Genomic DNA, 113,977 nt, shown 5'->3' on the forward strand with positions numbered 1-113,977 from the left:
CATCTCAGCGCAGCGTTTACAACCATTCCTTCCCCAAAACAAAAATGCCGTTCAGTCGCTTAACTGAACGGCATTACGGCTCGCGCCGGGCTTTTTGGTTGGCAAGCAGCCGCCGTCAGGCGCTCACTCGAGCGCGCCCGAACCGAAGATCTCGGTATTGACGCGCTCCGGCGCGACGCCGAGCGCGACCAGCGCGTCGCGCTGCGCCTTCATGAACGCGATCGGGCCGCAGACGTAGTAGTCGGCATCCGGCACCAGCGCGTATTGCTTCACGCGTTCCGGCGTCAAGCGCCCCTCGAGGTCGTGATCGACGCGGACCCGGTCGTTCGGGCCGACCAGCTCGTACAGCACCGTGCGCTTCACGTTCGCATGTTCGCGCACCGTATCGTTCAGCCAGTCGCGGAACGCATGCACCGCGCCCGACCGGCACGCGTGAACGAACCGCACCTCGCGCGTGCTGCCTTCGCCGACCAGCGTCGATGCCATCGACACCATCGGCGTCAGGCCGACGCCGCCGGAGATCAGCACGACCGGCGTATCGACGCCGCGCTTCAGCGAAAATTCACCCATCGGCGCGGTCACTTCGACGATCGCGCCCTCCTCAACGCCGTCATGCATCAGCGTCGATACCTTGCCGGGCGGGATCGCTTCCGGCTGGCCGGCCTCGCGCTTCACCGAGATGCGCAGCCACTTGCCGTGCGGTGCGTCGGACAGGCTGTACTGGCGCGGCTGGTCGACGCCGAGGTCGCCGACGAAACGCTTCACCGTGACGTACTGGCCCGGCGCGAAGGTCGGCGCCTCACCGCCGTCGGCAGGCGTCAGGTAGAACGACGTGATCTCGTCGCTTTCACGCACCTTGCGGGCGACCTTGAACGGACGGAAGCCGCTCCACGCGGCGCCCGCGTACAGGTCGGCCTCGGCGCCGATCAGGATCTGCGCGAGCTGGCCGTACGCGACACGCCATGCCTCGAGCGTCTCCGCGTCGACCGCGTCGCCGAGCACTTCAACGATCGACGCGAGCAGATTCTCGCCGACGATCGGGTAATGCTCGGGACGGATGTTCAGGCTCGCGTGCTTGTGCGCTATGTGCGACACCGCCCCGCCGAGCGCGCCGAGGTTGTCGATGTTCGCCGCATACGCATAGACCGCCTTCGCGAGCGTTTCCGGCTGGCTGCCGGTCTTCTGGTGCGTCTGGTTGAACAGGTTCTTCAGTTCCGGATGGCGCGCGAACATGCGCTGGTAGAAGTGCTTCGTGATCGTCGCACCGTGCACGGCGAGGACAGGGGCAGTGGCCTTCACACGAGCCATCTGGTCAGCGGTGATGTGGGTCATGTTCGATTTCTCCGTTAAACATGCACATACGATACATCTTTAAAAATCGACGCCCCTCGGGCAAATTGTCGCAGCGCGCAAAAACGCTACCGGGCGTCAGCGGACGCGCCCGCGCTCCCACAGCACGTCCGAGCCGCCACCCGCGCGGTTCAGCACGCGCGCCAGCACGAACAGCAGGTCCGACAGCCGGTTCACGTAACGCCGCGGCGCATCATTGAGCGTGTCGTTCCGCCCGAGCGCGACGATCGAGCGCTCCGCGCGGCGGCACACCGTCCGGCATACGTGCGCGAGCGACGCCGCGCGCGAGCCGGCCGGCAGGATGAATTCCTTCAGCGGCGGCAGCGTCGCGTTGTAGTCGGCGAGCCACCGGTCGAGGCGCGCGAGGTGCGTGTCGTCGAGTACCGCGTGGCCGGGAATGCACAGCTCGCCGCCGAGATCGAACAGGTCGTGCTGGATCGTGACGAGCGCGGTGCGCACGTCGTCCGGCAGCGGCTCGGCAAGCAGCACGCCGAGGTTCGAGTTCAGTTCGTCGACGTCGCCGATCGCGGCGATCCGCGCGTCGTCCTTGCCGATGCGCCGTCCGTCGCCGAGACCCGTGGTGCCGTCGTCGCCCGTGCGCGTCGCGATCTTGCTCAAGCGGTTGCCCATGCGAATCTCCTCTCGTGCGCGGCCGCGATGCGGCCCGGTTGCCTAGGAACGCGATTATCGCAGCCCGCGGCGGCGGGCGCAGCGGGCGTTACAGCGTAGAATGGGCCGAAAGTTTGACAAGCAGTCGTCAGGAGACATTCGTGAATCACCCTGCCCCGCCGGCCACCGCGCGCCGCCCGCTGCCCTCCGCCATGCTCGATGCGCTGCGCGCCGCCTTCGGCGAGCGCGTCTCGACCGCCGACGCCGTCCGCGCCCATCACGGCCGCGACGAATCGCCGTTCGATCCGCAACTGCCCGATGCCGTCGTATTCGCCCACAACGCCGATGAAGTTCGCGAAGTCGTCTCACTGTGCGCGCTCTACGGCGTACCGCTGATCCCGTACGGCGCCGGCTCGTCGCTCGAAGGTCACCTCCTCGCCGTGCGCGGCGGCGTCTCGCTCGACCTGTCGGAAATGAACCGGGTGCTGTCGATCAACGCGGAAGACCTGACCGTCACGGTCGAGCCGGGCATCACGCGCAAGGCGCTCAACGAAGCGCTGCGCGACACCGGCCTGTTCTTCCCGATCGATCCGGGCGCCGACGCCAGCATCGGCGGCATGACCGCGACCCGCGCATCGGGCACCAACGCCGTGCGCTATGGAACCATGCGCGAGAACGTGCTCGGCCTGACCGCCGTGCTCGCCGACGGCCGTGTCGTGAAGACGGGCTCGCGCGCGCGCAAGTCGTCGGCCGGCTACGACCTCACGCGCCTGTTCGTCGGCTCCGAAGGCACGCTCGGCGTGATCACGGAGATCACGCTACGCCTGCATCCGCTGCCCGAGGCCGTGTCGGCCGCGATCTGCACGTTCCCGTCGATGGGCGACGCGGTGCGCACCGTGATCGAGACGATCCAGATCGGCGTGCCGATCGCACGCGTCGAGTTCGTCGATGCGCTCGCGGTACGCTCGATCAACCGCCACTCGAACCTGACGCTCGCCGAAGCGCCGACGCTGTTCTTCGAATTCCACGGCACCGAAGCCGGCGTGAAGGAGCAGGCCGAGCTCGTGCAGACGCTTGCGGGCCAGAACAATGGCCAGGGCTTCGAATGGGCGACCCGCCCCGAGGATCGCACGCGGCTCTGGGCCGCGCGCCACAACGCGTATTTTGCGATGCTGCAGCTCAAACCCGGCTGCCGCGCGGTGACGACCGACGTGTGCGTGCCGATCTCGCAACTCGCCGCGTGCGTCGAGGAAACCGAAGTCGACCTGCGCGCATCGTCGCTGCCCTGCCCGATCGTCGGCCACGTCGGCGACGGCAATTTCCACGTCGCGATCCTGATCGATCCCGACAAGCCCGAGGAAATCGACGAAGCCGAACGCATCAACGACCGGATCGTCGAACGCGCGCTGCGCCTCGGCGGCACCTGCACCGGCGAGCACGGCGTCGGCCTGCACAAGATGCGCTTCCTGCCGAAGGAGCACGGCGACAACGCGATCGACGCGATGCGCGCGATCAAGCTCGCGCTCGATCCGCGCAACCTGATGAATCCCGGCAAGATCTTCACGTGCTGACACGGCGGCGCGCTGCCGCGCCGCCCGCTGGAGACCCCATGAACGCTTCCGTCGAACTGTCGAGCGCAACCCGCGCGCAACGCCAGCGCGAAGTCGTGCAGGCGCTGATGGCCGTGCTGCCGACGCATTGCCTGCTGTTCCGCGACGAAGATACGGCGCCATACGAATGCGACGGCCTGTCCGCGTACCGCCGGCTGCCGCTCGCGGTCGCGCTACCCGAAACCGAATCGCAGGTGCAGCGGATCGTGCAGATCTGCCGCCGCATGGAAGTGCCGATCGTGCCGCGCGGCGCGGGCACGAGCCTGTCCGGCGGCGCGCTGCCGATCGTCAACGGCGTCGTGCTGTCGCTCGCGCGCTTCACGCGCATCGTCGAGGTCGACCCGTACGCGCGCACCGCCACCGTGCAGCCCGGCGTGCGCAACCTCGCGATTTCGGAAGCGGCCGCGCCGTACGGGCTGTACTACGCACCCGATCCTTCGTCGCAGATCGCCTGCACGATCGGCGGCAACGTGGCGGAGAATTCCGGCGGCGTCCACTGCCTGAAATACGGGCTGACGGTGCACAACGTGATGCGCGTGCGCGCGGTCACGATCGACGGCGAGATCGTCGAATTCGGCTCACTCGGCCTCGACACGCCGGGCCTCGACCTGCTCGCGGTGATGATCGGCAGCGAAGGGATGTTCGCGATCGTCACCGAGGTCACGGTGAAGCTGATCCCGAAACCGCAGACCGCGCAGCTCGTGATGGCGAGCTTCGACGATGTCGTGAAGGGCGGCGAGGCGGTCGCCGCGATCATCGCGTCGGGCATCATCCCGGCCGGGCTGGAGATGATGGACAAGCCGGCCACGCAGGCCGTCGAGGCGTTCACGCACGCGGGTTACGACCTCGACGCGAAGGCGATCCTGCTGTGCGAATCGGACGGCACGCCCGAGGAAGTCGCGGAGGAAATCGTCCGCATGACGGCCGTGCTGCGCGAGCATGGCGCGACGCGAATCCAGGTGTCGCGCAACGAAAGCGAGCGGCTGCGTTTCTGGTCCGGCCGCAAGAACGCGTTTCCTGCCGCGGGACGCATTTCCGCCGACTATTACTGCATGGACGGCACCGTGCCGCGCCGTGCGATCGGCCCCTTGCTCGCGCGCATCGAGCAACTCGAAACACGCTACGGGCTGCGCTGCATCAACGTGTTCCATGCCGGCGACGGCAACATGCATCCGCTGATCCTCTACAACGCGAACGATCCGGACGAGCTGCACCGCGCCGAGCAGTTCGGCGCGGAAATCCTCGAATGCTGCGTGGAATTCGGCGGCAGCGTGACGGGCGAGCACGGCGTCGGCATCGAAAAGCTCAATTCGATGTGCGTACAGTTCTCGCCGCAGGAGCGCGATGCGTTCTTCGCGGTCAAGCGCGCATTCGATCCGGCCGGGCTGCTCAACCCCGACAAGGGCATCCCGACCCGCGCGCGTTGCGCCGAGTACGGCCGCCAGCACGTCCGTGGGGGGCTGCTGCCGCACCCCGACCTGCCGCGCTTCTGAGCGCCGCGCAGTCACGCAGTCGCGCGGCCCGTGCCGGCCGTGCGCGTGGCGGCTGCATGCCTTCGTCATACGGGGCTTAGGGATAGTCGCGATGTGGATTCGCGCCACCCCGGTACAATCGACCGGACAACAACGAGGCAGCAACAGAACATGGAAGAGGACGACATCGTCGCCGGATGGGCCGAGCGCATCCGTGCCGCCAGTGCCGACGGCCGGTCGCTGCGGATTCGCGGCGGCGGCACCAAGGACTGGTACGGCCAGGCGCTGGACGGCGAAATACTCGACACGCGCTCGTTTCAGGGCATCGTGTCGTACGATCCGGCCGAGCTCGTCGTCACGGTCCGCGCGGGCACGCCGCTCGCGCAGCTTGAAACCGTCCTCGCCGAGTGCGGCCAGATGCTGCCGTTCGAGCCGCCGCATTTCGGCCGCGCGGCCACCGTCGGCGGCTGCATCGCGGCGGGCCTCGCGGGCCCGCGCCGCGCGACCTGCGGCGCGCCACGCGATTTCGTGCTCGGCGTCACGCTGATGAACGGGCGCGGCGAAGTGCTGCGCTTCGGCGGGCAGGTCGTGAAGAACGTCGCCGGCTACGACGTGTCGCGGCTGATGGCCGGCTCGCTCGGCACGCTCGGGCTGATGCTCGACCTGTCGATCAAGGTGCTGCCGGTGCCGGTCGCCGAAGTCACGCTGAAGTTCGAGGTGACCGCGACCGACGCGGTGCGCAAGCTCAACGAATGGGGCGGCCATCCGCTGCCGGTCAGCGCGAGCGCTTGGCGCAACGGCACGCTGGTCCTGCGGCTGTCGGGCGCCGAGGCCGCCGTGAAATCGGCGAAGACGCTGCTCGGCGGCGAAGTCGTCGACGCGGTCGAGGCCGAGCGATTCTGGGCCGGCCTGCGCGAGCACACCGATCCGTTCTTCAACGGCATTCCGCCCGGCTATGCGCTGTGGCGCCTCGCGCTGCCGTCGATCACCGAACCGATGCACCTGCCCGGCACCCAGTTGATGGAATGGGGCGGTGCGCAGCGCTGGTGGATCACCGATGCCGACGCGCAGACGGTGCGCATGAGCGCGAAGCAGGCCGGCGGCCATGCGACGCTGTTCCGCGCGGGCGATTCCTACGACCGCAGCGCGGGCGTGTTCACGCCGCTGCCCGCGCCGCTGATGAAGATTCACCGCGGGCTGAAGACGGCGTTCGATCCCGCGCGCATCTTCAACCGCGGCCGGCTCTACCCCGACCTCTGAGGGCTCGATGCAAACGAACCTCGCCGATTTCATCCGCAATACGCCCGACGGCGACGAGGCCGACGCGATCCTGCGCAAGTGCGTGCATTGCGGCTTCTGCACCGCGACGTGCCCGACCTATCAGCTGCTCGGCGACGAACTCGATGGCCCGCGCGGCCGCATCTACCTGATCAAGCAGATGGTCGAAGGCGCGCCCGTCACGCGCAGCACGCAGCAGCACCTCGACCGCTGCCTCACCTGCCGCAGCTGCGAGACGACCTGCCCGTCGGGTGTCCAGTACGGCCGGCTCGTCGAGATCGGCCGCAAGCACGTCGAAGCGCAAGTGCAGCGCCCCGTGCAGCAGCGGCTCGTGCGTCGCTTGCTCGCGAGTCTCGTGCCGAACGCGACGCTGTTCTCGCCGATCATGCGGCTCGGCCAGCACGTGCGGCCGCTCTTGCCGAAACGGCTGCGCGACAAGGTGCCGCCGCGCACGCGACTGCTCGAATGGCCGCAGCGCACGCATCCGCGCAAGATGCTGATGCTCGCCGGCTGCGTGCAGCCGTCGATGCTGCCGAACATCAACATCGCGACCGCGCGCGTGCTCGACGCGCTCGGTGTCGAGACGATCGTCGCGCCCGACGCGGGCTGCTGCGGCGCGATCCGCCTGCACCTGAACTATCACGACGAAGCGCTCGACGACGCGCGCCGCAACATCGACGCGTGGTGGCCGTACGTCGCGCAAGGCGCCGAGGCGATCGTGATGAATGCATCGGGCTGCGGCGCGACGGTGCTCGAATACGCGCACCTGCTGCGCGACGATCCGGCCTATGCGGAGAAGGCGCAGCACATCGTCGCGCTGACGCGCGACATCTCCGACGTGCTGCTCGCGTTCGAGGCCGAGATCTCGACGCTCGCGCGACGCCGCGCGATCCATACCGTCGCGTATCACCCGCCGTGCACGTTGCAGCACGGCCAGCAGTCGCGCGGCAAGGTCGAGCGCCTGCTCGAGACGCTCGGCATCGACGTACGGCTGCCGGCCGACAGCCATCTGTGCTGCGGGTCGGCCGGCACCTATTCGCTGACGCAGCCGTCGCTGTCGTACCGGCTGCGCAAGCAGAAGCTGCAGAAGCTGCAGGCGCTCGAGCCGCAGATGATCGTGTCCGGCAACGTCGGCTGCATCGCGCACCTGCAAAGCGGCACGCAGATTCCCGTCGCGCACTGGATCCAGCTCGTCGAGCATCTGCTGTACGGCTAGCACGGCGCCTGCGGCGGCGTCCGTATAATGGGTGATTCGAAGCGGCGCGTGCCGTGCCGCATTCGTCACCGTACTCGCTGCCGTACTCGTTCCCCGTGCCTGCTTCCGTGCCCGTCATGTCCGACTTCGCCGCCCGTCTCGACTCCGTTCACCGCCGCATCGCCGACGCCGCCCGCGCGGCCGGCCGCGATCCCGCCACCGTCTCGCTGCTCGCCGTGTCGAAGACTTTTCCCGCCGACGACGTCCGCACCGCGCATGCGGCCGGACAACGCGCGTTCGGCGAGAACTACGTGCAGGAATCGATCGACAAGATCGACGCGCTCGCCGACCTGCGCGCGGACCTCGAATGGCATTTCATCGGGCCGCTGCAATCGAACAAGACGCGCCCGGTCGCCGAACGGTTCGACTGGGTCCATTCGGTCGACCGGCTGAAGATCGCGCAGCGCCTCGCCGAACAACGCCCCGCGCACCTGCCGCCGCTCAACGTGTGCGTGCAGGTGAACATCAGCGGCGAGGCGTCCAAGAGCGGCGTCGCGCCGGCCGACGTGGCCGAGCTCGCGCGCGCGATCGCCGCGCTGCCGGCGCTGCGGCTGCGCGGCCTGATGGCGATTCCCGAACCGGCTGGCGATATCGACGCGCAACGCGTGCCGCATCGCGCGCTGCGCGCGCTGTTCGACGCATTGCGCGCCGAGGGCCTGCCGCTCGACACGTTGTCGATGGGCATGTCCGCCGATCTCGAAGCCGCGGTGCTCGAAGGCGCGACGATCGTGCGCGTCGGCACCGCGATCTTCGGCGCGCGCGACTATTCGCACTGAGCGCTGCGCTTTTCCGCCTTTCCGTTCAATCACCTGCTCAATCTGACATCATGAAAATCGCATTCATCGGCGGCGGCAACATGGCCGCGGCCCTCATCGGCGGCCTGATCAAGCGCGGCGTCGCCGCCGACGGCCTGTATGCCATCGACGTCAACGAGGACGCCCGCGCGCGCGCGGCGCAGCAGTTCGGCATCCGCACCGGCGCGGCCATCGACGCGACGCTCGCGGACTACGACGCGATCGTGCTCGCGGTGAAACCGCAGGCGCTGAAGGACGTCGCGCAAGCGCTCGCGCCGCATTTGAAATCGCAGCTCGTGATCAGCATTGCGGCAGGCATCCGCGGCACCGACCTCGCCCGTTGGCTCGGCGACTACGCGCGCGTCGTGCGCACGATGCCGAACACGCCCGCGCTGGTCGGCATGGGCGTGACGGGTCTCGCCGCGCTGCCGGGCGTCGACGCGGCCGGTCGCGAGCTCGCGTCGAACGTGCTCGGCGCGGTCGGCGAGATCGTGTGGTTCGACGACGAAGCGCAGCTCGATGCGGTCACGGCAATCTCGGGCAGCGGCCCGGCCTACGTGTTCTACTTCATCGAGGCGCTGCAGGAAGCCGCGCGCCGCCTCGGCATGAACGACGAACAGGGCCGCGCGCTTGCGGTCGCGACGTTCGCGGGCGCCGCGCAACTCGCCGCGCAATCGGGCGAGCCGGCAAGCGTGCTGCGCGAGCGCGTGACGTCGAAGGGCGGCACGACGGCCGCCGCGCTCGCGTCGTTCGACGCGCAGGGCGTGAAGGATGCGATCGTGCGCGGCGCGCTCGCAGCCGAGGCACGCGCGAAGGAAATGGGCGACGAGCTCGGCCGCGCGTAAGCGCGGCGACCGCCGCCGGGCTTACGGCGCCGGCAACAAAAAAAGCGGCCTCGGCCGCTTTTTTTTGCTGGCATCGCGCATCGGCGCGCGGCCCCTTCAGTTGCCGGCCGCACCCGCCAGCAGGTAATGCGCGGCGATTCCCGCGAACAGCACGCCGCCGAGCCAGTTGTTGTGCCGGAACGCCGCGAAGCACGGCATCCGCTCGCGCCCCTTGATCAGCGTGTAGTGATACAGCGCGCAGCCGACCGCAGCCGCCCAGCCGGCCCAGTATGCGAGGCCGAAGCCGAGCGTCACGCCGATCCATACGTAGATGCCGAGCGTCACCGCATAGCATGCCATCACGGCCGCGACGTCGAAGCGGCCGAACGTCAGCGCGGACGTGCGAATCCCGATCTTGATGTCGTCGTCGCGATCGACCATCGCGTATTCGGTGTCGTACGCGACCGACCAGAAGATGTTCGCGATCAGCATCACCCACGCGAGCATCGGCACCGTGTCCTGCACGGCCGCGAAGGCCATCGGGATGCCAAAGCCGAACGCGATGCCGAGATACGCCTGCGGAATCGCGAAGAATCGCTTCATGAACGGATACGAACCGGCGACGAACAATGCGACGACCGACAACTCCTTCGTCAGCGTGTTGAGCGGCAGGATCAGGAGAAACGCGATGAACGACAGCACCACCGCGATCGCGATGGCTTCCCATGCGCGGATCTTGCCCGACGTCAGCGGCCGATCGGCCGTGCGCTTCACATGACGGTCGAAATCGCGGTCGGCATAGTCGTTCATCGCGCAGCCGGCCGAGCGCATCAGTAGCGTGCCGAGTGCGAAGATCACGAGCAGCGGCCAGCGCGGATGGCCGTCCGATGCGATCCACAGTGCGTTGAGCGTCGGCCAGAGCAGCAGCAGGCTGCCGATCGGCTTGTCCATCCGGACGAGCCGCAGATACAGGGGAAAGCGGGCAAGCATGGCGAAGCACCGGGAAGATAATCCCGGCATTTTAGAGCGGAGGCACGGTTCGCGTCATGTCGGGATGGCCCGCGGCCGGGTGGCGCGGCCCGCGCGTCGGCCGCTCCGGCCCGCTGCAAGCGGCCGGGGCAGTCCCGCCGCCAATCCAGGGACAGATGTGCGGCGGACATGCACCGGCGGGCAGGCGGAATTCAATCCGATGCAGGCAACCTGGCCCGGTTTGAGGTCGGACTGCCCGCCGATACCGGCCGCATCGAACTTACGCGAGCAGCGACCGCAGCATCCACGCGGTCTTTTCATGCGTCTGCAGGCGCTGCGTCAGCAGGTCGGCGGTCGGCTCGTCGCTCGCCGCATCGGCGATCGGGAAGATTTCGCGCGCGGTGCGCACGACCGTCTCGTGCCCTTCTACGAGCTGACGGATCATCTCTTCCGCCCCCGGCACCCCGTTCGCTTCCGGCACCGACGACAGCTTCGCGAAATCCGCGAACGTGCCCGGCGCGACGACGCCGAGCGTGCGAATGCGCTCGGCGATCGAGTCGACCGCGAGCCACAGTTCGTTGTACTGCGCTTCGAACATCAGGTGCAGCGTGTTGAACATCGGACCCGTGACGTTCCAGTGGAAATTGTGGGTCTTCAGGTACAGCGAAAACGTATCGGCAAGCAGGCGCGACAGGCCATCCGCGATTTTCCTGCGGTCCTTGTCGCTGATGCCGATGTTGATCTGCGTGGCGTTGCCTTTCCTGGCCATCTTCGGAACTCCTCATTCGAAATGTTGAACCGGAGAAAATGCGTCGAGCAATCCGCATGCCGCGTTGCACGGCACCCGTTCGGGACTCGCCGCGCTCAGCCGCCAGCGCTCGACACGAGCGGCGCGAGCGCGTGCAGCGCCTGCGCGGCCAGCTCGGCCGCACCGCCGACGACGATCGCGAAACCGACGATACGCCGCGCCCACTCGGCCGGCGTGAACGCGGTGCGCATGTTCAGCATCATTTGCGTCATGGTCGTCACTCCTTCGACAAGATCCTGGAAGAAAAAACGGCCGGTCGTGCGACCGGCCGTTTCACGTTACAGCGTGACTGCGTTACCGCATCGCGACATTCACGCGAGGTCGAAACGGTCGAGGTTCATCACCTTGTTCCAGGCCGCGACGAAATCGCGCACGAACTTCTCGTTCGCGTCCGCGCTGCCGTACACCTCGGCCAGCGCACGCAACTGCGAGTGCGAACCGAAGATCAGGTCGACGCGCGTACCCGTCCACTTGACCTGGCCCGTCGCCCGATCGCGCCCTTCGAACACGTCGTTAGCGGCCGACACCGGCTTCCACTCCGTGCCCATGTCGAGCAGGTTCACGAAGAAGTCGTTGGTCAGCGAGCCCGGACGATCGGTGAACACGCCGTGCCTTGCGTCACCGACGTTCGCGCCGAGCACACGCAGGCCGCCGACGAGCACCGTCAGCTCCGGCCCGCTCAGCGTCAGCAGCTGGGCCTTGTCGACCAGCAGCGCCTCCGCCGGCGTCTTGTACGCGCTCTTCAGGTAGTTGCGGAAACCGTCCGCAACCGGCTCGAGCACGGCCATCGCTTCGATATCGGTCTGCTCCTGCGACGCGTCCATCCGGCCCGGCGCGAACGGCACCGTCACGGCCACGCCCGCATTCTTCGCGGCCTGTTCGACGCCGGCCGCACCGGCCAGCACGATCAGGTCGGCGAGCGACACCTTCTTGCCGCCCGTCTGCGCATCGTTGAACGCCTTCTGCACGCCTTCGAGCGTTTCGAGCACCTTCGCAAGCTGCGCGGGCTGGTTGACTTCCCAGTCCTTCTGCGGCGCGAGGCGGATGCGCGCACCGTTCGCGCCGCCGCGCTTGTCCGAACCGCGGAACGTCGATGCGGACGCCCATGCGGTCGACACGAGCTGCGACACGCTCAGCCCCGTCGCGAGGATCTTCGCCTTCAGCGCGGCAACATCGGCAGCGTCGATCAACGCGTGGTCGACGGCCGGAATCGGGTCCTGCCACAGCAGTTGCTCGGCCGGCACTTCCGGGCCGAGATAGCGCGCACGCGGGCCCATGTCGCGGTGCGTGAGCTTGAACCAGGCGCGCGCGAACGCGTCGGCGAACTCGGCCGGGTTCTCGTAGAAGCGGCGCGAGATCTTCTCGTAGGCGGGGTCGAAACGCAGCGACAGGTCGGTCGTCAGCATCGTCGGGCGATGCTTTTTCGCCGGATCGAACGCATCCGGAATCACCTCGTCGGCGCCCTTCGCGACCCACTGATGCGCGCCGGCCGGGCTCTTCGTCAATTCCCATTCGTAGCTGAACAGGTGCTTGAAGAAATCGTTGCTCCACTTCGTCGGTGTCGACGTCCACGTCACTTCGAGGCCGCTCGTGATCGCGTCACGGCCCTTGCCCGATGCGTACGTGCTCTTCCAGCCGAGACCCTGCTGCTCGATGCCCGCCGCTTCCGGTTCCGGACCGACGTTCGATGCGGGGCCCGCGCCGTGCGTCTTGCCGAACGTATGGCCGCCGGCGATCAGCGCGACCGTTTCTTCGTCGTTCATCGCCATCCGCGCGAACGTCTCGCGGATATCGCGTGCCGCCGCGACCGGGTCGGGGTTGCCGTCCGGGCCTTCCGGGTTCACGTAGATGAGGCCCATCTGCACAGCCGCGAGCGGATTCTCGAGGTCACGGTCGCCCGAGTAACGGCTGTTCGGGCCGCCGCTCAGTTCCAGCCAGATCTTTTCCGAACCCCAGTAGACGTCGTCCGGCTCCCACGTGTCGACGCGGCCGCCGGCGAAGCCGAAGGTCTTGAAGCCCATCGATTCGAGCGCGACGTTACCGGTCAGGATCATCAGGTCGGCCCACGAGATGTTGCGGCCGTATTTCTGCTTGATCGGCCACAGCAGCCGGCGCGCCTTGTCGAGGTTGCCGTTGTCCGGCCAGCTGTTCAGCGGGGCGAAGCGCTGTTGCCCGCCGCCCGCGCCGCCGCGGCCGTCGGCGGTCCGGTACGTGCCGGCGCTATGCCAGGCCATCCGGATGAACAGGCCGCCGTAGTGACCGAAGTCGGCCGGCCACCAGTCCTGCGAAGTCGTCATCAGCGCCTGCAGGTCGCGCTTCACCGCCGCGAGGTCGAGCTTCTTGAACGCTTCCGCGTAGTCGAAATCCTTGTCCATCGGATCGGACAGCGCCGAGTGCCGATGCAGGATGTTGAGATTGAGCTGGTTCGGCCACCAGTCCTTGTTCGACGTGCCGCCGGCCGCCGTATGGTTGAACGGACATTTCGATTCGGTCGACATGCTTTTTTCTCCTTTACTTGCTCGTAAGCCCCCACTTGCCGGGCGCGGTTCGTGGAGCATTGCAGGGGGATGAAACGGAACAGGTTGGTCCTGTCGTGCTACGGGGTGTCAGGCGGAGTTGCCTTCGATGCGGGCTGCGGGACTTCGGACATGCAATGCTCCCTCATGGCTGAATGGCGGTGAGTCGGGGGAACACGGAACCGGGACGCCGCGGCACTCATCCGCCATACACACGGTCCGCCAGATACGCGAACGCTATCGGGCGCAGGCTTCGGGCCGCTGCCCTCGCGCGATTTACGACCACGTCGCGCGACGGGATGTTCCGCTGCGCGTGCTGCAATACCGACCGCATCATGACATCCTCCTTTGACATCTGCATTCAGTGTGCAAATCGGACCGCAGATCCAGTGCAATCCATGGAAGTGATTCTATGAATTTCTATCATGAATTTGAATTTGATAAATTTCATCTATTCGATAGGCAAAAATAAACGGGGTCGCTAGACCCCGTCCCTGGCCTGCCTCAGATGCACCGCACCCTGCTCAATTCATCGTCGCCGGCATGTCGAGCTTCGCGACGCCTGGCAGGTCGCACGCCGCGATCGCGTCGCTGATCGCGTCGATCGCCGGCATCCGCGTGAAGCTCTTGCGCCACACCAGCACGACGCGACGATCCGGCACCGGTTCGTTGAACGGCACGTACGACAGCAACTCGGCGTCGGGGCCGTTCGCGCGCGGGCCGACTTCGGCGACCGACATCCGCGGCAGCACCGTGATGCCGACACCGCTCGCGACCATATGGCGGATCGTCTCGAGCGACGACCCCTCGAAGGTCTTCTGGATACCGTCGGCCGTCTGCGAAAAGCGCATCAGCTCCGGGCACACGCCGAGCACGTGGTCGCGGAAGCAGTGACCGTTGCCGAGCAGCAGCATGGTTTCCTGCTTCAGGTCCTCGGCGTCGATCTCGTGGCGCTTCTCCCACGGATGGCCGGCCGGCAGCGCGACGACGAACGGTTCGTCGTACAGCGGCCGCACCATCAGGCCGGTTTCGGGGAACGGCAGCGCCATGATCGCGGCGTCGATCTCGCCCTGCTTCAGCAGTTCGAGCAGCTTCAGCGTGTAATTCTCTTGCAGCATCAGCGGCATCTGCGGCACGCGCTGGATCATCTGCTTGACGAGCGTCGGCAGCAGGTACGGCCCGATCGTGTAGATCACGCCCAGACGGAACGGGCCGACGAGCGGGTCCTTGCCCTGCTTCGCGATCTCCTTGATCGCGAAGGTCTGCTCGAGCACGCGCTGCGCCTGCGTGACGATCTGGTCGCCAATCGGGGTCACGCTCACTTCGCTCGCGCCGCGCTCGAAAATCTGCACGTTGAGCTCGTCTTCCAGCTTCTTGATCGCCACCGATAGCGTCGGCTGGCTCACGAAGCATGCTTCGGCCGCGCGACCGAAATGCCGTTCGCGCGCGACCGCGACGATGTACTTCAATTCAGTCAGGGTCATTGTGGGTCAATCAGGGTTATACAGGCGATAGGTTTAATTTATACACCCGTTGGCACCGGTTCGCCAAGTTTCTCTGCATCGCGATGCGCCGAATCACCGCCGAACGGCGGCTTCGTATCAGTCCCTGATTGCGCGAATCAGGCCTTCAGATACTGCTCCCGCCCGCCGAGCCAGCGTGCGAGGTGCTGCGTGACCACGTCGGGATACGCGGCGATCAGCCGCGCTGCCGCGTCGCGGGCCGGGTCGATCAGCCAGCCGTCGGTCTCGAGGTTCGCGAAGCGCAGCATCGCGGCGCCGGACTGGCGCGCGCCGAGAAATTCGCCGGGGCCGCGAATTTCGAGGTCGCGCCGCGCGATCTCGAAGCCGTCGGTCGTCTCGCGCATCGTCTTCAGCCGCTCACGGCCGGTCAGCGACAGCGGGCCCGTGTACAGCAGCACGCAGACCGACGCCGCGGTGCCGCGCCCGACGCGGCCGCGCAGCTGATGCAACTGCGCGAGGCCGAAGCGCTCCGCGTGCTCGATCACCATCAGGGACGCGTTCGGCACGTCGACGCCAACCTCGATCACGGTCGTCGCAACGAGCAACTGCACGTCGTTGCGCGTGAAGGCTTCCATCACGGCCGCCTTGTCGGCCGGCGACAGCCGCCCGTGCACGAGCCCGACCTTCAGTTCGGGCAGTGCCGCGGCCAGCGTCTCGTAGGTCTCCACGGCCGTCTGCAGCTGCAGCGTCTCGCTCTCCTCGATCAGCGGACACACCCAATAGACCTGGCGGCCGGTCAGCGCGGCCTCGCGCACGCGGGCAATCACCTCCTCGCGCCGCGCATCGCCGACGAGGCGCGTCAGCACCGGCGTGCGACCCGGCGGCAATTCGTCGATCGTCGACACCTCCAGATCCGCGTAATACGTCATCGCGAGCGTGCGCGGAATCGGCGTGGCCGACATCATCAGCTGGTGCGGCTGGAAATCGCGCGCGCCGTTGGCCGCGTTCGCGGCCTTCGCGCGCAGCGCGAGACGCTGCTCGACGCCGAAGCGGTGCTGCTCGTCGACGATCACGAGGCCGAGCCGCGCGAATTCGACGGTGTCCTGGATGATCGCGTGCGTGCCGATCACGAGCTGCGCGGTGCCGAGCGCCGCGGCCTCGATCGCCGCGCGCTTCTCCTTCGCCTTCAGGCTGCCCGCGAGCCAGGCGACCGATACGCCGAGCGGTTCGAGCCACGCGCGCAGCTTGCGCGCATGCTGCTCCGCGAGGATTTCGGTCGGCGCCATCAGCGCGGCCTGGTAGCCGGCGTCGATCGCCTGCGTGGCCGCCAGCGCCGCGACGACCGTCTTGCCGCTGCCGACGTCGCCCTGCAGCAGCCGCTGCATCGGATGCGCGAGCGTGAGGTCGTGCGCGATCTCGTCGACGACGCGCGACTGCGCGCCCGTCAGCGTGAACGGCAGCGCCGCGTAGAGACGCGTCGTCAGCGCGTCGGCATCGGTCGCGGTGCGGCGCGGCATCGCGGGCGCCGCGCGCGTGCGGCGCTCCTCGTGCGCGCGCTTGAGCGACAGCTGCTGCGCGAGCAGTTCCTCGAACTTGATGCGGGTCCACGCCGGATGCGAGCCGTCCATCAGCGCGGCTTCATCGGAATCGACGCCCGGGTGGTGCAGGATGCGCACGGCCTGCGCGAGCGTCGGCACGCCGAGCGGCTTCAGGTAGTCGCGTTCGATCTCGGGCGGCAGCAGCTCGGGCAGCGGCGTGCGCTCGACCGCGTTCTCGATCGCCTTGCGCAGATAGGCTTGCGACACGCCGGCCGTGCTCGGATAGACGGGCGTGAGCACCTGCGGCAGCGGCGCATCGGCTTCGACGACGCGCACGGCCGGATGCACCATCTCCATCCCGAAGAAGCCGCCGCGCACGTCGCCGCGCACGCGCAGCCGCTGGCCGACCGCCATCTGCTTGACCTGCGAGCCGTAGAAATTGAGAAAGCGCAGCACGAGCTGCTCGCCGTCGTCGTCCTGGATCTTCACGACGAGTTGGCGCCGCGGCCGGTATGCGACTTCGTTGTCGAACACAACGCCCTCGGTCTGCGCGATGCCGCCCGGCAGCAGTTCGCCGATCGGCGTGAGCGTGGTTTCGTCCTCGTAGCGCATCGGCAGATGCAGCACGAGATCGATCGAGCGTGTGAGGCCGAGCTTCGCAAGCTTGTCGGCGGTCTTCACGGGTTTGTCGGCAGCCGGTTTCTTCTTGCGCTTCGCGCCGGGCGTACCGGCTGCCCCCGCGTCGTCGCTGCCCGCGCCCGGTTCGACGTCGGGCGCGGCGGCGGCCGGCTGCGCGAGCCGCCCGTCGGCGCCGCGCTTCGGGCCCGCGCGGCGCGGCGCGGCACCGCGCGGCTCGACACTTTGCGCGTGCAACGCGGCATCGTCCGCGTCGAACGGATCGGCGGAATCGGCAACAGCGGCGGAGGAACGGCGTGGTGACACAGGCATCGGATCGTCTGGGTGCTTCGCAAGGCAAGTACAATAGCGGCTTTCACGTCGTCCGAACGAACGACGCCGGCCAGGCCGCGCATCCCGCCATCATAGCGGCTTGCGCGCCCCATTCATGCGTTTCCGCCCTGTCGGCGGCGCCCGCCGGCCGTTTCGAACCAGCCCGCATGTTCACGCTTTCCGATTTCGATTTCAATCTGCCCCCCGAGCTGATTGCGCAAACCGCACTGCCCGACCGCACCGCGAGCCGCCTGCTCGAGGTCGATGGCACCGTCGAGCCCGCGCGCCTCGTCGACCGCCGCTTCGCCGAGCTGCCGTCGTGCATCGCGCCGGGCGACCTGCTCGTGTTCAACGATACCAAGGTGCTGAAGGCGCGCTTCTTCGGCCAGAAGGCCAGTGGCGGCAAGATCGAGGTGCTGATCGAGCGCGTGACCGGCACGCACACCGCGCTCGCGCAGATCCGCGCGAGCAAGTCGCCGGGCGCCGGCACGACGCTGCGCCTCGCCGACGCGTTCGACGTGACGGTCGGCGAGCGCGTCGAGCCGTTCTTCACGCTGCATTTCCCGGAGCCGTGCCTCACGCTGATCGAGCAGCATGGCCGCCTGCCGCTGCCGCCGTACATCGAGCACGACGCCGACGCGAACGACGAGACGCGCTACCAGACCGTCTATGCGAGCAACCCGGGCGCGGTCGCGGCGCCCACGGCCGGGCTCCATTTCGACCAGCCGCTGCTCGACAAGCTCGACGCGATGGGCGTCGAGCGCGCGACGCTGACGCTGCACGTGGGCGCCGGAACGTTCCAGCCGGTGCGCGTCGAGAACATCGCCGAGCACCGGATGCACAGCGAGTGGTACGACCTGCCGCAATCACTCGTCGACAAGATCGCCGCGACCCGCGCGCGCGGCGGCAACGTGATCGCGGTCGGCACGACGTCGATGCGCGCGCTCGAAGCCGCGGCGCGCAGCGCCGACGAAGCGGGCCGCCCGCTCGCGGCGACGCAGGCCGAGACCGACATCTTCATCACGCCGGGCTACGGTTTCCGCGTCGTCGATCGGCTCGTGACGAACTTCCACCTGCCGAAGTCGACCCTGCTGATGCTGGTGTCCGCGTTCGCGGGCGTCGAGACGATCCGCGCCGCGTACCGGCACGCGATCGACGAACGCTACCGCTTCTTCAGCTACGGCGATGCGATGCTGCTCACGCGGCGCGACACGCCGGAGGCGCCGCGCGCGTAAGCGCGGCAGGTGCGAAGACGCACCGGCCCGCGACCGCGCAGCCGCCGTGGCTCCCGTTGTCCCGCTGCGCGCGCTCCGATGGCGCGCGCCCGCTTTTCCCAGCCGCCGGCTTGCCGGCGGCGTTTCCAACATGCGCCGGACTGTTCTCCGGTGGCAAGGAGAATGACGCGATGACCGAAGGTTCATCCCACGATACGCACGCTCCCGTGCAGGACCGCCCGGCCAACGGGCTCGAATTCGAACTGCTGACGACCGACGGCCATGCGCGCCGCGGCCGCGTGAAGCTCAACCACGGCGTGGTCGAGACGCCGATCTTCATGCCGGTCGGCACGTACGGCACCGTGAAGGCGATCCAGCCGCGCGAGTTGCACGAGATCAAGGCGCAGATCATTCTCGGCAACACGTTCCACCTGTGGCTGCGCCCCGGCCTCGAGACGATCGACGCGCACGGCGGCCTGCACGGCTTCATGGGCTGGAACAAGCCGATCCTGACCGACTCGGGCGGCTTCCAGGTGTTCTCGCTCGGCGACCTGCGCAAGATCACCGAGGACGGCGTGACGTTCGCATCGCCGATCAACGGCGACAAGCTGTTCCTGTCGCCGGAAGTGTCGATGCAGATCCAGAAGGTGCTGAACTCCGACATCGTGATGCAGTTCGACGAATGCACGCCGTACGCGACCAACGGCGTGCCGACCACGCACAAGGAAGCGGCCGACTCGATGCGCATGTCGCTGCGCTGGGCGAAACGCTCGCTCGACGAGTTCGACCGGCTCGGCAACCCGAACGCACTGTTCGGGATCGTCCAGGGCGGGATGTTCGAGGACCTGCGCGACGAATCGCTCGCGGGCCTGTCGGAGCTCGGCTTCCACGGCCTCGCGATCGGCGGGCTGTCGGTCGGCGAGCCGAAGGAAGACATGATGCGCGTGCTGCGCCACGTCGGCCCGAAGCTGCCGGCCAACAAGCCGCACTACCTGATGGGCGTCGGCACGCCGGAGGATCTGGTCGAGGGCGTCGCGAACGGCGTCGACATGTTCGACTGCGTGATGCCGACCCGCAACGCACGCAACGGGTGGCTCTTCACGCGCTTCGGCGACGTGAAGATCCGCAACGCGACGCACAAGAATTCGCTGAAGCCGCTCGACGCGAGCTGCACGTGCTACACGTGCCAGAACTTCTCGCGCGGCTACCTGCACCACCTGCACCGCGTCGGCGAAATCCTCGGCGCGCAGCTCAACACGATCCACAACCTGCACTACTACCTGCAGCTGATGAGCGAGATCCGCGACGCGATCGAGACCCATACGTTCGACGCGTTCCGCCAGCGCTTCGCGGAGGATCGCGCAAGAGGGGTCGACTGACCGGCCGGCGGGCCGCGTGGCTTCGCACCGCTGCCCGCACCGCGCCACGTCACATAGGATGCGTACTAAATATCGCGTCCCGACCGCCAGTTGTGGCCGCCGAATATTACAATTGCCTTTCCAAACGCGTCGCAACGGTGCCGTTTCATGCTTTAACAGCTTGATCCGAAAGCGCATTTGCTGCGCCGTTTGCACATGGGGCCGGTGGTAGAATAACCGGCTTAATTTTCGATCTTCCCCTACGGAGAGACCAACGTGCCGTTCATTTCCAATGCCTTCGCGCAAGGCGCCGGTGGCGCCGAATCGAGCCTGATGAGCTTCCTGCCGCTCATCCTGATGTTCGCGGTGCTGTACTTCATCATGATCCGTCCGCAGATGAAGCGCCAGAAGGAACACCGCAACATGCTCGCGGCCATGGCGAAGGGCGACGAAGTCGTCACGAGCGGCGGCCTCGTCGGCAAGGTGACGAAGGTCACCGAAGGCTACATCGGCGTCGAAATCGCCGAAGGCACCGAAATCACCGTGCAGAAGGCTGCGGTCACGACCATTCTGCCGAAGGGCACGATCAAGTCGCTGTAAGGCTTTCACCGAGCGTCCGGCTCCCCGCGTCGTGCCCGCCTGAGAGAGCGGGCCGCCGCGGCGCCGGACGCGACGCTTTCACGCCAACCACCCGTTCGGCCCCCTCATGAATCGTTATCCACTCTGGAAATATGTCGTGATGGTCGTGGCGCTCGCCATCGGCCTTCTGTACACATTGCCCAACTTCTTCGGCGAAGCGCCGGCGGTGCAGGTGTCGAGCGGCAAGGCCACGGTCAAGCTCGACTCGACCACGCTGACCCAGGTCGAATCCGCGCTCGCTTCCGCGCAGATCACGCCGGACGACGTCACCTTCGAGAACACGGCGTCCAACGCGAACATCCGCGTGCGCCTGAAGGACACCGATACGCAACTGCGCGTCAAGGACCTGCTGCAGAAGTCGCTGAACGCCGATCCGAACGATCCGCAGTACGTCGTCGCACTGAACCTGCAAAGCGCGTCGCCGCGCTGGCTGACCGCGCTGCACGCACTGCCGATGTATCTCGGCCTCGACCTGCGCGGCGGTGTCCACTTCCTGCTCCAGGTCGACATGACGGGCGCGCTCACGAAGAAGCTCGACTCCGACGCATCCGATGCGCGCACGCTGCTGCGCGACAAGAACATCCGCGACGGCGGCGTGAGCCGCGTCGACCAGTCCGTCGTCGTCAATTTCAGCGACGCGCAGACGGCGGAAGACGCCCGCAAGGTGCTCGCCGCGTCGGTCACCGAACTGCAATGGGCGACCCAGCCCGGCGGCGGCGGCACGCAAGTCGTCGGCACGTTCACGCCGGCCGTGCAGAAGGCCGTCGAGGACGCCGCGCTCAAGCAGAACCTGACGACGCTCCACAACCGCGTGAACGAACTCGGCGTGTCCGAGCCGATCCTGCAACAGCAAGGCAGCGACCGCATCGTCGTCGAACTGCCGGGCGTGCAGGACACCGCTAAGGCGAAGGACATCATCGGCCGCACCGCGACGCTCGAGGCGCGCCTCGCCGATCCGATCAACACGCACCCGAACCCGAACGACCCCGTGCCGCCGGGCGAGGAGCTGTTCACGCAGGGCAACCAGGCGCCCGTTCTGCTGAAGAAGGAAGTGATCTTCACCGGCGACCGCATCATCGATGCGTCGGCCGGCTTCGACGAACACCAGCGTCCGTCGGTCAACATCCGCCTCGACTCGGCGGGCGGCCGCTCGGTGCGCGCGGTGTCGCGCGAGAACATCGGCAAGCCGATGGCGATGGTGCTGTTCGAGAAGGGCAAGGGCGAGGTGCTGACGGTCGCGACGATCCAGTCCGAACTCGGCGACCGCTTCCAGATCACGGGCCAGCCGACGCCGCAGGCGGCGGCAGACCTCGCGCTGCTGCTGCGCGCCGGTTCGCTCGCCGCACCGATGGACATCATCGAGGAACGCACGATCGGCCCGAGCCTCGGCGCGGACAACATCAAGATGGGCGTCCACTCGGTGATCTGGGGCTTCTGCGCGATCGCCGTGTTCATGATCGCGTACTACATGCTGTTCGGCGTGATCTCGGTGATCGGCCTGTCCGTGAACCTGCTGCTGCTCGTCGCGGTGCTGTCGCTGATGCAGGCGACGCTGACGCTGCCGGGTATCGCGGCAATCGCGCTCGCGCTCGGCATGGCGATCGACTCGAACGTGCTGATCAACGAGCGCGTGCGTGAAGAACTGCGCGCCGGCCAGCCGCCGCAGATCGCGATCCAGGCCGGCTACGCGCACGCGTGGGCGACGATTCTCGACTCGAACGTCACGACGCTGATCGCCGGCCTCGCGCTGCTCGCATTCGGCTCGGGCCCGGTTCGCGCGTTCGCGATCGTGCACTGCCTCGGCATCCTGACGTCGATGTTCTCCGCGGTGTTCTTCTCGCGCGGGATCGTCAACCTCTGGTACGGCGGCCGCAAGAAGCTGAAGTCGCTCGCGATCGGCCAGGTGTGGAAGCCGGAAGGCGCCACGGCTGGCGCCTCGTTCGCCGCGGCTGACGAATCGACCGATACCGCACGCGCCGCGAAGCTCGCCGCACCCGCGAAGGGCAACGCACCGCGCGCCGGCAAGCCGCAGCTGCGCAACCGCGCGCAGCAAGGCGTGTCGACGAAGAAACCGGGCTCGACCCAATAAGGCCCCGGAGACGAAGCCATGGAATTTTTCCGCATCCGTAAAGACATTCCGTTCATGCGGCACGCGCTGGTGTTCAACGTGATCTCGCTGGTCACGTTCCTCGCCGCCGTGTTCTTCCTGTTCCACCGCGGGCTGCACCTGTCCGTCGAATTCACCGGCGGCACGGTGATCGAGGTGCAGTACCAGCAGGCCGCGCAGCTCGAACCCGTGCGCGACACGCTCGGCAAGCTCGGCTACGCCGACGCGCAAGTGCAGAACTTCGGCACGTCGCGCAACGTGCTGATCCGCCTGCAGTTGAAGGAAGGCCTCACGTCCGCGCAGCAGAGCGACCAGGTGATGACCGCGCTGAAGGCGCAGAGCCCGGACGTTACGCTGCAGCGCGTCGAGTTCGTCGGCCCGCAGGTCGGCCGCGAACTCGCGACCGACGGTCTCCTCGCGCTCGCGTGCGTGGTGATCGGCATCGTGATCTACCTGTCGATCCGCTTCGAATGGAAGTACGCGGTCGCCGGCATCATTGCGAACCTGCACGACGTCGTGATCATTCTCGGCTTCTTCGCGTTCTTCCAGTGGGAGTTCTCGCTGGCGGTGCTCGCGGCGATTCTCGCGGTGCTCGGCTACTCGGTCAACGAGTCGGTCGTCATCTTCGACCGGATCCGCGAAACGTTCCGCCGCGAACGCAAGATGAGCGTGTCGGAGGTGATCAACCACGCGATCACGACCACGATGTCGCGCACGATCATCACGCACACGTCGACGGAAATGATGGTGTTGTCGATGTTCTTCTTCGGCGGCCCGACACTGCACTACTTCGCGCTCGCGCTGACGGTCGGCATCATGTTCGGCATCTACTCGTCGGTGTTCGTCGCGGGCTCGCTCGCGATGTGGCTCGGCATCAAGCGCGAAGACCTGATCAAGGAAAAGAAGACGGCGCACGATCCGGACGATCCGAACGCGGGCGCGCAGGTTTAAACACCGCGTCGTTTCGGCGGATACCAGAAGGCCGGTCCTGTTGGACCGGCCTTTTTTCATGCGCGAGCCGCGTCCGCTTCCTCCGGCGCGACCGCACGGACCGTCGGCTACAATCGCTTCACCATCCCGCCCCGCCACCCGTCGAAGCCGCGGTCCTCATGATGCCTGCCACGCGTGTCGTTCATCGCATCGTCGCCTGGAGTACCGGTGCCGCCGCCGCGGCCGCGTTCGTTGCATGCGCATCGGCCGCCCGCGCGCAATCCGCGTCCGCCCCGCCCGCCGCTGCTGCTGCCGCGGCGTCACAACCGTCACCCTGCCCGCCCGACTGGGAACCGCAGCTCTGCGAACTGAAGGCCGCGGTCGAAGTGCTGAAGAAGCAGCACCTGACCGACGTCGACATCGGCGCGTTGCTCGACGCCACCGTGCACGACGGAATCAAGACGCTGCCGTATGCGCGCTTCTTCAACGCAAAGGAGGAACAGCAACGGCGCGACGACGAGCGCCGCGCACGCGACGGCACGCCGGGCATCGGCATCGTGTTCGAGACGCGGCCCGACGGCCTGCACATCATCGACGTGATCCCCGACGCGCCCGCCGAACAGGCCGGCGTTCGGCCCGACGATCTCGTCGTCGCGATGAACGACCGGAGCGTCGTCGGGATCGACAGCAGCGAGGTCGTGAATCTCGCGAAGGGCGACGCGGGCGTGCCGCTGAAGCTCACGGTCCGGCGTGGTCCAAACCATTCGACGCTGACCTTCGCGCCGGTCCGCGCAATCGTCCGGCCACACCCGGCGATCGCCAAGCGGCTCGCGGGCGACATCCTGTACACGCGGCTGTCGAGCTTCCCGGAGCCCGCGGTCGGCAACTATATCGACGCGGTGCAGGCCGCGCGCCGCGCGGGGCCGCCAGTGAAAGGCGTGATCCTCGACCTGCGCATCAACGGCGGCGGCGCGCTGAATGCGGCGATCGGCATCACCGCGCTGTTCGCCGGGCGCGACCGCACCGCGATGGTGACGCTCGAGCGCGACGGCACGAAGCGTCGCCGCTTCACGACCAACTGGCCCGACTACGAACTGCCGGTCATGCACGGCCAGGATCCGCTCGCACCGCTGCAGGCAGACGACTGGTGGCGCAGCGTGCCGCTCGTCGTGCTCGTCGACGGACAGAGCGCGTCGGCCGCCGAAGCGACAGCGGCGGCACTGAAGGACCTCGGCCGCGCGCGGCTGCTCGGGATGCCGACCTACGGAAAGGGGCTCGCGCAGACCGGCGTCGACCTGATCGACGGCACACGCGTCAATTTCACGTTCGCGCGCAACCTGCGGCCGAACGGCTGCCCGATGGACGGTTACGGCGTCGTGCCGGACTGGCTCGTGCCGCCGCGCCACGACTCGGACGTCGACGGCGTGCTGCTGTGGTACCGCGAAGTCGATCTCGCCCGCGCGCCGTATGCGGACCGGCTGGCGCCCGATCCGTTCGCGCAGGTACGCAAGGCACGGCAGAAACTGCGCGAAGCGCGCGTGCGCGAGAAAATCGATACGTCGAAGAGCGCGGCGCTGCCGCAGCGGGAATTCGGCACGGATGCCGACTGGCAGCTCCGGCAGGCGCTTGACGCACTCGCCGGCCGGCCGGTGCAGACCATCGCGGCGCCCGCGCAACTGATGCCGGCGCAGCCGGTATGCGAGCGCGGCAGCGACTGACGCGCCGCCGCGCACCCCGCGTCACCGGAACCCGAACCGCCGGCGCAGCACGATCAGCGCCGCGAGGCTCAGCACGGCCGCGAACATCAGGTAGAAGCTCGGCGCGGTCTTCATCCCGGTCGCGCGGATCAGCCACGCGATGATGAACGGCCCGAAGCCACCGAAGATCGTCACCGCGACGTTATACGCAAGCGACATCCCGGTCGTGCGCGTCTGCACCGGAAACACTTCGGAAAGCAGCCCGGGCAGCGCCGCGAAATAGCCGGTCATCAGGAACGCGAGCAGCACCTGCAGCGCGATCAGCGTGCCGAAGCCCGGATGCGCGACCAGGTACGCGAACGCCGGATAGATCAGCACGAGGATGCCGACGGCCGGCGCGAGCATCACGCGCACGCGTCCGTAACGATCCGACCAGTGGCCGACGAGCGGTGCGAACGCCATCTGGATCACGCCGACGACGAGGATCGCGGCAAACGCGGCCGACGGCGCAAGGCCGAGCTGCTTCACGCCGTAGGTCGGCATGAACAGCACGAGATAGGTCGCGACGGTGCCGAGCACCACCACGCCCATCGCGGCGACGAGCCGTGCCTTGTGCGACGCGAACGTGTCGCGCAGCGGGCTCGCGGTGCTTTCGGCGGCGAGGAATTCGGGCGTCTCGTCGACCTTCGAGCGGATGTAGTACGCGACGGGCCCGAGCAGCAGCCCGAAGAAGAACGGGATGCGCCATCCCCACACGGCCATCTGGTCGGCCGTGAGCTGCGCGTTCAGCACGGTGCCGAAGCCGGCGGCAAGCAGCGTCGTGAGCCCCTGGCTCGCGACCTGCCAGCTCGCGAAGAAGCCGCGCCGGCCCGGCACGTGCTCGGCCAGAAACGCGGTCGCGCTGCCGAATTCGCCGCCGGCGGAGAAACCCTGCATCAGCCGCGCGGCGACGAGGATCAGCGGCGCGGCAACGCCGATCGTCTGGTAGGTCGGCAGCACCGCGATCACCAGCGTGCCGGCCATCATCAGCAGGATCGACAGCGTGAGCGCGGCCTTGCGGCCCGCGCGGTCGGCGTACGCGCCGAGCACGATCGCGCCGAGCGGGCGCATGAAGAACGACACGCCGAACGTGCCGAGCGTGAGCAACAGCGACACGGTATCGTTGCCGGCCGGAAAGAACAGCTTCGAGATCGTCACCGCGAAGAAGCCGTAGACGACGAGGTCGAACCACTCGAGCGCGTTACCGATCGACGCGGCGACCACCGCGCGCCACACGCGCGGCGACGAGGCAATGGAGCTGGACTGCGTGACGGCGTGCATCGGCGATCTCCTTGTCGTTGTACGTTGTGTCGGGCGCGCCGATTCTCGCGCCGCGCGCTGCGCCGACGATTATAGGCGCGCAAAAAAAACCGCCGCGCCCCCTGAAAACAGGAGCGCGGCGGCTGGCTCGCGACGGGCCGGCGGCGTGACGCGGCGGCCAGCCCGGCCGCGCGCGTTACTGCTGCTTGACGGCTTCGGCCGTGATCAGCAGCTTCGTCTTCATCTTGAAGCCGTACTGCTTGCCGTAGTCGAGGCCGAAATCGTCGCGGCTGAATTCGCCGACGGCGTCAACGCCGCACACTTCGCGCTTGAGCATCGGATGCGGCATGCACTTGAACGAATCGATCTTCAGCGTGACCGGCTTCGTGACGCCGTGCAGCGTCAGGTTACCGACCACCGACACCGGCTTGTCGCCGTCGAACTTGATGGCGCCCTTGTAGTTCGCCTGCGGGAACTTGGAGACGTCGAAGAACTCAGCCGTCTGCAGGTGCTCGTCGAGCTTCGCGCTGCCCGTGTGGATCGACGCGATGTCGGTCGTCACGTCGACCGTCCCGGTCTTCGCCGCGCGGTCGAGCGTCACGGTGCCGCTCGACTTGTCGAACTTGCCGCGCCAGACCGACAGGCCGCCGAAGTGGTCGGCCTCGAAGCTCGGGTACGTATGGCTCGGGTCGAACTGGTACGTCGCGCTGTCAGCGAATGCCGAGAACGACAGCGAAGCGGCCAGCGCGCCCGCGGCGATGATCAGATGCTTTTTCAAACGCTTTCTCCTTGGAACGGCGCCGCGCCCTCGCGCGGCATTCGGGGTGATGCGACAACCCGCCGCTTACTTCGTGGCGACGAGATGAAACTTGATCTGCACTTCGTCGGCGACGATCGACGTGTCCTTCCACTCGCCGGTGCCGACGTTGAACGCCGAACGCTTGATCGGCAGCACGCCGTCGAAGGTCTGCGTCGGGCCGCTCTGCGTGACCGTGACGGGCACCGTGACGGTCTCGGACTTGCCCTTGATCGTCAGCTTGCCGGTCACGTTGTACTTGTTGCCGCCCGCCGGCGCGATCGCCGACGACGCGAAGGTCGCCTGCGGATACGCCTTTGCGTCGAACCAGTCCTTGCCCGCGACCTGGTCGTTGTACATCTTGTCGCCGAGGTCGAAGCTCGCGATGTCGATCGTCATTTGCGCACTGCCCTGCGCGGCCTTGGCCGGGTCGAACTTCACCTGCGCGGAGAACTTCCTGAATGCGCCTTCGGTCGGCACGTTCATCTGCTTCGACACGGCGGACACCTTGCTCTTCGCGAGATCGACGTCGGCGTGCGCCGCGGCCGACGCGACAAGTGACACCGCGGCGAACGCGGTCAGCATGGAGCGGGAGAAAGACACTTTCATGGGATCCTTCATTTGGCGGAGGGAAGCATCCGCGACAGCAGGCCGTCGCGGTCCAACAACTGGTGCTTGAGCGCCGCGAGCACATGCATGGCGACGAGCGAAAGCAGAATGTAATTCAAAGACACGTGCAGCGTCTTGAAGGTTTCCTTCAGCGCAGGATCGGGATCGATCAGGCGCGGCAGCGGCACGATGCCGAGATAGACGACCGGGATGTTCGACGCGGAGCTGTACAGGTAGCCCGTAACCGGAATCACGATCATCAGCACGTACAGCAGCATGTGCACGCCGTGCGACACCGCACGCTGCCACGCCGGCGTGTCGCCCGGCAGCGGCGGCGGCAGGTGGGTCGCGCGCCACAGCACGCGCACGACGGCAAGCGCGAACACCGTCACGCCGATCCACTTGTGCCACGAGAAGTACTTGAGCTTCGTCGGCGTGAAGCCGGGGATGTCGGTCATCACCCAGCCGAGTGCGAAGCCGCAGACGATCAGCAGCGCGATCAGCCAGTGCAGCGCGATCGCGGTGTGCGCGTAGCGTGCCGGCGAGGCCGGCGGCGATTTCGATGCCATCATGGATTCCTCAGTTGAGCGAACGGCTGCGCCGGTAAATTCGTCCGACGCTTGTCACGGGCGCCATGCTACCGCAACCTTTTGTCTCGCGCGGACTCCGAGGACAGGCGCGTCAGCCTGCTGACAGGTTTGCGCCATGTTACCGGCCGGTCACCCGGCAACGGGGCGTTGACACGCCGAAAAAGCCGTTTTGGTAAGATTGGCGCGGGTTCCGGCCCCGTCGACGCGTTCCCCGCCCGTCGCACAACCGCCTTTTCCATGCAACGACACGACCTGATTGCCTGCCACGAATGCGACGCACTGTTGCATAAACCGCGCCTGAGCGGTCGCGAAATCGCGCGCTGCCCGCGCTGCGACGCACTGCTCTATCGCAACAGCACCACGCAGATCGAGCGCATCAGCGCGCTTGCGGTCGCGGCACTCGTCACGTTCGTCATCGCGCAGGCGTTCCCGATCCTCGAAATGGACCTGAACGGCACCCGCGTGCAGACGACACTGATCGGCGCGATCGACGCGCTGTGGCATCAGGACATGGAGATCGTCGGCGTGATGGTGTTCTGCTCGACCGTGCTGTTCCCGCTCGTCGAGATGGCCGCACTGCTTTACGTGCTGCTGCCGATCCGGCGTGGCGTCGTGCCGCCGGGCCTCAATTTCGTGCTGCGCACGATCCAGCTCGTGCGGCCGTGGGGGATGATCGAGGTGTTCATGCTCGGGATCGTCGTGACGATCGTGAAGATGGTGAGCCTCGCGCGCGTCGTGCCCGACGCGGCGCTGTTCGCGTTCGGCGCGCTCACGCTGATGACCGCCGTCGTGCTGATGTTCGATCCACGCACGCTGTGGGACATCGCCGACGACCTGCGCGCCGGGCGCACGCCCGCCACGCCCGACGGCACCGCTTCGCCGCCGCAAGCGCCCCGCCAATGACGATGCCGACCGCCGCCCGCGAGGGCTACGCCAGCTGCCACGCATGCGGGCTCGTGCAGACGATCGACCATCCGCACGCGCATTGCGCGCGCTGCGGCAGCACGCTTCACTTCCGCACGCCGAACAGCATCACGCGCACCTGGGCGCTGCTGATCGCGGCCGCGATCCTCTATATTCCGGCGAACCTGCTGCCGATCATGCGCACGTCGTCGATCGTCGGCTCGCAGGAGGACACGATCATGAGCGGCGTCATCTATTTCTGGACGTCCGGCGACTGGCCGCTCGCGGTCGTCGTATTCGTCGCCAGCATCCTCGTGCCGATGCTCAAGCTCGGCGTGCTGACGATCCTCGTCGGCACCGCGCAGCGGCGCACCGTGTGGCGGCCGCTGCAGCGCACGCGCCTGTACCGGATCGTCGAGCGGATCGGCCGCTGGTCGATGCTCGACATCTTCGTCGTGACGCTCACCGTCGCGCTCGTCCATTTCCGTTCGCTCGCCGTCATCACGGCCGGCCCCGGCGCGCTCGCGTTCGGCTCGGTCGTGATCCTGACGATGCTCGCGTCGATGCAGTTCGATCCCCGCCTGATCTGGGATCCAGTCGAAACCTCAGGGAAACACCATGAATAGTCCGCAAGGCCCGCAGCAAGACGCGTCCCGGCCGCCCGATCCGGCGATCTCGACGAAAAGCGGCTGGCTGCCGTCGCTCGTCTGGCTCGTGCCGCTGATCGCCGCGCTGATCGGTATCGGCCTCGTGATCAAGTCCGTGCGCGAGCGCGGCCCGGAAATCTCGATCAGCTTCCACAGCGCGGAAGGGCTCGAGCCGGGCAAGACGCAGGTCAAGTTCAAGGACGTCGAGATCGGCATGGTCAAGACGATCAAGCTGTCGAAGGACTTGTCGCGCGTGCTCGTCCAGGTGCAGCTGAAGAAGGAAGCCGAGGACTTCGCGGTCAAGGGCTCGCGCTTCTGGATCGTGCGTCCGCGCGTCGGCGCGACCGGCGTGTCGGGGCTCGGCACGCTGCTGTCGGGCGCGTACATCGGCGTCGATGCCGGCCACGGGCAGGACACGCAGACCGACTTCACCGGCCTCGAGACGCCGCCGGCCGTGACCGGCGACCAGAAGGGCACGCAATACGTGCTGCGCGGCGATTCCCTCGGCTCGGTCGACATCGGCTCGCCCGTCTACTACCGCCGCGTGCAGGTCGGCCAGGTGGTCGGCTTCTCGCTCGACAAGGACGGCACGGGCGTCACGTTCAACGTGTTCGTCAACGCGCCGTACGACCAGTACGTCGGCGTGAACTCGCGCTGGTGGCAGGCGAGCGGCGTCGACCTGCGGCTCGATTCGAGCGGCCTGAAGCTGAACACGCAGTCGCTCGCGACCGTGATCCTCGGCGGCATCGCGTTCCAGACGCCGCCGAACCAGGACAGCGGCGCGACGGCGCCGAACAACACGACCTTCCGCCTCGGCTCCGACGAGACGGACGCGATGCGCGATCCGGACGGCCAGCCGCTGCAGGTCGTGATGAACTTCAACCAGTCGCTGCGCGGGCTCGCGGTAGGCGCGCCGGTCGACTTCCGCGGCATCGTGCTCGGCGAAGTGACGAACATCGGCATCGACTTCGATCCGAAGACCAAGAACTTCCTGATGCCGGTGACGATGAACGTGTATCCGGAGCGGCTCGGCCCGCGCTTCCGCGAAACGATCGAGAGCAAGGGCGAACCGGGCCGCCGCGAGATCGTCACGCGCCTCGTCAGGCACGGGCTGCGCGGCCAGCTGCGCACCGGCAACCTGCTGACGAGCCAGCTTTATGTCGCGCTCGACTTCTTCCCGAAGGCACCGGTCGTGGAAATCGACGCGGCACGCCAGCCGCTCGAGCTGCCGACCGTGCCGAACACGCTCGACGAACTGCAGCTGCAGGTCGCCGACATCGCGAAGAAGCTCGACAAGGTGCCGTTCGACCAGATCGGCGCGAACCTGAACAGCGCGCTGTCGAACGCCGACAAGCTCTTCAAGCAGCTCGACACGCAGGTCGCTCCGGAAGCGCGCGACACGCTGTCGGCCGCGAAGCAGACCTTCTCGACCGCCGAGGCGACGCTGCAGCAGGATTCGCCGCTGCAGTCCGACGTGCGCGGCGCACTGAAGGAACTCACGCGCACGCTGCAATCGCTGAACGCGCTCGCCGACTATCTGGAGCGCCATCCCGAATCGCTGCTCAAGGGCAAGCCAGGAGATCAACAATGACGACGACACGCGCGAACATCGTCGCGAGCGGCGCGGCGGCAGTCTTCGCCGCGCTTGCGCTCGCCGCGTGCAGCTCGCCGCCCGCGCGGTTCTATACGCTGAGCCCGGCCGACGCAGCCGCGCCCGTGCGTACCGCGCCCGCCAACCCGTCGTTCCTGATCGAGGTGCCGTCCGTCGGCGTGCCCGAGCAGGTCGCGAAGAGCCAGCTCGTCGTGCAGAAGAACGCCGCGCAGGTCGACGTGCTCGAACAGGAGCGCTGGGCCGCGCCGCCCGCCGACGAAATCCGCCGCGCGTTGTCCGACGACCTCGCCGCGCAGCTCGGCACGATCGACGTCGCGAATTCCGCGTATCCGGCCGGCGTGCCCGTCTATCGGATCAGCGTGAACGTGCAGCGCTTCGAGTCGTGGCCCGGCAAACGCGCGGCGATCGATGCGGTGTGGAGCGTGCGCGCGCTCGGCACGCAGGCCGTGATGACGTGTCGCACGAGCGTCGCGGAACCGGTCGCCGACGGCTACGACGCGCTCGTCGCGGGCCACCGGCGCGCGCTCGACGTGATCGCATCGCAGGCCGCGTCCGGCGTGCGCGCGATGGCCGCGCGGCGCGGAGCCGCGGCTGCGTCGGTCACCTCGACGACCGCGTCCGGCAAGGCAACGGCCGCCGCGCCCGCCGTGCCTTGCCCGGCCAGTCCGATGCCCGGCGACGATGCGGGCGCGACGGGCAAGTCCGGCGCGTAAGCGCGACGCGCGGGCCGGCGGCCGATGCATGCGCGCGGCACGGCTGCACTCGGCACACGCCGCCCGATAGTCATCGTCGGCATCGATCCGCGTGCGCATGCAACCGCGCACGCGAACCTGCCGCCCTCGCCGCCACTGCCTGCGCTGCCCGCATCCATCGGCCGGACGGCGGCTTTGCATTGTTTGTCAAAATCCGCCGGAACCGGCACCATGCAACGCGGTCGGCTTGCGTTTTCGCGCCCGATTGACGATCCTACGCACTTTCCGGCTCGCGCCGCTCGTCGCGCGCGCACGCCGGCGGCGATCCGCCAGTGGTATCCGGTCCGATCGCCGCGTCTGTCGGGGCGCGCATGCGATCCGCGTGGTCCGCGCCGGGGCAGCCGCATCGCGGGTCGCCGCGCATCGTCCGCGCCCCCGACCAGCCTCACCGTTCTCCCCGGCGCCGCGCCCTGTTCCGGCCGGCATCCCGAACCCGCCCGTCCAGGGCTTTCGCTATTCCGTTTATGTTTCGTTCCCTGACGACCCTGATCAAGAAGTGGCGCGCGTCGCGCAATGCGGGCCACCAGCTCGATGCGTTGCTTGCGCATGCCGACGCGGAGGCGTCGTACGCCGAACGCAGCGAATGGCTGATCGAGCTCGCGCACTGGCTGCGCCGCAACGGCGCGATGCAGGTCGCGCACGACACGCCGGCCGAACGCGACGCCGACGCGCGCGCGTATCCGGCGCACGCGCGGCTGCGCTACCTGTTCCACGTGCTCGACCGCAATCCCGCATGGAAATCGCACGCCGCGCGCATCCTGCGCGGGATTCTGCGCGAATGCGACGGCATCTCGCTGCTGTGCGACGCGGGGATGCCCGTACATTCCGGTTTCTTCGGCGCGCTGTTCGAGCGCATCGACGCGTCGCTGATCCCACCCGCGCCGAACCGCCGCGAACTGACGGCGCTGTTCACGCTGATGTTCCCGGCACCCGGGGACGCGCAATGGATCGACGCGCTGCCCGATGACCTGCTCGCGCGCCTCGCCGAGCTGTTCTCGTTCGACGTCACCGACGAAGAGCGCCACGAGCCCGGCTCGTTCTCGCGCGACCTGCTGGCCGCGCTGCACAACCTGACCTGCCAGATCAGCTCGACCGGCCTGTCGCAGACGGTGCGCAGCCGCCTGTCCGACGACGACGCGCGCAAGCCGCTCGAAACGCAGCCGTTCTATCGGCTCACGCGCGCGATGCTCGCGGTCGAGACCGCGCACGCGGCCGTGGAGGACGGCGGCGACCCGAGCAAGCTGCTTCATGAGGTGAACTACCTGCGCGTGCTGCTCGACGAATGCCGGATCGCCGTCGACGATGTGTTCGCGCACCTGTACCGCAACGGCGTGTCGGTCGACATCGTGTTCCAGGTCGAACGGATGCGCATGCGCATCCTGCGCGCGGAAATGCTGCTCAACGCGTGGATGGCACGCGACGACCTGCGCGGGATGGCGCGCCTGACGGCCGAACTCGTCGACGCGAACCAGAACAGCCAGAGCGTGTCGCACCTCATGCGCAGCAACTTCTCGCTGTTCGCGCGCAAGCTCGTCGAGACCAACGCGGACACCGGCGAGCACTACATCTCGCGCGGCCGCGCCGAGTACCTGAAGATGCTGCGGATGGCCGCGGGCGGCGGGCTCGTCACCGTCGTGACCGTGTGCGTGAAGTTCGCGATCACCGGCGCGCACCTGCAGTCGATGCTCGAAGGGTTGCTCGCGGGCGTCAACTACGCGGCGAGCTTCATGCTGATGCACTTCCTGCATTTCACGCTCGCGACCAAGCAGCCCGCGATGACCGCGCCGACGCTCGCGCGCGAGCTCGACGACACCGGTCACGAGGAAGGCGTGAAGGCGTTCGTCGCGTCGGTGATCGCGCTGATCCGCACGCAGGCCGCGGCGATTTCCGGCAACGTGCTCGTCGTGCTCCCCGTGTGCCTGCTCGTGCAGCTGTTCGCCGGCAACCTGCTGCACGCGAACCTGATCTCGCCGGAGAAGGCGCACGCGACGCTGCATTCGTTCTCGCTGCTGGGCCCGACGCCATTCTATGCGGCGCTCACGGGCGTGCTGCTGTGGGCGTCGAGCCTGCTCGCGGGCTGGGCCGACAACTGGTTCGTGCTGCATCGGGTCGGCGACGCGCTCACGTACAACCGGCGGCTGCGGCTCACGCTCGGCGCGTCGGGTGCCGCGAAACTCGCGCACTTCTGTCGCTCGAACGTCGCGGGCGTCGTCGCCAACGTGGGTCTCGGCCTGATGCTCGGCCTGATCCCGGCGATCGTCACCGTGTTCCTGTTCCCGTTCGAGGTGCGCCACGTGACGCTGTCGGCCGGGTCGATCGGGATCGCGCTCGGCGTGCTCGGCAAGGGCGCGCTCGGCACGCCCGAGCTGTGGTGGGCCTGCGCCGGCGTCCTGAGCATGGCGATCCTCAACGTGCTCGTGAGCTTCGCGCTCGCATTCACGATGGCCGTGCGCTCGCGCAGCCTGCGCCGCACCAAGGTGCGCGCGCTGGTCGGCGCGATCGTCCGCACGGTGCTGTCCAAGCCGTCCGCGCTGTTCTGGCCGGCCGGCGCGCCGGCCGCGCGGGCCGGCCAGCCAGGCGCTCACTGACCGTCCGACGGCGGCGCGCAGCCCGAGGCAGGCGTCGCCGCGCGGGCCTGCCGTCTCGCCGTCGGGCCCGGCGCACCGGCACCGGCGCGCCGAATCGGATGCAACGCCGGCTCCGGCCGCCCGCGCCGCGTACAATAGTGGACTTTTGCACGTCCTCACCCGCCTTATGTCCTCGCCCACCCTGTACGAATTCTTCGCTCCCTGCCCGCGCGGCCTCGAAGCGGCGCTTGCCGCCGAGCTGGCCGAAATCGCCGGCCGACATCTGGACGGCGCGCCGTTCACCGCGGGCGCGCAGGTGCCGGGCGGCGTTCATTTCCGCGGCGGCTGGACCGCCGGCATGGCCGCGAACCTCCATTCGCGAATCGCGAGCCGGATCCTGCTGAAGATCGCGCACCGCCCGTACCGCAACGAACAGGACGTCTACGCGCTGGCGCTCGAGCAGCCATGGGAGCGCTGGTTCGCATCGACGCAGACGCTGCGCGTCGACATCACCGCGATCAAGTCGCCGCTGAAGAGCCTCGAATTCGCGACGCTGCGCGTGAAGGACGCGATCTGCGACCGGATGCGCGACAAGACCGGCGCACGCCCGAGCATCGACACCGGCGCGCCGGACGTGCGCGTGTTCGCGTTCCTGACGGCCACCGAGTGCACGCTGTACCTCGATACGTCGGGCGAGCCGCTGTTCAAGCGCGGCTGGCGCCTCGACAAGGGCGCGGCGCCGCTGCGCGAGAACCTCGCGGCCGGCATCTTGCGCCTGACGGGCTGGACGCCCGGCACGCCGCTGTATGACCCGATGTGCGGCAGCGGCACCTTCCTCGCGGAAGCCGCGCAGATCGCGCTCGGCGTCGCCCCGGGCGTCGAGCGCCGGTTCGGCTTCGAGAAGCTCAAGCAGTACGACATCACCGCATGGCAGGGCCTGAAGGTCGCGGCGCTCGACGCGAAGCGCGCGGCGCGCGGCAAGCGCGATTCGCTCGGCGTGTACGGCAGCGACATCTCGGGCGACATGCTCGAGAAGGCGCGCGCGAACCTCGAGCGTGCGGGCGTGCCGTCGGTATGGCTCAAGCAGGTCGACGCGCGCGGGATGACGCCGCCGTGCGACGGCCCGGGCATCATTCTCGCGAACCCGCCGTACGGCGAGCGGATCGAGGTGCGCGGCCGCAGCGCGCGCGGCGAGGTGCGCGAGACGGGCCGCAACCGCGGCAACGACGACGCATTCCGCCGCACGCACACCGACGCACCGGACAGCGAATTCTTCAACGCGCTCGGCGATGCGCTCAAGCAGCGCTTCACGGGCTGGCAGGCGTTCCTGCTGACGTCGGACCGGTCCCTGCCGGGCCTGCTGCGCCTGCGCGAATCGGCGAAGACGCCGCTGTTCAACGGCGCGCTCGAATGCCGGTTGTTCCGCTTCGACCTGATCGCCGGCAGCGTGAAGGCACGCCCCGCCGCGCCGGAAGGCGACGCCTGACACGCGAGACGGCCGCCGCGGCCGCCTGCTGACACCCAGACGACGCCCGGCCTGAGCCGGGCGTTTTTCTTTCCACCGCCCCCACGCGGGCAGTGCCCGCGTGCCGCGCCGCCACCCGCGCGCCGATGCGGTTCCCGCACCGCCCTTACCCGCCAAAGCCGTCAGGTCCCCCTTTTGTCAGCACCGCCACGACTACTGACAGCACGCTGTCAGCAGCACATGATCACACTGCAATCCCGGCGCAATGCAAGGCTGGTTTCCATCAAGAACCCGAACAACAAGGAGCTCGTCATGACGTCCGCAACTGCAGCAGCAACCGAAACCGCAACCCTGGAACGCGCGATCGCGTGGTTCGACATCCCGTCCCTCGATTTCGACCGGGCGATCCGTTTCTACGAAACCGTGCTGCAGACGACGCTGCAACGTGAAGTCATCGGCGGCGTGCCGATGGCCGTGTTCGATCACGAAGCGTCGAGCACGGGCGGCAGCATCGTGTTCGATCCGCAGCAGATGAAGCCGAGCGCCAACGGCGTGCTCGTGTACCTGAACGCCGGCGAATCGGTCGTCGCGGCGCTCGAGCGCGCGAAGCGCGCAGGCGGCGTCGTGCAGGGCTCGGTCGTCGAGTTGCCGAACAACTACGGCTACATCGGCTACCTGATCGATACCGAAGGCAACCGCGTCGGCCTGCACGCACCGAAATGCCACTGAGCGCGTCTACGATCCGGCCGGCGCGGCGCTATCATCGCGAAGTCCCCGTAGCCGTTGGAGTCGAGGTTCAGCCATGACGCGCCGTGCCGACCGCCTGTTCCAGATCGCCGAGCTGCTGCGCGGGCGTCGTCTCACGACTGCGCAGCAGCTCGCCGACTGGCTGTCGGTGTCGCCGCGCACGGTCTATCGCGACGTGCGCGACCTGCAACTGTCAGGGGTGCCGATCGAAGGCGAAGCCGGCATCGGCTACCGGCTGAACCGCAACGCGAGCCTGCCGCCGCTCACGTTCACCGCCGAGGAGCTCGCGGCACTCGCGGCCGGCGCGCGGATGCTCGAGACCTGGGGCGGCGCGCGCTTCGCGGGCGGTGCGCGTTCGGCGCTCGCGAAGATCGCGTCGGCGATGCCGGCCGACAAGCGCACCGCGCTCGATCGCCTGCCGGTGTTCGCGCCCTCGTTCCACATCGACGAGACATTCTGCGCGAAGGTCGACGCGATCCACCAAGCGGTCGACACGCATCACATCGTCAGCTTCGACTACCGCGACCGGCTCGGCGCGCACACGAAGCGCCGCGTGTGGCCGCTCGGGCTCGTCTACTGGGGCGGACGCTGGACGATCGGCGCGTGGTGCGAGCTGCGCGACGACTTCCGCACCTTCGACATCGCGCGGATGGGCGACATCACCGTGCACGAGCAGTTTCCGGACATGGAAGGCCGGCGCATCGCCGACTACATGCGGATCGCGGAAGCGCCGATGCGCTGACGCGCGCCGCCGCCATTCGCATGCCGGGGCGGCCGCGCCCCGGCAACGCCCGTCATTCCCCGAACACGACTGACCGCTTCGGCCGCTCGTCGACGTGCAGCGAAAACACGTCGGGGCGCGCATAGTGTCCGACCACGTCGAAGTCGTAACGCGCACGCACGAGCTCGTCCGTATCGATACGCGCGGTCACGAGCCCGGGCTCGCCGATCAGCGGCTCCGTCAGCAGGTCGCCGAGCGGCCCGACGATCACGCTGCCGCCGCGGATCAGCGGCCGCTCGGGATCCCAGCCCGGCACGTCGATGCCGAGCGCTCGCGGCGACGGCTGCACCTGGCAGGCGCTCACGACGAAGCAGCGCCCTTCGTGCGCGATGTGCCGCATCGAGCTTTGCCACAGGTCGCGCTCGTCGACGGTCGGCGCGCACCAGATCTGCACGCCTTTCGCATACATCGCGCAGCGCAGGAGCGGCATGTGGTTCTCCCAGCAGATCGCGGCGCCCGCACGGCCCGCGGCCGTGTCGACCACCGGCAGTGTCGAGCCATCGCCCTGCCCCCAGATCAGCCGCTCGGTGCCGGTCGGCATCAGCTTGCGGTGCTTCGCGACGAGCCCGTCGCGCGGATCGAAGAACAGCGCCGTGCAGTACAACGTGCTGCCGCCGCGCTCGATCACGCCGATCACCAGGCTCGCGCCCGTGCGCTGCGACAGCGCTGCCAGTTCGTCGGTTTCGGGGCCCGGCACGTCGATCGCCTGCGCGGCATAGCGCGCATACGCGTCGCGGCCCTCGGGCAGCCGGTAGCCGAGCCGCGTGCCGAAGATCTCGCCCTTCGGATAGCCGCCGAGCACGGCCTCCGGCAGCACGACGAGCGACGCGCCGCTGTCGCGGATCGCGGCTTCGTAGCCGAGGATCGTGTCGAGCGTGGCGCGCGTGCCGGCGGGCGATGCGCCGATCTGCAGCGCGGCGATAACTGAGGTGGACATGAAAGCGTCTCCAGTGAGTGGGTGACGCCATCTTTATCGATATCATTTCATCGATCAAATCGATAAAACGATAACTGACATGAATACGGATGATATCGCCGGGCTCGACCTGAACCTGCTGAAGGTGTTCGAGGCGCTGTACGAGGAAGGCGGCGCGAGCCGCGCGGCGCTTCGGCTCGGCCTCACGCAATCGGCGGTAAGTGCGGCGCTCGCGCGGCTACGCGTGATCTACGCCGATCCGCTGTTCGTGCGCACCGGCCGCGGGCTCGCGCCGACGCCGCGCGCGGACGAACTGAAGCCGATCCTCTCCGATGCGCTCGACCGCTGCCGCGCAAGCCTCGCGATCGCGGCCGACGGCGGCGAACGGGTCGGCCGTACGATCTCGATCGGCCTGTCGGACGACTTCGAGATCGCGCTCGGCCGCGCGCTGATCGACGCAGTCGCGCGCGAAGCCCCGGGCATCCGGCTGATCTTTCGGCAGACGCACAGCGGTATCGCGGGCGACGCGCTGCTGCGGCACGGCGTCGATCTCGCGATCGCGTCGGGCGGGTTCTCGGCGAACGGCCTGAGCCGGCGCGCGGTCGCGACGGGTGGCTACGCATGCCTCATCGATCCGGCCGGCCGCGCGCACGCGCCGCGCACGCTCGTGCTCGCCGATTTCGTGCAGCGCGATCACCTGCTCGTGTCGTCGGGCGGCGTGATCGGGATCGTCGACGAAGCCCTGGCCGCGCTCGGCCACAAACGGCGCGTCGCGGCGTCGACCACGCATTTCGCGGCGCTGCCGTACCTGCTCGCCGGCTCCGACGCGGTGGCCACGATACCGGCGCATGCGGCTCGCGCGATCGCGCAGTCGACGTCGCTGCGCGCGCTCGCGTGCCCGGTCGAGCTGCCGGGCTACCCGGTGGAAATCGGCTGGCGCACGAGCACGCAGCGCGACCCGGCGATCGTGCGCGTGCGGGATACGATCGCCGCCTGCGTCGCGACGATCGTCGCCCCGTGAAAAACGGGGCGCGATTCGACTCGTGACGATCGGACCTTCCGCCCCTCGGCTGGCCGCCAGCCGAGGCGGGCGGCGCCCATGCGCGTCGCGGCAATCGGGAAGACCTGTTGCCGCCGCAAAGAACGACCGGGGTCGGATTCGTCTAACCAGACGGCCGGCAGCGTCCGGGCGCAACCGGTAAAATGCCGAACCATGAAACCCGAAATCTGGACCCCGCATGTGACCGTCGCGGCGCTCGTCGAGCGCGCCGGTCGCTTTCTCGTGATCGAGGAAGAAACCTCGACGGGCCTGCGCATCAACCAGCCGGCCGGCCACCTCGAAGCCGGCGAGACACTCGCCGACGCCGTGATCCGCGAAACGCTCGAGGAAACCGCGCATCCGTTCGTACCCGACGCGCTCGTCGGCGTCTATCTCGCGCACTACGACCGCCCCGGCAGCGCCGGCGCGACCTATCTGCGCTTCACGTTCTGCGGCACGGCCGGCGAGCCGGTGCCGGGCCACATGCTCGACGACGGCATCGTCCGTACGCTGTGGATGAGCGCCGACGAACTACGCGCGTGCAGCGAGCGCCATCGCTCGCCGGCGGTGATGCGCTGCGTCGACGACTATCTCGCCGGGCGGCGCATTCCGCTCGATTTCGTGCACACGCATTCGGTCGCGCCGCGCCCGGAAGCATTCGACCGTCAGGCGGTAAACAAATGAGCAAGCGCCGTGTAGTAGTGGGCATGTCGGGCGGCGTCGATTCGTCGGTGACCGCGTGGCTGCTGAAGGAACAGGGGTACGACGTGGTCGGCCTGTTCATGAAGAACTGGGAAGACGACGACGACGGCGAATACTGCTCGACGCGCCAGGACTGGATCGACGTGGTGTCGGTGGCCGACCTGATCGGCATCGACGTGGAAGCCGTGAACTTCGCGGCCGAATACAAGGACCGCGTGTTCGCCGAATTCCTGCGCGAATACTCGGCCGGCCGCACGCCGAACCCGGACGTGCTGTGCAACGCCGAGATCAAATTCAAGGCGTTCCTCGACCACGCGATGTCGCTCGACGCGGAAATGATCGCGACGGGCCATTACGCGCGCGTGCGCGAGCGCGACGGTCGCTTCGAACTGCTGAAGGCCTTCGATCACACGAAAGACCAGTCGTACTTCCTGCACCGGCTGAACCAGGCGCAGCTGTCGAAGACGATGTTCCCGCTCGGCGAGATCCCGAAGACGAAGGTGCGCGAGATCGCCGCGCAGATCGGCCTGCCGAACGCGAAGAAAAAGGACTCGACCGGCATCTGCTTCATCGGCGAACGGCCGTTCCGCGACTTCCTGAACCGCTATCTTCCGACGAAACCCGGCCCGATGAAGACGCCCGACGGCAAGGTGGTCGGCGAGCACATCGGCCTCGCGTTCTACACGTTCGGCCAGCGCAAGGGCATCGGCCTCGGCGGCAGCAAGGACGGCAGCGGCGAACCGTGGTTCGTCGCGGCGAAGGACATCGCGTCGAACACGCTGTACGTCGTGCAGGGCCACGACCACCCGTGGCTGCTGTCGCGCGAGCTCGTCGCCGGCAACGTGAGCTGGGTCGCGGGCGAGCCGCCGGCCGAAGGCTTTTCGTGCGGGGCGAAGACGCGCTATCGTCAGGCCGATGCGGCCTGCAGGTTCGGCCGGGCCGCGTTCGGCCGGGCCGCGCTCGGCGGGACCGACGGCGAGCGCTTCTCGCTCGCGTTCGACGACGCGCAATGGGCGGTGACGCCCGGCCAGTCGGCCGTGCTGTACGACGGCGAGATCTGCCTCGGCGGCGGCATCATCGAGTTCGCGGCCACCGGCCAGCCCGGCCAGGCCGTCCCGGCGGCAGCCCACGCGGGCGCGCTCGCCGAAGCACGCTGACATCCATTCGGTTTAGACTTGCGGCACGCCGCGCCCGGCGGAACACGATTCCGTCGCGGCCGGTGCGCCGCCGCGCAGCGTACGCATGGCGGCATTTCAAGATTCTTGCGGAGCCCCCCATGCTTTCCAGACGCTACCTCGCAATGTGGTGCGCCGTGCTGCTGCTCGTTGCCGTGGCCGCACTCGCGTCGATTCACGTGCTTTCCTGGCTGTGGATCATCATCCCCGTCGCCCTCGTCGCCCTCGGCCTGTATGACCTGAACCAGGACCGTCACGCGATCCTGCGCAATTACCCGCTCTGGGGTCATTTCCGCTTCCTGTTCGAGTTCATCCGCCCCGAGATCCGCCAGTATTTCGTCGAGGACGACACCGACGAGAAGCCGTTCTCCCGCGCGCAGCGCAGCCTCGTCTATCAGCGCGCGAAGAACGTCGCCGACAATCGCCCGTACGGCACCGAGCTGAACGTGAAGGCCGTCGCGCACGAATGGATCAGCCACTCGCTCGCGCCGACGAAGCTGCCGAACCATGACTTCCGCATCCGGGTCGGCGCGAACCGCGCCCAGCCGTACGACATCTCGATCTTCAACATCTCGGCGATGAGCTTCGGCTCGCTGTCCGCGAACGCGATCCGCTCGCTGAACCTCGGCGCGAAGAAAGGCGGATTCGCGCACGACACCGGCGAAGGCTCGCTGTCGAAGTACCACCGCGAGCACGGCGGCGACATCATCTGGGAAATCGCATCCGGCTACTTCGGCTGCCGCAACGACGACGGAACGTTCAACCCGGACAAGTTCGCGAAGCAGGCCGCCGATCCGCAGGTGAAGATGATCGAGATCAAGCTGTCGCAAGGCGCGAAGCCGGGCCACGGCGGCGTGCTGCCGGCCGCGAAGATCACGCCCGAAATCGCCGAGACGCGCGGCGTGCCGATGGGCAAGGACTGCATCTCGCCCGCGACGCACTCGGAATTCTCGACGCCGCGCGGTCTGCTCGAATTCGTCGAGCGGCTGCGCACGCTGTCGGGCGGCAAGCCGACCGGCTTCAAGCTGTGCATCGGCCATCCGTGGGAATTCTTCGGGATCGCGAAGGCGATGATCGAGACGGGCATCGTGCCGGACTTCATCGTCGTCGACGGCGCGGAAGGCGGCACCGGCGCCGCGCCGCTCGAATTTACCGACCATGTCGGCGTGCCGCTGCAGGAAGGGCTGCTGCTGGTGCACAACACGCTCGTCGGGATCGGCGTGCGCGACCGCGTGAAGATCGGCGCAAGCGGCAAGATCATCACCGCGTTCGACATCGCGCGCACGCTCGCGATCGGCGCGGACTGGGTGAATTCGGCGCGTGGCTTCATGTTCGCGGTCGGCTGCATCCAGGCGCAGCACTGCCACACCGACCGCTGCCCGACCGGCGTCGCCACGCAGGACCCGGTGCGCCAGCGCGCCATCGTCGTGCCCGACAAGGCCGAGCGCGTGTACAACTTCCATCGCAATACGCTGCATGCACTGCAGGAACTCGTGCAGGCGGCCGGCCTGGGCCATCCGTCCGAGCTGCGCGCGCATCACATCGTGCAGCGCGTCGCGCCGCACGAGGTGCGGCTGATGTCGCAGTTGCTGAAATACCTGAAGCCCGGCGCGCTACTCGACGGCCAGACCTGCGGCTATACGCTGTACGACAAGTGGTGGCCGATCGCGCGCAGCGATTCGTTCGTGCTCGGCGAAACCGTTTACACGTCGATCGAGTAACGCGCGATCGCCCGCCGCCGGAGGCGGCTCGCCAAAACGAAAGCGCCCCGCGGGGCGCTTTCGTTTGTCTGTCCGATTCGCCGCCGGCGGCCGGTCAGCCTTGCGGCAGCGTGTCGACGAACGTCTGCCGCTGCGACAGCTTCACGAAATGCTTGTCGAGGTTCGGATGGCGATCGCGCCAGTCGAGTTCGGGCATCCGGAAGTCGAGGTAGCCGAGCGCGCAGCCGAGTGCGATGTCGGCGAGCGTGTAATGATTACCGACGCACCACGTCTTGCCGCCGAGACCCTGCGACATCGCGACGAGCGCGTCGTCGATCTTGCGCTGTTGGCGCGCGATCCAGCTCGCGCTGCGCTGCGCTTCGTCACGCAGGGTGTGTTCGAGACGAATCGCCACGGCCGCGTCGAGCACGCCGTCACCCAGCGCTTCCCAGCAACGCACTTCGACACGCTCACGCCCCGACGGCGGAATCAGCTTGCCGACCGGCGACAGCGTATCGACGTATTCGCAGATCACGCGGGAATCGAACACCGCGGCACCATCCTCCATCACGAGACACGGGACCTTGCCGAGCGGATTCGATGCATGAATGTCCGTCTCCGGCGCCCACACGTTCTCGAGCTCCAGCTTGTAGTCGATCTTCTTTTCAGCAAGCACGATTCGCGCCTTTCGGACGTACGGGCTGCTGAGCGAACCGATTAATTTCATCATCTGCCTTTTTAAGGGAACCGCCGAGAGTATACGTTGTCGCCGATCATAACCGGCCGGTGTGGCCGGGCAGAAAATCGCCCGTCCGGCCTGTGGATGGTTTGCAACAACCGTCGCCGAGCCCCGTCCGGCGCGGCTTGCCGCCGCGCCTCTCACACGCCGCGTCCGGCGGCGCTACAATCGCACGATGAATGCGCCCCTCGATACCGCCATCGCCGTCGACGTCTACCGCCAGCGCCGTGAACGCGTGCTTGCCGCACTGCGCGCAGCGGGCGGCGGCGTCGCCATCGTTCCCACCGCGCCGGAAATGCTGCGCAACCGCGATACGGCCTTCCCGTACCGACATGACAGCTACTTTTACTACCTGACGGGCTTCACCGAGCCGGATGCCATGCTCGTGCTGAACGCGGCCGGGTCGCACGGCGCGCCGGAATCGGTCCTGTTCTGCCGCGCGAAGAATGCCGATCGCGAGATCTGGGAAGGTTTCCATTACGGGCCCGAGGCCGCGCGCGATGCATTCGGCTTCGACGCGGCCTACGCGGTCGACGTGATCGACACCGAAATGCCCCGCCTGCTCGCCGATGCGGGCACCGTGCACTACCGGTTCGGTGCCTCGGCCGAGTTCGACCGCCAGCTCGCCGGCTGGATCGATGCGGTGCGCGCGCAAGCGCGCACGGGTGTCGCCGCGCCGGACGCGCTGCTCGACCTCACGCCGCTCGTCGACGACATGCGGCTCGTGAAGGACGAACACGAGCTCGCGATCATGATGCGTGCCGCGCACATCTCCGCGCTCGCGCACCGTCGCGCGATGCAGGTGTGCCGCCCGGGGATCCGCGAATACGAACTCGAGGCCGAGCTGCTGTACACGTTCCGCAAGCATGGCGCGCAGGCGCCCGCGTACGGCTCGATCGTCGCGGCCGGCGCGAACGCATGCGTGCTGCACTACCCGGCCGGCAACGCGACCGCGCGGGACGGCGATCTGATCCTGATCGATGCCGCGTGCGAACTCGACGGCTACGCGTCGGACATCACGCGCACGTTTCCGGCCAACGGGCGCTTCTCGCCCGCGCAGCGCACGCTGTACGACATCGTGCTCGGCGCGCAGCAGGCTGCGATCGATGCGACGCGCGCGGGCGTACCGTTCGAGGCGCCGCACGACGCGGCCGTGCGCGTGCTGGCGCAAGGGCTGCTCGACACGGGCATCATCCCGAAGACGCGCTTCTCGAACGTCGACGACGTGATCGCCGAGCGCGCATACGCACGCTTCTACATGCACCGCACTGGCCACTGGATCGGCATGGACGTGCACGATTGCGGCGACTACCGCGAGCGGCTCGCCGCGCGCGACGCCAACGGCGCGTTGCCGTGGCGCACGCTGAAACCCGGCATGACGCTTACCGTCGAGCCGGGCCTGTACGTGCGGGCAGCCGACGACGTACCGTCCGAATACTGGAACATCGGCATCCGCATCGAGGACGACGCGATCGTGCGCGAGCACGGTTGCGAGCTGATCACACGCGACGTGCCGGTGGCGGCTGCCGAGATCGAGGCGCTGATGCGCGCGGGCGCGGCGCACGGCGCGTGAGCGTGCCGCAGGTTGCCATCGCCCCGCTGTCGAGTCACCGTTGACCCGCCGTTGACCCGCCGTTGACCCGCTGTTGACCGTTACCCCGTTTCACGAACACTGATGACGACCGCTTCCTCCCCGGCCACGCCGGACTACGATCTCGCCATCGTCGGCGCGGGCCCCGTCGGGCTCGCGCTCGCCGGCTGGCTCGGCCGACGCAGCGCGACGCAGCACGCGTCGATCGCGCTGATCGACGCTCGCGAGCCGGCAGCGAGCGCGAACGACCCGCGCGCGATCGCCGTATCGCACGGCAGCCGCGTGCTGCTCGACACGCTCGGATGGCCGGGCGACGCGACGCCGATCGAACACATCCACGTGTCGCAGCGCGGCCATTTCGGCCGCACGCTGATCGACCGAGACGAGCACGACCTCGCCGCGCTCGGCTATGTCGTGCGCTACGGCTCGATCGTGCAGGCGCTCGCGCAGGCCGTGCGCGGCACGCGCGTCGACTGGCTCACGTCGACCACCGCACGCACGCCGCGACAGGACGCCGACGGCGTCACGCTGACACTCGACGGCCCGCAAGGCGAGCGCACGCTGCGCGCGCGCATCGTCGTCAACGCCGAGGGCGGGCTGTTCCACGAACAGCAGGCCGATACCGGCAAGCATCGCCGCGACTACGGTCAGACCGCGATCGTCGGCACGGTCACGGTCTCGGCACCGCGCCCGAACGTCGCATGGGAACGCTTCACGCACGAAGGCCCGCTCGCGCTGCTGCCGCTCGGCGGCCCGCGCCAGGCCGAGTATTCACTCGTGTGGTGCTGCACGCCCGACGAAGCGGCCCGCCGCGCCGCCCTTCCCGACGACGCGTTCCTGCGCGAACTCGGCGCTGCCTTCGGCGAGCGGATGGGGCAGTTCGTCGCGATCGCGGGGCGCGCATCGTTCCCGCTCGGGCTGAACGCGGCACAAACGCTCGTCAACGGGCGCATCGCGATCGTCGGCAACGCCGCGCAAACGCTGCATCCTGTCGCCGGCCAGGGGCTCAACCTCGGGCTGCGCGACGCGCATACGCTCGTCGACGCGCTGTCCACGCAAGGCTTCGAAGCGACCGCGCTCGCAACCTTCAACGCGCGGCGTGCGCTCGACCGGCGCTTCACGATCGGCGCGACCGACACGCTCGCGCGGCTGTTCACGGTCGACAGCGGCCCCATTCCGCTGTTGCGCGGCGCGGCCCTCACCGCGCTCGAATTCGTACCGCCGCTCAAGAAGGCGATCGCGCGCCAGATGATGTTCGGCCAGCGCAACTGACGCGCGGCGGCGCGGCACGCGTTGCGCGCCATCAGCGCCGTGCAAACCGGGTCAAATCGGCCGGGCATGGGAATACGGTAAAATGCGCGTTTTCCCTCCGCCCTTTTTTGCCCGCGACGCCTGGCGCTCGCGGGCGGTGCCATTGCGATGCCCGTTATCGGCCCTCACGTATTGCGTAACAACCTGTTCGTCGCCCCGATGGCCGGGGTGACGGATCGCCCGTTCCGCCAGCTGTGCAAGCGGCTGGGGGCCGGATACGCCGTGTCCGAGATGGTCGCGTCCAATGCGCAGCTGTGGAAGAGCGCGAAGACGATGCGGCGGGCGAACCACGAAGGCGAAGTCGAGCCGATCGCGGTGCAGATCGCCGGCGCCGATCCGGCGATGATGGCCGAAGCCGCCCGCTACAACGTCGACAACGGCGCGCAGATCATCGACATCAACATGGGCTGCCCGGCGAAGAAGGTCTGCAACGTCGCGGCCGGCTCCGCGCTGCTGCAGAACGAACCGCTCGTGCAGCGGATCGTCGAGGCCGTCGTCGCGGCGGTCGGCACGGGGCCGGATGCGGTGCCCGTCACGCTGAAGATCCGCACCGGCTGGGATCGCGAGCACAAGAACGCGATCACGGTCGCGCGCCTCGCCGAGGCGGCCGGCATCTCGATGCTGACCGTGCACGGCCGCACGCGCGCCGACCTCTACCGCGGCGACGCGGAGTACGACACCATCGCGGCCGTGAAGGCCGCCGTGCGCATCCCGGTCGTCGCGAACGGCGACATCACGTCGCCGGCGAAAGCGAAGGCCGTGCTCGACGCAACCGGCGCCGACGCACTGATGATCGGTCGTGCCGCGCAAGGCCGGCCATGGCTGTTCCGTGAAATCGATCATTTCCTGCAAACCGGCGAGTTGCTGCCCCCGCCGCGGATCGACGAGATCCAGCACGTGATGAACGAACACCTGGAAGACCACTACGCGTTCTATGGTGAATTCACGGGCGTCCGTACTGCGCGCAAGCACATCGGCTGGTACACTCGCGGCCTTTCCGGTGCCAACGGGTTCCGGCACAGGATGAACACGCTCGATTCCACCCGCGAGCAGCTCGCCGCCGTCAATGCATTCTTCGAGGCGCAAAAAGCGCTGTCGGACCACCTCGTCTACGTCGATGACGAAGAGGAAAACGGCCAGGGCGAGTCGGACGACCATAACCAGTTAGCAGCATGAGCAAGCACAACATCGAACAATGTGTCCGCGAGAGCCTGGACGTGTATTTCCGGGATCTAGACGGCTCCAATCCGCACGACGTCTATGAAATGGTGATGTCCTGCGTCGAAAAGCCGATGCTCGAGGTCGTGCTCGTACAGGCAGGCGGCAACCAGTCGCTCGCCGCGGAGTACCTCGGCATCAATCGCAATACGCTGCGCAAGAAGCTGCAGCAGCACGGCCTGCTGTAGGCGGCCGTCCCGTCCCCGTTTCCCTGGCTATTGGTGGTTCCATCATGATCAAGCAAGCGCTCATTTCCGTTTCCGACAAGACCGGCATCGTCGACTTCGCGAAGTCGCTGTCCGACCTCGGCGTCAAGCTGCTGTCGACCGGCGGCACCGCGAAACTGCTCGCCGACGCGGGCCTGCCCGTTACCGAAGTGGCTGATTACACGGGCTTCCCGGAAATGCTCGATGGGCGCGTGAAAACGCTCCACCCGAAGGTGCACGGCGGCATCCTGGCCCGCCGCGACCTGCCCGAGCACATGCAGGCGCTGGAACAGCACGGCATCCCGACGATCGACCTGCTCGTCGTGAACCTGTACCCGTTCGTCGCGACCATCGCGAAGGACGACTGCACGCTCGCCGACGCGATCGAGAACATCGACATCGGCGGCCCGACGATGCTGCGCTCCGCCGCGAAGAACCACCGCGACGTGACGGTCGTCGTCGATCCGGCCGATTACTCGGTCGTGCTCGACGAAATGAAGGCGAACGGCAACGCGGTCGGCTACGCGACCAACTTCCGCCTCGCGACGAAGGTGTTCGCGCACACCGCGCAATACGACGGCGCGATCACGAACTACCTGACGAGCCTGACCGACGAGCTGAAGCACGCATCGCGCAGCGCGTACCCGGCAACACTGAACATGGCGTTCAACAAGGTCCAGGACCTGCGCTACGGCGAGAACCCGCACCAGAGCGCGGCGTTCTACCGCGATCTCGCGACGCCGGCCGGCGCGCTCGCGAACTACCGCCAGCTGCAGGGCAAGGAACTCTCGTACAACAACATCGCGGATTCGGACGCTGCGTGGGAATGCGTGAAGACGTTCGACGCACCGGCCTGCGTGATCATCAAGCATGCGAACCCGTGCGGCGTCGCAGTTGGCAACGATTCGGCCGACGCATACGCGAAGGCATTCCAGACCGACCCGACCTCGGCCTTCGGCGGCATCATCGCGTTCAACCGCGAAGTCGACGAAGCGGCTGCCCAGGCTGTTGCGAAGCAGTTCGTCGAAGTGCTGATCGCACCGTCGTTCTCCGACGCCGCGAAGCAGGTGTTCGCCGCGAAGCAGAACGTGCGCCTGCTCGAAATCGCGCTCGGCGACGGTCATAACGCGTTCGACCTGAAACGCGTGGGCGGCGGCCTGCTCGTGCAGTCGCTCGATTCGAAGAACGTGCAGCCGAGCGAGCTGCGCGTCGTCACGAAGCGTCAACCGACCGCGAAGGAAATGGACGACCTGCTGTTCGCATGGCGCGTCGCGAAGTACGTGAAGTCGAACGCGATCGTGTTCTGCGGCAACGGCATGACGCTCGGCGTCGGCGCCGGCCAGATGAGCCGCGTCGATTCCGCGCGCATCGCGAGCATCAAGGCACAGAACGCGGGCCTTACGCTGGCCGGCTCGGCCGTCGCGTCGGATGCGTTCTTCCCGTTCCGCGACGGTCTCGACGTCGTCGTGGCGGCAGGCGCGACCTGCGTGATCCAGCCGGGCGGCTCGATGCGCGACGACGAAGTGATCGCGGCGGCCGACGAGCACGGCATTGCGATGATCCTGACGGGCGTGCGTCACTTCCGTCACTGATCGCATGCGGCCCGCGCGGCCGCTGCATGCAAACCCGGCGGCATCATACCCGCCGGGTTTTTTATTGCGCGGCGCCGACGTACACGACCGTGCGGCCGGCACCGCACACCATTCGTTGTAGTATCGCTGCATCAGGTTTTTCTCCTCACTCATGCGAATTCTCGGCATCGACCCTGGCCTGCGTGTGACCGGCTTCGGCATCATCGACGTCAGCGGCCACCGGCTCGCCTATGTCGCAAGCGGCGTGATCCGCACGCCAACGGCCGACCTGGCCACCCGACTCGGCACGATCTTCCAGGGCGTATCGACGCTCGTGCGCGAGCACACGCCCGACCAGGCCGCGATCGAACAGGTGTTCGTCAACGTGAACCCGCAGTCGACACTGCTGCTCGGCCAGGCACGCGGCGCCGCAATCTGCGGGCTCGTCGCCGGCGGCTTGCCGGTGGCCGAATACACCGCGCTGCAACTGAAGCAGGCCGTCGTCGGTTACGGCCGCGCGACCAAGTCGCAGATGCAGGAGATGGTCACGCGGCTGCTCAACCTCACGGGCCAGCCCGGCAGCGACGCGGCCGATGCGCTTGGGATGGCGATCTGCCATGCACACAGCGGTAATACGCTCGGCACGATCAGCGGCCTCGCGCCAGCGCTCGCGAAAAAGGGACTGCGGGTGCGGCGCGGACGGCTCGTCGGCTGACGCAACGACACGCACATCCAAGGCGCAATGCACGCGTTGCGCCTGCAACCGCTCTACCCGCCTGATCGCCTGATCGCCACCCCAACCTGACGGCCAACCCATCGGCATCGCGCCGCACCTGCGCTACACTCGCGCTTTCTTCCTCGCTTCCCGCCATCCATGATCGGTCGCATCGCCGGCATCCTGCTCGAAAAGAACCCGCCCCACCTGCTCGTCGACTGCAACGGCGTCGGCTACGAGATCGACGTGCCGATGAGCACCTTCTACAACCTGCCGCAGACGGGCGAGCGCGTCGTGCTGCTCACGCAGCAGATCGTGCGCGAGGACGCGCACCTGCTGTACGGCTTCCTGACGCCGCAGGAGCGCACGACCTTCCGCGAACTGCTGAAGATCACCGGTATCGGCGCACGCATGGCGCTAGCCGTGCTGTCCGGCATGAGCGTGCAAGAGCTCGCGCAGGCAGTGACGATGCAGGACGCCGCACGTCTCACGCGCCTGCCCGGCATCGGCAAGAAGACCGCCGAGCGCCTGCTGCTCGAGCTAAAGGGCAAGCTCGGCGCGGACCTCGGTGCGCTCGCCGGTGCCGCATCCCAGTCCGATCACGCGACCGACATCCTCAACGCGCTGCTCGCGCTCGGCTACTCGGAAAAGGAAGGCCTCGCCGCGATCAAGAACGTGCCGGCCGGCACCGGCGTGTCCGAGGGCATCAAGCTCGCGCTCAAGGCATTGTCGAAGGCGTAACACCCGCCCGAACCGGCTGTCGCAGCCAGTGTCGCGCCGCCGTGCGGCGCGCGCCAGTCGGCCGTTCGGCCAGTTCGACCGCGTGACCGCGCGCGGTACAATGGCCGCATGATTGAAACCGACAAACTCGCCGCCGAGCGGATCATCGCCGCCACGCCCGCCTCGTCGCACGAGGAGGTGTTCGAACGCGCGCTGCGGCCGCGCCAGCTCGACGACTACGTCGGCCAGGAAAAGGTGCGCGGCCAGCTCGAGATCTTCATCGAGGCCGCGAAGCGCCGCTCCGAGCCGCTCGATCACGTGCTGCTGTTCGGGCCGCCAGGCCTCGGCAAGACCACCCTCGCGCACATCATCGCGCGCGAGATGGGCGTGAACCTGCGCCAGACGTCGGGCCCCGTGCTCGAGCGCGCGGGCGATCTCGCCGCGCTGCTGACCAACCTCGAAGCGAACGACGTCCTGTTCATCGACGAAATCCACCGGCTGTCGCCGGTCGTCGAGGAAATCCTGTATCCGGCACTCGAGGATTACCAGATCGACATCATGATCGGCGAAGGACCGGCCGCACGCAGCGTGAAGCTCGATCTGCAGCCGTTCACGCTGGTCGGCGCAACCACCCGCGCGGGAATGCTGACCAACCCGCTGCGCGATCGCTTCGGGATCGTTGCGCGCCTCGAGTTCTACAATGCCGAGCAACTGTCGCGCATCGTGCGGCGCTCGGCGTCGCTGCTGAACGCGCAGATCGATCCGAACGGCGCGCTGGAAATCGCGAAGCGCTCGCGCGGCACGCCGCGGATCGCGAACCGGCTGCTGCGCCGCGTGCGCGACTATGCGGAAGTGAAGGCCGACGGCCAGATCACCGCGGCCGTGGCCGACGCCGCGCTCGCGATGCTCGACGTCGATCCGGTCGGCTTCGACCTGATGGACCGCAAGCTGCTCGAGGCGATCCTGCACAAGTTCGACGGCGGCCCGGTCGGTATCGACAACCTCGCGGCGGCGATCGGCGAGGAGCGCGACACGATCGAGGACGTGCTCGAACCGTACCTGATCCAGCAGGGCTTCCTGCAGCGCACGCCGCGCGGGCGCGTCGCGACGCTGCTCACGTACCGCCACTTCGGGCTCTCCGCGCCCGATGCCGGCAAGACCGAACGCGGGATGTGGGATACCGCCGACGGGAAGTAACCCGCCGCCCGCACCGCGCCTGCCATGACCACGCCGCCCAGCCCGCACCCCGCCACGCCCACGCCGGGCCCGCGTTGGGTCGAACCGATCCGCAAGCGGCTCGTGGCGGGCATCACGCACCTGACGACAGGTGGCGGCGGTCCGTCGATCGATCTGTCGTCGCCTCCCGGAGACCCGGGGCTGTTCGGCCCTGACGCCATCTGCTGGCGCGTGCATGCCGATTTCACGTCGATGATGACGGGCGGCATTGCCGCGCTGCTGCTGCAGGCGCTCCATCCGCTCGCGCTGGCGGGCGTCTGGGATCACTCGTCGTTTCGCACCGACATCCTCGGCCGCTTGCGGCGCACCGCCACGTTCATCACGGGCACGACGTTCGGCAGCCGCGCGGACGCACTCGCGCTGATCGAGCGCGTAAAAACGATCCACGCGCGCGTATCGGGCACCGCGCCCGACGGCAGGCCGTACCGAGCCGACGATCCGGCGTTGCTGACCTGGGTGCATGTCGCGGAAGTATCGAGCTTCCTCGCCGCACATTTGCGCTATGTGAATCCGTCGCTGTCGGGCGAACAGCAGGACGGCTACTACGCTGAGACGGCGTTGATCGCCGAGTTGCTCGGCGCCCGGGATGTTCCCCGTTCGCGTGCGGAAGTCGCGGCCTATTTCGCGCGCCTGCAGCCCGAACTCGAAGCGGGGCCACGCACCTTCGACGTCATGCACATCCTGCTGAATGTGCCGGTCTCTACGCCCGCGCTGCGGCCGGCTGCGTCACTGATCATGCATGCGGGCATAGACCTGCTGCCGAACTGGGCGCAGCGCATGCTCGGCGTGTCGACGTTCGCGCCGCTGCGACGCGCGGTGGTCCGGCCCGGTATCAGGGCGGTCGCCCCCGTGCTGCGCTGGGCGCTCGTCAACGGCGCGTCGAAACGCGCACGCCGCCGCGCAACCGCGACACCGCCAGACGGTACTCCGCACGCCTGACGATCCTTTTCTTCGGATTATTTCAATTTGCCGGCAAATTCCCGTGATCGCCGCGCCGATGCGATCCATGGCGGGAAGAAGCACACGAAAGGGGAATTCGACAAGCTGCGCCAGCCGATCACGGCCGACAAGCCCGGCAGGACCGCGTACACGCTCGACTACAGAACGCGCCAAGCACCGCCGCACCAAGCCTGACGTGGAAGGCGGCCCCCGGCCGGTCACACCGGCGTGGCCGGCATGACTGCATCAAAGTACCTTGCGATACCCGTCGTCGTCGCTTGCGGTATCCAGGTGCGACACGTCGGCCCATTGCACGACTTGCGCACGGCCATCGACGTAATCGACGACGTTGATGCTGGTGTTGAGCAACTGATAGCTGCGCGGCGCCGACAGGTCGAGACCGTTTGCAAAGCGATACACGCAATCAAGCACGCCGCCGTGCGCGACGCATGCGATGCGCCCGCCCTGATGCGCGGCGACGATCGGCTCGAGCGCATGCAGCACGCGATGATAGAACGCGCGCTGCGACTCGCCGCCGTCTGGCGCGAAACCCGGGTCGCGCGTCTGCCACGCGGCGTAGGCATCCGGAAACAGCGTCTCGATCTCGGTGCTGTCATGCCCCTGGAACACGCCGTACGCGCGTTCGCGCAACCCTTCGTGCAACCGCAGCGGCAGCCCAAGCGCATCGGCAAAGGGTTGCGCGGTCTGCTGCGCGCGCATCAGGTCGCTCGAATAGATCGCGTCGATCCGCTGCCCTTCATGCGCTTCCCGCGCGAGCCGGACGGCCAGCCGCTGCGCCTGCGCAAGCCCCGTGTCGGCGAGCGGGATATCGATATGGCCCTGAATGCGCTTGATGCGGTTCCAGGCCGTCTCGCCATGGCGAATGAAGAGAATCTGCGTGGTGGTCATCGCGGCGCGTCTCGGGGAAGGAATCAGGGCCGCACTTGCAGCCAGAACGTCACGGGACCGTCGTTGACGAGCGACACCTGCATGTCGGCGCCGAATTCGCCCGTCTCGACGACCGGATGACGCTCGCGCGCGGCCGCGACGAAATAGTCGAACAGGCGCGCGCCTTCGTCGGGCGGCGCGGCCGGCGTGAAGCTCGGACGCAGCCCGCTATTGGTATCGGCGGCGAGCGTGAACTGCGACACGAGCAGCAGGCCGCCGGCGCCGCCCGCGCCATCGATGTTCGACACCGGCAGGTTCATCTTGCCGGCCGCATCGCTGAATACGCGATAGCCGAGCAGCTTCGCGAGCAGCTTGTCAGCGGCGGCCTCGGTGTCGCCGCGCTCCGCGCAGACGAGCGCGAGCAGCCCTGCGCCGATCTCGCCCGTCGTGCGGTCGCCGACGCGCACGTCGGCGCGCTTCACGCGCTGGATCAGCGCGATCATGCTGTCAGCGTGACGCGCGCGAAGCGGCGCTTGCCGACCTGGACGACGAACTCGCCGGCCTCGACCTTCAGGCCCTTGTCGGACACCGTCGCACCGTCGATCTTCACGCCGCCTTGCTCGATGTTGCGCAGCGCTTCGCTCGTCGACGGCACGAGGCCCGCCTGCTTCAGCAGCTGACCGATCGCGAGCGGCGCGCCCGCGAGCGTGACCGACGGGATGTCGTCCGGCACACCGCCCTTCGCGCGGTGATTGAAATCTTCGAGCGCACGCTCGGCGTCGGCCTGCGAGTGGAAGCGCGCGACGATTTCCTGCGCGAGCAGCACCTTGAAGTCGCGCGGATTGCGGCCGCCTTCGGCGTCGCGCTTGAAACCGGCGATTTCGTCGAGGCTGCGGAACGACAGCAGTTCGAAGTAACGCCACATCAGCGTGTCCGAGATGCTCATCAGCTTGCCGAACATGTCGGTCGGCTTCTCGCTGATGCCGACGTAGTTGCCCTTCGACTTCGACATTTTCTCGACACCGTCGAGGCCTTCGAGCAGCGGCATCGTCAGGATGCACTGCTGTTCCTGGCCGTACTGCTTCTGCAGTTCGCGGCCGACGAGCAGGTTGAACTTCTGGTCGGTGCCGCCGAGTTCGAGGTCGGCGTTCAGCGCGACCGAGTCGTAACCCTGCATCAGCGGGTACAGGAATTCGTGGATCGAGATCGGCACGCCGCTCTGGAAGCGCTTCGTGAAATCCTCGCGCTCGAGGATCCGCGCGACCGTGTAGCGCGACGCGAGCTTGATCATCCCGTCCGCGCCGAGCGGCATCGACCATTCGCTGTTGTAGCGAATTTCGGTCTTTTCGCGGTCGAGCACGAGCGCGGCCTGTTCGAAGTAGGTCTTCGCGTTCGACTCGATCTGTTCGCGCGTGAGCGGCGGACGCGTCGCATTGCGGCCCGACGGGTCGCCGATCAGCGACGTGAAATCACCGATCAGGAAGATCACGGTGTGGCCGAGATCCTGCAGCTGACGCATCTTGTTCAGCACGACCGTATGGCCGATGTGGATGTCGGGCGCCGTCGGATCAAGGCCGAGCTTGATGCGCAGCGGCGTGCCGGTAGCCGCGCTGCGCGCGAGCTTCTGCGCGAACTCTTCCTCGATCAGCAGTTCGTCGACGCCGCGCTTCGTGACGGCGAGCGCATGGCGGACTTCGTCGGTAATCGGGAAAACAGGCTTGGAACTGGGTTCGGTGCTCATCGGTGCCAGGAAGAATGTCGCAAAGACAGGGATTTTCCCATAACTTGCGCGTGCATCGCTTAACGATGCGTCAGGTTGCGCGGATAATCGGGCGCAAGGCGCGTGGCACAGGCCCGCGTCGCTCGATCCAGGAGAATCCAACGTGCCGCAACGACATCCGCAACCCGCCCATCCGGCAGACGGCATCTACTTCGGACTGATGTCGGGGACCAGCATGGACGGCGTCGACGGCGTCGCCGTGCGTTTCGAGACCGGCCGCGCGCCGGTCGTGCTCGCGGAAGCGTTCGTCGGCTTCGCGCAATCGCTGCGCGACGCGCTGTTCGCGCTGCAGGAGCCCGGCGACAACGAGATCGACCGCGAATCGGTCGCGGCGAACGCGCTCGTCGCGCGCTACGCGGTGTGCTGTCACGAGTTGCAGCGCACCGCCGGCCTGTCGCGCGACGAGATCCGCGCGATCGGCGTGCATGGCCAGACGGTCCGGCACCGTCCCGAGCGCGGCTACACGCGCCAGCTCAACAATCCGGCGCTGCTCGCGGAGCTTGCCCATATCGACGTGATCGCCGATTTCCGGAGCCGCGACGTCGCGGCCGGCGGCCACGGCGCGCCGCTCGCGCCTGCGTTCCATGCGACGATGTTCGGCGCGCCGGGCGAGACGCGGGTCGTCTGCAACCTCGGCGGCATCAGCAACATCACGATCCTGCCCGGTGATGGCGGCGACGTGCGCGGCTTCGACTGCGGGCCCGCGAACGCGCTGCTCGACGCATGGGCGACGCGCCACCTCGGCAAGCCGTACGACGACGGCGGCAAGTTCGCCGCGCGCGGCACCGTGCACGCGCCGCTGCTCGACGCGCTGCTCGACGAGCCTTACTTCGCCGCGCTGCCGCCGAAAAGCACCGGCCGCGACCTGTTCAACCCCGCGTGGCTCGACGCGAAGCTCGCCGCGTTCGCGCAGGTTGCGCCGGAACACGTGCAGGCGACGCTGACGGCGCTCACCGCCGTCTCGGTCGCCCGCGAAGTCGCGCAGCATGCGACGGATTGCAGGGCCGTGTTCGTCTGCGGCGGCGGCGCCCGCAATCCGGTGCTGCTCGCCGCGCTCGCGGATGCACTGCGCGAGGCTGGCGTGCCGGCAACGGTGGATACGACAGCTGCGCTCGGCGTGCCGCCGCAACAGGTCGAAGCACTTGCGTTCGCGTGGCTCGCGTATCGCTTCACCGCGCGCCAGCCCGGCAACCTCGCGAGCGTGACGGGTGCCGCGGACGCGCGCGTACTAGGCGCGCTTTATCCGCGCTGATGGAAGGCCCGGGATGCGACGACCCGCAGGCCGCTCGGTTCGGCGGTTCGCACCGCGCATGGGCACAAAAAAACGGGGCATGATGCCCCGTTTTTTATTCCGGCGAACCGGACAGGTTCCGTCGTGCGCTCAGACCGAGAACGACGAGCCGCACCCGCAGGTGGTCGTTGCGTTCGGGTTCTTGATCACGAACTGGGCGCCGTTGAGGTCGTCCTTGTAGTCGATCTCGGCGCCGACCAAGTACTGGTAGCTCATTGAGTCGATCAGGAGCTGGACGCCGTTCTTGTTCATCACGGTGTCGTCCTCGTTGACTTCCTCGTCGAACGTGAAGCCATACTGGAAGCCCGAGCAGCCGCCGCCCTGCACGAATACGCGCAGCTTCAGGTCGGGATTGCCCTCTTCGTCGATCAGTTGCTTGACCTTGTCGGCCGCGGCGTCGGTGAAGACGAACGGTACCGGCATTTCGGCGGTCGTTGCTGCGGATTCGGTAACAGCGTTCATGCGAACTCTCCAAAAAGCTTTAGCCGCTATTGTAGGGCCGATCAGAAGATCGTGCTGATGTCCATGAAATCAATAGGTTCTTGTTGATTTCCGTAAAGGAAACCGCCCGCGGGGGGCCGCCGCGCGGGCATAAAAAAACCGCCAGCGCGAAAACTGGCGGTTTTTCCGGCGGACGCCGCCCGGAAGCGGCGCGGCCATGAAGCGGAATTAACGCTTCGAGAACTGCTTTGCGCGGCGTGCCTTGCGCAGACCAACCTTCTTACGCTCGACTTCACGTGCATCGCGCGTGACGAAGCCTGCGTTCGACAGCGACGGTTTCAGCGTCGCATCGTAGTCGATCAGCGCGCGGGTGATGCCGTGGCGCACTGCGCCTGCCTGACCCGTTTCGCCGCCGCCGTTCACGTTCACCTTGATGTCGAACGTCTGGCCGTGGTTCGTGAGTTCCAGCGGTTGACGCACGATCATCAGCGACGTTTCGCGCGAGAAGTAGTCAGCGATGGGCTTGCCGTTGACGATGATGTCGCCCTTGCCAGCCTTGATGAAGACACGTGCGACTGCGCTCTTGCGGCGGCCCGTACCGTAGTTCCAGTTACCGATCATGTGGGCTCCCCTTAGATCTCGAGCGCTTTCGGCTGTTGAGCCGAGTGCGGATGCGTCGCTTCAGCGTAGACCTTCAGCTTCTTGATCATCGCGTAGCCGAGCGGGCCCTTCGGCAGCATGCCCTTGACCGCCTTCTCGAGCGCACGGCCCGGGAAGCGTTCTTGCATCTTGCCGAACGTCGTTTCATAGATACCGCCCGGGTAGCCCGAGTGACGGTAGTACTTCTTGTCCAGAGTCTTGTTGCCCGTGACCTTCAATTTGCTTGCGTTGATGATGATGATGAAATCACCAGTGTCGACGTGCGGGGTGAACTCAGGCTTGTGCTTGCCGCGCAGACGGCGTGCCACTTCGCTGGCAACACGGCCGAGAACCTTATCCGTCGCGTCAATCACGTACCATTCACGCGTCACCTCATGGGCTTTTGCGGAAAACGTCTTCATGATCGATCCAAAAAAAATGCTTTGCCCGATGTGTTCTTCCTGCTTGTCTGTGTGCGCTTCGAGGCGCGGTGCAGGCTCTCCCTGTTCTTTTTCCGTGGGCATGAATGCGGAAAAGCCCTGAATTATAAAGGAAATGCGGCAGCGCGGTCAAAAAGAATCCGCGTCCCGTGCCGGCGGCGCCCGAAATGGGCCAAAATCCGGTCGTGCCCCGATATACCAGGCGAACCGAGCGCCCGGGGAGGCACCCATCGACGCGCGGTACCTGACCTTGCCGCGCCAGACCGGCCGACAACGGAAAAACAACAAACAAGCATGATGAAACAACGACTTACGCCCCTTCTCGCGGCCGCGCTGCTGGCCGCCGCCGCGCCCGCCGTCGCCGCGCCCGCCGTCGCCGCCAGGGCCGGCTGCGAGGCCAAGCTCGACGCACTCGACGCCCGTATCGCCGACGCTCGCGGCGCCCATGCCGAAGATCGCATCGCCCGCCTGCGCGCGGTACGCGAACGCGTACGCCACTTCTGCGCGCGCGGTCATGGACACGCATCGGCCGCGCAGGTCCCGCCGCCTGCCGCCGGTTCGACCGACACGCCAACCGGCGCGGCATCGCAGGCAGTCGCACGGCGGCCCGCGTAACGGCGTCAACGACAGGCATCGGAGCGCGCAAACTGCGCGCCGATGCTTGCACGGAACGAAAAAAAGCCCGAACGGCTGGTTCGGGCTTAATCCACCTTAGGAGGAGGGTGGAGGAGACATGCGGAGGTTGCCGCAGCGCGACAACCAATGGGGCTCATTATACGAACGCACCGCCGACATCACAAGAAAATTTGCATTACGAAATCTCACACCATGATGCGAAATATGAAGAATTTCACGGCATAGCGGATTTTCCCTTTTAAAATCAATAGATTGTGAAAAATAACGCAACCAGAAATCCGGCACATCTAGAGTAATACCCCTAAAGCCAGCCGGGAAATCGGCGTTCGGCGCCCCGCCAGGCGCCGCGTGCGGCGGCGCGACGTTGCGCGTCGTGCAGCGCATCAGCCGACTATTGCACCGCGGGCTACAATGCGTGATCGAATCCGAATCAGGCAACGCTGGAGTGCAAGCATGGAATGCAAAGTAAGCTGGATGGGTCAGGACGGCATGGCGTTTTCCGCCCAGACCGGAAGCGGGCACCTCGTCGCGATGGACGGCGCACCGGAAGGTGGCGGCCATAATCTCGCGCCGCGCCCGATGGAAATGGTGCTGGTCGGCACCGGCGGCTGCACCGCGTACGACGTCGTGCTGATCCTGAAGAAGAGCCGCCAGGAAGTCACCGGCTGCTCGGTCACGCTGAAGGCCGAGCGCGCGAGCGAAGATCCGAAGGTGTTCACGAAGGTCCACTTCCACTTCACCGTCACGGGCCGCAACCTGAACCCGGCGACGGTCGAGCGCGCGATCAACCTGTCACACGACAAGTACTGCTCCGCGTCGATCATGATCGCGAAGACGGCCGAGCTCACGCATTCGTTCGACATCGTCGCGGCCTGAACGCCCGGCAGCCACGCATGAAAAAAAGGGCCGGCGCTCCTGACGGAGCGCCGGCCCTTTCGCATTCGAGCGGCAAAGCAGGCCGATAAGCCGGATTCTGTGCACGCTGTACGCCGAAGCGCACGGCGCGTGGCAGCCATTCCTCTAGACGCGCCATTGCTGACGCGCTCAAGCTTCCTACCCGCAGACGAGACGGGGGCCCCGTCCTGCATCCGAAAATGCGCGCCTGCCTACTTGGAATTGCTCCGGGTGGAGGTTACCGTGCCGGCGGACGTCGCCGTCGCCGCGGTGCGCTCTTACCGCACCGTTTCACCCTTACCTGATCCCGGCTTGCGCCGGGCCATCGGCGGTTTGCTTTCTGTTGCCCTGTTCCGCGTGTCGCCACGGATGGCCGTTAGCCATCACCCTGCCCTGTGGAGTCCGGACTTTCCTCGCCCTCGCCTGCCCGAAGGCGGCGAGGCCGCGACTGCCTGGCCTGCTTTGCGACGCGCATTCTAGCACTGCGCGCCGCCGCCGGCAGCGTGCGAACGGCGGCCGCTGCGGAAAACCGCCGGGTCGTCGTAGAACGCGGGCGCGGCATTCGCGTGACACCAGCCCGGCACGCCGAGCACCGGGAGCGGCGCGAAGTCACGGCTCGTCAGGTCACGGGTCGCGAATTCACCGGCGATCCGCTCATCGACATGCGCGGCACGCTGCGCGTCGGGCCACGAGAAATAGTCGTCGCTCACTTCGACGATCCACGTGTGCGCGGTGCAGGACTTGTACGGCGTGACGAGCTTCTCGAGCAGCGCATGGCCGACGAGCCGCGCCTCGCAGCGCGTGCCCCACGCGTCGCGCGCCGCCACCAGCAGCAGTTGCCAGTTGAAGCCGCGCAGCGCGTCGGCGAGCGCACGGTCGGACGTCACGAACAGCGCGGCGTTCTCGTCGAACAGCGTGAGCGCATCGCGCAGCGTGCCGCGCACGGGGCCGACGCCGCCCGCGGCGTCGATCGCCGCGGCCTGGCGTGCGTTCAGCGCGGCCTTGGTGCGCGGATACGCGAACCAGACGAGCGCATTGAAGAAGTCGTGAAGATTGTGACGGGTCGGGACGCCGCCCGTGTCGGCGATATGCGTTTCGTATGCGATGCCTGGCGGCAGCTCCGCCTGCGGCACGAAGCGCAGCGGCCGGCCGCGGCCGCTCGCCCGCGTACCGCCGTGCAGCGCACCGTTCAGCGCATCGAGCAGCGCGGTCTCGCCCGTGAGCGCAGCCGCCTGCAGCGCACGACCGGGCGCCGCGTAAGGCGCGAGCCACGGCGCTGACCAGTCGATCTGCGCGAATACCGCCGCCCCGCCGCCGACCGTCAGGCCGGCCCCGCGCGGCGGCGTGCCGGTCACGCGAACTTCCAGCCGATCGTTTCGCCGGCGCGCAGCGGCACGACCGGCGTATCGCCCGCGAAGACCTCGCGCGGTAGTTCCCAGGTCTCACGACGCAGCGTGATCGTCTCGGTGCTGTGCGGCAGCCCGTAGAAATCGGCGCCGAAGCGGCTCGCGAAATTCTCCAGCTTGTCGAGCGCGCCGGCCTGGTCGAACGCTTCCGCATACAGCTCGAGCGCGTGCAGTGCCGTGTAGCAGCCCGCGCACCCGCACGCGGTTTCCTTCGCGTCGCGCGCGTGCGGCGCGCTGTCGGTGCCGAGGAAGAAGCGCGGGTTGCCCGACGTCGCGGCTTCGACGAGCGCGACGCGGTGCGTTTCGCGCTTCAGCACCGGCAGGCAGTAGTAATGCGGGCGAATCCCGCCGACGAACAGCGCGTTGCGGCTGTACAGCATGTGCTGCGGCGTGATCGTCGCGCCGAGCAGACCCGGCGCAGCGTCGGCGTCGCGCACGTAGTCGGCCGCGTCCTTCGTCGTGATGTGCTCGAACACGACCTTCAGGCCGGGGAAATCGCGCCGCAGCGGCGTCATCACGCGGTCGATGAACACCTTCTCGCGATCGAACATGTCGATCGCCGGATCGGTCACCTCGCCGTGCACGAGCAGCGGCATGCCGGTTTCCTGCATGACCTCGAGCGTCTTCGCGCACTTCGCGAGATCGCTGACGCCATGGTCGGAGTTCGTCGTCGCGCCGGCCGGATACAGCTTCACGCCATGCACGAAGCCGCTGTCGCGCGCGCGGTTGATTTCGTCGGGCGCCGTGTTGTCGGTCAGGTACAGCGTCATCAGCGGCTCGAACGCCATGCCCGCCGGCAGCGCGGCCAGGATCCGCTCGCGATACGCCTGCGCGTGCGCGGTGGTCGTGACGGGCGGCTTCAGGTTCGGCATGACGATCGCGCGGGCGAACTGGCGCGCCGTGTGCGGCAGCACCGCGGCCAGCATGTCGCCGTCGCGCAGGTGCAGGTGCAGGTCGTCGGGACGGGCGAGCGTGAGCGTCGCCGGAGAGGAAGCGTTCGAGGCAGTCATAGGAGGCGTTGTAGGAACGGGCTGGCGATCCGCGGGGCCGGAACGCGCGTGCGCGGGCCGACTGACGGCAAACCGCAACACGAGGCCTTCGGCTGGCGGAATCCGCTTTTTACCGCTCAAGGCTCGGTGATATGCTAGAAGCCACATTGTACCGGGGTTCACCCGGTTGGTTACCCAGCTTCCGCCCCCGCCCCAAGTAAAATGTGCCAACTCCTAGGAATGAACTGCGCCGCGCCGACGGACGTCACATTCTCCTTCACAGGTTTCGCGGCCCGGGGCGGCCTCACCGATCACCATGCCGACGGCTGGGGGATCGCGTTCTTCGAGGACAAGGCGTGTCGCCTGTTCATCGACCAGCAGGCGTCGGCCACGTCGCCGATCGCCGAAATGGTGAAGCGCTACCCGATCAAGTCCAAGAACACGATCGCGCATATCCGCAAGGCCACACAGGGTCACATCCTGCTCGAGAACAGCCACCCGTTCATGCGCGAGCTGTGGGGGCGGCACTGGATCTTCGCGCATAACGGCGATCTGCAGGACTACGAACCCGATCTCGACGGCAGCGTCTACCATCCGGTCGGCACGACCGACAGCGAGAAGGCGTTCTGCGTGCTGATGCAGGGGCTGCGCGAAGCGTTCCCCGGCGCGCAGCCGCCGTTGCCGGAACTGTTCGAGCGCGTCGGCGAGCTGACGCGCGGCATCACCGATCACGGCGTGTTCAACTTCCTGATGTCGAACGGCCAGGCGCTCTTCGCGCACTGCTCGACGCGGCTGCACTACCTCGTGCGGCGCTGGCCGTTCTCGACCGCGCATCTGGTCGACGAAGACCTGTCAATCGACTTTGCGAAATACACGACGCCCGAGGATCGCGTCGCGGTGATCGCCACGCAGCCGCTGACCGACAACGAAATCTGGACCTCGTTCGAACCGGGCGAGCTGATCATGTTCCAGTGCGGCGACGTCACCGCGCGGATGCAGATTCCGGTGCCCGAGCGCGTGCTCGAGAAGCTGCGCAACCCGGCGCTCGACGCATCGGCGTCCGCCCCGTGCGGCGGTGTGCAGCGCGAGGCGCTGGCGGCCGGCACCGCGGACGACGCCGACGACCCGATCGACTACTGAGCGCGCCGCGCCGTCGGGCGCCCGCCCTTCCCGCCTTCCGCTTGTGCGCGCGCGTCACGACCCGGCGATCACCGGCAGTGAAAATCTCCGCCCGGCGACGTTTCGCGTTTCATTCAGATCGCCATTGGATGCACGCGATCATCGCCATACAACATCCGCTTTTATTTTATTAATTTTCGAGAGAAAATAATTAACCAACAAAAAACAAGATAAAAGCGGTCTAAAACAGATAATCCGGAAGCCGCAGTTTAAAGCACGAACCCAACACTGATCGTGCGCTATCCCACCGACCTGGCGATTCCGCCCGGCCCATAAGAAGGTCCACCAAACCCTTCCCCACCAAGGCTTTCAGTTCGATTAACCACACAATCCAGAAATACCACCCCATACCGTTACCATCCTTACATATCTTGATTTTTTTGAAAATCGACCACCCCGTCGATTAGTAGACTCGCTCCATCTTCGGTGTAACGAATCCTGATTGGCACTCGACGCAGCCACGGCTGCCGCACGTCCATTCGAAACACACATCACCGTGGAATGCGCATTCGCCGCATACGGCGAATACCACTTCAAAAGAAGAAAGAGGGGCTTGTCGTGAATCACTCATTTCGATCGATATGGAGCGAAGCTGCCGGCTGCTGGGTCGCGGTTGCGGAAACGGCCCGGGCGCGCGGCAAGCGTTCGGGCACCCAATCGGCCGCAAGCCGCCGTGACGGCCGTACGGCGATCCGCCGCTCGCCGCTACGCGTCGCCGCGCTCGGTGCGGCGCTGGCCGCGCTGTCGGCCGGCTCCGCGTACGCATCGACCTGCGGTAACGGTTCGGCGGTCGCAAGCGGCGGCAGTTGCGCGCTCGGCAGCGTCAGCCCGACCGTCAACGACAACCTGGCCGGCGCCACGACCGTATCGGGCGGCGACACGGTCGGCGTGACGGGTGCATGGACGGGTGCCGCCGGCGACCCCGGCTATACGCTCACGCCGATCGGCAATACGTCCATCGTGTCGGGCAACCCGAACCAGCCGCTGCTGTCGCTCGGCGGCAAGACGCAGAGCGTCAGCACGCCCGACACGATTACGGGCACCCATACGTCGATCGCCACGTACAACTCGTCCGCATTCGCCGCGTCGACGGCCGGCTCGGCCGAGGTGCCCGTCTACCATGACGTGAACGGGAACCAGTACGTGAACCTGCGGATCGGCACCGTCGACAACACCGGCGGCACGTTGAACGTGTCGATCGGCAATCCCGCGAACGCGCCAGACGCGGCCGGCAACGCGATCTCGATCGCGCCGAAGCAGACCGACCTGACCTTCGCGGACGGCACGGGCACGGCAAAAAGCGTCGTCAACTGGAATTCGCGCAACCAGGTCTGGCTCGGCACCGGCGACTATCTCGCGAGCGGCGGTGCCGTTGGCAATCTCCAGGTCGACGTCCCGGCCTACGCGGGCACCTTCACCGCATTCGACGGCAGCACGTGGACCGTCACCGACGCCGCGTCGCTCGCCGCGTACAACGACTTTCTCGTGCGTTCGGTACAAAGCGGCGCGCTCGGCTCCCAGGCCGCCTACGACAATGCGTTCGGCCAGGCCGTCACGTTCTCGCAGCAAACCTTCCAGTATCAGAACAACGTATCGTCGGGCGACAAGAACACGCTGCCGATCGATCACCTGTCGGCAATGCACGGCACCGGCGCGAATGCAACGCTGCAGATCGGCAAGGACGGCCAGATCGACTTCCGCGGCACCAACACGATCGCTTCGAGCTCGGCCGTCCTCGCGGAAAACGGCGCGCACTTCGTCAACGACGGCCGCCTGTCGGGCGACTTCACGCTGGTGCGCCTGCTGAGCGGCGCGAGCGGCGTCAACAACGGCACGATCTCGTCCGGCTACGCGTCCGGCGACAATTTCGACACGAGCAGCAGCGCGCCGCCCGACAACTTCGGCTTCCACGCGTACACCGAGGGCAACGGCGTGTACGCAAGCGGCACGGGCACCTCGTTCGTCAACAATGGCGTGATGAACGTCGGCGCATGGACGCTCGACGGCAACCGCCCCGACCTGCAGAACTACGCGGTGGCCGTGACGAACGGTGCGAACGCGTCGAACGCCGGCACGATCAATGTCGGCGTCAACGCGACGACGCTCGACAGCCAGGTGATCGGCGGCTTCGCGGCCGGCGGCGCCTTCACGAACGCGGCCGGCGGCACGATCTATCTCGGCCGTGCGGCCCAATACGGACCGGGGGCAGCGGCGAACGACGTCGCGCTGTCCGCGCATTCCTACGGGATCCTGCTCGGCGCATCGGGCACCGCCAGCAACCTCGGCTCGATCGTGATCGGCTCGCAGACGCAAAACGGCGCCGGGATGGCGAGCATCGGTTCGTCGTCCGGCACGCTGCGCAACGCGGGCACGATCATCGTGAACGGTGCGGCACCCGGCACGCCGTTCGCCAACGTCGGCATGCTCGCGGCCAATACGGCCGCGACCGTGACCAACACGGGCACGATCACGCTGAACGGCGTGAACGGCATCGGCATCATGGTGGTCGGCACCGGTTCGACCGCGACGGCCGCGACGTCGACCGGCACGATCAACGTGGCCGGCGGGCTCGATCCGGCGTCGGACACGCGCAACTATGGCGTGTGGGCCGAAGGGCCGCGCGCGAAGGCCACGGTCGACGGCGCGCTCAACCTGACCGGCAACGGCGCGATCGGCGTCCACGCGCGCTCGGGCGCGACGATCAACGTCGACGCCAACGCCGTGCCCGCCTTCATGTCCGGCACGAACCAGATCGGTTTCTACGCATACGGCGCCGGCTCGAAGATCAACGTCGCCGCGCAGCACCTGAGCGTCGATACCGACGATTCGACGCTGTTCCGCATCGCGGGCGGCGCGGCCTATACGGGCGCGTCGGCGGCCGGCACGCTGACGACCGACGTGAACGGGCAGCGCGCGCGCGGCGTGCTTGCCACGGGTGCCGGCACGACGCTGTCCACGGGCCACGCCACCTACAACGTCAACGGCACGGACGGAATCGCGGTCGCAGTCGAAGGCGGCGCGACGGGCACGATCGACTCGGGCGCGACCATCGACCTGAATGCGGCCGGCGCGATCGCGGGCACCGTCGACGGCCAGGCACACGCCCTTACCGGAGCGAACGCCGGAACGCCGGTCGCGACGACGCTGACCAACAACGCGGCGGTCGCGTCGTCGACGGCCGGCGTGACCGGCTTCGTCGCGCAAAACCTCGGCACGCTCGAGAACCGCAATACGGTGCTGCTGACCGGCGCCGGCTCGACGGGGGTTGTCATCGGCACGCTCGGCACGGTGAACAACGCGTCGGCGATCCGCGTATCGAAAGGCACCGGTGCGCTCGTGCAGGGCGCGTCGGCAACGCTCGCCAACGCGGGCACGATCGAGGCGGACGACGGCATCGCCGGCGTTCACCTGACGGGTACCGGCGCGTCGGTCGCCCTGTCGGGCGCGGGCACCGTCGTCGCGAACGGCAGCGCCGACGGCGTGCTGATCGACTCGACCGTGTCGGGCGGCGGGATCGCAGCCGGCGCGACGTCGATCGCGGTGGGCGGCGTGGGCAAGGGCATCGACAACCTCGGCTCGAACACGACGATCGCGCTGTCAGGCACGCGGATCGGCACGACCGGCGCCGGCGCCGACGGACTGTCGTCGACGGGCGCCGGCGCGCGCATCGCGACCGATGCGGCGACCGTCGTGCGCACCGCCGGCGACGACGCGCGCGGCCTCTTCGTGACGGGCGCGGATTCGACGCTCGCGGCCGACGGTACGACCGTCACGACGACGGGTGCCGGCGCGCACGCGATCGTCGCGGGCAGCGGCGCGATCGCACTGCTGGCGGGCGCGAAGGTCTCCACGGCGGGCACGGCAGCCGACGGCCTCGTCGTACGGAACGGCGGCCGCATCGGCGACACGGGTTCGTCGATCGCGAGCGCGGCCGGCAACGGCGCGACGGTCGACGGCGGCGGCGTGCTCGCGCTGACCGGCACGACGCTCAAGGGCGCGACGGCCGGCGTGCTGAGCACCGACACGCTCGCGACCGGCGCGACGAGCGCAGTGCTCGTCGACGGCGGCAGCGTCGCGTCCGTCGCCGGGCCGGCGTTCGCGGCGCGCGGCGGCACGGTCGATATCGCGGTGCGCAACGGCACCGTCGTGACGGCCGGCAACGGCACACTGCTGGACCTCGCGAACGGGAGCACCGCGACCTTCAACGCATCGGCCGTGAATCTCGCCGGCGACATCGTGTCGGACGCGTCGAGCACCGGCAACGTGTTCCTGACGAACGGCACGACCCTCACCGGCAAGATCGATCCGGTCGCGCTCACCGTGGACGGCACGAGCACGTGGCACATGACCGGCAGCTCCGTGCTGAGCAGCCTGAACAACGCGGGTCTGGTTGCATTCGCCGCGCCGTCCGGCGCGCCGACGGCGGCAGGCAGCTACCGGACGCTGACGACCGGCAGTTACGTCGGCAACGGCGGCACGATCGCGCTGAACACCTATCTCGGCGCCGATACATCGCCGACCGACCGGCTGATCGTGAACGGCGGTGCCGCGACCGGCACGACGGGGCTGAAGATCGCGAACACGGCCGGCACCGGCGCGCAGACGACGGGCGAAGGGATTCCGGTGGTCGTCACGACCAACGGCGGCACGACCTCCGCATCGGCGTTCCATCTCGCGGGCCCGGTGCAGGCCGGCGCATACGAATACCGGCTCTACCGAGGCGGACAGAGCGATGCGAACGGCTGGTATCTGCGCTCGCAACTCGACCCGACGGACCCGGGCGATCCGGTCGGCCCGAACGTCATCAAAGGCGGCGGCAATCTCGCGTACCGTCCGGGCGTCGCGGGCTATGCGATGACGCCGCTGCTGAACGCGGACTACGGCTTCTCGACGCTCGGCAAGCTGCACGAGCGCGTCGGCGACATCTACAACCTCGAGAAGCAGGCGTCGGGCAACCGCGACGGTGTGTGGGGCCGCATCGGCGGACAGAGCCTCGATGCGAACGCGGGACGCTTCGCGGCCGACGAGCGCACGTTCTTCGCGCAGTTCGGCAAGGACTGGACGCTCGACCAGGCGCCAGGCGGCGGCAGCACGCATGCGGGCGTGACGGCGAGCATCGGCGTCGCGAACGCGAGCTTCAGCGACATGGCACGCGCCGACGCAGCGGGCCTGTCGACGTCGACGGGCTCGGTCGAGATGCACGCGCAGAGCGTCGGCGGCTACTGGACGCGCTACCTGTCCGACGGCACCTACTTCGACAGCGTCGGCCAGGTCACGCACTACGGCAACCGCTATCGCGACAGCTACGGCAACGAGGCATCGCAGAACGGCTTCGGCATCGCACTGTCGCAGGAGGTCGGCAAGCCGTTCGGGATCGGCGGCACGCCGATCGCGGTCGAGCCGCAGGCGCAGCTGATGTATCAGTACCTGAAGCTGAACGGGTTCGACGACAATGTGTCGGCCGTGTCGGGCACGACGACCAATGCGTTGCGCGGACGCGTCGGCGTGCGCATCTTCCGGCCGAACCTCGACGCGAACGCGGGTGGCGGCGCCGCGACGCCGTACTTCACTGCCGACGTGCTGCACGACTTCCTGTCGCCGGGCCAGACCGTCGTCGGCGGCACGCCGTTCGCGACGCACCTGGGCCGCACGTGGTACGAGCTCGGCCTTGGCGTGACCGCGGGCTTCGGCAAGTCGGGCGAGTTGTACGCGAACGTGAAATATGCGCGCAACATCGGCGGCGATTACCGGCGCGGCGTCACCGGGCAGGTTGGCTACCGCTACAGCTGGTAACGCCGCGCGCCGGAATCCGTTCGTCGCCAGCGGCGGGCGACGGACGGCAGGCGAAAAAAAACCGCCCGGCGTTCGGCCGGGCGGTTTGCGCATTCCGCGCGCACGAGCGCTCAGTGCAGGATTTTCGCGAGGAAGTCCTTCGCGCGATCCGACTTCGGATTCGAGAAGAAATCGTCCTTGCGGTCGTCCTCGACGATCGCGCCCTTGTCCATGAAGATCACGCGATGGGCGACCTTCTTCGCGAAGCCCATCTCGTGCGTGACGACCATCATCGTCATCCCTTCCTGCGCGAGCTCGACCATCACGTCGAGCACCTCGTTGATCATCTCGGGATCGAGCGCGGACGTCGGCTCGTCGAACAGCATCGCGATCGGGTCCATCGACAGCGCGCGCGCGATCGCGACCCGCTGCTGCTGGCCACCCGACAGCTGGCCCGGAAACTTGTGCGCATGCGCCTTCAGGCCGACGCGATCGAGCAGCTTCATGCCCTTGTCGGTCGCTTCGTCCTTGCCGCGGCCGAGCACCTTGACCTGCGCGAGCGTCAGGTTCTCGGTGATCGACAGATGCGGGAACAGCTCGAAGTGCTGGAACACCATCCCGACCTTCGAGCGCAGCTTCGACAGGTTCGTCTTCTTGTCGCCGACCGACTGGCCGTTCACGAGGATCTCGCCCTGCTGGAACGGCTCGAGGCCGTTGACGGTCTTGATCAGCGTCGACTTGCCGGAGCCCGACGGGCCGCACACGACGACCACTTCGCCTTTCTTGACCTCGGTCGTGCAGTCGGTGAGAACTTGAAACTGGCCGTACCACTTGGAAACGTTCTTGATGGAAATCATCGTGTGACCTTTTTCTGGAGACTCTTGACGAGAACAGACGCCAACGAGCAAATCACGAAATAGCATGCGCCGGCGAACAGGACCATCTCGACGGTCGTGCCGTCGCGGTCGCCGATGTTGGCGGCCGTGCGGAAGAAGTCCGCGAGACTGATCACGTACACGAGCGACGTATCCTGGAACAGGACGATCGCCTGCGTGAGCAGCAGCGGCACCATCGCGCGGAACGCCTGCGGCAGGATCACGAGGCGCATGGCCTGCGCGTAGTTCATGCCGAGCGCGAACGCGGCGTTCACCTGCCCGCGCGGCACCGACTGGATGCCGGCGCGGATGATCTCGGAATAATACGCGGCTTCGAACAGCGAGAACGCGACCATCGCCGACGCGAGCCGGATGTCGATCGTCGGCGACAGCCCGAGCACGCCCTGCAGCACCTGCGGCACGATCAGGAAGAACCACAGCAGCACCATCACGAGCGGGATGGAGCGGAACACCGTCACGTATGCCTTCGCGAACCACTCGAGCGGCTTCACGCCGGACAGCCGCATCAACGCCAGCAGCGTGCCCCAAACGATGCCGATGACGATCGCGATCAGCGTGATCTTGAACGTGACGATCGCCCCCGTCCACAGCGTCGGTATCGCGCCGGGAATACTACTCCAGTCGAACTGATGCATCACTTGCCTCCGATGTAGCCGGGCAGCCGCGTGCGGCCTTCGATCCAGCGCATGAACGCCATCACGACGAGGTTGATGAGCACATACGCAAGCGTCACCGCGATGAACGACTCGTAGGTCTGCGCGGTGTAGTCGACGAGCTGGCGGGCCTGCGCGGACAAGTCGAGCAGGCCGATCGTCGACGCGACCGCGGAGTTCTTGAAGATGTTCAGGAACTCGGACGTGAGCGGCGGCACGATGATCCGGTACGCAACGGGCAGCAGCACGTAGCGGTACGTCTGCCATTGCGTGAAGCCCATCGCGAGGCCGGCGGCGCGCTGGCCCTTCGGCAGCGCGTTGATCCCCGAGCGCACCTGTTCGCACACGCGCGCGCCCGTGAACAGGCCCAGACAGACGATCGACGCGGTGAAGAACTGCGTGCCGGGCGGCAACTGCTTGATCCAGGTGCCGATCGACGCGGGCAGCAGTTCGGGCACGACGAGGTACCAGACGAAGAACTGCACGATCAGCGGGATGTTCCGGAAGATCGACACGTACACGGTGCCGATCGCGGACAGCCATTTGTTCGGCACCGTGCGCAGCACGCCGAACAGCGAACCGACGATCAGCGCGACGACCCAGGCGACGAGCGACACCTCGATCGTCACCCAGAATCCGGACATCAGCCATCCGAAGTAAGTCGTCGGCTCGCCGGTCGAGACGGGGCTCAGGAAGATGCCCCAGTTCCAGTGGTAAGACATGGGCAAGACTCCAGCAAAAAGAAACGGAAGAAGCGAGGCCTCTTCCGTTTCAGTAGCGTCATTTCTGCGTCAACGGCTGCGTGGTCAGTCGAGCGCCTTGTCGTTCGGGTTCGCGTACAGCTTCTTCATCGAATCGGACAGCGGGAAGTTCAGGTTCAGCCCCTTCGGCGGAATCGGGTTCTCGAACCACTTCGCGTAGATCTTCGCGGCTTCGCCCGACTTCTCGACTTGCGAGATCGCGTCGTCGACGACCTTCTTGAAGTCCGCATCGCCCTTGCGCATCATGCAGCCGTACGCCTCTTCCGACTGCGGCGTGCCGACGATCACCCACTCGCCCGGCTGCCTCGCCTTCGCGCGCTCGCCCGCGAGCAGCGCGTCGTCCATCATGAACGCGACGGCGCGGCCCGACTCGAGCGTGTTGAACGAGTCGCCGTGGTCCTTCGCGCTGATGATGTTCATGCCCAGCTGCTTGTCGTTGTTCATCTTGCGCAGCAGGCGCTCGGACGTCGTGCCGGCGGTGGTCACGACCGTCTTGCCCTTCAGGTCCGCGAAGTCCTTCACGCCCGAATCCTTCTTCGTCATCAGGCGCGTGCCGATCACGAAGATCGTGTCGGAGAATGCGGCCTGCTGCTGACGCTCCGTGTTGTTGGTCGTCGAGCCGCACTCGATGTCCACCGTGCCGTTCTGCACGAGCGGGATGCGGTTCTGCGACGTCACCGGGATGTTCTTGACCTGCAGGTTCGGCAGGTTCAGCTTCTTCTTCACGGCGTCCACGACTTTCATCTGGAATTCGCGCGAATAACCGACGACCTGCTGGCTCTGGTCATAGTAGGAGAACGGAATCGACGATTCGCGGTGGCCCAGCGCGATCACGCCCGTGTCCTTGATCTTCTTCAGCGTGCCGGTCTCCTGTGCATGCGCGCCGCTCGCGAACGCGCACAGCGCCGCGACCATCAGGACTGCCTTCTGGTATTTCATTTTGGTCATCTCCTTGGCTGAAACCCGCGCCAGTGTATCAAAGTAATATTTTTGAAAGTACTGGTTGTTTACCGAACTACGAATCGTCCTGTACGAAGCCGTCCTCCCGGCTTCCGGCGCCCCTGGCGGCGCCTGAATGCACAACGCGGGCGATGCCGGATTCGGCACCGCCCGCGAGGGTTCATGCACACAATCGGGTGAATTGCGTCATGCTTTTGTCATAGTCGTCCGATCGAATCGGCGATGACCGATCAGGGATACAGGCCGCGCATTTCGCGCGCCATCAGGATGCGCTTGCACGCGACGATGAACGCCGCCGTACGCACCGACACCTTGTGCTCTTCCGCGACCGCCCACACGCCGGCGAACGCTTCGCGCATCACGCGCTCGAGACGGTGGTTGATCTCGTCTTCCGTCCAGAAGAAGCTCGAGAAGTCCTGCACCCACTCGAAGTACGACACGGTCACGCCGCCCGCATTCGCGATCACGTCGGGAATCACGAGCACGCCGTTCGCGCTCAGGATGTCGTCGGCCGCCGTCGTCGTCGGGCCGTTCGCGCCTTCGACGATGATCTTCGTGCGGATCTTCGATGCGTTCTTCTCGGTGATCTGGTTTTCCAGTGCCGCCGGGATCAGGATGTCGGTCTCGACCGTCCAGAACTCGTCGTTCGGCATCGGTTCGGCGCCTTCGAAGCCCGCGACGCCGCCCGTGCGTGCGACGTGGTCGAGCAGCTTGTTCGAATCGAGGCCGGCCGGCTGGTAGATCGTGCCCGTGTGATCCTGCACCGCGATCACCTTCGAACCCGCTTCCTGGAACAGCTTCGCCGCGATGCCGCCGACGTTGCCGAAGCCTTGCACCGCGATGCGCGCGCCTTCGATCTCGAGGCCCTTCTTCTTCGCCGCCTCGCAACCGACGACGAACACGCCGCGGCCCGTCGCTTCCTTGCGGCCGAGCGAACCGCCGAGCGAGATCGGCTTGCCGGTCACGACGCCGGTCGATGTCTGGCCCTGGTTCATCGAGAACGTGTCCATCATCCACGCCATCACCTGTTCGTTGGTGTTGACGTCCGGTGCCGGAATATCGGTGTTCGGGCCGATGATGATGCCGATTTCGCTGGTGTAGCGACGCGTCACGCGTTCGAGCTCACCGCGCGACAGCTTGCGCGGGTCGACGCGGATGCCGCCCTTCGCACCGCCGTACGGCACGTTCACGGCCGCGTTCTTCACCGACATCCATGCCGACAGTGCCATCACTTCCGACAGCGTCACGTCCTGGTGGTAGCGCACGCCGCCCTTGCCCGGGCCGCGCGACACGTTGTGCTGTACGCGATAGCCTTCGAAGTGCGCGACGGTGCCGTTGTCGAGCTCGATGGGCACATCGACGATCAGGATGCGCTTCGGACGCTTCAGCGTTTCGAGCCAGCGCGACAGCGAACCGAGGTACGGCGCGACGCGATCGACCTGCTGAAGGTAGTTGCCCCACGGGCCGAGATCGTCGGCGTGAAGGTAGGACGGGATGGACTGCAGTTGCGAAGACATGGACGCTCCAACGTTCAACGGATTGCGCACATTGTCGAAAAACCCGTTTTTTTTATCCAATGCCGTTTGCTTATTCGATTATGCGTTTCTTGCATGATCGTGATTTTTTGCAAATCCATGGTCGATTTGCGCAAGAACGCCCGCGATCGGCCGTGCATCGCGTTGTGCGAAAAATCGTGGGTACATTACGCCGGACGCCCGTCGGGCAGCCGTCCGACAGGCGCGGCAAGCTCGTCGTCAGCCGCGCGCGGCCGTGCTCGACTCCATCATTCGGCCGTGTCGCGCAATTCGTCGCGCACGACTTCCCACAACGCGCGCACGAGCTTCTGGCGCGGATCGTCGCCCTGCAGCGCGAGCTTGTCGCAGTAAAGGCGAATCTCCATCGTCAGCGTGTACGGGTGCGTGCCGCCACGCGCGGACCGGTCGAGCCGGATCAGGCGGCCGCTGGCCACCGCATCCTCGACGGCGCTGTGCGGCAGAAACGCGACGCCGTGGCCCGCGAGCGCCATTGCCTTCAGCCCTTCGGCCATGTCGGTTTCGTACACGCGATCGAGGAACAGCGGCGTCGGTGCGTTCGCAACGATGACTTCGGTCATCCGGCCGAGATACGCATTCGGCGTATAAGACAGGTACGGCACGCGCGCCTCGGCCGTGCCCGGCAACGTATAGCGCGGCCGGCCCGCGCGGCCCGGCGCCGAAAACGCGCTGATCGGCTCGCTGCCGAGGACCAGCATGTCGTAGCGGGCCGGATCGAGCGCGACGGGGTGGCTCGGGTGGTGGTAGCCCATCACGAGATCGCAGCCACCCTCGACCAGCGACAGCACGGCGTCGTGCACGTTCAGCGCGCGCAACCGTGTGTGGACCTGCCCCATCTTCGCCTCGATCCGCTGCAGCCAGCGCGGAAAATACGTGAGCGACAGCGTATGCGGCACCGCGAACTCGATGGTCGGCACCGGCGCGCCGACATGGCCGCGCAGCAGCGTGCGCGCCTCATGCGCCTGCGACAGCATCGTCAATGCCTGCTCGTAGAAGATCTGGCCGGCCTGCGTGAGCCGCGTCGGATAAACCGAACGATCGATCAGTTCGGTCGCGAGCCATGCCTCGAGCGCCTGGATGCGCCGCGAGAACGCGGGCTGCGACACGTGCCGCAGTTCGGCGGACCGGCTAAAGCTGCGCGTTTCCGCGAGCGAGACGAAGTCTTCGAGCCATTTCAGTTCCATGCAGGCGGGCGCGGCGGGCGGCGGTCGGGAAGAAGCCTGCATTCTACCGGCGGGCGGGCCCGGCCGGCGGCGCGGCGGGCAGCCCGGCGAGCCGGCCCGGGCGCCAGCCGGCGGACTGCTTGCGCGCCGCCCGGGCGCCGCATGCGTGCCGATCGCCCACGACGGCGGCGACCTGACCGGTTCGGCCGGGATCGCCCCGCGCCAATGGTAAAATGCCGGATTCTCCTCCCCTCGTTCGCACCGGCCCCCAAGGCCACGCCCGATCATGTCCGACACTCGTCCCGATACGCTTTTCGCCCTCACCGCGCTCTCGCCCATCGACGGCCGCTACGCCAGCAAGACCGAAGCGCTGCGCGACTGGCTCTCCGAAGCCGCCTTCATGCGCCACCGCGTCACCGTCGAGGTGCACTGGCTGATCGCGCTGTCGCGCGCCGGCTTCGCGGAAGTCCCGCGCTTCTCGGACGCGTCCGAACAATTCCTGCTGCAACTCGCCGAGCGCTTCACCGCGCACGACGCCGCCCGCATCAAGGACATCGAGCGCGTGACGAACCACGACGTGAAGGCCGTCGAATACTGGCTGAAGGAATCGGTGAAGGGCCAGGCCGAACTCGAGAAGGCCAGCGAATTCATCCACTTCGCGTGTACGTCCGAAGACATCAACAACACGTCGCACGGGATGATGCTCGCCGGCGCGCGCGAGCACGTGATCGTGCCGGCGCTGCGCACGGTCCACCAGCGCCTCGTCGCGCTGTCGCACGCGCTTGCCGAGCAGCCGATGCTGTCGCGCACGCACGGCCAGCCGGCCAGCCCGACGACGCTCGGCAAGGAACTCGCGAACGTCGCGGCCCGCCTCTCTCGCGCGATCACGCGCATCGAGAAGGTCGAGATCCTCGGCAAGATGAACGGCGCGGTCGGCAACTTCAACGCGCACCTGTCGGCGTATCCGGAATTCGACTGGGAAGCGTTCTCGCGCGACGTGATCGAGAACCGCCTGAAGCTCACCTTCAACCCGTACACGATCCAGATCGAGCCGCACGACTACATGGCGGAGCTGTTCGATGCGGTCGCGCGCGCGAACACGATCCTGCTCGACCTCGACCGCGACGTGTGGGGCTACATCTCGGTCGGCTACTTCAAGCAGAAGACGAAGGCCGGCGAAATCGGCTCGTCGACGATGCCGCACAAGGTCAATCCGATCGACTTCGAGAACTCGGAAGGCAATCTCGGCCTCGCGAACGCGACGCTGCGCCACCTCGCCGACAAGCTGCCGGTGTCGCGCTGGCAGCGCGACCTGACCGACTCGACGGTGCTGCGCAACATGGGCGTCGCACTCGGCTACTCGCTGCTCGCGTACGACTCGCTGATCCGCGGCCTCGACAAGCTCGAAGTGAACCCGCAGCGCCTGAACGAAGACCTCGACAACTGCTGGGAAGTGCTCGCAGAGCCGGTGCAGACGGTGATGCGCCGCTACGGCATCGAGAACCCGTACGAGCAGCTGAAGGAACTGACGCGCGGCAAGGGCATCACGCGCGAAGCGCTGCAGGAATTCGTCGGCACGCTGGCGATCCCGCAAGATGCGAAGGACCGCCTGCTCGCGATGACGCCTGCGTCGTACATCGGCAAGGCCGTCGAACTCGCGAAGCGGATCGCGTAAGCACCGCCGTCTCCGCACGTAAAAAAAGCCCGATGCGAGCAATCGCATCGGGCTTTTTCATTGCCTGTGCGGCTGGTCAGAACGAGATCATCCGCCCCGGGTTGAGTGCGCTCATCACGCTCATCGCGGCCTTCGCAGCGGGAATCGCGATCGGCGACAACTGGCGGCCGAGCGGAATCGCGCGGTGATCGATGCCGGTCAGCATCGAGAAATCGTCGTTGCGACCGACGAAATCGTCGCAGATCGCCTTGCCGATCCGCACCGTCTGCGCGACGCCATGACCGCTCCAGCCCTGCACCATGTACATCGGCACGCGGCCGTCGGTCTTGCGGCTGTCGGTCGCGCCGTTCAGCGTGAAGTCGCTGACGCCGCTCCAGCAGTAGTCCAGTGCGAACTGGCCATCGGCCTGGGGGAACACCGTGTTCAGCCGCGTCAGCAGATACGCGTTGACGTCGGGCTGTGCCCAGCACGTGCCGGTGCCCTGCCCGCCGAACAGCAGGCGGTTGCCGCGCACCGGCCGGTAGTAGTCGATCTGGAACTGCGTGTCGTACACCGGCATGCCGGCCGGCATCAGTGTCGCGACGTCGACGTCGAGCGGCGCCGTCACGCTGACATACGTGAAGAACGGCACGGTGGTGGCGGTGCCGTCGTCCAGCAGACGGAACGTCGTGTTGTGCAGCGCGAGCACGACGCCACGGCGCGCGGTGATCGTGCCGCCCGGCGTCGTCGCGACGACGCCCGCCGGCGTTTCGTCGAGCTCCAGCACCTCGGTGCCCTCGTACAACGCACCGCCGTTCAGCCGGAAGCCGTGCACGAGACCGCGCACCAGCGCGAGCGGATGAAGCTGGCCACCGGTCGCGTCGATCGCCGCGCCGTGATACAGCCCCGAGCGCACGTATTCGTCGTGCAGCTGATGGCGGCCGACGAGCGTCACGCCGGCGTCACCGAGATGGCGGCGTGCGTCAGCGCCGTCGAGCAGCGCGCTCATGTGGCCCGGGTGGACCGCCGCCGTGATGTGGCCGCGCTTGCGATCGAGGTCGAGTGCGTAACGCGCGCCGATCGCGTCGATCAGGTCCATCGATTCGGCCGACGCGAAGCGCCACAGCCGCTTCGCGTCGTCGTGCGACAGATGGTCGATCATGTCGGCTGCTTCCCAGCGCGCGAGGCCCGGCGTGAGCTGGCCGCCGTTGCGGCCCGACGCCGCGGAGCCGACGTGATGCTTGTCGACGAGAATCGTGTCGACGCCCGCTTCCGCCAGATGCAGCGCGGCCGATGCACCGAGCAGCCCCGCGCCGATCACCAGCACGTCGCACACCATGTCGTGCGCGAGCGGCGCGCTGTTTTCATGGCGCGACAGAGACGCCTCGTACCAGTTGGCCGGGCGCTCGCCGTCGTAACGGGACGGCGCGCACCAGTTCCAGTTGTCCTTTTCGATGTTCAGTTGCGTCTGGTCGAAACGCGATTCGCCCTGGATCAGGGGCTTGTGGTTGGAAGTCATGATTGCACTTGCATGGTCTTGGGCCGCCTGTCGAAGTGCCATTCAGGCTTCGCGGGTGGGGCAGCCGGTTCCACTTGGGTGTCAACGAGATAAAGGGCGCGATGGCCCGTGTTGACGGCAGGCACGCTCGTGCCTGCCAGGATCCCGGACCGTGCGAAAGCACGCATTGAAAGGTGCCGGGACACCCAATTTCTACACCGCAGAAATAATTCTACAGCGTAGAATATGCTTTCGTCAAGATTACAGCCGCAGCCATCCCGCTTCCATGAAAGACAAACCCGCCCAAGGCCCGCGCGGCCTCGACAAGGATGCGATCGTCGCGGCCGCGCTCGCGCTGCTCGAAGAGGTCGGCGAAGCCGCGTTCAGCGTGCGCAAGCTCGCGCAGTCAGTCGGCTGCGACCCGATGAGCGTGCTCTATCACTTCAAGTCGAAAGAGGGCCTGAGCCGTGCGATCGCGAACGCGCTGTCGCGCTCGCTCGCGCCGGTCGACCCTTCACTGCCGTGGCGCGAGCGGCTGCTCGATCTCGCCCGCCAGTACCGCGCGCTCGCGCTGCGCCACCCCGCCGCGTTCGCGCTGCTGCAGCGTCACATGAGCACCGGGCCGGCCGATCTCGCGCACATCGAGACCGTGCATCGCGCGCTGGCCGATGCCGGCATCCCGCGCAGCGCACTGCCGACCGTGTGCGTCGGCTGGTATGCGAGCGTGATCGGCCTCGCCGCCGCCGAGGCCGGCGGCCTAACGCGGCCCGCGAACGACGTCGAGCTCGCGGAAATGCATGCGCTGTCCGATACCGCGCATCCGCTCGTCAAATCGGCCGCCCCGCTCTACGCGCAACTCGATCCGGCCGCCGTGCACGACACGATGCTGGACGTGCTGCTCGACGGCATCGCGCAGCACGTCCGCGCGACCTGAGCGGCTCACGCATCGCCAACGAAAAAAGGCGCCCCGAGGGGCGCCTTTTTCACTGCTGCATGACGATTGCCGCGAACCGCGCTCAATGTTGCCGCGCGATACCGATCTTCAGCATGACCTGATCGACGATCTGTTCGGGCGTCAGCTCGATGCTGACCACGATCGCTTCGTCCGGGCCCGGTTCCTCGAGCGTGTCGAGCTGGCTCTTCAGCAGCGACGGATCGAAGAAATGGCCGGTGCGGGTCTTCAGGCGCTCGTGCAACACCTCGAACGAACCCTTCAGATACACGAACCGCACGTCGGTATCGGTGCCGCGCAGCACGTCGCGGTACGACCGCTTCAGCGACGAGCAGGTGAACACGGCGGTCTCGCCGGCACGCTGCTTCTCCTCGATGGCCGCGCGAATCGTGCGCAGCCACGGCCAGCGGTCGTCGTCGGTCAGCGGAATGCCGTTGTGCATCTTTTCCTTGTTCGCCGCGCTGTGAAACGCGTCGCCGTCGGTATAGCTGCACGACAGGCGTTCTGCCAGCATTTCGCCGATTCGCGATTTGCCCGCACCCGACACGCCCATTGCGATCAGAATCATTGACTACCCCTTGTTACAAAACCACGCTCAGCAGCAGCGTAAAGCTCAGACCCAGCACCGAGATGATGGTTTCAAGCAGCGACCAGGTCTTGAACGTCTGGCCGACCGTCATCCCGAAATATTCCTTGATCAGCCAGAAGCCGCCGTCGTTCACATGCGAGAAGATCAGCGAGCCCGAGCCCGTCGCGAGCACGAGCAGCTCCGGACGAACCGCCGCGCCCGACGCCGCCGCGATCGGCGCGACGATGCCGCAGGCCGTCGTCATCGCGACCGTCGCCGAACCCGTTGCCAGACGCATCAGCGCCGCGACGAACCAGCCGAGCAGCAGCGGCGACAGGTGCGCGTGCTTCGCGGTCTCGACGATCTGCTGCGAGATCCCGCTGTCGCGCAGGACGCCGCCGAAGCCGCCGCCCGCACCGACGATCAGCGTGATGCCGGCGATCGGCGCCAGGCACTCGCCGCAGAACTTCTGGATCTGGTCGCGGTTGAAGCCCTGCAGCTTGCCGAACGTGAAGAAGCTCACCAGCACGGCGATCAGCAGCGCGACGTCGGAGTTGCCGGCAAAGCGCAGCAGGTTGTTCGGCAGCGACTTCGGTGCGAACACCAGGTCGGCCCAGCTGCCGACGAGCATCAGCACGACGGGCAGCAGGATCGTGAACAGCGTGATGCCGAAACTCGGCAGCTCGCGCTTGCGACCGTCCGTGTGCGTATCGACGAACTGCGCTGCGAGCGGGTTGTTTTCCGGCAGCTTCACGAACTTCGAGATCATCAGCGCGAACAGCGGACCGGCGATGATCGCGGTCGGCACGCCGACGATGAGGCCGAACGCGATCGTCTTGCCGATATCGGCGCCGTATTGCTGAACGGCCAGCAGCGCGGCCGGGTGCGGCGGAATCAGCCCGTGCACGACGGACAGGCCGGCCACCATCGGCAGACCGACGACGAGCAGCGATTTTCCGGTGCGCTTCGCGACGTTGAACGCGATCGGGATCAGCAGCACGAAGCCGACTTCGAAGAACACCGGCAAGCCGACGATGATCGCAACGAACATCATCGCCCAGTGGATGTTCTTTTCACCGAACCAGTCGATCAGCGTGGTCGCGATCCGTTCGGCGCCGCCCGATTCGGCCATCATCTTGCCGAGCATCGTGCCGAGGCCGACGACGATCGCGATGTGGCCGAGCGTGCCGCCCGTGCCCGTTTCGAACGACTTGACGATCTTGTCCATCGGCATGCCGACGACGAGACCCAGGCCCAGCGAAACGATGATCAGCACCAGGAACGGGTAGATCTTGTAGCGCGCGATCATCAGGATCAGCGCGGCAATCGCGATCAGCGTGAATACGAGCAGCATGCTGCCTTGGACAGCCCCCATGTGGCACTCCTCCTTGAATTGTTCGAAACCGGGCGAGCTGTTGCGAGTATGCCCGGCTATGCAGGTCTCCGAAACACGGGGGGCACCCACCCCGTGAGGACGCTGAATTTTACTTATCTTTACGGCCCACGGATAGAACCGGTTCCATCAGCAAAAACCCTCGGTAAAACAAGCATTAAGCGCTTGTTTGCCGAGGGTCAAGGGCGTGACGTTCGCAAGCCCCGTTACTGGCGCGAACAGGCCCTTATCATTTCGTACAAGTATTAACGGTGAAGCTGGCTCGCGGCTTGCGCAAGACGCGTGACCTCGGCCCAGTCCTGCGCGGCGAGCGCGGCCTTCGGCGTGAGCCACGACCCGCCGACGCACACGACGTTCGGCAGCTTCAGGAAATTCGGCGCGGTATCGACCGTGATGCCGCCCGTCGGGCAGAACTTCAGCGCCGGGAACGGGCCGTGGAACGCCTGCAGCATCGGCACGCCGCCGGCCTGCTGCGCGGGGAAGAACTTGACGATCTCGTAGCCGAATTCGAGCGCCTGAATGATGTCGCTCGGCGTCATCACGCCCGGCAGCAGCGGCAGGCCGGCGTCGAGCGACGCGAGATGCAGGTCCTTCGTCAGGCCCGGCGACACGCCGAACTTCGCGCCGGCCTTCTTCGCCTGCGCGCAGTGCTCGGGCTTCGTGATCGTGCCGACGCCGACGACGATGTCGTCCGCGAGCTGGCTCGCGCGCTGGATCGCCTCCAGGCCCGCCGGCGTACGCAGCGTGATCTCGAGCACCTTGACACCGCCCGCGTGCAACGCGCGCGACACGTGTTCGCCCTGCTCGACCGAGTCGAATGCGAGCACCGGAATCACCGGGCCCAGCTTCACGATTTCAGCAATCGTCTTCATCAAATTCGCTCCTTGAAATTCATGCAGAGACGCGGACGGCCGCTTCGCCGACCAGCGCCCCGAAAACCGATGCGCCCTGCTCGGCCGGCGCGGCCGCCGCGCGGAACACGCCGAACAGTTCGCGCCCGAAACCAACCTCGTTCTCGGCCTGGTGCAGCGGCTGCGCGACCGGGCGCGCCTGCCACTCGCCGTCGTCGACCTCGATGTCGAGGATGCCGGCTTCCGCGTCGATCACGAGCGTGTCGCCCGTCTTGACCTTTCCGAGCGGGCCGGCCAGCAGCGCTTCCGGCGACACGTGGATCACGGCCGGCACCTTGCCCGACGCACCGGACATGCGGCCGTCGGTCACGAGCGCGACGTGGAAGCCCTGATCCTGCAGCACGCCGAGCAGCGGCGTCAAACGGTGCAACTCGGGCATCCCGTTGGCGCGCGCGCCCTGGAAGCGCACGACCGCGACGAAATCGCGCTTCAGCTCGCCGCGATCGAAGGCCTCCTGCACGGCTTCCTGCGAATCGAATACGATCGCGGGCGCTCTCACCTTGCGGTGCTCGGGCGCGACCGCCGAAATCTTGATCACGCCGCGGCCGAGCCGGCCCTGCATCAGGCGCAGACCGCCGTCCGGCTGGAACGGGTCGCGAATGCCGCGCAGCACCTTGGTGTCGTGGCTCTCGGCCGTGCCGTCGACCCACGTCAGCTTGCCGTCGATCAGCTTCGGCTCCTTCGTGTAATGCGACAGGCCCTTGCCTGCGACGGTCGTCACGTCTTCGTGCAGCAGCCCGCCTTCGAGCAGGTTGCGCACCAGGAACGCGACGCCGCCCGCCGCGTGGAAATGGTTCACGTCGGCCTTGCCGTTCGGGTAGATCTTCGCAAGCAGCGGCACGACCGCCGACAGCTCGTCGAAATCGTTCCAGTCGATCAGGATGCCGGCCGCGCGCGCGATCGCGACGAGGTGCAGCGTGTGGTTGGTCGAGCCGCCCGTCGCGAGCAGCGCGACGATCCCGTTGACGATCGCCTTCTCGTCGATCACATGGCCGATCGGCGTGTACTGGCCGCGTTCGACCGTCAGGTCGAGCACGCGGCGCGCGGCTTCGGCGGTCAGCGCGGTACGCAGCGGCGTGTGCGGATGAACGAACGCCGAACCCGGCAGGTGCAGGCCCATCAGCTCCATCAGCATCTGGTTGCTGTTCGCGGTGCCGTAGAACGTGCAGGTGCCGTGGCCGTGATACGCGGCCGATTCCGCTTCGAGCAGCGCGTCGCGGCCGACCTGGCCGGTCGCGAATTGCTGGCGGATCTTCGCCTTGTCGTCGTTCGACAGGCCGCTCGTCATCGGGCCGGCCGGCACGAAGATGGTCGGCAGGTGGCCGAACTGGAGCGCGCCGATCAGCAGGCCCGGCACGATCTTGTCGCAGATGCCGAGGCAGAGCGCCGCGTCGAACATGTTGTGCGTGAGCGCGATCGCCGTGCCCATCGCGATCGCCTCGCGCGAGAACAGCGACAGCTCCATCCCCGGATTGCCCTGCGTGACGCCGTCGCACATCGCGGGCACGCCGCCCGCGAACTGCGCGACACCGCCGTTCTCGCGTGCGGCGACCTTGATGATGTCAGGGAAGTCCTTGTACGGCGCGTGCGCGGACAGCATCTCGTTGTACGAGGACACGATGCCGATGTTCGGCTCGCGGATCGCCTTGATCTGGAACTTGTCGCTGCCTTCGAGACCCGCGAAGCCGTGCGCGAGGTTCGCGCACGACAATGCGCCACGCGCCGGGAACTTGCCTTGCGCGCCGTCGATGCGCTGCAGATAGGCGGAACGGGTCGATTGGCTGCGGGCGATCACGCGTTCGGTGACTTTCGCCAGGGTGGGGTGCAGCGACGTCATGCTGGGCGCTCCTGTATGCCGGACGACACCGGCGGTTGGAATCGTGGGGACGGTCGAGTGCGTCGACCGAACGAAGCCAGTCTAGTAGAAAAACTACAAGCATGCAATGCGGATCGTCGTATGCGCAACCCTCATTCCCGCCACCAGCAAGGCTTTACCTAGTGAAAACCCTAATCCTGAGCATTTGTCGCCTAGGAAATCGCTGACGATGGAGCTAGCATTTTCATGTAGATTTTCTACAATTCGATTGCGATACACTCGCTCATCCGAACCCGATTTTCATTCGCCGCCCCATGCTGCCTCGCATTGAAGCGATCCGCGCCGACCTGCGCCCGTCCGAGCGCAAGCTCGCCGACTACATTCTCGCCGCGCCGCGCGAGGTGCTCGACCTCGCAATGACCGAGCTGTCGACCCGCGCGGGCGTCAGCCAGCCGACCATCGCGCGCTTCTGCCAGGCGCTCGGCTGCAGCGGCTTTCGCGAATTCAAGATCCGGCTCGCGCAGAGCGTCGCGCCGGGCGTGTCGTCGGTCTATCGTGACGTCGAGCCCGACGAGCCCGCGCCCGGCATCATCGGCAAGGTGTTCGACCGCACGATCGGCGCGCTGATCGAAGTGCGCAACAGCCTGTCGGCCGGCAGCGTCGCCGACGCGATCGCCCTGCTGTCGAACGCGTCGCGCATCGAGTTCTACGGCGCCGGCGGCTCGGGCATCGCCGCGCAGGACATCCAGCACAAGTTCTTTCGGCTCGGCGTGCCGAGCGTCGCGTATTCGGACCCGCACACGTTCTCGATGTCGTCGGCGCTGCTCGGGCCGCACGACGTCGTCGTCGCGATCTCGAATACCGGCCGCACGCGCGATATCGTCGATGCCGCGCGCTCCGCGCTCGCGTGCGGCGCGAAAGTCGTCGCGATCACGCAGAGCCACTCGCCGCTCGCGAAGCTCGCGACGGTGAGCCTCGCATCGAACGTGGCCGAGGAAACGGACGTGTTCTCGCCGATGACGTCGCGGATGTCGCATCTCGCGATCGGCGACATCCTCGCGGTCGGCGTTGCGCTGTCGCGCGGACCCGCGCTCATGGAGCGCGTCGGCCGCGCGAAGGAAGCGATCACGCGCCGCCGGATCGACGACCCGACGAAGGAATGACGCATACGACGCGCAAATGAAAACGGCGCCCCGAAGGGCGCCGTTGCGCGTCGATCGACTGCCGGCATGCGGCCGCCGGAAAGTTCAGAACGGCTTGATCACGACCAGCGCGACCGCCACCAGCATGCCGAGCACCGGCAGCTCGTTGAACACGCGATACCACTTGTCGGTGCGCTTGTTCTCTCCGCGCTCGAACACCCGCAGCAGGTGTCCGCAATACGCGTGGTAGATGACGAGCAGCAGCACCACCGTCACCTTCGCGTGGATCCAGCCCTGCCCCTGGCCGATGCCGATCACGAGCCAGAGCCACAGCCCGCACGCGAGCGCCGGCACGGCGATCATCGTCATGAAGCGGAACAGCTTGCGCGCCATCAGCAGCAGGCGCCGCACCGCGGCCGGATCGGTCTCCATGGCCAGGTTCACATAGATGCGCGGCAGGTAGAACAACCCCGCGAACCACGCGGCGATCAGAACGATGTGGAACGTCTTGACCCAGAGCATTGCCATCGGTTGTGCGCCTCGCGTTACTGACGGCCTTCGCCGTGCCCGAGCACGACGTACTTCAGCGACGTGAGCCCTTCCAGGCCGACGGGGCCGCGTGCGTGCAGCTTGTCGTTCGAGATGCCGATTTCCGCGCCGAGGCCGAATTCGAAGCCGTCCGCGAAGCGCGTCGACGCATTGACCATCACGCTGGCCGAGTCGACTTCGCGCAGGAAGCGCATCGCGCGGTCGTGATCCTCGGTGACGATCGCATCGGTGTGGTGCGAGCCGTAATGGTTGATGTGCTCGATCGCCGCGTCGAGGCCGTCGACGACCTTGATCGCGAGCACCGGCGCGAGATATTCGGTGTGCCAGTCTTCGTCGGTGGCGTCGACGAGCGGCCCGATGCCCGCCTCGGCGAGCACCGCGCGCGCGGCCGGATCGACGCGCAGCTCGACCTGCTTGTCGCGATACAGCTTGCCGAGCGGCGGCAACAGCGTCGCCGCGATGCCGCTCGAAACGAGCAACGTTTCCATCGTGTTGCAGGTGCCGTAGCGGTGCGTCTTCGCGTTGTCGCACACCGTCAGCGCCTTGGCGAGATCGGCACGATCGTCGACGTACACGTGGCAGATACCATCGAGGTGCTTGATCATCGGCACACGTGCCTCGTTGATCAGGCGCTCGATCAGGCTCTTGCCGCCGCGCGGCACGATCACGTCGACGTATTCGGTCATCGTGATCAGCTTGCCGACCGCCGCGCGATCGGCTGTCGCGACGACCTGCACGGCATCCTGCGGCAGGCCGGCCGCCTCGAGCCCTTCGCCGATCAGCTTCGCGAGCGCCGCGTTCGATTCGAGCGCCTCGGAGCCGCCGCGCAGGATCGTCGCGTTACCCGACTTCAGGCACAGCGCGGCCGCGTCAATCGTCACGTTCGGGCGCGACTCGTAGATGATGCCGATCACGCCGAGCGGCACGCGCATCTGGCCGACCTGGATCCCGCTCGGGCGGTACTTGAGATTGCCGATCTCGCCGATCGGATCGGCCAGCGACGCAACCTGGCGCAGGCCTTCGACCATCGTCTTCAGCGCCTTGTCCGACAGCGTCAGGCGGTCGATGAACGCCGCATCGAGCCCCTTTTCACGGGCACGGGCGACGTCGCGTGCATTCGCATCCTTCAGCGCCTGCGCGTCGCGCTCGATCGCGCGGGCCACGGCGTCGAGCGCCGCGTTCTTCGCGGCCGTGCTGGCGCGCGCCATCGCGCGGGAAGCGTGCCGGGCACGGCGGCCCAGGTCCGTCATGTACTGGTCGATATCCATCGTGTGACTCGAAAAGCGAGCCGCTTGGCGCGGCGTGAATTCGTGGGAAGCGTGGAGCGCGGCGGCAAGCGGGCCGCGCCAGCTATCGGAACATTGTAAGCGGGTTGCGATGCGTGCGCTGAAGGCCCGGACGGGGCTTAACGACGCACGCGACCCGCGGTCGGCGGTCGCTCGCCGCGCGCGCCCGCTACCGTCATCGCGAGCTGGAACAGGCCGTCCCACGGATCGGGCGGTGGATCGTCCTGCGTGCGGCGGCCCGGTGCGACGGCCGACAGCCCCTTCACCTGCCGGTCGAGCTTCGCGGCGAACGCGAGCGCCTTCTCGAGAACCGCTTCCGACACGCGATTCAGCGCAGGGCCGATCAGCCGTTCGCGCGGCCCCCATACGCGGTTCTCGCGCAGCAGCGTGGCGAGCGGCTTGCCGGCCGTCGCCCCGCGCTTGATCCGCAACAGCGTGCGCAATTCCTCGACGACGGCCCACATCACGAGCACGATCGCCTCGCCCTCGCCCTTCAACCCGTCGATCATCCGCGCGAGCCGTGCTGCGTCGCCCGCGAGCATCGCCTCATTCAGCTTGAAGACGTCGTAGCGCGCGACGTTCAACACCGCGTCGTGCACCTGCTCGAACGACAGCACGCCCTGCGGATAGAGCAGCCCAAGCTTCTGGATTTCCTGGTGCGCGGCGAGCAGGTTGCCCTCGACGCGCTCCGCGATGAACTGCAGCGCGCGCCGGCCATCGTCGCCGGCCGCGACGCGCTGGCCCTGCATCGACAGACGCTGGCCGATCCAGTTCGGCAGTTGCGCGCGGTCGACCGGATCGATCTTCAGCGCGACGCCGCCGTTCTGCAGCGCGGTAAACCACGCGGATTTCTGCGTGGCCGCATCGAGACGCGGCAACGTGACGAGCATCAGCGCGTCGGGATTGGGCGTGGCCGCGAGCGTCTTGAGCGCGTCGGCGCCTTCCTTGCCGGGCTTGCCCGACGGAATGCGCAACTCGATCAGCTGACGCTCGCCGAACAGCGACATCGCCTGGGTCGCGCCGAGCAGCACGCTCCAGTCGAAGCCGCGCTCGACCGTGTGCACCGAACGTTCGGTGAAGCCGGCCGCGCGCGCAGCCGCACGAATGCGGTCGCACGCTTCCTGCGCGAGCAGCGGCTCGTCGCCGTAGACGGTGTAGAGTCCGGCCATCCCCTTCGCGAGGTGCGGCTCCAGCGCATCAAGTCGCAATTGCATCGGTGCGTGCGCCGTCGATCAGAGCGGCGGTGGCGGCAGGGGCGCGCCCGGCGCGACGCCCGGCACCACGTCCTCCGGCGCCGGCGTCAGCGAGTGGACGATCGCGAGACGCCGCATCAGCTGGTCGACCGCGTCGTTCTGCATGTCCGCGTACAGGATGTCGGCTTCCTGCGCCTTCGCGTTCGTGTACTGGTCGCTGTACGTCATCGCGCGGTTCAGCGCGATCGCGCTCGGCGGGATCAGCACAGTGCCGTCCTTGCTCGTCAGCGTGTAGTTCAGCGTATAGAACAGCGCGTATTCCTGCGCCGACCCATACTTGTTGAGCGTCAGCGTGTTCTGCCCCCGCGACTCCCACATGCGCAGCACGGCGTCGGCGTCGTCCGCCGACTTGACGATCTTCGTGTCGCTGCCGGCCTCGACGAGACGCGTCAGCCGCGCCTCGACGGGCGCGGGCGCGCCGGCCACCAGCAGGTGCTTGAACGCATAGTCCTGCTGGCCGCGCAGCTGGAAGCCGCATGCCGACAGCGCGACCGCGCTGCCGACGAGCATCAAAAACGATCTGCGGATCACCTTCGCTCCTTCTGGGTACGTCAGACGGCCGGCGGCCGTCAGACGACGATGTTCACGAGGCGGCCCGGCACGACGACGATCTTCTTCGCCGGCTTGCCGTCGCTGAACTTCGCGAACGCGTCGTCAGCCACCGCCGCTGCTTCGATCGCCTCGCGGCTCGCGTCCTTCGCGACCTTCAGCGCGCCGCGCACCTTGCCGTTCACCTGCAGCACGAGTTCGATCTCGGCCTGCTCGAGCGCGGCCTCGTCGACCTTCGGCCACGGTGCATCGAGCAGCGGGCCGAATTCGTCCGCGTAGCCGAGCGCCTTCCACAGCTCGAACGTGACGTGCGGCACGACCGGATACAGCACGCGCAGCAGCACGCCGTACGTTTCGCGCAGCACGCCGGGCGTCGCGCCCTTCGCGCCGTCGATCGCGTTCAGCATCTTCATCGCGGCCGACACGACCGTGTTGTATTGCAGACGCTGGTAGTCGAAATCAGCCTGCTTCAGCACGCTGTAGATCTCGCGGCGCAGTGCCTTGTCGGCGTCGCCGAGCGCGGCCGCGTCGAAGCCCGCACGCGCGGCGAGCGCTTCACGATTCGTCGCGCCGAAGCTCCACACGCGGCGCAGGAAGCGGCTCGCGCCCTCGACGCCCGCGCCCGACCACTCGAGCTGCTGCTCGGGCGGTGCGGCGAACATCGTGAACAGGCGCGCGGTATCGGCGCCGTACTGGTCGATCAACACCTGCGGATCGACGCCGTTGTTCTTCGACTTCGACATCTTCTCGATGCCGCCGAGCACGACCGGCTGGCCGTCGGTGTTCAGCGTCGCGCCGACCGGGCGGCCCTTGTCGTCGTGCGTGACCGTCACGTCGGCCGGGTTGTACCAGGTCTTCTTGCCCGCCGCGTCTTCGCGGTAGAACGTCTCGTTCAGCACCATGCCCTGCGTCAGCAGGTTCTTCGCCGGCTCGCCGAACTTCACGAGGCCGAGGTCGCGCATCACCTTGGTCCAGAAGCGCGAATACAGCAGGTGCAGGATCGCATGCTCGATGCCGCCGATGTACTGATCCATCGGCATCCAGTAATCGGTGCGCGCGTCGACCATCGTCTCGGCGTCCGGCGCCGTGTAGCGCGAGAAGTACCACGACGAATCGACGAACGTGTCCATCGTGTCGGTTTCGCGCTTCGCGGCCGCGCCGCACTTCGGGCACGTGCAGTTCAGGAACGCTTCCGACTTCGCGAGCGGGTTGCCCGAGCCGTCCGGCACGAGGTCTTCCGGCAGTACGACCGGCAGGTCCTGCTCCGGCACCGGCACGTCGCCGCACGACGGGCAATGGATGATCGGGATCGGCGTGCCCCAGTAGCGCTGGCGCGACACGCCCCAGTCGCGCAGGCGCCACGTGACCTGCTTGTCGCCGAAGCCGCCGGCCTTCAGGTCGGCCGCGATCGCATCGACCGCCGCGCCATATGCCAGGCCGTCGTACTTGCCGCTGTTGACGCAGACCGCGACTTCCTTGTCGCCGTACCACTCCTGCCATGCGTCGAGCGAGTACGTCTGGCCTTCGGCCGCGATCACCTGCTTGATCGGCAGGTCGTATTTCTTCGCGAACGCGAAGTCGCGCTCGTCGTGTGCCGGCACGCCCATCACCGCGCCTTCGCCGTAGCTCATCAGCACGTAGTTGCCGATCCACACCTCGACGGGTTCGCCCGTCAGCGGATGCGTGACCGAGAAGCCCGTCGCGACGCCCTTCTTCTCCATCGTCGCGACGTCGGCCTCGGCGACGCCGCCGCGCTTGCATTCGTCGATGAACGCCTGCAGTTCCGGCTTGCCCTGCGCAAGGCGCGTGGCGAGCGGATGCTCGGCCGCGATCGCGCAGAACGTGACGCCCATGATCGTGTCGGCACGCGTCGTGAACACGCGCAGCAGCTTCTTTTCGCCGTCGAGTTCGTACGGGAAGCCGAAGTTCACGCCGAAACTCTTGCCGATCCAGTTCTGCTGCATGATCTTCACGCGCTCGGGCCAGCCGAGGCCGTCGAGATCGTTCAGCAGCTCATCCGCGTACTGCGTGATCCGCAGGTAGTACATCGGGATCTCGCGCTTTTCGACGAGCGCGCCCGAGCGCCAGCCGCGGCCGTCGATCACCTGCTCGTTCGCGAGCACGGTCTGGTCGACCGGGTCCCAGTTCACGGTGCCCGTCTTCTTGTACGCGATGCCCTTCTCGAGCATCTTGAGGAACAGCCACTGGTTCCATTTGTAGTAGTCGGGCTTGCACGTCGCGATCTCGCGCGACCAGTCGATCGCGAGGCCCATCGACTGCATCTGGCCCTTCATGTAGTCGATGTTGTCGTAGGTCCACTTCGCGGGCGGCACGCCGTTCGCCATCGCGGCGTTCTCGGCCGGCATCCCGAACGCATCCCAGCCCATCGGCATCAGCGTGTTGTAGCCGTTCATCCGCAGATAGCGGTACATCACGTCGTTGATCGTGTAGTTGCGCACGTGACCCATGTGCAGCTTGCCGGACGGGTACGGCAGCATCGACACGCAGTAGAACTTCGGCTTCTGCGAGTCTTCCTTCGTCTTGTAGGCATCGGCTGCGCGCCAGTCGCCCTGGGCGGCGGCTTCGACGTCGGCGGGTACGTATCTCTCGTGCATGGCGTGGTTCGGACTAGGCTTTAAGCGGCGCGCCACGAGGCGGGCACGCGGAAGTGGACGAAATCGGGCAGCCCGGCGGCGGGAGCAGGCTCACGGTTCTCGGGCCTGCCTCATGGTTCCGGATATTCGCCGGGTAACCCGGAGGGTCTCCAGGTTACCCGGCGAAACCCTGCCAACCGGGCGGAAACAACGATTATACCGTCCGTGGCGGGCGGGACGGCCGGTCTCGCGGGCCGGCCATGCATTCTTGCCCGCCCCCGGCGCGCGGGCGGGCTGCGCGTCAGCGTGCCGCGCCCGTGGCCGCCGGTGCGGCGGCACCCGTCGGCGGCACGTCGGTGACGAAGCCGATCCGCGTGAGGCCCGCGGCCTGCGCGGCGCCCATCACCTGCGCGATCACCTCGTAGCGGGTCGCGCGCGATGCGCGCAGCCGCAACTCGGGCGGCGCGGCGCCCGCGGCGGCGGCCCGGAAGCGCGCCGGCAGCGCGTCGAGTGCGACGGGCGCGTCGTCCCAGTAGAGTTTGCCGGCGTCGTCGATCGACAGCGTGACCGACTGCGGCGTGTCGCGCGCGACGCTGGCCGCGACCTTCGGCAGGTCGAGCCGGATCGCGTGCGTCATCAGCGGCGCGGTGATGATGAAGATGACGAGCAGCACGAGCATCACGTCGATCAGCGGCGTCATGTTGATCTCCGCCATCGGCGCGGACGTCTTGTGGTGCTCCAGTCCGCCGAATGCCATGGTCGCTCCCCCGGAATACGCGCGTCAGGCTTCCTGCGCGCACACGAACACATGCAGGTCGCGCGCGAAGCCGTCGAGTTCCTCGGCGAGCTGGCGCACGAGCCGCCCGAGAATGTTGTAGGCGAGCACTGCGGGGATCGCGACGACCAGCCCGAACGCGGTCATGATCAGCGCCTCGCCGACCGGCCCCGCGACGTTCTCGATCTGCGCCTGCCCGCTCGCGGCGATGCTGCCGAGCGCGTGATAGATGCCCCATACGGTGCCGAGCAGGCCGACGAACGGCGCGGTGCTGCCGATCGACGCGAGCAGCACCTGACCGAATTCGAGACGGCGCTGCGAGCGCAGCATCGCGTGACGCAGCGCGCGCAGCACGCGTTCGCTGCGCTCGACACGCGCGGCGAGCGCGGCCGGATCATGTTCGTCGGCCGCATCGCGCGCCGCTTCGGCGAGCGGTACGAACACGCGCTCGCGATCGGCACCGGCGAGCGCGGCGATGCCCGCGTCGAGCGACGCCGCGCGCCAGAACGAGGCGAGCGCCCGCGGCCCCTGGCGCTTCGCGCGGACCAGCAGCCAGGCTTTCATGAGGAGGAAGCACCAGCTGGCGACGGACATCGCCAGCAGCACGTAGGCGACGGCGTGCGTGATCGCATCGCCGCTTTCGAGGTAGTGGACAACGCCGGTGGGAATCGCCATCGGAGTTTCCCCGTGAGGGTCAGCGCAGGCCGAGCACGTCCTGCATGTCGAACAGGCCGGCGCCGCGCGCCGACAGGAAGCGGACCGCACGCAGCGCGCCCTGCGCGTACGATACGCGGCTCGACGACTTGTGCGTGATCTCGATCCGTTCGCCGATCCCGGCGAACAGCACGGTGTGATCGCCGACGATGTCGCCGCCGCGCACGGCCGCAAAGCCGATCGTCGACGGATCGCGTTCGCCCGTCACGCCCTGGCGGCCGTACACCGCGCATTCGTCGAGCGAGCGCCCGAGCGCGCCGGCAACGGCCTCGCCCATCATCAGCGCGGTGCCCGACGGCGCGTCGACCTTGTGACGGTGGTGCGCCTCGATGATCTCGATGTCGTAGCCGTGCGAGAAATGCTTTGCCGCGAATTCGAGCAGCTTCAGCGTGACGTTCACGCCGACGCTCATGTTCGCCGCGAACACGATGCCGATCTTGCCTGCCGCGGCCTGCAGCTCGGCCTTCTGCTCGGCGGTGAAGCCGGTCGTGCCGATCACGAGCTTCACGTCGTGGCGCAGCGCGGCCGCGACGTGCGCGATCGTGCCTTCCGGCCGCGTGAAGTCGATCAGGTAGTCGGCCTGCGCGAATACGGCGTCGAGGTCGTTGGTCAGCTTGATCCCGGTTTCCTTGCCGAGGAACGCGCCCGCGTCCTGACCGAGGAACGGCGAATCGGCGCGGTCGAGCGCGCCGACGAGCTGCGCGTCGGAATCGTTGAGAACGGCTTCGATCAGCATCCGGCCCATACGGCCCGATGCACCGGCAATCGCAATCTTCATGGCTTTCTACACGACAGGTCTAAAGGCGGGCGGCACATGCCGCCCTGTTTCCGCTCGCCGGCCGCTTACTGCGACTGGGCCGGCGCGGTGAGCGGCTGGTTTTGCAGGTTGTCCGAACCCCGCGGGCCGACCGGCGGCGACGCCTCGCTCGACACGTTCGGCTGCGGCGGGCGATGGAACTGGAATTGCGGCTGGATCGCCGGCGCGGCGCCCGGCGGCTGGCCGCCCGGCACCGGCGCGCCGCCCGAAGCCTGCGCGGACGGCGTGAAGCGGCGGGCGGTCGTGCCCTGCCCCGATACCTGGTTGGTCGCGCGGTTCGCCGCGCGCGCCGCCTGGGCGTTGGCATCCTGGTCGACCGCCACGCCGGAAACCGGCTCGGCGGATGCGGTCGCGGCCGCCTGCGCGGCGCTCGCGGCAGCAGCGGCTTCGGACGCCTTCTTCGCCGCGGCCGCGGCCTTCGCCTTCTTGCCGCCGCGATCGCCGTCGATATCGGCCAGCAGGTCGAGTTCGGAAGGCAGGTTCTCGGCACCCGTCCAGCTCGCGAGGCGATCGCCCGAGAACGTCAGCACGAGGTCGCGCTGCTGGACGATCGACGTCGAGCCGCGCTTGAAGTAAAAGAGGTAATCCCAGCGGTCGGCATGAAACATGTCCGACAGCAGCGGCGTGCCGAGCAGCGCGCGGACCTGCTCGCGCGTCATTCCGGCCTGCAGCTGCGCGGCCTTCTCCTGCGACACGAAGTTGCCCTGCACGACAGTGATCCGATAGGGCGTGATGCTCTGCGCGATGCGCTGCGTCACGCTGTCGTACGACGAACAACCAGCCAGCGCGGCAACGGCGGCGGCAGCGATGATGGCACTCCGCATGCGACTCCTCTGAAGGTGCGAAAGAGATTCCGGGAACATTTCCGTCACCGTGCAGGCCCGCGTCGCGGGCCGCGCGTGTTTCTGGAACGGCGAAAAGCCGGTAACATTGAAGCCCTGCATTGTACTCTAGGGATGCCTAGCCATGACCAATCCAACGGATCTCAAGAATATCGGGCTAAAGGCCACCCTACCGCGCCTCAAGATTCTCGAGATCTTCCAGCAAAGCCCGGTGCGTCACCTGACGGCCGAAGACGTCTACCGCAATCTGCTCAACGAGCAGCTCGACATCGGGCTCGCCACCGTTTATCGCGTGCTGACGCAGTTCGAGCAGGCCGGCCTGCTCACGCGCAGCAACTTCGAATCCGGCAAGGCCGTGTTCGAACTGAACGAAGGCTCGCACCACGATCACCTCGTCTGCCTCGATTGCGGCCGCGTCGAGGAATTCTTCGATGCCGAGATCGAAGGCCGCCAGCAGGCGATCGCGAAGGAACGCGGCTTCCGGCTCCAGGAACACTCGCTCGCGATGTACGGCTCCTGCACGACCGAGAACTGCCCGCACCGCAAGCACTGATCCGCACGCATCACGCCTGCGCCACGGCCCGGCCGGCATCTCGCCGCCCGGGCCGTGTTGTTTTCGGGATCGGAATGGAAAAGGCCCGCACGTTGCGCGCGGGCCGGTTCGGGAAAGTTTCCAATTGTGAGCGGCGAGCCATGCCGCCGCCGCACGGTGCGCGATGCTCGACGCCCGATGCCACCTTCGCCGCGCGTCAGGCCGCGCTCGCGCACGCCGGCGCGAACTCGAGCGCCCACGCGCCGTCGAGCGGAATCTCGTCGCAGTTCGGCTGCGGGCCGCCGCGGTCGACGATCACGAAGTCGCTGACCGCGTCGAGCGCAAGCAGCGGATGGTGCCAGACGCCCTTCGCGTAGTTCACGCCCTGCCAGCCTTCGGCGAGAAACGCGCGCATCGCGTCGGGCCGGAACTCGCCGGCCGGCGCGACGACGATCGCGTAGCGCGACACGGCCGCGAGCGGAATGAACGCCTGGCTGCCGTGAGGATGGCGCTCCATCAGCGTGATCGCGACCGGCAGCGCGCGCGGCTGCGCGCGAAACACGCTGACGAGCGGCCGACCGCCGTCCGCGCAGACGTCGATCGTCGCGAGATCGTGGAAGCGCTCGGTCGTGCCGCCGTTGATCGGGAAGTGCCGCGCGCCTTCGAGCGCGATCACGTCGCCGAACGGCGCAAACGCCTCGCGGGTCAGGCGCTCGACGCGCAGGATGTGTGGTCCGCTCATGCCGATGCCTCCTTCAAGCCGGCTCGCCCCACAGACGCAGGCGCGACACGCCGCCGTCCGGGAAGATGTTGAAACGCACGTGCGTGACGGGGCCGAGTGCCGCGAGCTGGTCGAACGTATGCACGTGGTCCATCTGCAGCTTCTGCTCGCCGAGCAGCTCGGCCCAGAACATCGACTGCGTGACGAGCGAATCGTCGGTGCCACCCACGACCCGCGCGGCCTGCAGCGAACAGCGGTCGGGGAAGTTGCCCTTGAAGAACGCCGTATCGACCTCGACGCGCCGGATGATGCCCGGCCGCGCCAGCGCGACGATCGCCCAGTCGTTGCCGGGCTCGCGGCGGCGCCGCGTTTCCCAGCCGTCGCCCATGTTCGCGCCGCGCCCCGGCATCAGCATCTGCGAGGCCGCGCCGAAGTGCTGGTTGTTCGCGGCCACCAGGTAGCCGCCGTTCTCGATCGCCGCGAGATCGACGAGCTCGCCGGCCGGCACGTGGCGCCAGTCGCGCTGCGGCTGGCCGTACACGCGCAGCCGCGCGAGCCCGCCGTCCGGATACAAGTTCACGCGCAGGTGCGTGACCGGCTGCGCATCGTCAACGCTCACGTAGTGGTGCGAATTGCCCTGCAGCGTCGTCGCTGGGACGATCGTGCGCCATTCGGCGTCGTCCGGCGGCGTGTCCCCGTCCACCGCGCATGCCTCGATCGACGCCGCCGGCGGGAAATTGCCGGTGAAGTGGCTCGTATCGAGATCGACGCCGTGAATCACGCCCGGCCGCGCGAGCCGGACCACGCAGAAGTCGTGGCCGGTGGTGCGCTTGCGGCGCGTTTCCCAGCCGTCCATCCACTTGCCGTGGTCGTCGTACTTGCCGGGAATGAAGACGGCCGGCTCGGGATTCAGCATGCGCTCCTTCGGCGCGAAGAATTCGTCGCTGGCGAAAAGCGCCTGTGCACCCAGGCGCGGGTCGGCGAGGTTCATGTAGCGCCGCGTGAAGGCCGGCGCGTTCGGATCGAGGATGGGGGCTGCCATGTCGTCTCCATTATCTTGATGAGGGCCGGCGCGTCGTGGCGCCGGCCGCAGGGAATTCGTTCGCGCGAAGCGGCCGGGGAAGCCGCTTCGCGCGAGGGCGCTCAGAGCGCGTGGGCCTGGTCGCCGGCGACCGGTGCGGCGCTCGCCTGTTCGTCGGCCACGTAGCGCAGTTCGCGGTTCAGCACGCGCGTCGCGCGGGCCCGGTCGATGTCGTTCTCCCACACGGCGACGACCACCGTCGCGACGCAGTTGCCGATCAGGTTGGTCAGCGCGCGGGCGATGCCGACGAACCAGTCGACCGGCAGGATCAGCACGAGGCCGAGCACCGGAATCGCAGGAATCGCCGACAGCGTCGCCGCGAGGATCACGATCGCCGAACCCGGAATCCCGTGCGCGCCCTTCGACGTGACGAGCGACACCAGCAGCACGACGATCAGGTCATGCGTGGACAGCGGCGTATTGGTGGCCTGCGCGATGAACAGCACGGCGAGCGTCAGGTAGATCGAGAAGCCATCGAGGTTGAACGAATAGCCGGTCGGGATCACCAGGCCGACCGTCGAATCCTTGATGCCCATGTATTCGAGCTTGCTCATCACCTGCGGCAGCACCGCGTCCGACGACGCCGTGCCGAGCACGATCGACAGTTCCTCGCGCAGGTAGCGGATCAGCTTGAACACCGAGAAGCCCGCGATGCGCATCACGATGCCGAGCACGACCGTGACGAACACGATGCAGCTCAGGTAGAACACCGCGACGAGGTAGCCGAGCTGCTTGAGCGACGCGACGCCGTACTTGCCGGTCGTGAACGCGATCGCGCCGAGCACGCCGAGCGGCGCGAGCTTGATGATGAAGCCGATGATGCGGAAGAACACGTGCGACAGCTCCTCGATCAGGCTGTTCACGCGCTGCGCCTTGTCGCCGAGCAGCGACAGCGCCGAGCCGAACAGCACCGCGAACACGAGGATCTGCAGGATGTCGCCCTTCGCGAACGCGTCGATCGCGGTCTCGGGGATGATCTTCATCAGGTAGCCGGCCGTGTCCTTCAGGCTTTCGGCGTTCTTCGCGTACGACGAGAGCGAGGCCGCGTCGAGCGAGTGCAGGTCGATGTTCATCCCGACGCCCGGGCGCGTCAGCCACGCGAGGACGAGTCCGATGCCGAGCGCGATCGTCGTCATCACCTCGAAGTAGACGACCGCCTTCAGGCCGACCCGACCGACCTTCTTCAGGTCGCCCGCATTGGCCATCCCGCTGACCACGACGCAGAACACGATCGGGCCGATGACCATCTTGATGAGCTTCAGGAAGCCGTCGCCGAGCGGTCGCAGCGACTCGGCGAAATGCGGGAAGAACGCGCCGAGCGCGACCCCCAGGATTAATGCGACGACTACCCGGCCAAACAGCGAATTGAGGAATTTCGACACGGCGCTCTCCCGATCCAACGGTTGCAGTTTCGTCTGTTCATACTGGTAAGACCAGTGATGTTATGGTGGATAGTAGGAAGCCGATATAGTCGCGTCAAGGCCGAACAAAATAGGGATTTCCCGCCCATGCGGGGGCGGATCGTGACTTTCCCGTAGGCCGGTCATGCACCGCGCGCAGGCGGATTACAATGCCGGTCAGACCGGCCATCGTTCACATCATGAAAAACGTTCCGCACACCGTGACCGACGCCGCCATCGCGACGATCCGCGACCGGATCGAGGCAGGCGTGTATCCGGTCGGCAGCCTGCTGCCGGCCCAGCGCCAGCTCTCCGAGGAGCTGGAGATCAGCCGCGCGTCGCTGCGCGAGGCGCTCTCCACGCTCGAGGCGCTCGGGATGCTGCGCATCCGCGCCGGCAAGGGCGTGTATGTCGAAAGCGCCCAGGCGACGGCCGCCCATCCGTGGCAATTCGCCGAGCAGTCGTCGCCGCCCGACACGTACCAGATGCGCTATGCGCTCGAAGGATTCGCCGCGCGGATGGCCGCGCACGTCGTCACCGACGACGACATCGCATGGTTCGAGGACAACCTCGCCGACCTGCACGTCGCGCTGACCGACAGCGCACTCGACGAAGCGTCGCGGCTCGACTTCGACTTCCACATGCGGATCATCCATCTCGCGGGCAACGCGGCGATCGAGTCGGTGCTGCGCAGCAGCGCGGACATCATGAAGGAAAGCCAGCGCATGCCGTTCTACCGGCGCGAGCTGCTGCTGTCGACATGGCACGAGCACCGCGCGATCGTCGACGCACTGATCGCCCGCGATGCGGCCGCGGCCGGTACGGCGATCGAGACGCACATCGAGAACGCCGCGCAACGCGCGGGCATCTTCTTCCCGACGCCGGGCACCTGACGCGGCCGTCGGCCGGCGGTCCCGGCCGCCGCGGCAGCTCATTCTCCGGTCGTGCCCGGTCATCCCCGCCGAAGGATCGCGATACGCGAGCGCGCGCGTGACGCGCATGGACCTCGCCGAATTCGGTGAGCTGCACCGCGCGGCAAGTCACGCAGTCGCCCGCTTTCGCGCCGGCCAATGAAACAGGCACGCTCCGCAAATCGCGGGCGCGCCTTTTCTGCATGCGCGCCGTCGCGCCATCAGCGGGCGATCATGCCCCCTCGTGCGTGAAATCGATCAGCACCTTCATCGCACGCTGCCGGTCACCGGCCAGCTCGAACGCGCGGTTCGCGTCGCGCATCGGGAACACGCCCGTCACGGCCGGGCGCAAGTCGACGCGCTGCGCATTGATCAGCTGCACCGCGAGCGCGAATTCCGCATGGAAGCGGAATGAACCGCATATCGACAGTTCCTTCGCGACCACGACGTTCTGCGGCAGGCTGACATCGCCGCCGAGCCCGAGCTGCACGACGACGCCGCGCGGCCGCATCACGTCGAGGCCGTCGCGCAATGCGCGCTGATTGCCCGAACACTCGATCATCACGTCGAACGTCCCCTTGTCGGCACCGTAGCGCGCGACCCAGCCGGTGTCCGTCGACGCGTTGATCGCGTGATCCGCGCCGAGCGCGCGGGCAACCTCGAGCGGCGCATCGACCACGTCGGTCGCGACGATCTCCGCCGCCCCATGCATGCGCGCCGCCGCGACCGCCAGCACGCCGATGGGCCCGCACCCCGACACGAGCACGCGGCGGCCGATCAGCGGGCCCGCGCGCGACACCGCATGAAGCCCGACCGCGAACGGCTCGGCGAGCGCCGCGAGTGACAGCGGCACATGGTCCGCCACCTTCACGCACTGCGCGGCATCGCACACGAGCGCGTTGCGAAATGCGCCCTGCACGTGCGGCATGCGCATCGCGCTGCCATAGAAGCGCATGTCGAGACACTGGTTCGGAAGCCCTTCCAGGCAGTAGCGGCACGCGCCGCACGGGCGGCTCGGATTCACCGCGACGCGATCGCCGACCGTCACCGACGTCACGTCCGGCGCAACGGCCGCCACCGTGCCGGCCACTTCATGGCCGAGCACCATCGGCTGCTGCAGCCGGATCGCGCCGAAGCCGCCGTGCCGAAAGTAATGGAGGTCTGAGCCGCAGATGCCGCCCATTGCGACATCGACGCGCACCTGGCCCGGGCCGATCTCGCCCGCGTCCTGCTCTTCGAGCCGCAGGTCGTTCGGACCGTGGATCACGAGACACATGCAACGCATACGCATGACGTTCTCCTATACGGCGCTGGTCAGGCCGCCGTCGACGAACAGCGTCTGGCCGTTCACGAAATCGGATGCGGCCGATGCGAGGAAGATCGCGGCGCCGCACAGCTCGTCGACGCGTCCCCAGCGGCCGGCCGGCGTGCGCTTGCAGAGCCATTCTGAGAACGCCGCGTCGTCGACCAGCGCGCGGTTCAGCTCCGTCTCGAAATAGCCTGGCGCGAGGCCGTTCGCCTGGATGCCGTGACGCGCCCAGTCGGCGCACATCCCTTTCGTCAGCATCCGCACCGCGCCCTTCGTCGCCGCATACGGCGCGATCGTCGGCCGCGCAAGCTCGCTCTGCACCGAGCAGATGTTGATGATTTTGCCGCGGCCGCGCGCGATCATGTGGCGCGCCACCGCCTGCGCGACGTTGAACACGCCGTCGAGATTCACGCGCATCAGCGCGTGCCAGTCGTCCGGCTCGAATGCATCGAGCGGCGCGCGGCGCTGGATGCCCGCGTTGTTCACGAGGATGTCGATCGCGCCGACGCGCGCCTCGAAATCGTCGATCGCCGCACGCACCTGCGCATGCTCGGCGACGTCGAACACCGCGTAATCGGCCGCGAAGCCTTCCTCGCGGAAATGGTGCGCGAGCGTCGCGGCCTTCTCCTCATTGCGATCGTTGATCACGATCGCCGCGCCGGCCTCCGCGAGCCCGCGGGCGAGTGTCAGCCCGATCCCGCGTCCGGAACCCGTGATCAGTGCGCGGCGGCCGTCCAGCCGGAACCGGTCAAGCGCGTTGCTCATGCATGTCTCCTCGTGCCATCGAGCCGACCGCCGGTCGCGGCCGGTCTCGCGATGAGCGTATCTTCGGCGCTCGGCCGGGGCCGCGCCAATGGTCTTTTTTGATCCGGTTATCATGAAATCCGATCACCGTCCGCTGCCGCCCGCCCACCATGGAACTCAAGCAATTGCGCGCCTTCGTCACGCTCGCTGAAGAGCTGCATTTCGGGCGCGCCGCGCAGCGCCTGTTCATCGTGCAGTCCGCGCTGAGCATGCAGATCAAGGCGCTCGAGGAAGATCTGGGCACACGCCTGTTCGAGCGCGACCGCCACAAGGTCGAACTCAGCGATACCGGACGCGTGTTCCTGCCCGAGGCGCGGGCGACGCTGCAGCAAGCCGCACGTGCGGAGCAGATGGCGCGGCTGTCGAGCCGCGGCGAGATCGGCACGCTGCGCATCGCGTTCGTGTCGTCCGTGCTGCCGGCGCTGTTGCCGGCCGTGCTGCGCACGATGCGCGAGCGCTATCCGCTGATCGCGCTCGAATTGAAGGATCTGCCGACGCCAGACCAGATCGCCGCACTGCGCGACCGGCGCATCGATTTCGGAATGATCCGGCTGCCGGCCGCGTATGCGGGAATCGACACGCGCGTGGTGCTCGAGGAAGGCTTCGTCGTCGCGCTGCCGCTCGACCATCCGCTTGCCGCGCACGAGACGATCACGCCGGCCGCGTTGCGCGGACAGCCCGCGTTCGTGCTCGCGCGCCGCTACGCGCCCGGCTTTCACGACGACATGCTGCTCGCGCTGAGCCGCGCGGGCACGACGCTCGAGATCGCGCAGGAGTTCGGGGAATTCACGACGATGCTCGCGCTCGTCGCGGCCGGGATGGGGATCGGGCTCATGCCGGCGGAAGCCGCGAGCGCGTTGCCGCCGAACGTGCTCGCGCGGCCGCTCGACCTGGCCGGGCACCGGACCGGAATCGGGCTCGCGTGGACCGACCTCGACAGCCCGCTGAAGCGCGCGTTCGTCGACGCGCTCGAACATGTGACGGCGAACGCCGGGCAATAAAAAGCCCGGCCGGAAAAACCGGGCCGGGCTCGTTCGCCACGCCGGCCGCCTTGCGGCGGCCGCGCGACGTGCGGGATTACTTCGCGTTCGCGAACGCGACAGCCGTATCCAGCATGCGGTTCGAGAAACCCCACTCGTTGTCGTACCAGCTCGACACCTTGACGAGGCGGCCCGACACCTTGGTCAGCGTCGCGTCGAACGTCGACGAAGCCGGGTTGTGGTTGAAGTCGATCGACACCAGCGGCGCGTCGTTGTAGCCGAGGATGCCCTTCAGCGCGCCTTCCGATGCTTCCTTCATGATCGCGTTGACTTCCTCGACCGTCGTGTCACGCTTCGCGATGAACGACAGGTCGACGATCGACACGTTGATCGTCGGGACGCGGATCGCGTAGCCGTCGAGCTTGCCGTTCAGTTCCGGCAGCACGAGGCCGACGGCGGACGCAGCGCCCGTCTTCGTCGGGATCTGGCTGTGGGTGGCCGAACGCGCGCGGCGCAGGTCTTCGTGGTACACGTCCGTCAGCACCTGGTCGTTCGTGTACGCGTGGATCGTCGTCATCAGGCCGGTTTCGAGGCCGATCTTGTCGTTCAGCGGCTTGACGAGCGGCGCGAGGCAGTTCGTCGTGCACGATGCGTTCGAGATGACGGTGTGCTCGGCCTTCAGCACGTCGTGGTTCACGCCGTAGACGATCGTCGCGTCGACGTCCTTGCCGCCCGGCGCCGAGATGATCACCTTCTTCGCGCCGCCCTTCAGGTGCGCGCTCGCCTTTTCCTTCGTCGTGAAGAAGCCCGTGCATTCCATCACGACGTCGACGCCCAGCTCGCCCCACGGCAGTTCGGCCGGGTTGCGGTTCGCCAGCACGCGGATCTTGTCGCCGTTCACGACGAGGTAGTCGCCGTCGACCGACACTTCGCCCGGGAACTTGCCGTGCGCGGTGTCGTACTGGGTCAGGTGCGCGTTGGTCTTCGCATCGCCCAGGTCGTTGATCGCGACGATCTCGAGATCGTGCTTCTTGCCGTTTTCATAAAACGCGCGCAGCGTGTTGCGGCCGATACGGCCGTAGCCGTTGATTGCGACGCGAATCGTCATGGTCTATCTCCTGATGGCTGAAAAAATTCGTTTCGTGCAGCTTCACGGTGCGACGCGCGCGGGGGTAGCGCGCGTCGCGAATGGTTTTAGGCCAGCACGGCCTTCGCGGTCTCGACGACGTGCTCGACAGTGAAGCCGAAGTACTTGAACAGCACGCCGGCCGGGGCCGATTCGCCGAACGTGTCGATCCCGACGACGCCGCCTTCGAGGCCGACGTACTTGTGCCAGAACGCGGTCACGCCCGCTTCGATCGCGACGCGGCGCACGCCGTGCGGCAGCACGCGTTCGCGGTATTCGGCGTCCTGGCGGTCAAACACGTTGGTCGACGGCATCGACACGACGCGGGCTGCGATGCCCTGCTGCGCGAGCGGCTCCACGGCCTTCATCGCGAGTTCGACTTCCGAGCCCGTCGCGATCAGGATGATCTTGCGCGCGACGATCTCTTCGTCCCAGTCCTTCAGCACGTAGCCGCCCTTCTCGATGTTCGCGATCTGCGAATCCGTGCGCGGGTTGAACGCGAGGTTCTGGCGGCTGAAGATCAGGCTCGACGGACGATCCGCGGCAACCGCGTGGGTCCATGCGACGGCCGTCTCGACCGTGTCGGCCGGACGCCATACGTCGTGGTTCGGGATCAGGCGCAGGCTCGACACGTGCTCGATCGACTGGTGCGTCGGGCCGTCTTCGCCGAGGCCGATCGAATCGTGCGTGAACACGAAGATCGACGGGACCTTCATCAGCGCGGCGACGCGCAGCGCGTTGCGGCTGTAGTCGGAGAACGTCAGGAACGTGCCGCCGAACGGCTTGTGGCCGCCGTGCAGCGCGAGGCCGTTGATCGCGGCGCTCATGCCGAATTCGCGCACGCCGTAATTGATGTGGTTGCCCAGCACGACGCCCGCGCCTTCCGGATTCGCGCGGACCGCCTTCGACGCCTTCCAGTTGGTCAGGTTCGAGCCGGTCAGGTCGGCCGAGCCGCCGAGCAGTTCCGGCAGTGCGGCAGCCAGCCCTTCGATCGCCTGCTGCGATGCCTTGCGGGTCGCGACCGTCTCGGCGCGCTCGTTCGCGCCGGCGATGATCGCCGCGGCCTTCTCGGCCCAGTCGGCCGGCAGCTTGTTGGCCATCCGGCGTTCGAACTCAGCGGCTTCTGCCGGGAATTTCGCGCGATATTGCGCGAACGTCGCGTCCCAGTCGGACTCGGCACGCTTGCCGGCTTCCTTCGCGTCCCATGCCGCATAGACTTCCTGCGGAATCACGAACGGCTCCCACTTCCAGCCGAGCGCTTCGCGCGTCTTCGCGATTTCTTCCGCGCCGAGCGCAGCGCCATGCACGTCGTGGCCGCCGGCCTTGGTCGCCGCGCCCTTGCCGATCACCGTCTTGCAGCAGATCAGCGTCGGCTTGTCCGACAGCTTCGCCTTCGCGATCGCCGCGTCGACCGCGTCGACGTCATGGCCGTTCACGTTCGGGATCACGTTCCAGCCGTAGGCCTCGAAACGCTTCGGGGTGTCGTCGTGGAACCAGTTGACGACGTCGCCGTCGATCGAGATGCCGTTGTCGTCGTACAGCGCGATCAGCTTGTTCAGCTTCAGCGTGCCCGCGAGCGAGCAGGCTTCGTGCGAGATGCCTTCCATCAGGCAGCCGTCGCCGAGGAATACGTACGTGTGGTGATCGACGATCTTCGCGCCGTCACGGTTGAACTCGTCGGCCATCAGCGCTTCGCCGAGCGCCATGCCGACCGCGTTCGCGAGACCCTGGCCGAGCGGGCCGGTGGTCGTCTCGACGCCCGGGGTGATGCCGTATTCGGGGTGGCCCGGCGTCTTCGAATGCAGCTGGCGGAAGTTCTTCAACTCTTCCATCGGCAGGTCGTAACCGGTGAGGTGCAGCAGCGAGTAAAGCAGCATCGAGCCATGGCCGTTCGACAGCACGAAGCGGTCGCGGTCTGCCCAGTGCGGGTTCGTCGGGTTGTGCTTCAGGTGGCGCGACCAGAGCGCAACGCCGATTTCGGCCATGCCCATCGGCATGCCGGGGTGGCCGGAGTTCGCTTGCTGGACGGCGTCCATCGCGAGCGCACGGATCGCGTTGGCCATCAGGGTGGTAGAGGCGGGAGACGAAGTCGTCATGTCGAGTCCGGAGAACGAGTCGAGGAAACGGGGGCACGGCGGCATCCGGAAGCTCGAGCGTCAATCGTTCCCGGCGCGCGGTGCGGCGCCTGACGGACGCGAAGCGGACGGAGCCTACGGACGGGGCTGCAAAGCTCGTCATTTTAACAGATGGGCTGACATTTCCCTTGTCGGCGCGCGGTGTTCCGGCACGCTTTTCCGCGGAACCGCACGCCTCCTATAATTCAGGCGTCGGAACTGCCCGCCCCGAGCGGCCCGCCCGTGAACACGACCCTTCTCTTCCATCCCACGCCCGACGCCGCGTACGGCTTCCCGAACGCACGCCGGCTCGCGCACGTCGCGTCGGCGCACCAGCGCATCGAAGTCTGGGACACCCCGCAGCTCGGCCGCCTCTTCACGCTGGACGGACGGCCGATGACGTCGGTCGGCGACGAATACGTGTACCACGAGTGCATGACGCACCCGGCCGCGCTCGCGCATCCGTGCCCGCGCAAGGCGCTCGTGCTCGGCGGCGGCGATGGCGGCGCGGCGCGTCAGCTGCTCAAGCACGCGTGCATCGAGCGGATCGTCGTCGCGGAACTCGACGACGAGGTGGTCGGCATGGCGCGCCGCTATCTCGACGACGTGCATCAGGGCGCGCTCGACGACCCGCGCGTCGAGGTCGTGATCGGCGACGCCGCGCGTTTCGTCACGTCGACCGTCGAGCATTTCGACCTCGTCGTGTTCGACCTCACGCCACCCGATTCGCCGGCGGCCGGCCTCTATACGCGCGAGTTCTACGCGCGACTCAAGCGGATCCTCACGCCGTGCGGCGCGATCTCGATGCATCTCGGCTCGCCGGTGTTCCACACGGCGCGCATCGCCGCGCTGCTCGCCGACCTGCGCGCGAGCTTCGCGGTCGTCGATCCGTTGTCCGCGCACGTGCCGCTGTACGGATCCCAATGGCTGATGGCGATCGCGAGCGACACGCTCGATGCGGCCGCGCTGTTCGCGCACGACATCGACGAGCGCCTCGCCGCGCGCCGCGTGCAGGGCCTGCGCTACTACGATGCGCGACTCCATGCAGCCCTCTTTGCCCTGCCGCGCGCGCTGCGCGATACACTGGGCGCTCGCCGCTGAGCTTCCGGGCGGACGCATCGTTCTGCGGGCTGGCCGCGCTTTCTCCCGCGCTCGACCCGCGACGCGCAGGCCCGGAACGATGCACGCGGGCAACCGGCGTATCCGCGGCACCGCACCGGGCGCCCGCGCGCCAATACCCGTTGGACTGCAAAACATGGGACCGGAGTAACCGCTCAAGCGCCAACACCGTTCGACAGGAGATTTCATGACCGATCCACGTCCGGCCAACGTGCCTTGGTTGACGCCTTACCTGGCCGTGCGCAATGCGCATGCGGCCATCGAGTTCTTCCAGGCCGCATTCGGCTTCGAGTTGCGCGACGTCCTCGACGAGGACGGCGCGATCATGCACGTGGAGATGACCTACCGCGGGCAACTGATCGTGATGTTCGCGCCCGAAGGCGCGTTCGGCTCCACCGCGCTCACGCCGAAGAGTGCGGGCGCAACCGCCCCGCAGTCGTTTTACCTGTATGTCGACGACGTCGACGCGACCTGGCAGCGCGCGCTCGATTCGGGCGCGAAATCGCTGACCGCACCGCAAGACCAATTCTGGGGCGACCGCTTCGCGCAGATCGAGGATCTCGACGGCTATCGCTGGGCGCTCGCGCGCCGCCTGAGCGCATGAACGGAGCCGCGATACGCATGAGTGAAGCCACCACCACCGCGGCCGTGCCGCGCTTTTTCGTCGAAGCGGCGCTGCGCACCGACGCGACGCTCGCGTTGCCGGCCGACGTCGCGCGTCACGCGCAAGTGCTGCGGCTGCAGCCCGGCGACGCGCTGGCGCTGTTCGACGGCAGCGGCGGCCAGTACCGCGCGCGGCTCGTCGAGATCGACAAGCGCAGCGCGCTCGCGCAGATCGAGGCGTTCGACCCGTCCGAGGCCGAACCGCCCTATCGCGTGACGCTCGCGCAAGGCATCGCCGGCGGCGACAAGATGGACTGGGTGATCGAGAAGGCCGTCGAGCTCGGCGTCGCGGCGGTCGTGCCGCTGTCGACCGCGCGCGGCGTCGTGAAACTGTCGGGGGAGCGCGCGGACAAGCGCGTTGCGCACTGGCGCGGCGTCGTGCGCGCGTCGTGCGAACAATGCGGGCGCAACCGCGTGCCCGACGTCGCGCCGGTACGCGGCTTCGGCGCTTGGCTCGACACGCTGCCGGCCGCGCCGTCCGACGGCGAACTGCGGCTGCTGCTGTCGCCGCGCGCGAGCATCCCGTTCGCGTCGCTGCCCGACGCACCGCCCGCGGCGGCAGTCACGCTGCTGATAGGCCCCGAAGGCGGGCTGTCGCCGGACGAGGAAAATGCGGCACGCGCACACGGGTTCACCGCATTGTCGCTCGGCCCGCGCGTGCTGCGCACCGAGACGGCCGGCGCGGCTGTGCTCGCGGCGCTGGCCGCGCGCTGGGGCGGCTGGTGACGAACCCGACGTGCCGCGACCCGCGGCGCCCCGGCCCGCGGGGTCGCCACGTGAATGCGGCGCGTTTCGATCTTGCGGCTTGCTGCGACTTGCCACTCGACGAGCGGTGCGGCATCAGGTTGAACAATGCGTCGAGCACTGGCGTCAGCACGTGTTGCAGGCTGCCAGTTACCCAGCCGACATCGAGGCCGTCAAGATCGATCGTGCCCGTCATCGCGCGCGTCACCGGCGACGCATCCGGCACCTCCGTCCTGCATGCGTCGCGCGGACGCAAAAAAGCCCGCGCGAGGCGGGCCTTTTGCCGGATCGGCCGCGTTTGGGCGGCCGACAGATTCGCGCTTTACGCGAACGAATAGAACACGCGGAACGCGACCTTGCGCTCGGCCCAGAATTCGGCGGCTTCGCGGAACACGTCGAGCAGCGTCTCGCGCCCTTCCTTGTCGAATTTCTGCGCGATCGGCAGCCCTTCCAGGACGATCACGAAACCGGGCTGCGCGCCGGCCTTCGCGACGAGGTCGGTCAGGCAGTCGTACAGCGCATCGTAGTTCTTCCCGAAATGCTTCGGAAACAGGAACGACGTCGCGATCGTCTCCATCACTTCCTGCTTCGACTGCGCGGCGCCGCAATATGCATACAGGAAATGCTGGCCGAGCCGGCTGGCTTCGTCGGCAAGATCCTGCACGCGGAACGCGCGGATCGACTGCACGAGATTGGGTCGCACGGTCGTGAAAAGGCTCATAGGCTCCTCGTTCGATGAAAGCCCGGGCTCGGCTTCCTGTTGCTCCGGGCCGCCGCCGGCCTGTGCCGCCGCGTGGAGTTGCATCACGCGCTGAAACAGATTGCCGTCGCCGGCCGCGAACAGTTCCGCCGCCGCCGTATCGTGCGCGTAGATGGAGTCGCTCATGCCGTTCATCCCGAAGTCATTCAACAATACGTTTAAAACTGTTGTAGTGGTCGTCCGTGTAATAACAGTTGTCGATCCGGCGCAATGGCCCGCCGCAGACGATCCGGCGCGCGCCGCGATTGCGTGCGCGCGGCGTCGGCACCGTGTACTCGTGGTAGTAGCCGCGCTTCGCCTTCGGCAGGATCCGCTCGCGGTTGCCGAAGACGACGCCGTCTTTCTCGTACGGATAGGGGCCACCGGCGCCGATCAGGCCAAGCGTGGTCACGGCCTCGCGCGGCAGACGGGCGGTCGGGATCGTATCGACCCCGCCGACGGCCAGGTCGGCCGAAACGGCCTGCCGTGCGTAAGCGGCGGAAACCAGACTGCCCGTCGGCGTACCGACGATACCCATCGCGAACATCGCGAAGACGGACGCGAGCGCGCCGTTGCGGAGCCACTTGCGTGCCATGAACCAGGGTTCCCGCTGTTAAATCAAGTAGTTGACGACCAACCAAAGGCGTTAGCGTAGCGCTATTGTCCGCGCGAATCAATGTTCGTTTGGGAATCGAAAGGCTGGCGCCGCCCGGAATCGTGCATTTTTTACCGAAACAAGACTACATATATCTTACATGAGATAAAATACCGGCGGCATCTCTCGTATGGCAAGACCCTGCCTCCTTGCCACGCTCGCTACCCGGAGTGGAGAGATGCTGCTGCTGCTTGCGGGAAGCGCGTTTGCGCCCTGCCCGACGGCGTGCCCTTTGCGGGCACGCCTCTTTTTGCTTTTGTTTACAATTTCGCCCGGCGCGCGGCACCGGTTCGACCGTTGCCGCGCGGTTCGTTCCGACTCAGCGTGCGGCGTTCACGTCGGCGACCAGCAGCGCCGCCATGTTGACGATGCGGCGAACGGTCGCCGATTCGGTCAGCACGTGCACCGGCTGGGCTGCGCCCAGCAGGATCGGCCCGATAGCGATGTTGTTGCCGGCGGCCGTCTTCAGCAGGTTGTACGCGATGTTCGCGGCATCGATGTTCGGCAGGATCAGCAGGTTCGCATCGCCTTCCAGCGTCGATTCGGGCAGGATTTCCTTGCGCAGCGCCGCGTCGAGCGCGACGTCGCCATGCATTTCGCCGTCGACCTTCAACTCCGGCGCACGTTCCTGCAGGATCGCGAGCGTATCGCGCATCTTCTGCGCCGAAGGCGCGTTGCTCGTGCCGAAATTCGAGTGCGACAGCAGCGCGACCTTCGGCTCGATGCCGAACCGGCGCACTTCTTCCGCGGCCATGATCGTGATCTCGGCAAGTTGCTCCGGGGTCGGATCGACGTTCACGTGCGTGTCGACCAGGAAGATCTGGCGGCCCGGCAGCACGAGGCCGTTCATCGCCGCGTACACGCTGCAGCCAGGGCGCTTGCCGATCACCTGGTCGATGAAGTGAAGATGGCGGTGGGTGGTGCTGATCGTGCCGCAGATCATCCCGTCCGCTTCGCCCTTCTTCACCAGCATCGAGCCGATCAGCGTCGTGCGGCGGCGCATCTCGACACGGGCCAGCTGCTCGCTGATGCCCTTGCGCGCCATCATCTTGTAGTACGTCTGCCAGAAGTCGCGGTAGCGCTCGTCGTGTTCGGTGTTGACGACCGTGAAGTCGGTGCCCGGCGTGAGGCGCAGGCCGTAGCGCTGGATACGGTGCTCGATCACCGACGGACGGCCGATCAGGATCGGCGTCGCGAGCTTCTCGTCGACGATGATCTGGACGGCGCGCAGCACGCGCTCTTCCTCGCCTTCCGCGAACACGACGCGCTTCTTCTCCGCCGGCGCGCTGCGCGCGAGCTGGAAGATCGGCTTCATCGTCGTGCCGCTGTGGTACACGAACTGCTGGAGGTGAACGCGGTACGCCTCCATGTCCTCGATCGGGCGCGTCGCGACGCCACCGTCCATCGCGGCCTGCGCGACGGCCGGCGCGATCTTGACGATCAGGCGCGGATCGAACGGCTTCGGAATCAGGTATTCGGGTCCGAACGACAGGTCCTGGATCCCGTACGCGGTCGCGACGATGTCGCTCTGCTCGTGCTGCGCGAGTTCGGCGATCGCGTTGACGGCCGCGATCTCCATTTCACGCGTGATCGTCGTCGCGCCGACGTCGAGCGCGCCGCGGAAGATGAACGGGAAGCACAGGACGTTGTTGACCTGGTTCGGATAGTCGGTGCGGCCGGTCGCGAGGATCGCGTCGGGGCGCACTTCGAGCGCCGCTTCCGGCAGGATTTCCGGCGTCGGGTTCGCGAGCGCGAGGATCAGCGGGCGCTCGGCCATGCCCTTCACCATCTCCGGCTTCAGCACGCCGGCGGCCGACAGGCCGAGGAAGATGTCCGCGCCGTCGATCACCTCGGCCAGCGTGCGGGCGTCGGTTTCGCGGGCGAAACGCTCCTTGTCCGGATCCATCAGCTCGGTGCGGCCCTTGTAGACCACGCCGGCCAGGTCGGTCACGGTGATGTTCTCGAGCGGCAGGCCGATGTCGACCAGCAGGTCCAGGCACGCCAGCGCGGCCGCACCCGCGCCGGACGCGACGAGCTTCACCTTCTTGATGTCCTTGCCGACGACCTTGAGGCCGTTCGTGACGGCCGCGGCCACGACGATCGCGGTGCCGTGCTGGTCGTCGTGGAACACCGGGATCTTCATCCGCTTGCGCGCTTCGCGCTCGACGATGAAGCAATCCGGCGCCTTGATGTCTTCCAGGTTGATCCCGCCGAAGGTCGGCTCCAGCGCGGCGATCACGTCGACCAGCTTGTGCGGGTCCGACTCGTTCAGCTCGATGTCGAACACGTCGATGCCGGCGAACTTCTTGAACAGTACGGCCTTGCCTTCCATCACCGGCTTCGACGCGAGCGGGCCGATGTTGCCGAGCCCGAGCACCGCGGTGCCGTTCGTGACGACGCCGACCAGGTTGCTGCGCGCGGTGAAGCGCGCGGCGTTCAGCGGGTTCTCGACGATCTCCTCGCACGCGTAGGCGACACCCGGCGAATACGCGAGCGCGAGGTCGCGCTGGTTGATCATCTGCTTGGTCGGGGCGATCGCGATTTTCCCCGGCGTCGGGAATTCGTGATAGTCGAGTGCGGCTTCGCGGAGCTTGGCTTTGGAGGAGGCTTGGGTCGACATGTGTCTCTTGACGGGCGGATTAGAATAACTGTTCGACGGCATTGTAGCGCCAATCGAAGGCCCCCAGACCGGCGATTCGGGTGCGACAGCCGCGACAAAAATGTACTGAACGGTGCAGGAACGGCGCCGTTCGCTGCGTACAATGCCGTTCCCTTCACCGCTTCCGGGTCCGTCCGCCGTGCCAGCCGCCCTGTCCGAGTTTTCGCTGATCGATCGCTTCTTCGCGCGCCGCGCGGCCCGGGGGACGCGTGCGTCGACGCTCGGTATCGGCGACGATTGCGCGCTGATCGCCCCTCGATCCGGCAAATTGCTGGCCATTTCGACGGACATGCTGGTCGAAGGCCGCCATTTCTTCCCCGATGTCGCGCCCGACGCGCTCGGCCACAAGACGCTTGCGGTCAACCTGTCGGATCTCGCGGCGATGGGTGCCGAGCCGCGCGCGTTCACGCTCGCGTGCGCACTGCCGCGCGCGGACGCGGCGTGGCTCGAGGCGTTCAGCAACGGGTTGTTCGCGCTTGCCGAGCGGTTCGGCTGCGAACTGATCGGCGGCGACACGACGAGCGGGCCGCTGAACCTGTGCGTGACCGTGTTCGGCGAAGTCTCGCCGGACGCGGCGTTGCGGCGCGATGCCGCGCGTGACGGCGACGACGTCTGGGTGTCCGGCACGCTCGGCGACGCCCGTGCTGGGCTCGGACTCGCGCGCGGCGAATGGACCGCCGGCGCGGACGAAGCCGCCGTGTTCCGGCAGGCGCTCGAGCGTCCCGAGCCGCGCATCGCGCTCGGGCTTGCGCTCGCGGGCGTCGCACATGCGGCGCTCGACATCTCGGACGGCCTCGCCGGCGACTTGCAGCACATCCTGACCCGCTCGAACGTGCGCGCC

The 113,977-nt window shown here is 67.3% G+C and carries 100 protein-coding genes, 1 other RNA gene and 1 pseudogene (1 of these 102 cut by a window edge); 49 read left to right on the top strand and 53 right to left on the bottom strand.

All coding sequences use genetic code 11. The annotated features are described in order from the left end of the window. Positions 1–123 precede the first annotated feature (123 nt). Positions 124–1,365: an NO-inducible flavohemoprotein gene (hmpA, locus tag BTE28158_RS15560; RefSeq protein ID WP_477021228.1), complete on the bottom strand. Its 1,242-nt coding sequence runs from the start codon at positions 1,363–1,365 to the stop codon at positions 124–126. Positions 1,366–1,428: 63 nt separating this feature from the next. Continuing rightward, positions 1,429–1,980 (bottom strand): cob(I)yrinic acid a,c-diamide adenosyltransferase, encoded by a 552-nt coding sequence (locus tag BTE28158_RS15565; RefSeq protein WP_124902664.1) that lies wholly within the window; start codon positions 1,978–1,980, stop codon positions 1,429–1,431. A gap of 140 nt (positions 1,981–2,120) precedes the next feature. Here BTE28158_RS15565 and BTE28158_RS15570 point away from each other — a divergent pair, with 140 nt between their 5' ends. The 6 genes from BTE28158_RS15570 to proC all read left to right on the top strand — a co-directional run bounded on the left by BTE28158_RS15570 (position 2,121) and on the right by proC (position 9,213). Continuing rightward, the gene (locus tag BTE28158_RS15570) at positions 2,121–3,530 is read left to right on the top strand and encodes an FAD-binding oxidoreductase (protein WP_124624927.1); all 1,410 of its coding nucleotides are present in this window, start codon (positions 2,121–2,123) and stop codon (positions 3,528–3,530) included. Positions 3,531–3,568: 38 nt separating this feature from the next. Next, the gene (locus BTE28158_RS15575; protein ID WP_151050825.1) at positions 3,569–5,062 is read left to right on the top strand and encodes an FAD-linked oxidase C-terminal domain-containing protein; all 1,494 of its coding nucleotides are present in this window, start codon (positions 3,569–3,571) and stop codon (positions 5,060–5,062) included. 150 nt (positions 5,063–5,212) lie between these two features. After that, positions 5,213–6,301 carry a glycolate oxidase subunit GlcE gene (glcE, locus tag BTE28158_RS15580; RefSeq protein ID WP_059608287.1) on the top strand — a complete coding sequence of 363 codons (1,089 nt, stop codon included), beginning with the start codon at positions 5,213–5,215 and terminating at the stop codon, positions 6,299–6,301. A gap of 7 nt (positions 6,302–6,308) precedes the next feature. Continuing rightward, positions 6,309–7,535, top strand: a complete 1,227-nt coding sequence (gene glcF / locus BTE28158_RS15585) for a glycolate oxidase subunit GlcF (protein ID WP_059608286.1) — start codon at positions 6,309–6,311, stop codon at positions 7,533–7,535. A 116-nt stretch (positions 7,536–7,651) separates the two neighbouring features. Continuing rightward, positions 7,652–8,350 carry a YggS family pyridoxal phosphate-dependent enzyme gene (locus BTE28158_RS15590; RefSeq protein WP_124624919.1) on the top strand — a complete coding sequence of 233 codons (699 nt, stop codon included), beginning with the start codon at positions 7,652–7,654 and terminating at the stop codon, positions 8,348–8,350. Between the two features lie 50 nt (positions 8,351–8,400). Then, positions 8,401–9,213, top strand: a complete 813-nt coding sequence (gene proC / locus BTE28158_RS15595) for a pyrroline-5-carboxylate reductase (RefSeq protein WP_151050823.1) — start codon at positions 8,401–8,403, stop codon at positions 9,211–9,213. Positions 9,214–9,309: 96 nt separating this feature from the next. Here the strand turns inward: proC and ubiA are convergent, their stop codons facing one another. The 6 genes from ubiA to recG all read right to left on the bottom strand — a co-directional run bounded on the left by ubiA (position 9,310) and on the right by recG (position 17,434). After that, positions 9,310–10,182, bottom strand: a complete 873-nt coding sequence (gene ubiA, locus BTE28158_RS15600; protein ID WP_059608284.1) for a 4-hydroxybenzoate octaprenyltransferase — start codon at positions 10,180–10,182, stop codon at positions 9,310–9,312. 259 nt (positions 10,183–10,441) lie between these two features. After that, complete coding sequence (locus tag BTE28158_RS15605; RefSeq protein ID WP_059608283.1) at positions 10,442–10,930, bottom strand: Dps family protein; 489 nt, start codon at positions 10,928–10,930, stop codon at positions 10,442–10,444. A gap of 95 nt (positions 10,931–11,025) precedes the next feature. After that, entirely contained in the window at positions 11,026–11,181 is a 156-nt protein-coding gene (locus tag BTE28158_RS15610; protein WP_170296459.1) for a hypothetical protein, read from the bottom strand. A 99-nt stretch (positions 11,182–11,280) separates the two neighbouring features. Beyond that, a complete protein-coding gene (katG, locus tag BTE28158_RS15615; protein WP_124902674.1) occupies positions 11,281–13,467 on the bottom strand; it encodes a catalase/peroxidase HPI in 2,187 nt (728 codons plus the stop codon). 542 nt (positions 13,468–14,009) lie between these two features. Next, positions 14,010–14,969: a hydrogen peroxide-inducible genes activator gene (locus BTE28158_RS15620; RefSeq protein ID WP_059608281.1), complete on the bottom strand. Its 960-nt coding sequence runs from the start codon at positions 14,967–14,969 to the stop codon at positions 14,010–14,012. A 137-nt stretch (positions 14,970–15,106) separates the two neighbouring features. Further along, positions 15,107–17,434, bottom strand: coding sequence for an ATP-dependent DNA helicase RecG (recG, locus tag BTE28158_RS15625; protein ID WP_124902676.1), 2,328 nt, complete (start codon positions 17,432–17,434; stop codon positions 15,107–15,109). A gap of 167 nt (positions 17,435–17,601) precedes the next feature. Between recG and queA the strand changes: the two genes are divergently transcribed. The 6 genes from queA (at position 17,602) to BTE28158_RS15655 (ending at position 25,400) form a co-directional block, all read left to right on the top strand. After that, on the top strand, positions 17,602–18,669 hold the full coding sequence (gene queA, locus BTE28158_RS15630; RefSeq protein WP_059608279.1) for a tRNA preQ1(34) S-adenosylmethionine ribosyltransferase-isomerase QueA: 1,068 nt from the start codon (positions 17,602–17,604) through the stop codon (positions 18,667–18,669). 170 nt (positions 18,670–18,839) lie between these two features. Next, entirely contained in the window at positions 18,840–20,027 is a 1,188-nt protein-coding gene (gene tgt / locus BTE28158_RS15635; RefSeq protein WP_059608278.1) for a tRNA guanosine(34) transglycosylase Tgt, read from the top strand. A 255-nt stretch (positions 20,028–20,282) separates the two neighbouring features. After that, positions 20,283–20,606 (top strand): preprotein translocase subunit YajC, encoded by a 324-nt coding sequence (yajC, locus tag BTE28158_RS15640; RefSeq protein ID WP_006476868.1) that lies wholly within the window; start codon positions 20,283–20,285, stop codon positions 20,604–20,606. Positions 20,607–20,712: 106 nt separating this feature from the next. After that, positions 20,713–22,734 (top strand): protein translocase subunit SecD, encoded by a 2,022-nt coding sequence (gene secD / locus BTE28158_RS15645; RefSeq protein ID WP_059608277.1) that lies wholly within the window; start codon positions 20,713–20,715, stop codon positions 22,732–22,734. Between the two features lie 18 nt (positions 22,735–22,752). Continuing rightward, positions 22,753–23,703, top strand: coding sequence for a protein translocase subunit SecF (secF, locus tag BTE28158_RS15650; RefSeq protein WP_059465429.1), 951 nt, complete (start codon positions 22,753–22,755; stop codon positions 23,701–23,703). Positions 23,704–23,861: 158 nt separating this feature from the next. Continuing rightward, entirely contained in the window at positions 23,862–25,400 is a 1,539-nt protein-coding gene (locus tag BTE28158_RS15655) for a S41 family peptidase (protein ID WP_174919950.1), read from the top strand. 21 nt (positions 25,401–25,421) lie between these two features. Here BTE28158_RS15655 and BTE28158_RS15660 read toward each other — a convergent pair whose 3' ends face one another. The 4 genes from BTE28158_RS15660 to BTE28158_RS15675 form a co-directional block, all read right to left on the bottom strand. Continuing rightward, positions 25,422–26,699 (bottom strand): MFS transporter, encoded by a 1,278-nt coding sequence (locus BTE28158_RS15660; RefSeq protein ID WP_059608275.1) that lies wholly within the window; start codon positions 26,697–26,699, stop codon positions 25,422–25,424. A gap of 175 nt (positions 26,700–26,874) precedes the next feature. Next, a complete protein-coding gene (locus tag BTE28158_RS15665) occupies positions 26,875–27,456 on the bottom strand; it encodes a YceI family protein (protein ID WP_059535372.1) in 582 nt (193 codons plus the stop codon). A gap of 66 nt (positions 27,457–27,522) precedes the next feature. Continuing rightward, on the bottom strand, positions 27,523–28,083 hold the full coding sequence (locus BTE28158_RS15670) for a YceI family protein (protein WP_059608347.1): 561 nt from the start codon (positions 28,081–28,083) through the stop codon (positions 27,523–27,525). 8 nt (positions 28,084–28,091) lie between these two features. Continuing rightward, positions 28,092–28,652 (bottom strand): cytochrome b, encoded by a 561-nt coding sequence (locus BTE28158_RS15675; RefSeq protein WP_059608274.1) that lies wholly within the window; start codon positions 28,650–28,652, stop codon positions 28,092–28,094. A gap of 258 nt (positions 28,653–28,910) precedes the next feature. Between BTE28158_RS15675 and BTE28158_RS15680 the strand changes: the two genes are divergently transcribed. The 8 genes from BTE28158_RS15680 to BTE28158_RS15715 all read left to right on the top strand — a co-directional run bounded on the left by BTE28158_RS15680 (position 28,911) and on the right by BTE28158_RS15715 (position 38,108). Beyond that, positions 28,911–29,576, top strand: coding sequence for a paraquat-inducible protein A (locus BTE28158_RS15680; protein ID WP_059608273.1), 666 nt, complete (start codon positions 28,911–28,913; stop codon positions 29,574–29,576). Beyond that, positions 29,573–30,202: a paraquat-inducible protein A gene (locus BTE28158_RS15685; protein WP_059608272.1), complete on the top strand. Its 630-nt coding sequence runs from the start codon at positions 29,573–29,575 to the stop codon at positions 30,200–30,202. The genes BTE28158_RS15680 and BTE28158_RS15685 overlap by 4 nt, the downstream gene beginning before the upstream one ends. After that, positions 30,195–31,814: a PqiB family protein gene (locus BTE28158_RS15690; protein ID WP_151051112.1), complete on the top strand. Its 1,620-nt coding sequence runs from the start codon at positions 30,195–30,197 to the stop codon at positions 31,812–31,814. Before BTE28158_RS15685 ends, BTE28158_RS15690 begins: the two co-directional genes overlap by 8 nt. Continuing rightward, on the top strand, positions 31,811–32,548 hold the full coding sequence (locus BTE28158_RS15695) for a PqiC family protein (protein WP_174919952.1): 738 nt from the start codon (positions 31,811–31,813) through the stop codon (positions 32,546–32,548). The genes BTE28158_RS15690 and BTE28158_RS15695 overlap by 4 nt, the downstream gene beginning before the upstream one ends. Before the next feature lie 503 nt (positions 32,549–33,051). After that, positions 33,052–35,175: a site-specific recombinase gene (locus BTE28158_RS15700; RefSeq protein ID WP_124624887.1), complete on the top strand. Its 2,124-nt coding sequence runs from the start codon at positions 33,052–33,054 to the stop codon at positions 35,173–35,175. Between the two features lie 166 nt (positions 35,176–35,341). Then, positions 35,342–36,640: a THUMP domain-containing class I SAM-dependent RNA methyltransferase gene (locus tag BTE28158_RS15705; protein WP_151050022.1), complete on the top strand. Its 1,299-nt coding sequence runs from the start codon at positions 35,342–35,344 to the stop codon at positions 36,638–36,640. A gap of 291 nt (positions 36,641–36,931) precedes the next feature. Continuing rightward, on the top strand, positions 36,932–37,348 hold the full coding sequence (locus BTE28158_RS15710; protein ID WP_124624883.1) for a VOC family protein: 417 nt from the start codon (positions 36,932–36,934) through the stop codon (positions 37,346–37,348). Positions 37,349–37,421: 73 nt separating this feature from the next. After that, positions 37,422–38,108 (top strand): helix-turn-helix transcriptional regulator, encoded by a 687-nt coding sequence (locus BTE28158_RS15715; protein ID WP_059535356.1) that lies wholly within the window; start codon positions 37,422–37,424, stop codon positions 38,106–38,108. Between the two features lie 52 nt (positions 38,109–38,160). Here the strand turns inward: BTE28158_RS15715 and BTE28158_RS15720 are convergent, their stop codons facing one another. Continuing rightward, entirely contained in the window at positions 38,161–39,084 is a 924-nt protein-coding gene (locus tag BTE28158_RS15720; RefSeq protein ID WP_151050020.1) for a carbon-nitrogen hydrolase family protein, read from the bottom strand. A gap of 79 nt (positions 39,085–39,163) precedes the next feature. Here BTE28158_RS15720 and BTE28158_RS15725 point away from each other — a divergent pair, with 79 nt between their 5' ends. The 4 genes from BTE28158_RS15725 (at position 39,164) to BTE28158_RS15740 (ending at position 43,700) form a co-directional block, all read left to right on the top strand. Then, entirely contained in the window at positions 39,164–40,084 is a 921-nt protein-coding gene (locus BTE28158_RS15725; protein ID WP_151050018.1) for a LysR family transcriptional regulator, read from the top strand. A gap of 192 nt (positions 40,085–40,276) precedes the next feature. Further along, positions 40,277–40,786 (top strand): NUDIX hydrolase, encoded by a 510-nt coding sequence (locus BTE28158_RS15730; protein ID WP_124624878.1) that lies wholly within the window; start codon positions 40,277–40,279, stop codon positions 40,784–40,786. After that, positions 40,783–41,961, top strand: coding sequence for a tRNA 2-thiouridine(34) synthase MnmA (gene mnmA, locus BTE28158_RS15735; RefSeq protein WP_151050016.1), 1,179 nt, complete (start codon positions 40,783–40,785; stop codon positions 41,959–41,961). The genes BTE28158_RS15730 and mnmA overlap by 4 nt, the downstream gene beginning before the upstream one ends. A gap of 119 nt (positions 41,962–42,080) precedes the next feature. Further along, complete coding sequence (locus tag BTE28158_RS15740; protein ID WP_124624871.1) at positions 42,081–43,700, top strand: FMN-binding glutamate synthase family protein; 1,620 nt, start codon at positions 42,081–42,083, stop codon at positions 43,698–43,700. Between the two features lie 94 nt (positions 43,701–43,794). Here BTE28158_RS15740 and BTE28158_RS15745 read toward each other — a convergent pair whose 3' ends face one another. Further along, entirely contained in the window at positions 43,795–44,406 is a 612-nt protein-coding gene (locus BTE28158_RS15745) for a glutathione S-transferase family protein (protein ID WP_059608346.1), read from the bottom strand. A gap of 187 nt (positions 44,407–44,593) precedes the next feature. On the opposite strand from BTE28158_RS15745, the gene BTE28158_RS15750 reads away from it, so the two are divergent. From BTE28158_RS15750 to BTE28158_RS15795, 10 genes and pseudogenes are all read left to right on the top strand, one after another. After that, positions 44,594–45,991: an aminopeptidase P N-terminal domain-containing protein gene (locus BTE28158_RS15750; RefSeq protein WP_151050014.1), complete on the top strand. Its 1,398-nt coding sequence runs from the start codon at positions 44,594–44,596 to the stop codon at positions 45,989–45,991. Positions 45,992–46,093: 102 nt separating this feature from the next. Next, positions 46,094–47,281, top strand: coding sequence for a UbiH/UbiF/VisC/COQ6 family ubiquinone biosynthesis hydroxylase (locus tag BTE28158_RS15755; protein WP_124902696.1), 1,188 nt, complete (start codon positions 46,094–46,096; stop codon positions 47,279–47,281). A gap of 147 nt (positions 47,282–47,428) precedes the next feature. Then, positions 47,429–48,496 (top strand): tRNA dihydrouridine synthase DusB, encoded by a 1,068-nt coding sequence (gene dusB, locus BTE28158_RS15760; protein WP_006497523.1) that lies wholly within the window; start codon positions 47,429–47,431, stop codon positions 48,494–48,496. Then, entirely contained in the window at positions 48,493–48,726 is a 234-nt protein-coding gene (locus BTE28158_RS15765) for a Fis family transcriptional regulator (RefSeq protein WP_006476892.1), read from the top strand. The genes dusB and BTE28158_RS15765 overlap by 4 nt, the downstream gene beginning before the upstream one ends. A 44-nt stretch (positions 48,727–48,770) precedes the next feature. Continuing rightward, positions 48,771–50,336 carry a bifunctional phosphoribosylaminoimidazolecarboxamide formyltransferase/IMP cyclohydrolase gene (purH, locus tag BTE28158_RS15770; protein ID WP_059608257.1) on the top strand — a complete coding sequence of 522 codons (1,566 nt, stop codon included), beginning with the start codon at positions 48,771–48,773 and terminating at the stop codon, positions 50,334–50,336. Positions 50,337–50,487: 151 nt separating this feature from the next. Then, the gene (gene ruvC, locus BTE28158_RS15775) at positions 50,488–51,030 is read left to right on the top strand and encodes a crossover junction endodeoxyribonuclease RuvC (RefSeq protein WP_151050012.1); all 543 of its coding nucleotides are present in this window, start codon (positions 50,488–50,490) and stop codon (positions 51,028–51,030) included. A gap of 159 nt (positions 51,031–51,189) precedes the next feature. Next, positions 51,190–51,771, top strand: a complete 582-nt coding sequence (gene ruvA / locus BTE28158_RS15780; protein ID WP_059451998.1) for a Holliday junction branch migration protein RuvA — start codon at positions 51,190–51,192, stop codon at positions 51,769–51,771. Between the two features lie 108 nt (positions 51,772–51,879). Beyond that, entirely contained in the window at positions 51,880–52,947 is a 1,068-nt protein-coding gene (ruvB, locus tag BTE28158_RS15785) for a Holliday junction branch migration DNA helicase RuvB (protein ID WP_059608256.1), read from the top strand. Positions 52,948–52,971: 24 nt separating this feature from the next. Continuing rightward, positions 52,972–53,925 (top strand): oxygenase MpaB family protein, encoded by a 954-nt coding sequence (locus BTE28158_RS15790; protein WP_151050010.1) that lies wholly within the window; start codon positions 52,972–52,974, stop codon positions 53,923–53,925. Between the two features lie 51 nt (positions 53,926–53,976). Then, a pseudogene (locus BTE28158_RS15795) lies at positions 53,977–54,120 on the top strand (ParB/Srx family N-terminal domain-containing protein); the annotation flags it as partial. A 51-nt stretch (positions 54,121–54,171) separates the two neighbouring features. Here the strand turns inward: BTE28158_RS15795 and BTE28158_RS15800 are convergent. From BTE28158_RS15800 to tyrS, 3 genes are read right to left on the bottom strand one after another with little or no spacing between them, the layout of a single operon-like run. Continuing rightward, positions 54,172–54,834, bottom strand: a complete 663-nt coding sequence (locus BTE28158_RS15800; protein WP_151050008.1) for a histidine phosphatase family protein — start codon at positions 54,832–54,834, stop codon at positions 54,172–54,174. A gap of 23 nt (positions 54,835–54,857) precedes the next feature. Then, positions 54,858–55,316: a D-aminoacyl-tRNA deacylase gene (gene dtd / locus BTE28158_RS15805; RefSeq protein WP_006751891.1), complete on the bottom strand. Its 459-nt coding sequence runs from the start codon at positions 55,314–55,316 to the stop codon at positions 54,858–54,860. Then, positions 55,313–56,554 carry a tyrosine--tRNA ligase gene (gene tyrS / locus BTE28158_RS15810; RefSeq protein ID WP_059608253.1) on the bottom strand — a complete coding sequence of 414 codons (1,242 nt, stop codon included), beginning with the start codon at positions 56,552–56,554 and terminating at the stop codon, positions 55,313–55,315. Before tyrS ends, dtd begins: the two co-directional genes overlap by 4 nt. 142 nt (positions 56,555–56,696) lie before the next feature. Between tyrS and BTE28158_RS15815 the strand changes: the two genes are divergently transcribed. After that, positions 56,697–57,845 carry an anhydro-N-acetylmuramic acid kinase gene (locus BTE28158_RS15815; protein ID WP_151050006.1) on the top strand — a complete coding sequence of 383 codons (1,149 nt, stop codon included), beginning with the start codon at positions 56,697–56,699 and terminating at the stop codon, positions 57,843–57,845. A gap of 129 nt (positions 57,846–57,974) precedes the next feature. Here BTE28158_RS15815 and erpA read toward each other — a convergent pair whose 3' ends face one another. The 3 genes from erpA to rplM all read right to left on the bottom strand — a co-directional run bounded on the left by erpA (position 57,975) and on the right by rplM (position 59,386). Further along, a complete protein-coding gene (gene erpA, locus BTE28158_RS15820) occupies positions 57,975–58,346 on the bottom strand; it encodes an iron-sulfur cluster insertion protein ErpA (RefSeq protein WP_006751888.1) in 372 nt (123 codons plus the stop codon). Between the two features lie 207 nt (positions 58,347–58,553). Next, on the bottom strand, positions 58,554–58,946 hold the full coding sequence (gene rpsI / locus BTE28158_RS15825) for a 30S ribosomal protein S9 (protein WP_011883283.1): 393 nt from the start codon (positions 58,944–58,946) through the stop codon (positions 58,554–58,556). A gap of 11 nt (positions 58,947–58,957) precedes the next feature. Beyond that, entirely contained in the window at positions 58,958–59,386 is a 429-nt protein-coding gene (rplM, locus tag BTE28158_RS15830; RefSeq protein ID WP_009687896.1) for a 50S ribosomal protein L13, read from the bottom strand. A gap of 312 nt (positions 59,387–59,698) precedes the next feature. Here rplM and BTE28158_RS32510 point away from each other — a divergent pair, with 312 nt between their 5' ends. Continuing rightward, the gene (locus tag BTE28158_RS32510) at positions 59,699–60,019 is read left to right on the top strand and encodes a DUF1090 family protein (RefSeq protein WP_151051927.1); all 321 of its coding nucleotides are present in this window, start codon (positions 59,699–59,701) and stop codon (positions 60,017–60,019) included. A 432-nt stretch (positions 60,020–60,451) separates the two neighbouring features. Continuing rightward, a complete protein-coding gene (locus BTE28158_RS15840; RefSeq protein WP_081060216.1) occupies positions 60,452–60,916 on the top strand; it encodes an OsmC family protein in 465 nt (154 codons plus the stop codon). Positions 60,917–60,986: 70 nt separating this feature from the next. Here BTE28158_RS15840 and rnpB read toward each other — a convergent pair. From rnpB to pyrC, 3 genes are all read right to left on the bottom strand, one after another. Beyond that, positions 60,987–61,398, bottom strand: an RNA gene (rnpB, locus tag BTE28158_RS15845) — RNase P RNA component class A. Between the two features lie 12 nt (positions 61,399–61,410). Then, positions 61,411–62,289 carry a DUF3025 domain-containing protein gene (locus BTE28158_RS15850; RefSeq protein ID WP_151051921.1) on the bottom strand — a complete coding sequence of 293 codons (879 nt, stop codon included), beginning with the start codon at positions 62,287–62,289 and terminating at the stop codon, positions 61,411–61,413. Continuing rightward, positions 62,286–63,350 carry a dihydroorotase gene (gene pyrC, locus BTE28158_RS15855; protein ID WP_151051923.1) on the bottom strand — a complete coding sequence of 355 codons (1,065 nt, stop codon included), beginning with the start codon at positions 63,348–63,350 and terminating at the stop codon, positions 62,286–62,288. The genes BTE28158_RS15850 and pyrC overlap by 4 nt, the downstream gene beginning before the upstream one ends. 201 nt (positions 63,351–63,551) lie before the next feature. Between pyrC and BTE28158_RS15860 the strand changes: the two genes are divergently transcribed. Both BTE28158_RS15860 and BTE28158_RS15865 read left to right on the top strand, forming a co-directional pair. Beyond that, complete coding sequence (locus BTE28158_RS15860; RefSeq protein ID WP_151051925.1) at positions 63,552–64,469, top strand: class II glutamine amidotransferase; 918 nt, start codon at positions 63,552–63,554, stop codon at positions 64,467–64,469. Positions 64,470–65,066: 597 nt separating this feature from the next. Next, positions 65,067–70,301: an autotransporter outer membrane beta-barrel domain-containing protein gene (locus tag BTE28158_RS15865; protein ID WP_174919956.1), complete on the top strand. Its 5,235-nt coding sequence runs from the start codon at positions 65,067–65,069 to the stop codon at positions 70,299–70,301. 110 nt (positions 70,302–70,411) lie between these two features. On the opposite strand, the gene BTE28158_RS15870 is transcribed toward BTE28158_RS15865, so the two are convergent. The 6 genes from BTE28158_RS15870 to BTE28158_RS15895 all read right to left on the bottom strand — a co-directional run bounded on the left by BTE28158_RS15870 (position 70,412) and on the right by BTE28158_RS15895 (position 76,287). After that, positions 70,412–71,137, bottom strand: coding sequence for an amino acid ABC transporter ATP-binding protein (locus tag BTE28158_RS15870; RefSeq protein WP_059608246.1), 726 nt, complete (start codon positions 71,135–71,137; stop codon positions 70,412–70,414). Continuing rightward, positions 71,134–71,811: a glutamate/aspartate ABC transporter permease GltK gene (gene gltK / locus BTE28158_RS15875; protein ID WP_151052088.1), complete on the bottom strand. Its 678-nt coding sequence runs from the start codon at positions 71,809–71,811 to the stop codon at positions 71,134–71,136. Before gltK ends, BTE28158_RS15870 begins: the two co-directional genes overlap by 4 nt. Continuing rightward, complete coding sequence (locus tag BTE28158_RS15880; protein WP_124624852.1) at positions 71,811–72,551, bottom strand: amino acid ABC transporter permease; 741 nt, start codon at positions 72,549–72,551, stop codon at positions 71,811–71,813. The genes gltK and BTE28158_RS15880 overlap by 1 nt, the downstream gene beginning before the upstream one ends. 84 nt (positions 72,552–72,635) lie before the next feature. Next, positions 72,636–73,529 carry a glutamate/aspartate ABC transporter substrate-binding protein gene (locus tag BTE28158_RS15885; RefSeq protein ID WP_170296485.1) on the bottom strand — a complete coding sequence of 298 codons (894 nt, stop codon included), beginning with the start codon at positions 73,527–73,529 and terminating at the stop codon, positions 72,636–72,638. 251 nt (positions 73,530–73,780) lie between these two features. Beyond that, positions 73,781–75,067, bottom strand: coding sequence for a Glu/Leu/Phe/Val family dehydrogenase (locus BTE28158_RS15890; protein ID WP_059465395.1), 1,287 nt, complete (start codon positions 75,065–75,067; stop codon positions 73,781–73,783). Between the two features lie 266 nt (positions 75,068–75,333). Next, positions 75,334–76,287, bottom strand: a complete 954-nt coding sequence (locus BTE28158_RS15895; protein ID WP_124624844.1) for a LysR substrate-binding domain-containing protein — start codon at positions 76,285–76,287, stop codon at positions 75,334–75,336. A 265-nt stretch (positions 76,288–76,552) separates the two neighbouring features. Between BTE28158_RS15895 and purB the strand changes: the two genes are divergently transcribed. Further along, positions 76,553–77,941 (top strand): adenylosuccinate lyase, encoded by a 1,389-nt coding sequence (gene purB / locus BTE28158_RS15900; RefSeq protein WP_059608242.1) that lies wholly within the window; start codon positions 76,553–76,555, stop codon positions 77,939–77,941. A 76-nt stretch (positions 77,942–78,017) separates the two neighbouring features. Here purB and BTE28158_RS15905 read toward each other — a convergent pair whose 3' ends face one another. Then, positions 78,018–79,439 (bottom strand): NAD(P)/FAD-dependent oxidoreductase, encoded by a 1,422-nt coding sequence (locus tag BTE28158_RS15905; protein ID WP_059608241.1) that lies wholly within the window; start codon positions 79,437–79,439, stop codon positions 78,018–78,020. Between the two features lie 265 nt (positions 79,440–79,704). Here BTE28158_RS15905 and BTE28158_RS15910 point away from each other — a divergent pair, with 265 nt between their 5' ends. Then, positions 79,705–80,352: a TetR/AcrR family transcriptional regulator gene (locus BTE28158_RS15910; protein ID WP_059608240.1), complete on the top strand. Its 648-nt coding sequence runs from the start codon at positions 79,705–79,707 to the stop codon at positions 80,350–80,352. Positions 80,353–80,434: 82 nt separating this feature from the next. Here the strand turns inward: BTE28158_RS15910 and BTE28158_RS15915 are convergent, their stop codons facing one another. The 4 genes from BTE28158_RS15915 to edd all read right to left on the bottom strand — a co-directional run bounded on the left by BTE28158_RS15915 (position 80,435) and on the right by edd (position 85,079). Continuing rightward, complete coding sequence (locus BTE28158_RS15915) at positions 80,435–80,938, bottom strand: gluconokinase (protein ID WP_151050965.1); 504 nt, start codon at positions 80,936–80,938, stop codon at positions 80,435–80,437. 13 nt (positions 80,939–80,951) lie between these two features. Beyond that, positions 80,952–82,313, bottom strand: coding sequence for a GntP family permease (locus BTE28158_RS15920; RefSeq protein WP_059535304.1), 1,362 nt, complete (start codon positions 82,311–82,313; stop codon positions 80,952–80,954). Positions 82,314–82,576: 263 nt separating this feature from the next. After that, positions 82,577–83,203 (bottom strand): bifunctional 4-hydroxy-2-oxoglutarate aldolase/2-dehydro-3-deoxy-phosphogluconate aldolase, encoded by a 627-nt coding sequence (gene eda, locus BTE28158_RS15925; RefSeq protein ID WP_124624832.1) that lies wholly within the window; start codon positions 83,201–83,203, stop codon positions 82,577–82,579. Between the two features lie 19 nt (positions 83,204–83,222). Next, positions 83,223–85,079, bottom strand: coding sequence for a phosphogluconate dehydratase (edd, locus tag BTE28158_RS15930; RefSeq protein WP_151050967.1), 1,857 nt, complete (start codon positions 85,077–85,079; stop codon positions 83,223–83,225). Between the two features lie 293 nt (positions 85,080–85,372). On the opposite strand from edd, the gene BTE28158_RS15935 reads away from it, so the two are divergent. Further along, entirely contained in the window at positions 85,373–86,221 is an 849-nt protein-coding gene (locus BTE28158_RS15935) for a MurR/RpiR family transcriptional regulator (protein ID WP_059608236.1), read from the top strand. 84 nt (positions 86,222–86,305) lie between these two features. Here BTE28158_RS15935 and BTE28158_RS15940 read toward each other — a convergent pair whose 3' ends face one another. The 9 genes from BTE28158_RS15940 to BTE28158_RS15980 all read right to left on the bottom strand — a co-directional run bounded on the left by BTE28158_RS15940 (position 86,306) and on the right by BTE28158_RS15980 (position 95,561). Next, on the bottom strand, positions 86,306–86,728 hold the full coding sequence (locus BTE28158_RS15940; protein ID WP_108064730.1) for a CopD family protein: 423 nt from the start codon (positions 86,726–86,728) through the stop codon (positions 86,306–86,308). A 17-nt stretch (positions 86,729–86,745) separates the two neighbouring features. Continuing rightward, complete coding sequence (locus BTE28158_RS15945) at positions 86,746–88,017, bottom strand: glutamate-5-semialdehyde dehydrogenase (RefSeq protein ID WP_124624826.1); 1,272 nt, start codon at positions 88,015–88,017, stop codon at positions 86,746–86,748. Between the two features lie 137 nt (positions 88,018–88,154). Then, positions 88,155–89,249: a DNA polymerase III subunit delta gene (gene holA, locus BTE28158_RS15950; RefSeq protein WP_059608234.1), complete on the bottom strand. Its 1,095-nt coding sequence runs from the start codon at positions 89,247–89,249 to the stop codon at positions 88,155–88,157. A gap of 18 nt (positions 89,250–89,267) precedes the next feature. After that, positions 89,268–89,819 carry an LPS-assembly lipoprotein LptE gene (locus tag BTE28158_RS15955; protein ID WP_059608233.1) on the bottom strand — a complete coding sequence of 184 codons (552 nt, stop codon included), beginning with the start codon at positions 89,817–89,819 and terminating at the stop codon, positions 89,268–89,270. Between the two features lie 38 nt (positions 89,820–89,857). Beyond that, positions 89,858–92,452: a leucine--tRNA ligase gene (leuS, locus tag BTE28158_RS15960; RefSeq protein WP_124903758.1), complete on the bottom strand. Its 2,595-nt coding sequence runs from the start codon at positions 92,450–92,452 to the stop codon at positions 89,858–89,860. Positions 92,453–92,732: 280 nt separating this feature from the next. Further along, the gene (locus BTE28158_RS15965) at positions 92,733–93,188 is read right to left on the bottom strand and encodes an ExbD/TolR family protein (RefSeq protein ID WP_124903760.1); all 456 of its coding nucleotides are present in this window, start codon (positions 93,186–93,188) and stop codon (positions 92,733–92,735) included. Positions 93,189–93,212: 24 nt separating this feature from the next. Then, a complete protein-coding gene (locus BTE28158_RS15970) occupies positions 93,213–93,881 on the bottom strand; it encodes a MotA/TolQ/ExbB proton channel family protein (RefSeq protein WP_059682572.1) in 669 nt (222 codons plus the stop codon). 19 nt (positions 93,882–93,900) lie between these two features. Then, positions 93,901–94,698, bottom strand: coding sequence for a 4-hydroxy-tetrahydrodipicolinate reductase (dapB, locus tag BTE28158_RS15975; RefSeq protein WP_151052657.1), 798 nt, complete (start codon positions 94,696–94,698; stop codon positions 93,901–93,903). A 65-nt stretch (positions 94,699–94,763) separates the two neighbouring features. Then, a complete protein-coding gene (locus BTE28158_RS15980; protein ID WP_059608228.1) occupies positions 94,764–95,561 on the bottom strand; it encodes an outer membrane protein assembly factor BamE in 798 nt (265 codons plus the stop codon). A gap of 142 nt (positions 95,562–95,703) precedes the next feature. Between BTE28158_RS15980 and fur the strand changes: the two genes are divergently transcribed. Then, complete coding sequence (gene fur, locus BTE28158_RS15985; protein ID WP_011350926.1) at positions 95,704–96,132, top strand: ferric iron uptake transcriptional regulator; 429 nt, start codon at positions 95,704–95,706, stop codon at positions 96,130–96,132. A gap of 196 nt (positions 96,133–96,328) precedes the next feature. On the opposite strand, the gene BTE28158_RS15990 is transcribed toward fur, so the two are convergent. From BTE28158_RS15990 to BTE28158_RS16000, 3 genes are all read right to left on the bottom strand, one after another. Continuing rightward, positions 96,329–96,853: an ureidoglycolate lyase gene (locus tag BTE28158_RS15990; RefSeq protein ID WP_151051287.1), complete on the bottom strand. Its 525-nt coding sequence runs from the start codon at positions 96,851–96,853 to the stop codon at positions 96,329–96,331. Between the two features lie 13 nt (positions 96,854–96,866). Continuing rightward, a complete protein-coding gene (gene alc, locus BTE28158_RS15995) occupies positions 96,867–97,874 on the bottom strand; it encodes an allantoicase (protein WP_151051289.1) in 1,008 nt (335 codons plus the stop codon). Positions 97,875–97,975: 101 nt separating this feature from the next. Continuing rightward, on the bottom strand, positions 97,976–99,295 hold the full coding sequence (locus BTE28158_RS16000; protein WP_124624817.1) for a C4-dicarboxylate transporter DctA: 1,320 nt from the start codon (positions 99,293–99,295) through the stop codon (positions 97,976–97,978). A 188-nt stretch (positions 99,296–99,483) separates the two neighbouring features. Here BTE28158_RS16000 and BTE28158_RS16005 point away from each other — a divergent pair, with 188 nt between their 5' ends. Next, positions 99,484–100,206, top strand: coding sequence for a FadR/GntR family transcriptional regulator (locus BTE28158_RS16005; RefSeq protein WP_174919958.1), 723 nt, complete (start codon positions 99,484–99,486; stop codon positions 100,204–100,206). Between the two features lie 250 nt (positions 100,207–100,456). On the opposite strand, the gene BTE28158_RS16010 is transcribed toward BTE28158_RS16005, so the two are convergent. Both BTE28158_RS16010 and BTE28158_RS16015 read right to left on the bottom strand, forming a co-directional pair. Beyond that, positions 100,457–101,515 (bottom strand): L-idonate 5-dehydrogenase, encoded by a 1,059-nt coding sequence (locus BTE28158_RS16010; protein ID WP_151051291.1) that lies wholly within the window; start codon positions 101,513–101,515, stop codon positions 100,457–100,459. Between the two features lie 9 nt (positions 101,516–101,524). Next, on the bottom strand, positions 101,525–102,298 hold the full coding sequence (locus BTE28158_RS16015; protein WP_059608222.1) for an SDR family NAD(P)-dependent oxidoreductase: 774 nt from the start codon (positions 102,296–102,298) through the stop codon (positions 101,525–101,527). A gap of 149 nt (positions 102,299–102,447) precedes the next feature. Between BTE28158_RS16015 and BTE28158_RS16020 the strand changes: the two genes are divergently transcribed. Continuing rightward, positions 102,448–103,338 (top strand): LysR family transcriptional regulator, encoded by an 891-nt coding sequence (locus BTE28158_RS16020; protein WP_151051293.1) that lies wholly within the window; start codon positions 102,448–102,450, stop codon positions 103,336–103,338. Between the two features lie 76 nt (positions 103,339–103,414). Here the strand turns inward: BTE28158_RS16020 and gap are convergent, their stop codons facing one another. Further along, complete coding sequence (gene gap / locus BTE28158_RS16025; protein ID WP_006485712.1) at positions 103,415–104,425, bottom strand: type I glyceraldehyde-3-phosphate dehydrogenase; 1,011 nt, start codon at positions 104,423–104,425, stop codon at positions 103,415–103,417. Positions 104,426–104,511: 86 nt separating this feature from the next. Beyond that, the gene (tkt, locus tag BTE28158_RS16030; protein ID WP_059608220.1) at positions 104,512–106,584 is read right to left on the bottom strand and encodes a transketolase; all 2,073 of its coding nucleotides are present in this window, start codon (positions 106,582–106,584) and stop codon (positions 104,512–104,514) included. A gap of 216 nt (positions 106,585–106,800) precedes the next feature. On the opposite strand from tkt, the gene speE reads away from it, so the two are divergent. From speE to BTE28158_RS16045, 3 genes are all read left to right on the top strand, one after another. Continuing rightward, entirely contained in the window at positions 106,801–107,658 is an 858-nt protein-coding gene (gene speE, locus BTE28158_RS16035; protein ID WP_151051295.1) for a polyamine aminopropyltransferase, read from the top strand. A 205-nt stretch (positions 107,659–107,863) separates the two neighbouring features. Beyond that, positions 107,864–108,280, top strand: a complete 417-nt coding sequence (locus BTE28158_RS16040) for a VOC family protein (protein ID WP_124624805.1) — start codon at positions 107,864–107,866, stop codon at positions 108,278–108,280. A 17-nt stretch (positions 108,281–108,297) separates the two neighbouring features. Then, positions 108,298–109,065, top strand: coding sequence for a 16S rRNA (uracil(1498)-N(3))-methyltransferase (locus BTE28158_RS16045; RefSeq protein WP_124903778.1), 768 nt, complete (start codon positions 108,298–108,300; stop codon positions 109,063–109,065). Between the two features lie 340 nt (positions 109,066–109,405). Here BTE28158_RS16045 and BTE28158_RS16050 read toward each other — a convergent pair whose 3' ends face one another. The 3 genes from BTE28158_RS16050 to BTE28158_RS16060 all read right to left on the bottom strand — a co-directional run bounded on the left by BTE28158_RS16050 (position 109,406) and on the right by BTE28158_RS16060 (position 113,139). Then, positions 109,406–109,969, bottom strand: coding sequence for a barstar family protein (locus BTE28158_RS16050; RefSeq protein ID WP_059608342.1), 564 nt, complete (start codon positions 109,967–109,969; stop codon positions 109,406–109,408). A gap of 16 nt (positions 109,970–109,985) precedes the next feature. Continuing rightward, complete coding sequence (locus BTE28158_RS16055; protein WP_006760307.1) at positions 109,986–110,417, bottom strand: ribonuclease; 432 nt, start codon at positions 110,415–110,417, stop codon at positions 109,986–109,988. A 379-nt stretch (positions 110,418–110,796) separates the two neighbouring features. Continuing rightward, complete coding sequence (locus BTE28158_RS16060) at positions 110,797–113,139, bottom strand: NADP-dependent malic enzyme (protein ID WP_269467503.1); 2,343 nt, start codon at positions 113,137–113,139, stop codon at positions 110,797–110,799. Positions 113,140–113,239: 100 nt separating this feature from the next. On the opposite strand from BTE28158_RS16060, the gene thiL reads away from it, so the two are divergent. Then, a protein-coding gene (gene thiL, locus BTE28158_RS16065; RefSeq protein ID WP_151051953.1) for a thiamine-phosphate kinase crosses the window boundary here: on the top strand, positions 113,240–113,977 show its 5' portion. Its footprint extends 297 nt past the window's final position; the window shows 738 of its 1,035 coding nt (coding positions 1–738); its start codon is at positions 113,240–113,242; its stop codon lies beyond the right edge, outside the window.

The organism is Burkholderia diffusa (assembly GCF_902499115.1).
Taxonomy (GTDB): domain Bacteria; phylum Pseudomonadota; class Gammaproteobacteria; order Burkholderiales; family Burkholderiaceae; genus Burkholderia; species Burkholderia diffusa.

Excerpts from the sequence above, each read along its gene's own strand:
- BTE28158_RS15725 (WP_151050018.1), top strand. The coding sequence starts at position 39,164 with ATGAATACGGATGATATCGCCGGGCTCGACCTGAACCTGCTGAAGGTG.
- BTE28158_RS15965 (WP_124903760.1), bottom strand. The coding sequence starts at position 93,188 with ATGGCATTCGGCGGACTGGAGCACCACAAGACGTCCGCGCCGATGGCG.
- rpsI (WP_011883283.1), bottom strand. The coding sequence starts at position 58,946 with ATGATCGGTAACTGGAACTACGGTACGGGCCGCCGCAAGAGCGCAGTC.
- BTE28158_RS15695 (WP_174919952.1), top strand. The coding sequence starts at position 31,811 with ATGACGACGACACGCGCGAACATCGTCGCGAGCGGCGCGGCGGCAGTC.
- BTE28158_RS15730 (WP_124624878.1), top strand. The coding sequence starts at position 40,277 with ATGAAACCCGAAATCTGGACCCCGCATGTGACCGTCGCGGCGCTCGTC.
- rplM (WP_009687896.1), bottom strand. The coding sequence starts at position 59,386 with ATGAAGACGTTTTCCGCAAAAGCCCATGAGGTGACGCGTGAATGGTAC.
- BTE28158_RS15860 (WP_151051925.1), top strand. The coding sequence starts at position 63,552 with ATGTGCCAACTCCTAGGAATGAACTGCGCCGCGCCGACGGACGTCACA.
- purH (WP_059608257.1), top strand. The coding sequence starts at position 48,771 with ATGATCAAGCAAGCGCTCATTTCCGTTTCCGACAAGACCGGCATCGTC.
- ruvB (WP_059608256.1), top strand. The coding sequence starts at position 51,880 with ATGATTGAAACCGACAAACTCGCCGCCGAGCGGATCATCGCCGCCACG.
- BTE28158_RS15980 (WP_059608228.1), bottom strand. The coding sequence starts at position 95,561 with ATGCGGAGTGCCATCATCGCTGCCGCCGCCGTTGCCGCGCTGGCTGGT.
- leuS (WP_124903758.1), bottom strand. The coding sequence starts at position 92,452 with ATGCACGAGAGATACGTACCCGCCGACGTCGAAGCCGCCGCCCAGGGC.
- BTE28158_RS15765 (WP_006476892.1), top strand. The coding sequence starts at position 48,493 with ATGAGCAAGCACAACATCGAACAATGTGTCCGCGAGAGCCTGGACGTG.
- BTE28158_RS15745 (WP_059608346.1), bottom strand. The coding sequence starts at position 44,406 with ATGAAATTAATCGGTTCGCTCAGCAGCCCGTACGTCCGAAAGGCGCGA.
- BTE28158_RS15590 (WP_124624919.1), top strand. The coding sequence starts at position 7,652 with ATGTCCGACTTCGCCGCCCGTCTCGACTCCGTTCACCGCCGCATCGCC.
- BTE28158_RS15670 (WP_059608347.1), bottom strand. The coding sequence starts at position 28,083 with ATGAAAGTGTCTTTCTCCCGCTCCATGCTGACCGCGTTCGCCGCGGTG.
- BTE28158_RS15920 (WP_059535304.1), bottom strand. The coding sequence starts at position 82,313 with ATGGGGGCTGTCCAAGGCAGCATGCTGCTCGTATTCACGCTGATCGCG.
- BTE28158_RS15885 (WP_170296485.1), bottom strand. The coding sequence starts at position 73,529 with ATGAAATACCAGAAGGCAGTCCTGATGGTCGCGGCGCTGTGCGCGTTC.
- BTE28158_RS15940 (WP_108064730.1), bottom strand. The coding sequence starts at position 86,728 with ATGGCAATGCTCTGGGTCAAGACGTTCCACATCGTTCTGATCGCCGCG.
- holA (WP_059608234.1), bottom strand. The coding sequence starts at position 89,249 with ATGCAATTGCGACTTGATGCGCTGGAGCCGCACCTCGCGAAGGGGATG.
- BTE28158_RS15935 (WP_059608236.1), top strand. The coding sequence starts at position 85,373 with ATGCTGCCTCGCATTGAAGCGATCCGCGCCGACCTGCGCCCGTCCGAG.
- BTE28158_RS16060 (WP_269467503.1), bottom strand. The coding sequence starts at position 113,139 with ATGCCGTCGAACAGTTATTCTAATCCGCCCGTCAAGAGACACATGTCG.
- BTE28158_RS16055 (WP_006760307.1), bottom strand. The coding sequence starts at position 110,417 with ATGGCACGCAAGTGGCTCCGCAACGGCGCGCTCGCGTCCGTCTTCGCG.
- BTE28158_RS15700 (WP_124624887.1), top strand. The coding sequence starts at position 33,052 with ATGTTTCGTTCCCTGACGACCCTGATCAAGAAGTGGCGCGCGTCGCGC.
- BTE28158_RS15660 (WP_059608275.1), bottom strand. The coding sequence starts at position 26,699 with ATGCACGCCGTCACGCAGTCCAGCTCCATTGCCTCGTCGCCGCGCGTG.
- BTE28158_RS15565 (WP_124902664.1), bottom strand. The coding sequence starts at position 1,980 with ATGGGCAACCGCTTGAGCAAGATCGCGACGCGCACGGGCGACGACGGC.
- BTE28158_RS32510 (WP_151051927.1), top strand. The coding sequence starts at position 59,699 with ATGATGAAACAACGACTTACGCCCCTTCTCGCGGCCGCGCTGCTGGCC.
- gltK (WP_151052088.1), bottom strand. The coding sequence starts at position 71,811 with ATGCATCAGTTCGACTGGAGTAGTATTCCCGGCGCGATACCGACGCTG.
- BTE28158_RS15970 (WP_059682572.1), bottom strand. The coding sequence starts at position 93,881 with ATGGCGATTCCCACCGGCGTTGTCCACTACCTCGAAAGCGGCGATGCG.
- BTE28158_RS16010 (WP_151051291.1), bottom strand. The coding sequence starts at position 101,515 with ATGCGTATGCGTTGCATGTGTCTCGTGATCCACGGTCCGAACGACCTG.
- pyrC (WP_151051923.1), bottom strand. The coding sequence starts at position 63,350 with ATGACTGCCTCGAACGCTTCCTCTCCGGCGACGCTCACGCTCGCCCGT.
- katG (WP_124902674.1), bottom strand. The coding sequence starts at position 13,467 with ATGTCGACCGAATCGAAATGTCCGTTCAACCATACGGCGGCCGGCGGC.
- BTE28158_RS16020 (WP_151051293.1), top strand. The coding sequence starts at position 102,448 with ATGGAACTCAAGCAATTGCGCGCCTTCGTCACGCTCGCTGAAGAGCTG.
- BTE28158_RS15755 (WP_124902696.1), top strand. The coding sequence starts at position 46,094 with ATGACGACCGCTTCCTCCCCGGCCACGCCGGACTACGATCTCGCCATC.
- BTE28158_RS15655 (WP_174919950.1), top strand. The coding sequence starts at position 23,862 with ATGATGCCTGCCACGCGTGTCGTTCATCGCATCGTCGCCTGGAGTACC.
- BTE28158_RS16005 (WP_174919958.1), top strand. The coding sequence starts at position 99,484 with ATGCCGGTCAGACCGGCCATCGTTCACATCATGAAAAACGTTCCGCAC.
- ruvA (WP_059451998.1), top strand. The coding sequence starts at position 51,190 with ATGATCGGTCGCATCGCCGGCATCCTGCTCGAAAAGAACCCGCCCCAC.
- BTE28158_RS15915 (WP_151050965.1), bottom strand. The coding sequence starts at position 80,938 with ATGATTCTGATCGCAATGGGCGTGTCGGGTGCGGGCAAATCGCGAATC.
- glcF (WP_059608286.1), top strand. The coding sequence starts at position 6,309 with ATGCAAACGAACCTCGCCGATTTCATCCGCAATACGCCCGACGGCGAC.
- glcE (WP_059608287.1), top strand. The coding sequence starts at position 5,213 with ATGGAAGAGGACGACATCGTCGCCGGATGGGCCGAGCGCATCCGTGCC.
- mnmA (WP_151050016.1), top strand. The coding sequence starts at position 40,783 with ATGAGCAAGCGCCGTGTAGTAGTGGGCATGTCGGGCGGCGTCGATTCG.
- queA (WP_059608279.1), top strand. The coding sequence starts at position 17,602 with ATGTTCACGCTTTCCGATTTCGATTTCAATCTGCCCCCCGAGCTGATT.
- tkt (WP_059608220.1), bottom strand. The coding sequence starts at position 106,584 with ATGCCGCCGTGCCCCCGTTTCCTCGACTCGTTCTCCGGACTCGACATG.
- alc (WP_151051289.1), bottom strand. The coding sequence starts at position 97,874 with ATGGCAGCCCCCATCCTCGATCCGAACGCGCCGGCCTTCACGCGGCGC.
- proC (WP_151050823.1), top strand. The coding sequence starts at position 8,401 with ATGAAAATCGCATTCATCGGCGGCGGCAACATGGCCGCGGCCCTCATC.
- BTE28158_RS15680 (WP_059608273.1), top strand. The coding sequence starts at position 28,911 with ATGCAACGACACGACCTGATTGCCTGCCACGAATGCGACGCACTGTTG.
- BTE28158_RS15675 (WP_059608274.1), bottom strand. The coding sequence starts at position 28,652 with ATGGCATCGAAATCGCCGCCGGCCTCGCCGGCACGCTACGCGCACACC.
- BTE28158_RS15945 (WP_124624826.1), bottom strand. The coding sequence starts at position 88,017 with ATGGATATCGACCAGTACATGACGGACCTGGGCCGCCGTGCCCGGCAC.
- dapB (WP_151052657.1), bottom strand. The coding sequence starts at position 94,698 with ATGAAGATTGCGATTGCCGGTGCATCGGGCCGTATGGGCCGGATGCTG.
- BTE28158_RS15800 (WP_151050008.1), bottom strand. The coding sequence starts at position 54,834 with ATGACCACCACGCAGATTCTCTTCATTCGCCATGGCGAGACGGCCTGG.
- BTE28158_RS16015 (WP_059608222.1), bottom strand. The coding sequence starts at position 102,298 with ATGAGCAACGCGCTTGACCGGTTCCGGCTGGACGGCCGCCGCGCACTG.
- secD (WP_059608277.1), top strand. The coding sequence starts at position 20,713 with ATGAATCGTTATCCACTCTGGAAATATGTCGTGATGGTCGTGGCGCTC.
- BTE28158_RS15710 (WP_124624883.1), top strand. The coding sequence starts at position 36,932 with ATGACGTCCGCAACTGCAGCAGCAACCGAAACCGCAACCCTGGAACGC.
- BTE28158_RS15720 (WP_151050020.1), bottom strand. The coding sequence starts at position 39,084 with ATGTCCACCTCAGTTATCGCCGCGCTGCAGATCGGCGCATCGCCCGCC.
- BTE28158_RS16045 (WP_124903778.1), top strand. The coding sequence starts at position 108,298 with ATGAGTGAAGCCACCACCACCGCGGCCGTGCCGCGCTTTTTCGTCGAA.
- BTE28158_RS15870 (WP_059608246.1), bottom strand. The coding sequence starts at position 71,137 with ATGATTTCCATCAAGAACGTTTCCAAGTGGTACGGCCAGTTTCAAGTT.
- BTE28158_RS15575 (WP_151050825.1), top strand. The coding sequence starts at position 3,569 with ATGAACGCTTCCGTCGAACTGTCGAGCGCAACCCGCGCGCAACGCCAG.
- dusB (WP_006497523.1), top strand. The coding sequence starts at position 47,429 with ATGCCCGTTATCGGCCCTCACGTATTGCGTAACAACCTGTTCGTCGCC.
- BTE28158_RS15605 (WP_059608283.1), bottom strand. The coding sequence starts at position 10,930 with ATGGCCAGGAAAGGCAACGCCACGCAGATCAACATCGGCATCAGCGAC.
- secF (WP_059465429.1), top strand. The coding sequence starts at position 22,753 with ATGGAATTTTTCCGCATCCGTAAAGACATTCCGTTCATGCGGCACGCG.
- tyrS (WP_059608253.1), bottom strand. The coding sequence starts at position 56,554 with ATGAGCACCGAACCCAGTTCCAAGCCTGTTTTCCCGATTACCGACGAA.
- BTE28158_RS15685 (WP_059608272.1), top strand. The coding sequence starts at position 29,573 with ATGACGATGCCGACCGCCGCCCGCGAGGGCTACGCCAGCTGCCACGCA.
- BTE28158_RS15790 (WP_151050010.1), top strand. The coding sequence starts at position 52,972 with ATGACCACGCCGCCCAGCCCGCACCCCGCCACGCCCACGCCGGGCCCG.
- purB (WP_059608242.1), top strand. The coding sequence starts at position 76,553 with ATGTCCGACACTCGTCCCGATACGCTTTTCGCCCTCACCGCGCTCTCG.
- BTE28158_RS15880 (WP_124624852.1), bottom strand. The coding sequence starts at position 72,551 with ATGTCTTACCACTGGAACTGGGGCATCTTCCTGAGCCCCGTCTCGACC.
- BTE28158_RS15890 (WP_059465395.1), bottom strand. The coding sequence starts at position 75,067 with ATGTCTTCGCAACTGCAGTCCATCCCGTCCTACCTTCACGCCGACGAT.
- dtd (WP_006751891.1), bottom strand. The coding sequence starts at position 55,316 with ATGATCGCGCTGATCCAGCGCGTGAAGCGCGCCGACGTGCGCGTCGGC.
- BTE28158_RS15690 (WP_151051112.1), top strand. The coding sequence starts at position 30,195 with ATGAATAGTCCGCAAGGCCCGCAGCAAGACGCGTCCCGGCCGCCCGAT.
- fur (WP_011350926.1), top strand. The coding sequence starts at position 95,704 with ATGACCAATCCAACGGATCTCAAGAATATCGGGCTAAAGGCCACCCTA.
- BTE28158_RS15840 (WP_081060216.1), top strand. The coding sequence starts at position 60,452 with ATGCGTGATCGAATCCGAATCAGGCAACGCTGGAGTGCAAGCATGGAA.
- BTE28158_RS15910 (WP_059608240.1), top strand. The coding sequence starts at position 79,705 with ATGAAAGACAAACCCGCCCAAGGCCCGCGCGGCCTCGACAAGGATGCG.
- BTE28158_RS15740 (WP_124624871.1), top strand. The coding sequence starts at position 42,081 with ATGCTTTCCAGACGCTACCTCGCAATGTGGTGCGCCGTGCTGCTGCTC.
- BTE28158_RS15750 (WP_151050014.1), top strand. The coding sequence starts at position 44,594 with ATGAATGCGCCCCTCGATACCGCCATCGCCGTCGACGTCTACCGCCAG.
- BTE28158_RS16050 (WP_059608342.1), bottom strand. The coding sequence starts at position 109,969 with ATGAGCGACTCCATCTACGCGCACGATACGGCGGCGGCGGAACTGTTC.
- tgt (WP_059608278.1), top strand. The coding sequence starts at position 18,840 with ATGACCGAAGGTTCATCCCACGATACGCACGCTCCCGTGCAGGACCGC.
- BTE28158_RS15610 (WP_170296459.1), bottom strand. The coding sequence starts at position 11,181 with ATGACGCAAATGATGCTGAACATGCGCACCGCGTTCACGCCGGCCGAG.
- BTE28158_RS15715 (WP_059535356.1), top strand. The coding sequence starts at position 37,422 with ATGACGCGCCGTGCCGACCGCCTGTTCCAGATCGCCGAGCTGCTGCGC.
- erpA (WP_006751888.1), bottom strand. The coding sequence starts at position 58,346 with ATGAACGCTGTTACCGAATCCGCAGCAACGACCGCCGAAATGCCGGTA.
- recG (WP_124902676.1), bottom strand. The coding sequence starts at position 17,434 with ATGCCTGTGTCACCACGCCGTTCCTCCGCCGCTGTTGCCGATTCCGCC.
- BTE28158_RS16040 (WP_124624805.1), top strand. The coding sequence starts at position 107,864 with ATGACCGATCCACGTCCGGCCAACGTGCCTTGGTTGACGCCTTACCTG.
- BTE28158_RS15990 (WP_151051287.1), bottom strand. The coding sequence starts at position 96,853 with ATGAGCGGACCACACATCCTGCGCGTCGAGCGCCTGACCCGCGAGGCG.
- edd (WP_151050967.1), bottom strand. The coding sequence starts at position 85,079 with ATGACGTCGCTGCACCCCACCCTGGCGAAAGTCACCGAACGCGTGATC.
- gap (WP_006485712.1), bottom strand. The coding sequence starts at position 104,425 with ATGACGATTCGCGTCGCAATCAACGGCTACGGCCGTATCGGCCGCAAC.
- BTE28158_RS15620 (WP_059608281.1), bottom strand. The coding sequence starts at position 14,969 with ATGACCCTGACTGAATTGAAGTACATCGTCGCGGTCGCGCGCGAACGG.
- eda (WP_124624832.1), bottom strand. The coding sequence starts at position 83,203 with ATGAAGACGATTGCTGAAATCGTGAAGCTGGGCCCGGTGATTCCGGTG.
- BTE28158_RS15895 (WP_124624844.1), bottom strand. The coding sequence starts at position 76,287 with ATGGAACTGAAATGGCTCGAAGACTTCGTCTCGCTCGCGGAAACGCGC.
- BTE28158_RS15905 (WP_059608241.1), bottom strand. The coding sequence starts at position 79,439 with ATGACTTCCAACCACAAGCCCCTGATCCAGGGCGAATCGCGTTTCGAC.
- BTE28158_RS15705 (WP_151050022.1), top strand. The coding sequence starts at position 35,342 with ATGTCCTCGCCCACCCTGTACGAATTCTTCGCTCCCTGCCCGCGCGGC.
- ubiA (WP_059608284.1), bottom strand. The coding sequence starts at position 10,182 with ATGCTTGCCCGCTTTCCCCTGTATCTGCGGCTCGTCCGGATGGACAAG.
- ruvC (WP_151050012.1), top strand. The coding sequence starts at position 50,488 with ATGCGAATTCTCGGCATCGACCCTGGCCTGCGTGTGACCGGCTTCGGC.